The organism is Microbispora sp. NBRC 16548 (assembly GCF_030268985.1).
In the GTDB taxonomy this organism is placed as follows: domain Bacteria; phylum Actinomycetota; class Actinomycetes; order Streptosporangiales; family Streptosporangiaceae; genus Microbispora; species Microbispora catharanthi.
The window spans coordinates 1-113955 of record NZ_BSSF01000009.1 but is presented as its reverse complement, the minus strand read 5'-3'; the positions used below and the strand labels follow the sequence as shown (position 1 = coordinate 113955).

Annotated in this window: 100 protein-coding genes, 1 pseudogene and 1 riboswitch; of the genes and pseudogenes, 52 read left to right on the top strand and 49 right to left on the bottom strand. The window is 70.9% G+C overall.

The window, feature by feature from the left end:
• The first annotated feature begins 216 nt into the window (after positions 1–216).
• Complete coding sequence (locus tag QSK36_RS25080) at positions 217–2400, top strand: prolyl oligopeptidase family serine peptidase (protein WP_352240876.1); 2184 nt, start codon at positions 217–219, stop codon at positions 2398–2400.
• A 32-nt stretch (positions 2401–2432) separates the two neighbouring features.
• On the opposite strand, the gene QSK36_RS25075 is transcribed toward QSK36_RS25080, so the two are convergent.
• The 3 genes from QSK36_RS25075 to QSK36_RS25065 all read right to left on the bottom strand — a co-directional run bounded on the left by QSK36_RS25075 (position 2433) and on the right by QSK36_RS25065 (position 6425).
• Positions 2433–3470 (bottom strand): WxL protein peptidoglycan domain-containing protein, encoded by a 1038-nt coding sequence (locus QSK36_RS25075; RefSeq protein ID WP_285784077.1) that lies wholly within the window; start codon positions 3468–3470, stop codon positions 2433–2435.
• Between the two features lie 76 nt (positions 3471–3546).
• Positions 3547–5076 (bottom strand): purple acid phosphatase family protein, encoded by a 1530-nt coding sequence (locus tag QSK36_RS25070; protein WP_285784076.1) that lies wholly within the window; start codon positions 5074–5076, stop codon positions 3547–3549.
• 116 nt (positions 5077–5192) lie between these two features.
• Positions 5193–6425, bottom strand: coding sequence for a HupE/UreJ family protein (locus QSK36_RS25065; RefSeq protein ID WP_285784075.1), 1233 nt, complete (start codon positions 6423–6425; stop codon positions 5193–5195).
• 175 nt (positions 6426–6600) lie between these two features.
• Between QSK36_RS25065 and QSK36_RS25060 the strand changes: the two genes are divergently transcribed.
• Both QSK36_RS25060 and QSK36_RS25055 read left to right on the top strand, forming a co-directional pair.
• The gene (locus QSK36_RS25060) at positions 6601–7272 is read left to right on the top strand and encodes a type 1 periplasmic-binding domain-containing protein (protein ID WP_285784074.1); all 672 of its coding nucleotides are present in this window, start codon (positions 6601–6603) and stop codon (positions 7270–7272) included.
• A 153-nt stretch (positions 7273–7425) separates the two neighbouring features.
• Entirely contained in the window at positions 7426–8937 is a 1512-nt protein-coding gene (locus tag QSK36_RS25055) for an alpha/beta hydrolase family protein (protein WP_285784073.1), read from the top strand.
• On the opposite strand, the gene QSK36_RS25050 is transcribed toward QSK36_RS25055, so the two are convergent.
• From QSK36_RS25050 to QSK36_RS25040, 3 genes are all read right to left on the bottom strand, one after another.
• Positions 8906–9532 (bottom strand): class I SAM-dependent methyltransferase, encoded by a 627-nt coding sequence (locus tag QSK36_RS25050; protein WP_285784072.1) that lies wholly within the window; start codon positions 9530–9532, stop codon positions 8906–8908. The two genes, QSK36_RS25055 and QSK36_RS25050, sit on opposite strands and share 32 nt — an antisense overlap.
• Positions 9533–9598: 66 nt before the next feature.
• A complete protein-coding gene (locus QSK36_RS25045) occupies positions 9599–10474 on the bottom strand; it encodes a hypothetical protein (protein WP_285784071.1) in 876 nt (291 codons plus the stop codon).
• A 131-nt stretch (positions 10475–10605) separates the two neighbouring features.
• Entirely contained in the window at positions 10606–11238 is a 633-nt protein-coding gene (locus QSK36_RS25040; protein WP_285784070.1) for an NAD(P)-dependent oxidoreductase, read from the bottom strand.
• A gap of 51 nt (positions 11239–11289) precedes the next feature.
• On the opposite strand from QSK36_RS25040, the gene QSK36_RS25035 reads away from it, so the two are divergent.
• The gene (locus tag QSK36_RS25035; protein WP_142561050.1) at positions 11290–11769 is read left to right on the top strand and encodes a MarR family winged helix-turn-helix transcriptional regulator; all 480 of its coding nucleotides are present in this window, start codon (positions 11290–11292) and stop codon (positions 11767–11769) included.
• 6 nt (positions 11770–11775) lie between these two features.
• On the opposite strand, the gene QSK36_RS25030 is transcribed toward QSK36_RS25035, so the two are convergent.
• Complete coding sequence (locus QSK36_RS25030; protein WP_285784069.1) at positions 11776–12966, bottom strand: MFS transporter; 1191 nt, start codon at positions 12964–12966, stop codon at positions 11776–11778.
• Positions 12967–13683: 717 nt separating this feature from the next.
• Here QSK36_RS25030 and QSK36_RS25025 point away from each other — a divergent pair.
• The 6 genes and pseudogenes from QSK36_RS25025 (at position 13684) to QSK36_RS25005 (ending at position 22514) form a co-directional block, all read left to right on the top strand.
• Complete coding sequence (locus QSK36_RS25025) at positions 13684–14376, top strand: phosphoribosylanthranilate isomerase (protein ID WP_183543696.1); 693 nt, start codon at positions 13684–13686, stop codon at positions 14374–14376.
• Positions 14373–15056, top strand: coding sequence for a uracil phosphoribosyltransferase (gene upp, locus QSK36_RS25020; protein WP_183543698.1), 684 nt, complete (start codon positions 14373–14375; stop codon positions 15054–15056). The genes QSK36_RS25025 and upp overlap by 4 nt, the downstream gene beginning before the upstream one ends.
• A 261-nt stretch (positions 15057–15317) precedes the next feature.
• Positions 15318–16625: pseudogene (locus QSK36_RS43735) on the top strand (non-ribosomal peptide synthetase); the annotation flags it as partial.
• Between the two features lie 138 nt (positions 16626–16763).
• On the top strand, positions 16764–19427 hold the full coding sequence (locus tag QSK36_RS43730) for a thioesterase domain-containing protein (RefSeq protein ID WP_502883333.1): 2664 nt from the start codon (positions 16764–16766) through the stop codon (positions 19425–19427).
• Between the two features lie 9 nt (positions 19428–19436).
• A complete protein-coding gene (locus tag QSK36_RS25010) occupies positions 19437–20378 on the top strand; it encodes a pseudouridine-5'-phosphate glycosidase (protein ID WP_285784067.1) in 942 nt (313 codons plus the stop codon).
• 204 nt (positions 20379–20582) lie between these two features.
• On the top strand, positions 20583–22514 hold the full coding sequence (locus QSK36_RS25005; protein ID WP_285784066.1) for a pectate lyase-like domain-containing protein: 1932 nt from the start codon (positions 20583–20585) through the stop codon (positions 22512–22514).
• Between the two features lie 41 nt (positions 22515–22555).
• Here QSK36_RS25005 and QSK36_RS25000 read toward each other — a convergent pair whose 3' ends face one another.
• Positions 22556–22984 (bottom strand): SRPBCC family protein, encoded by a 429-nt coding sequence (locus QSK36_RS25000; protein WP_183543704.1) that lies wholly within the window; start codon positions 22982–22984, stop codon positions 22556–22558.
• Between the two features lie 70 nt (positions 22985–23054).
• On the bottom strand, positions 23055–23726 hold the full coding sequence (locus QSK36_RS24995) for a class F sortase (RefSeq protein WP_285784065.1): 672 nt from the start codon (positions 23724–23726) through the stop codon (positions 23055–23057).
• A 277-nt stretch (positions 23727–24003) separates the two neighbouring features.
• On the opposite strand from QSK36_RS24995, the gene QSK36_RS24990 reads away from it, so the two are divergent.
• Positions 24004–25098: a glycosyltransferase family 2 protein gene (locus QSK36_RS24990; protein WP_285784064.1), complete on the top strand. Its 1095-nt coding sequence runs from the start codon at positions 24004–24006 to the stop codon at positions 25096–25098.
• A gap of 2 nt (positions 25099–25100) precedes the next feature.
• A complete protein-coding gene (locus QSK36_RS24985) occupies positions 25101–25265 on the top strand; it encodes a hypothetical protein (RefSeq protein WP_183543708.1) in 165 nt (54 codons plus the stop codon).
• A 46-nt stretch (positions 25266–25311) separates the two neighbouring features.
• Here QSK36_RS24985 and QSK36_RS24980 read toward each other — a convergent pair whose 3' ends face one another.
• Both QSK36_RS24980 and QSK36_RS24975 read right to left on the bottom strand, forming a co-directional pair.
• Positions 25312–25971 (bottom strand): response regulator, encoded by a 660-nt coding sequence (locus QSK36_RS24980; RefSeq protein ID WP_285784063.1) that lies wholly within the window; start codon positions 25969–25971, stop codon positions 25312–25314.
• A 1-nt stretch (position 25972) separates the two neighbouring features.
• Positions 25973–27961: a sensor histidine kinase gene (locus QSK36_RS24975; RefSeq protein WP_285784062.1), complete on the bottom strand. Its 1989-nt coding sequence runs from the start codon at positions 27959–27961 to the stop codon at positions 25973–25975.
• A 152-nt stretch (positions 27962–28113) separates the two neighbouring features.
• Here QSK36_RS24975 and QSK36_RS24970 point away from each other — a divergent pair, with 152 nt between their 5' ends.
• Positions 28114–28779: a hypothetical protein gene (locus tag QSK36_RS24970; RefSeq protein WP_285784061.1), complete on the top strand. Its 666-nt coding sequence runs from the start codon at positions 28114–28116 to the stop codon at positions 28777–28779.
• Positions 28780–28842: 63 nt separating this feature from the next.
• Here QSK36_RS24970 and QSK36_RS24965 read toward each other — a convergent pair whose 3' ends face one another.
• Positions 28843–30231 (bottom strand): hypothetical protein, encoded by a 1389-nt coding sequence (locus QSK36_RS24965; RefSeq protein ID WP_285784060.1) that lies wholly within the window; start codon positions 30229–30231, stop codon positions 28843–28845.
• A 262-nt stretch (positions 30232–30493) separates the two neighbouring features.
• Positions 30494–31804 (bottom strand): MFS transporter, encoded by a 1311-nt coding sequence (locus tag QSK36_RS24960; protein ID WP_285784059.1) that lies wholly within the window; start codon positions 31802–31804, stop codon positions 30494–30496.
• A gap of 148 nt (positions 31805–31952) precedes the next feature.
• Between QSK36_RS24960 and QSK36_RS24955 the strand changes: the two genes are divergently transcribed.
• Positions 31953–35564 (top strand): hydantoinase B/oxoprolinase family protein, encoded by a 3612-nt coding sequence (locus QSK36_RS24955; protein ID WP_285784058.1) that lies wholly within the window; start codon positions 31953–31955, stop codon positions 35562–35564.
• 212 nt (positions 35565–35776) lie between these two features.
• On the opposite strand, the gene QSK36_RS24950 is transcribed toward QSK36_RS24955, so the two are convergent.
• Positions 35777–37870, bottom strand: coding sequence for a cellulose binding domain-containing protein (locus tag QSK36_RS24950; protein ID WP_285784057.1), 2094 nt, complete (start codon positions 37868–37870; stop codon positions 35777–35779).
• A 128-nt stretch (positions 37871–37998) separates the two neighbouring features.
• Positions 37999–38478 (bottom strand): hypothetical protein, encoded by a 480-nt coding sequence (locus tag QSK36_RS24945; protein ID WP_183543724.1) that lies wholly within the window; start codon positions 38476–38478, stop codon positions 37999–38001.
• Positions 38479–38548: 70 nt separating this feature from the next.
• On the opposite strand from QSK36_RS24945, the gene QSK36_RS24940 reads away from it, so the two are divergent.
• The gene (locus QSK36_RS24940) at positions 38549–39538 is read left to right on the top strand and encodes a helix-turn-helix transcriptional regulator (RefSeq protein ID WP_285784056.1); all 990 of its coding nucleotides are present in this window, start codon (positions 38549–38551) and stop codon (positions 39536–39538) included.
• Positions 39539–39725: 187 nt separating this feature from the next.
• Positions 39726–41183 carry a hypothetical protein gene (locus QSK36_RS24935; RefSeq protein ID WP_285784055.1) on the top strand — a complete coding sequence of 486 codons (1458 nt, stop codon included), beginning with the start codon at positions 39726–39728 and terminating at the stop codon, positions 41181–41183.
• An 857-nt stretch (positions 41184–42040) separates the two neighbouring features.
• Here QSK36_RS24935 and QSK36_RS24930 read toward each other — a convergent pair.
• The 3 genes from QSK36_RS24930 to lpdA form a co-directional block, all read right to left on the bottom strand.
• A complete protein-coding gene (locus QSK36_RS24930; protein ID WP_285784054.1) occupies positions 42041–42886 on the bottom strand; it encodes an HD domain-containing protein in 846 nt (281 codons plus the stop codon).
• 159 nt (positions 42887–43045) lie between these two features.
• The gene (locus QSK36_RS24925) at positions 43046–44227 is read right to left on the bottom strand and encodes an FAD-dependent monooxygenase (RefSeq protein ID WP_285784053.1); all 1182 of its coding nucleotides are present in this window, start codon (positions 44225–44227) and stop codon (positions 43046–43048) included.
• Between the two features lie 102 nt (positions 44228–44329).
• Complete coding sequence (gene lpdA, locus QSK36_RS24920) at positions 44330–45730, bottom strand: dihydrolipoyl dehydrogenase (RefSeq protein ID WP_139579719.1); 1401 nt, start codon at positions 45728–45730, stop codon at positions 44330–44332.
• A 173-nt stretch (positions 45731–45903) separates the two neighbouring features.
• Between lpdA and QSK36_RS24915 the strand changes: the two genes are divergently transcribed.
• Complete coding sequence (locus tag QSK36_RS24915) at positions 45904–46302, top strand: SRPBCC family protein (protein ID WP_030508779.1); 399 nt, start codon at positions 45904–45906, stop codon at positions 46300–46302.
• 14 nt (positions 46303–46316) lie between these two features.
• Here the strand turns inward: QSK36_RS24915 and QSK36_RS24910 are convergent, their stop codons facing one another.
• Together QSK36_RS24910 and QSK36_RS24905 are read right to left on the bottom strand one after the other, a co-directional pair.
• Positions 46317–46601, bottom strand: a complete 285-nt coding sequence (locus tag QSK36_RS24910; protein WP_285784052.1) for a hypothetical protein — start codon at positions 46599–46601, stop codon at positions 46317–46319.
• 4 nt (positions 46602–46605) lie between these two features.
• Positions 46606–47529 carry a TIGR03620 family F420-dependent LLM class oxidoreductase gene (locus tag QSK36_RS24905; protein WP_183543736.1) on the bottom strand — a complete coding sequence of 308 codons (924 nt, stop codon included), beginning with the start codon at positions 47527–47529 and terminating at the stop codon, positions 46606–46608.
• Between the two features lie 382 nt (positions 47530–47911).
• Here QSK36_RS24905 and QSK36_RS24900 point away from each other — a divergent pair, with 382 nt between their 5' ends.
• From QSK36_RS24900 to QSK36_RS24870, 7 genes are all read left to right on the top strand, one after another.
• A complete protein-coding gene (locus QSK36_RS24900; protein WP_139579722.1) occupies positions 47912–48484 on the top strand; it encodes a COG4315 family predicted lipoprotein in 573 nt (190 codons plus the stop codon).
• A 356-nt stretch (positions 48485–48840) separates the two neighbouring features.
• On the top strand, positions 48841–49314 hold the full coding sequence (locus QSK36_RS24895; protein WP_139579723.1) for a GAF domain-containing protein: 474 nt from the start codon (positions 48841–48843) through the stop codon (positions 49312–49314).
• Positions 49315–49380: 66 nt separating this feature from the next.
• Positions 49381–50109, top strand: a complete 729-nt coding sequence (locus QSK36_RS24890; protein ID WP_182900456.1) for a GAF and ANTAR domain-containing protein — start codon at positions 49381–49383, stop codon at positions 50107–50109.
• The gene (locus QSK36_RS24885; RefSeq protein ID WP_139579725.1) at positions 50081–50446 is read left to right on the top strand and encodes an STAS domain-containing protein; all 366 of its coding nucleotides are present in this window, start codon (positions 50081–50083) and stop codon (positions 50444–50446) included. Before QSK36_RS24890 ends, QSK36_RS24885 begins: the two co-directional genes overlap by 29 nt.
• A gap of 66 nt (positions 50447–50512) precedes the next feature.
• Positions 50513–51565, top strand: coding sequence for a quinone-dependent dihydroorotate dehydrogenase (locus QSK36_RS24880; RefSeq protein ID WP_285784051.1), 1053 nt, complete (start codon positions 50513–50515; stop codon positions 51563–51565).
• A 29-nt stretch (positions 51566–51594) separates the two neighbouring features.
• Entirely contained in the window at positions 51595–51792 is a 198-nt protein-coding gene (locus QSK36_RS24875) for a heavy-metal-associated domain-containing protein (RefSeq protein ID WP_285784050.1), read from the top strand.
• A gap of 296 nt (positions 51793–52088) precedes the next feature.
• Positions 52089–52262, top strand: a complete 174-nt coding sequence (locus QSK36_RS24870) for a hypothetical protein (RefSeq protein ID WP_285784049.1) — start codon at positions 52089–52091, stop codon at positions 52260–52262.
• Here the strand turns inward: QSK36_RS24870 and QSK36_RS24865 are convergent.
• Positions 52228–53091 (bottom strand): pentapeptide repeat-containing protein, encoded by an 864-nt coding sequence (locus QSK36_RS24865; protein WP_285784048.1) that lies wholly within the window; start codon positions 53089–53091, stop codon positions 52228–52230. The genes QSK36_RS24870 and QSK36_RS24865 overlap by 35 nt on opposite strands.
• A 126-nt stretch (positions 53092–53217) precedes the next feature.
• Between QSK36_RS24865 and QSK36_RS24860 the strand changes: the two genes are divergently transcribed.
• Both QSK36_RS24860 and QSK36_RS24855 read left to right on the top strand, forming a co-directional pair.
• A complete protein-coding gene (locus QSK36_RS24860; protein ID WP_139579730.1) occupies positions 53218–53688 on the top strand; it encodes a hypothetical protein in 471 nt (156 codons plus the stop codon).
• A gap of 146 nt (positions 53689–53834) precedes the next feature.
• A complete protein-coding gene (locus tag QSK36_RS24855; protein ID WP_285784047.1) occupies positions 53835–54923 on the top strand; it encodes a DUF4037 domain-containing protein in 1089 nt (362 codons plus the stop codon).
• Here the strand turns inward: QSK36_RS24855 and QSK36_RS24850 are convergent.
• The 4 genes from QSK36_RS24850 to QSK36_RS24835 form a co-directional block, all read right to left on the bottom strand.
• Positions 54920–56560 carry a beta-N-acetylhexosaminidase gene (locus tag QSK36_RS24850; protein WP_285784046.1) on the bottom strand — a complete coding sequence of 547 codons (1641 nt, stop codon included), beginning with the start codon at positions 56558–56560 and terminating at the stop codon, positions 54920–54922. The two genes, QSK36_RS24855 and QSK36_RS24850, sit on opposite strands and share 4 nt — an antisense overlap.
• Positions 56561–56643: 83 nt before the next feature.
• Positions 56644–57519 (bottom strand): N-acetylmuramoyl-L-alanine amidase, encoded by an 876-nt coding sequence (locus QSK36_RS24845; protein ID WP_285784045.1) that lies wholly within the window; start codon positions 57517–57519, stop codon positions 56644–56646.
• Between the two features lie 66 nt (positions 57520–57585).
• Positions 57586–57852, bottom strand: coding sequence for a hypothetical protein (locus QSK36_RS24840; RefSeq protein WP_079315186.1), 267 nt, complete (start codon positions 57850–57852; stop codon positions 57586–57588).
• A gap of 114 nt (positions 57853–57966) precedes the next feature.
• On the bottom strand, positions 57967–59070 hold the full coding sequence (locus QSK36_RS24835; RefSeq protein ID WP_183543746.1) for a LacI family DNA-binding transcriptional regulator: 1104 nt from the start codon (positions 59068–59070) through the stop codon (positions 57967–57969).
• A gap of 222 nt (positions 59071–59292) precedes the next feature.
• On the opposite strand from QSK36_RS24835, the gene QSK36_RS24830 reads away from it, so the two are divergent.
• Positions 59293–60030, top strand: a complete 738-nt coding sequence (locus QSK36_RS24830; RefSeq protein WP_285784044.1) for a TetR/AcrR family transcriptional regulator — start codon at positions 59293–59295, stop codon at positions 60028–60030.
• Between the two features lie 235 nt (positions 60031–60265).
• Here QSK36_RS24830 and bldC read toward each other — a convergent pair whose 3' ends face one another.
• Positions 60266–60469: a developmental transcriptional regulator BldC gene (gene bldC, locus QSK36_RS24825; protein ID WP_013133571.1), complete on the bottom strand. Its 204-nt coding sequence runs from the start codon at positions 60467–60469 to the stop codon at positions 60266–60268.
• 521 nt (positions 60470–60990) lie between these two features.
• Positions 60991–61857, bottom strand: a complete 867-nt coding sequence (locus tag QSK36_RS24820; RefSeq protein WP_183543748.1) for a DUF8083 family protein — start codon at positions 61855–61857, stop codon at positions 60991–60993.
• A 134-nt stretch (positions 61858–61991) separates the two neighbouring features.
• Here QSK36_RS24820 and QSK36_RS24815 point away from each other — a divergent pair, with 134 nt between their 5' ends.
• Together QSK36_RS24815 and QSK36_RS24810 are read left to right on the top strand one after the other, a co-directional pair.
• The gene (locus QSK36_RS24815; RefSeq protein ID WP_182900448.1) at positions 61992–63110 is read left to right on the top strand and encodes a Leu/Phe/Val dehydrogenase; all 1119 of its coding nucleotides are present in this window, start codon (positions 61992–61994) and stop codon (positions 63108–63110) included.
• Between the two features lie 151 nt (positions 63111–63261).
• Positions 63262–63492: a DUF3073 domain-containing protein gene (locus tag QSK36_RS24810; RefSeq protein WP_079315184.1), complete on the top strand. Its 231-nt coding sequence runs from the start codon at positions 63262–63264 to the stop codon at positions 63490–63492.
• Positions 63493–64003: 511 nt separating this feature from the next.
• Here QSK36_RS24810 and purM read toward each other — a convergent pair.
• Together purM and purF are read right to left on the bottom strand one after the other, a co-directional pair.
• Positions 64004–65032: a phosphoribosylformylglycinamidine cyclo-ligase gene (gene purM / locus QSK36_RS24805; protein ID WP_139579737.1), complete on the bottom strand. Its 1029-nt coding sequence runs from the start codon at positions 65030–65032 to the stop codon at positions 64004–64006.
• Positions 65029–66465: an amidophosphoribosyltransferase gene (gene purF, locus QSK36_RS24800; RefSeq protein WP_183543752.1), complete on the bottom strand. Its 1437-nt coding sequence runs from the start codon at positions 66463–66465 to the stop codon at positions 65029–65031. The genes purM and purF overlap by 4 nt, the downstream gene beginning before the upstream one ends.
• A gap of 450 nt (positions 66466–66915) precedes the next feature.
• Here purF and QSK36_RS24795 point away from each other — a divergent pair, with 450 nt between their 5' ends.
• The gene (locus QSK36_RS24795; protein ID WP_183543754.1) at positions 66916–67209 is read left to right on the top strand and encodes a DUF4190 domain-containing protein; all 294 of its coding nucleotides are present in this window, start codon (positions 66916–66918) and stop codon (positions 67207–67209) included.
• Between the two features lie 24 nt (positions 67210–67233).
• On the opposite strand, the gene QSK36_RS24790 is transcribed toward QSK36_RS24795, so the two are convergent.
• The 3 genes from QSK36_RS24790 to QSK36_RS24780 all read right to left on the bottom strand — a co-directional run bounded on the left by QSK36_RS24790 (position 67234) and on the right by QSK36_RS24780 (position 69668).
• Entirely contained in the window at positions 67234–67674 is a 441-nt protein-coding gene (locus QSK36_RS24790; protein WP_285784043.1) for a sterol carrier family protein, read from the bottom strand.
• 87 nt (positions 67675–67761) lie between these two features.
• Entirely contained in the window at positions 67762–68808 is a 1047-nt protein-coding gene (locus QSK36_RS24785; RefSeq protein WP_285784042.1) for an FAD-dependent oxidoreductase, read from the bottom strand.
• Positions 68805–69668 carry an SDR family oxidoreductase gene (locus tag QSK36_RS24780; protein WP_285784041.1) on the bottom strand — a complete coding sequence of 288 codons (864 nt, stop codon included), beginning with the start codon at positions 69666–69668 and terminating at the stop codon, positions 68805–68807. Before QSK36_RS24780 ends, QSK36_RS24785 begins: the two co-directional genes overlap by 4 nt.
• Before the next feature lie 81 nt (positions 69669–69749).
• Between QSK36_RS24780 and QSK36_RS24775 the strand changes: the two genes are divergently transcribed.
• Positions 69750–70700, top strand: coding sequence for an Lrp/AsnC family transcriptional regulator (locus QSK36_RS24775; protein ID WP_285784040.1), 951 nt, complete (start codon positions 69750–69752; stop codon positions 70698–70700).
• 14 nt (positions 70701–70714) lie between these two features.
• Here QSK36_RS24775 and QSK36_RS24770 read toward each other — a convergent pair whose 3' ends face one another.
• Positions 70715–72142, bottom strand: a complete 1428-nt coding sequence (locus tag QSK36_RS24770; RefSeq protein ID WP_285784039.1) for an MFS transporter — start codon at positions 72140–72142, stop codon at positions 70715–70717.
• Between the two features lie 109 nt (positions 72143–72251).
• On the opposite strand from QSK36_RS24770, the gene QSK36_RS24765 reads away from it, so the two are divergent.
• Positions 72252–72947: a TetR family transcriptional regulator gene (locus QSK36_RS24765; RefSeq protein ID WP_139579744.1), complete on the top strand. Its 696-nt coding sequence runs from the start codon at positions 72252–72254 to the stop codon at positions 72945–72947.
• Here QSK36_RS24765 and QSK36_RS24760 read toward each other — a convergent pair.
• Positions 72854–74305, bottom strand: coding sequence for an MFS transporter (locus QSK36_RS24760; RefSeq protein ID WP_285784038.1), 1452 nt, complete (start codon positions 74303–74305; stop codon positions 72854–72856). The genes QSK36_RS24765 and QSK36_RS24760 overlap by 94 nt on opposite strands.
• 270 nt (positions 74306–74575) lie before the next feature.
• Between QSK36_RS24760 and QSK36_RS24755 the strand changes: the two genes are divergently transcribed.
• The 4 genes from QSK36_RS24755 (at position 74576) to QSK36_RS24740 (ending at position 78268) form a co-directional block, all read left to right on the top strand.
• The gene (locus tag QSK36_RS24755) at positions 74576–75337 is read left to right on the top strand and encodes a hypothetical protein (RefSeq protein WP_285784037.1); all 762 of its coding nucleotides are present in this window, start codon (positions 74576–74578) and stop codon (positions 75335–75337) included.
• A gap of 233 nt (positions 75338–75570) precedes the next feature.
• Positions 75571–76482, top strand: a complete 912-nt coding sequence (locus QSK36_RS24750) for a collagen-like domain-containing protein (protein WP_285784036.1) — start codon at positions 75571–75573, stop codon at positions 76480–76482.
• A gap of 199 nt (positions 76483–76681) precedes the next feature.
• Positions 76682–77434, top strand: coding sequence for a hypothetical protein (locus QSK36_RS24745; RefSeq protein ID WP_285784035.1), 753 nt, complete (start codon positions 76682–76684; stop codon positions 77432–77434).
• Between the two features lie 171 nt (positions 77435–77605).
• Complete coding sequence (locus QSK36_RS24740; RefSeq protein ID WP_285784034.1) at positions 77606–78268, top strand: class I SAM-dependent methyltransferase; 663 nt, start codon at positions 77606–77608, stop codon at positions 78266–78268.
• 24 nt (positions 78269–78292) lie between these two features.
• Here the strand turns inward: QSK36_RS24740 and QSK36_RS24735 are convergent, their stop codons facing one another.
• Positions 78293–79459 carry a PucR family transcriptional regulator gene (locus tag QSK36_RS24735; protein WP_285784033.1) on the bottom strand — a complete coding sequence of 389 codons (1167 nt, stop codon included), beginning with the start codon at positions 79457–79459 and terminating at the stop codon, positions 78293–78295.
• A 108-nt stretch (positions 79460–79567) separates the two neighbouring features.
• Between QSK36_RS24735 and QSK36_RS24730 the strand changes: the two genes are divergently transcribed.
• Positions 79568–81676: a M6 family metalloprotease domain-containing protein gene (locus QSK36_RS24730; protein WP_285784032.1), complete on the top strand. Its 2109-nt coding sequence runs from the start codon at positions 79568–79570 to the stop codon at positions 81674–81676.
• Between the two features lie 135 nt (positions 81677–81811).
• Here the strand turns inward: QSK36_RS24730 and QSK36_RS24725 are convergent, their stop codons facing one another.
• Positions 81812–82831 (bottom strand): aminotransferase class V-fold PLP-dependent enzyme, encoded by a 1020-nt coding sequence (locus QSK36_RS24725; protein ID WP_285784031.1) that lies wholly within the window; start codon positions 82829–82831, stop codon positions 81812–81814.
• 135 nt (positions 82832–82966) lie between these two features.
• Here QSK36_RS24725 and QSK36_RS24720 point away from each other — a divergent pair, with 135 nt between their 5' ends.
• Both QSK36_RS24720 and QSK36_RS24715 read left to right on the top strand, forming a co-directional pair.
• A complete protein-coding gene (locus QSK36_RS24720; RefSeq protein ID WP_285784030.1) occupies positions 82967–83995 on the top strand; it encodes an alpha/beta hydrolase in 1029 nt (342 codons plus the stop codon).
• Between the two features lie 41 nt (positions 83996–84036).
• Positions 84037–84666, top strand: a complete 630-nt coding sequence (locus QSK36_RS24715; RefSeq protein ID WP_183543776.1) for an antibiotic biosynthesis monooxygenase family protein — start codon at positions 84037–84039, stop codon at positions 84664–84666.
• A 192-nt stretch (positions 84667–84858) separates the two neighbouring features.
• Here the strand turns inward: QSK36_RS24715 and purL are convergent, their stop codons facing one another.
• The 4 genes from purL to purS form a co-directional block, all read right to left on the bottom strand.
• A complete protein-coding gene (gene purL / locus QSK36_RS24710; protein ID WP_285784029.1) occupies positions 84859–87114 on the bottom strand; it encodes a phosphoribosylformylglycinamidine synthase subunit PurL in 2256 nt (751 codons plus the stop codon).
• Positions 87111–87794 (bottom strand): phosphoribosylformylglycinamidine synthase subunit PurQ, encoded by a 684-nt coding sequence (gene purQ, locus QSK36_RS24705; protein ID WP_183543780.1) that lies wholly within the window; start codon positions 87792–87794, stop codon positions 87111–87113. Before purQ ends, purL begins: the two co-directional genes overlap by 4 nt.
• A 183-nt stretch (positions 87795–87977) precedes the next feature.
• On the bottom strand, positions 87978–88427 hold the full coding sequence (locus QSK36_RS24700; RefSeq protein WP_079315171.1) for an ATP-binding protein: 450 nt from the start codon (positions 88425–88427) through the stop codon (positions 87978–87980).
• Between the two features lie 174 nt (positions 88428–88601).
• The gene (purS, locus tag QSK36_RS24695) at positions 88602–88847 is read right to left on the bottom strand and encodes a phosphoribosylformylglycinamidine synthase subunit PurS (protein WP_139579756.1); all 246 of its coding nucleotides are present in this window, start codon (positions 88845–88847) and stop codon (positions 88602–88604) included.
• A 594-nt stretch (positions 88848–89441) separates the two neighbouring features.
• On the opposite strand from purS, the gene pdhA reads away from it, so the two are divergent.
• The 5 genes from pdhA to QSK36_RS24670 all read left to right on the top strand — a co-directional run bounded on the left by pdhA (position 89442) and on the right by QSK36_RS24670 (position 94401).
• Positions 89442–90533: a pyruvate dehydrogenase (acetyl-transferring) E1 component subunit alpha gene (gene pdhA / locus QSK36_RS24690; protein ID WP_240809401.1), complete on the top strand. Its 1092-nt coding sequence runs from the start codon at positions 89442–89444 to the stop codon at positions 90531–90533.
• Entirely contained in the window at positions 90530–91504 is a 975-nt protein-coding gene (locus QSK36_RS24685) for an alpha-ketoacid dehydrogenase subunit beta (protein ID WP_139579758.1), read from the top strand. Before pdhA ends, QSK36_RS24685 begins: the two co-directional genes overlap by 4 nt.
• A 16-nt stretch (positions 91505–91520) precedes the next feature.
• Positions 91521–92924: a dihydrolipoamide acetyltransferase family protein gene (locus tag QSK36_RS24680; RefSeq protein ID WP_183543781.1), complete on the top strand. Its 1404-nt coding sequence runs from the start codon at positions 91521–91523 to the stop codon at positions 92922–92924.
• A 71-nt stretch (positions 92925–92995) separates the two neighbouring features.
• Entirely contained in the window at positions 92996–93370 is a 375-nt protein-coding gene (locus tag QSK36_RS24675) for an MvdC/MvdD family ATP grasp protein (RefSeq protein WP_183543783.1), read from the top strand.
• A complete protein-coding gene (locus QSK36_RS24670; protein ID WP_285784028.1) occupies positions 93367–94401 on the top strand; it encodes a TIGR04500 family putative peptide maturation system protein in 1035 nt (344 codons plus the stop codon). The genes QSK36_RS24675 and QSK36_RS24670 overlap by 4 nt, the downstream gene beginning before the upstream one ends.
• Before the next feature lie 95 nt (positions 94402–94496).
• Here the strand turns inward: QSK36_RS24670 and QSK36_RS24665 are convergent, their stop codons facing one another.
• Both QSK36_RS24665 and QSK36_RS24660 read right to left on the bottom strand, forming a co-directional pair.
• Positions 94497–94904 carry a hypothetical protein gene (locus tag QSK36_RS24665; RefSeq protein WP_183543787.1) on the bottom strand — a complete coding sequence of 136 codons (408 nt, stop codon included), beginning with the start codon at positions 94902–94904 and terminating at the stop codon, positions 94497–94499.
• 106 nt (positions 94905–95010) lie between these two features.
• Positions 95011–96240, bottom strand: a complete 1230-nt coding sequence (locus QSK36_RS24660; RefSeq protein WP_502883332.1) for a serine hydrolase domain-containing protein — start codon at positions 96238–96240, stop codon at positions 95011–95013.
• A gap of 312 nt (positions 96241–96552) precedes the next feature.
• On the opposite strand from QSK36_RS24660, the gene QSK36_RS24655 reads away from it, so the two are divergent.
• Positions 96553–97293 carry a GbsR/MarR family transcriptional regulator gene (locus QSK36_RS24655; RefSeq protein ID WP_183543789.1) on the top strand — a complete coding sequence of 247 codons (741 nt, stop codon included), beginning with the start codon at positions 96553–96555 and terminating at the stop codon, positions 97291–97293.
• Positions 97294–97449: 156 nt separating this feature from the next.
• Positions 97450–97743 (top strand): Dabb family protein, encoded by a 294-nt coding sequence (locus QSK36_RS24650; protein WP_183543791.1) that lies wholly within the window; start codon positions 97450–97452, stop codon positions 97741–97743.
• 5 nt (positions 97744–97748) lie between these two features.
• Here QSK36_RS24650 and QSK36_RS24645 read toward each other — a convergent pair whose 3' ends face one another.
• The gene (locus QSK36_RS24645; RefSeq protein WP_183543793.1) at positions 97749–98204 is read right to left on the bottom strand and encodes a MarR family winged helix-turn-helix transcriptional regulator; all 456 of its coding nucleotides are present in this window, start codon (positions 98202–98204) and stop codon (positions 97749–97751) included.
• Positions 98205–98338: 134 nt separating this feature from the next.
• On the opposite strand from QSK36_RS24645, the gene QSK36_RS24640 reads away from it, so the two are divergent.
• Positions 98339–99502, top strand: a complete 1164-nt coding sequence (locus QSK36_RS24640; protein ID WP_285784026.1) for an MFS transporter — start codon at positions 98339–98341, stop codon at positions 99500–99502.
• A gap of 404 nt (positions 99503–99906) precedes the next feature.
• The gene (locus QSK36_RS24635; protein WP_285784025.1) at positions 99907–101418 is read left to right on the top strand and encodes a sodium:solute symporter family protein; all 1512 of its coding nucleotides are present in this window, start codon (positions 99907–99909) and stop codon (positions 101416–101418) included.
• Between the two features lie 166 nt (positions 101419–101584).
• On the opposite strand, the gene QSK36_RS24630 is transcribed toward QSK36_RS24635, so the two are convergent.
• Positions 101585–103408 (bottom strand): acyl-CoA dehydrogenase, encoded by a 1824-nt coding sequence (locus QSK36_RS24630; RefSeq protein WP_285784024.1) that lies wholly within the window; start codon positions 103406–103408, stop codon positions 101585–101587.
• Between the two features lie 147 nt (positions 103409–103555).
• Positions 103556–103627: riboswitch (guanidine-III (ykkC-III) riboswitch) on the top strand.
• A 5-nt stretch (positions 103628–103632) separates the two neighbouring features.
• On the opposite strand from QSK36_RS24630, the gene QSK36_RS24625 reads away from it, so the two are divergent.
• Both QSK36_RS24625 and QSK36_RS24620 read left to right on the top strand, forming a co-directional pair.
• Positions 103633–103878 (top strand): CBU_0592 family membrane protein, encoded by a 246-nt coding sequence (locus tag QSK36_RS24625; RefSeq protein ID WP_182900427.1) that lies wholly within the window; start codon positions 103633–103635, stop codon positions 103876–103878.
• Between the two features lie 41 nt (positions 103879–103919).
• A complete protein-coding gene (locus QSK36_RS24620; RefSeq protein WP_139579770.1) occupies positions 103920–104303 on the top strand; it encodes a VOC family protein in 384 nt (127 codons plus the stop codon).
• A 3-nt stretch (positions 104304–104306) separates the two neighbouring features.
• Here the strand turns inward: QSK36_RS24620 and QSK36_RS24615 are convergent, their stop codons facing one another.
• Positions 104307–104756, bottom strand: a complete 450-nt coding sequence (locus QSK36_RS24615) for a hypothetical protein (RefSeq protein ID WP_182900426.1) — start codon at positions 104754–104756, stop codon at positions 104307–104309.
• Between the two features lie 86 nt (positions 104757–104842).
• Between QSK36_RS24615 and QSK36_RS24610 the strand changes: the two genes are divergently transcribed.
• Positions 104843–105289, top strand: coding sequence for a GNAT family N-acetyltransferase (locus QSK36_RS24610; protein ID WP_183543802.1), 447 nt, complete (start codon positions 104843–104845; stop codon positions 105287–105289).
• Here QSK36_RS24610 and QSK36_RS24605 read toward each other — a convergent pair.
• Positions 105260–107308: a molybdopterin-containing oxidoreductase family protein gene (locus QSK36_RS24605; RefSeq protein ID WP_183543804.1), complete on the bottom strand. Its 2049-nt coding sequence runs from the start codon at positions 107306–107308 to the stop codon at positions 105260–105262. The two genes, QSK36_RS24610 and QSK36_RS24605, sit on opposite strands and share 30 nt — an antisense overlap.
• A gap of 35 nt (positions 107309–107343) precedes the next feature.
• Positions 107344–107781: an RpiB/LacA/LacB family sugar-phosphate isomerase gene (locus QSK36_RS24600; RefSeq protein WP_182900423.1), complete on the bottom strand. Its 438-nt coding sequence runs from the start codon at positions 107779–107781 to the stop codon at positions 107344–107346.
• 49 nt (positions 107782–107830) lie between these two features.
• On the opposite strand from QSK36_RS24600, the gene QSK36_RS24595 reads away from it, so the two are divergent.
• Complete coding sequence (locus tag QSK36_RS24595; protein WP_285784023.1) at positions 107831–110236, top strand: lysylphosphatidylglycerol synthase transmembrane domain-containing protein; 2406 nt, start codon at positions 107831–107833, stop codon at positions 110234–110236.
• 227 nt (positions 110237–110463) lie between these two features.
• Here the strand turns inward: QSK36_RS24595 and mgrA are convergent, their stop codons facing one another.
• Positions 110464–111489, bottom strand: coding sequence for an L-glyceraldehyde 3-phosphate reductase (gene mgrA, locus QSK36_RS24590; RefSeq protein WP_183543808.1), 1026 nt, complete (start codon positions 111487–111489; stop codon positions 110464–110466).
• Positions 111486–113531 carry a S9 family peptidase gene (locus QSK36_RS24585; RefSeq protein ID WP_285784226.1) on the bottom strand — a complete coding sequence of 682 codons (2046 nt, stop codon included), beginning with the start codon at positions 113529–113531 and terminating at the stop codon, positions 111486–111488. The genes mgrA and QSK36_RS24585 overlap by 4 nt, the downstream gene beginning before the upstream one ends.
• Positions 113532–113955: the final 424 nt, after the last annotated feature.

The window sequence follows — 113955 nt, the reverse complement described above, 5'->3', positions numbered from 1 at the left end:
GAGGCGGCGCCTGTGTTTATCGATCCCGGGCGCGGGGACGGTTGCCGTCGTAATCGCCCAAACCGGGCGAGTCGAACGGATCCAGGAGGCTGACATGACTGGATACCTGCCGTATCGCGATTCCACTCCCGCTGCCCGCATCGGCGGCGTACGCGGCTGGCAGGCGGACATTCTCCGCGGCGAGTCGTAGCCGAGTGAATCGAGGTACTGCGGCGCATGCGGGCCGCAGTGCCTCGACCCATTATCGGACCTGATAGAGGCGGGGGGAATTCAATGGCGCGATTGTTCTACCCTGCCGCTTGGCGCAGCGATGTGGTGGAGGATCTGTTCGGATTCCGGGTTTCCGATCCTTATCGGTGGTTGGAAGACGGCGATGACGCGCGCGTGCGGGACTGGGCCGCGGCCCAGGATCGTCTCTTCCTGGCCCACCGCGAGCAATGGCGTGAGAAGGAACGCTGGGCGTCTTCGGTGGACCAGGTGTCCTCCTTCGGCGTGTCGGAGCCCCCGATGGTGCGGGGCTCGCTCATGTTCCTCGCCGAGCAACTCCGCGGGGACGAGCAGCGGCGCCTGCTCGTCGTCGACGCCGAGGGCGACAGGCGGGTGCTGGTCGATCCGGTGGACGTCGATCCGTCCGGCCACACCGGGATCTACGCCTGGTGGCCGTCCCGCGAGGGCGAACGCGTGGCCGTCCAGATGGAGGTCGCCGAGCAGCCCGGCAGCGACATCACGGTGCTCGACGTGCGCACCGGCGAGGTGGTGGACGGACCGTTGCCGCGCGCCCGCAACACCTCGCTCGCCTGGCTGCCGGGAGGAGACGCGTTCTACTACGTCAGCCGGGTCCCTGACGAGGAACTGGCCCCGGGCGACATGCGGCTGCACCGGCGGGTGCGGCTGCACCGGATCGGCGCGCCCTGGCAGGCCGACACGGTGGTGTTCGGCGGCGAGGACGCCCCGGACCACTATTACGGGCTCACGGCCGGTGCGGACGGTCGTCATCTCGCCGTCACCGCAATGGTCGGGCCCGCCGCGCGGAACGACGTGTACGTGGCCGAACTCGTCGATCCGGAAGCTCCGCGCTTCGTCAAGGTCGTGGACGGGGCGGCCGTCGGCGCCCGCGTCCTCCCCCGCTTCCTCGCGGACGGCACCCTGCTGCTCGTCACCGACCACCAGGCTCCGTGCGGCCGCGTCTGCGTGGCGGACCGGTACGACGCCGGCCCGGCCGCCTGGCGCACGCTGATAGCCGAAGATCCTGCGGCTCCCCTGGACGAGTGCCTGGTCCTGGACGGCCCGGCGCTTGTGCGGCCTCTCCTGCTGGTGGCACGCGCCCGTCATGGCACCTCCGCCCTGACACTGCACGACCTGGCCGACGGCCGGCCGCTCACCGTGCTGCCCCTTCCCGGCGCGGGCGTCGTGTCCTCCCTGCGCACGAGCGCCCCGCACGGGCACCAGGCGTGGTTCAGCTACTGCGACGCGACCACACCTCCCACCATCTACCGCTACGACGCAGCGCTCGGCACGACGGAGCAGGAAGCCGGCGCCGCGACGGCGGGCCACACTCCGGAGATCCGCAGCCGCGCCGTCCGCTATCGGGCCGGTGACGGCACGGAGATCACGCTGTTCCTGTTCACTCCGGACGAGGACCACCAGGGGCCGCGCCCCACCCTCCTGTACGGCTACGGCAGCTTCGGCATGCCGATGCGCCCCTGGTTCTTCCCCCTGGCGGCCGCATGGGTCGGCGCCGGCGGCACCTACGCGGTCGCCTGCGTACGCGGAGGCGGCGAAGAGGGCCAACGCTGGCACGACGCCGGCCGGGGACCACACAAACACCGCGCGATCAGCGACTTCAACGACGCCGCGGCGTGGCTCGTCGAGACCGGCGCGACCACCCGCGACCAACTGGCGATATACGGCCAATCAGCCGGCGGTCTGCTGGTCACGGCCGCCGCCGTGCGGCGACCGGACCTGTACGCCGCGGTCGTCGCCGAAGGCCCGCTGTGTGACATGGTGCGCTACGAACGATTCGGCCTGGGATGCACATGGACCGACGAGTTCGGCAGCGCCTCCCAGCCCGAACAACTCCAATGGCTCCTGACGTGCTCCCCCTACCACAACGTCACGCCCGGAACCCCCTATCCCGCCTTCCTCTTCACCGGTGCGGTGACCGATCTGCAGACCGGAGAGGCCCATGTCACCAAGATGTGCGCGGCCCTCCAGCACGCGACCGCCGGCGACCGGCCGATCCTCATGCGCCGGGAACCCGACACCGCCCACGCCGCCTCGCCCGCGAGCAAGGAACGTGCCCTGACCGCGGACATCCTGGCCTTCGCCGCCGAACACACCGGCCTGTCACCGAAGACGACGGCCATGCCCCTTCGCGAGACCGCGGCGGAACCGCTCTGAAAGCCGGCGTGCCACACTCGCACCTCGCCGGGTCACTCCTGCGTGAGCGGTGTGCCGGAGCGCGCCGGCCCTTCGCGGAGTGTGGTCTTGCGGCGGCGCCGCGCGGCGAGAGCCGCGACGAAGAGCCCGCAGAGGACGACGAGGACAAGCAGCGGCGCCCAGGGGAGGGTCCACGCGTGCGCGGTGCTCTCGACGACGGCGAGCGGGGCGACCGAGCCCGCCGCGTCGGTGAGCAGCGGGACGAGCGTGACCGTGCCCGTCAGTCTCAGCGCGGGGGTCACTCCGTGCACCGGTACGGAGACCTTCCAGATGTCGCCGGGGAGCAGCCGGGGCGAGTCGTCGATGTGTCCCGCGCGGGCGTCCCAGTGCCCGAAGGGTCCGGACAGGGACACCGCCTGACGAGCGGTGAGAACGCTGTTGCCGCCGTTGCGGATCGTGTAGGTGACGGTGGCGTCGCCCGTGCCGAGCGGATTGGGCGTGCCGGAATAGCGCACCCGCAGGTCCTCCACCGACAGGCTCGGCTTCAGTTCTCCGCCCACGCGCAGGCGGATCCGGATGCCGAGACGCCGCCCGTCCGCCGCGCCGGTCGGAGCCGGCGCGGTGACGATGCCGCCCATGTACTCGCCGGGCGCGGCGTCGTCCGGAAGGGCGACCGTGAACGGCACCTCGGCCGACTCTCCGGGCCGGACCGTCACGTCGGGCCGGTCCGGGTGGACCCACGCACCCACCCCGGTCGACGTCGCGTCCTGGCCGAGCAGGTCGAGCCGGCCCTGCCCGGTGGTGAACGCGTCCGCCGCGTACACGCTGAGGTGGAGCGGCGTCGTGCCGTGGTTGGCGACCACGAGACCGTCCTCGATCCGCCCGCCCGGGTCCAGTGTGTAGCTGTAGTTCCGCCGGTCGGACCCGAAGTCGCCTGAGGCCGTCGCGACCGTCCAGGAGACCTCGCCGTCCGCCGCCGCGGCGGGGCCCGTCCCCGCTCTGAACAGGCCGAACGCGGCGAGCAGCGCCACGACGACGGCCCGGGCGAGGGAGCCTGCTGCGGTTGTCGTACGCGGTCTCGGCGGGTGCATCTGCATGATCCTCGGGTGGTCTCGGGGAGTGGGGCCGGATCGGCTGATCGTGAGGGCCCCACTCGCCCTCGGTCGTCTACTGGAGCCAGTCGGACTCGGCCGCGGCCTGCTTGTCCTCGCCGGCCTTGCCTTCGTTCGTGTGGATCACGACCTTGTCGACGGTGGAGCCGACCGGCTGAGCGGCGCTCGCGCCGCTGTCCGGGCCGCACCAGGACTCCTGGCCCAGCTCCACGGCGGCGTTGGGGGCGGCGCAGGTGCCGCTGCGGATGTTCTCGACGACGAGCTTGTTCCCGCGCACCTGGACCCGCACGTACGTACGGACGTGCTCCTGGTTCTCGACCGAGTTGGCCCAGTGGCTCTTGGGGTTCAGCGGGTCGGGACCGTAGTTCGGGTCCTTGGTCGTGTCCGGAGCGGTGAGGTCGTAGTACTTCGAACCCGACGCCGAGTTCGCCGTCACGTAGATGACGCCGCCCGGGCCCTTGGACACCTCGGTGGCGCCGGGCTGCTCGTCCTTGTTCGCCTTCTGCCCGTTCTTGATCACGTAGCTGCGGGAGTAGCTGTGGTCGTGACCCTGCAGGACCAGGTCGACGCCGAGCTTCGAGAAGGCCGTCGGGAAGTCCTGGCGGCGCACCTTGTTGTCGGCGTCGTTCGCGTGGCTGGCCGGCGAGTAGATCGCGTGGTGGTAGATGAGCACCGTGTGCTTGGCGCCGGCGCCGTGCTTGTTGACGACATCGGTGATGTAGGCGATGTGCGCGGCGTCGGAGCCGCTGGCGTACGCGTTGCTGTTGATGTCGATGAACAGGATGTTCTTGTACGTGAACCAGTAGTCGCCGCCCGACCGGGTCGTCGCGCTGCCGTTGTAGTACGGCGCGGAGCGGTCGGTGTTCGGCGTCCAGAAGTGCTGCTCGTACGCCTTGCCGCCGACGTCGTGGTTGCCGATGGTGGCGGCCCAGGGGTACTGGCGCAGCTTGTCGGACGCGAGGAACGCGTTCCACTGCGTCTCGGTGTTGGCGGACTCGACCTGGTCGCCGCCGGAGACCAGCAGCTCGGCCTTCGGGTTGGCGGCGAGGGCGACGTTCAGGGTGTCCTCCCACCCGGCGCCGTCCTTCGCCACGTTGCCGGACGAGCCGATCTGCGGGTCGCCGAAGAACAGGAAGTCGAGGTTGTTGCCGTTGAAGTCCTGGGTCGTGAAGGAGTACGTCGAGGACCAGTTGCCCTCGGCGCCGACCCGGTAGGAGTAGGCGGTGTTCTGCTTCAGGCTGTCGATCGTGGCGTGCGCGTTGTAGCCGCCGTTGACGACGTTCGCGGTGACCGTGGCGGGGAAGGTGACGGCGTCCGCGGGGAACCGGCCGTCGACGACCTTGGACGCCGGCGCGACCTGGACCACCTGCGCGGTGCCGGCCGAGGAGTACCACGACAGGACGCGCTGCGTCTCGTCGGCGCCCACGCCGAGGACGACGCCGGTGAGCGTCGCGCTGTCGGCGTGGGCCGCGGTGGCCAGGCCGCCGCCGAACACGGCGCCGGCGCTGAGGGCCGCCGCGGTGGCGCTCATGGCCACCCGGCGCAGGACGAGCCCGGGGCCCTGAGTCCCCTTGTCGAGCTTCATTGCTTTCCATCCATTTGGGGGTATTGGAGCGGTTTGCACGATTTCGGGATTCGATGTCGCGGAGATGAACGTGGGGCAGGCGGGCCGTTGCGCTTGCCGGAAGTTGTGGCGTGATCTCAGCTTCCGAGAATTCTCTGCACGAACCACACCAGGCCCATCGCGGACACACCCGTCGCGATCGCCCCGGTCGTCCACAGCCCCGCGATCGGCCGCCGGTGACGCAGCAGGGCGAGCAGTGGGAAGACGGCGACGATGACCGTCAGCTGGACGACCTCGATGCCCACGTTGAAGACGAGCAGCGACCACAAGAGCGTCCACGACCAGGCCTGATCGATGCCCAGTGCCGCGGCGAAGCCGAGACCGTGCACGAGGCCGAAGCAGAAGACCACCGCGAGCCGCGTCCAGCCCGCGCGGTCCAGGCCGAGGCGGCCGTGACCGGCCGTCTCCAGATCTGTGGCGTGCGACCGGCGTCGCCAGATACGCCACAGATGCCAGCCCGCGACGACCGCGATCGAGAGGGCGATGACGGGCTCGACGAACGACGCGGGCGCCTCCACGAGGCCGAGGGCGGCGAGGACGAAGGTCACCGAGTGGGCCAGCGTGAAGGTCGTCGCCGCCAGCACGATCTCGCGCAGGCGGCGTGACCCCGCGATGAGCGCCAGCAGGAACAGGATGTGGTCGAGCCCGCCGAGCAGGTGCTCGGCTCCCAGCCGGAAGAACTCCCAGAACCGCTCGAACCAGGACTGGTGCGTGGAGAACGACCGATGCTGAGCGTCGAGGGCGGTGCTTCCGGACTTCAGGTCGAGGTCGTAGGTGACGATCGTCTTGCTGTCGCGCACGTACCCCTCGGAGCCGGCGAACAGCGCGCTGCGCACCTCGTGCGCTTCGGCGGACCTCGGGCACCGGTAGTCGAGGGTCAGCCGCGCGTACGGGACGCCCTCGCGTCGCCCGATTGTGAAGCCGCCGTCCCTGACCGGGGCGCACGCCTCGCCCCCGGCGGTGACACCGAAGCGTGCGCTGACGTACGCGACGACCGAGCCGGCGTGGGCGTCGAGTGCGGCGGCCTGCTGACCCGCGTCACCGGCCTCGAACGCCGCGGTGCCCGCTCTGAAGAGCGGGTCGTCCTTCTCGTAGTCGGCGGCGGAGACGACGAGCAGGTCGTACTCCAGCTGGAGCTCGGTGCGGACATGCCCGGCCTGGGGTGAGACGAGGTTGACGTAAACCGTCGAGGTGAACCCGTGAGCGAGGGCGGGCAGGGCACCGAGCAGAGCGGAGAGGGCACTGAACAGGACGGCCACGGCTGCGGCGGCGATGACAGCACAGACACGACGCCGAGCGGCGGGGGACATATGACTCCTTTTCGGCTTTGGCGTACGAAATCTGCTCGATTGAGATGAACGAGCGGTATCTCGTACGAGAACCGTCGAGGAACCACGCCCGGCGGAGACGGCCTCGGCGTCGAAGGCCGCAAATCATGCGGTAGGAAATAGGCGCACTTCCCACCGCCCCCGAAGGACGATCCCCATGCGCTCTCGGCTTCTGCCTGCCTGCACACTGGCCGCGGCAGTCGCGACCGCCCTGCTGGCCGGCGGATGCGGCTCCGGCGACGACTGGTCCCGGCCGCACGCGAAGCCCACCGCCGTCGGCACCCCCGGCCCGGGCTTCTTCCCGGCCGCGTCACCCGCCCCGGAGGCGACGATCACGCCCCGGGCCGGCTCATGGAACGGGGTCCGTCCGCCGGAGGGCTACCGCGTGGTGCTGCTCACCGCGGGGGAGGACCGCCAGACCACGACGCTGGTGAGCGCGGTGACGGCGTGGGCCGAGGAGGAGCGCGTCAGCCTCAGGACCCTCACGGCCACGCGGCCGGACCAGTTCGTGCCGACCATCAGCAGGGCGATCGGCATGAGGCCCGACCTCATCGTCAGCGCCGGCGACGCCCTCGTCGACCCCCTGGCCCTGGTCACCCCCAACCACCTCGACCAGCAGTTCCTCGTGGTCGGCGCGGAGCTGGCCGAGCCCACGGAGAACGTCACCGCCGCCGACTGGACCGGTGCGTCGTTCCGCGGCGAGGGGCTCGGCATGTCCTCGGCGTACGATCCCGCCAGCTTCACCCCCGAGCGCGCCGGGCGTGCGGTCCGGGCGGGTGCGGCGGCCGTGCTCAACGGCATGACCGGCATCGTGCTCTGGCTCGACTAGGTCGTGTCCGCTTGAATCGGTTACCGGCCATCCCCTGGATCGATGTGATCAGACTCCGGGATCACCGTCTCCATGATGATGCGACCGCGGTCGCACGAAAGCGGGGACTCCAGGTGGACGCGCGAGCGGCCTGCATGATCAACGATTGGTCGCGTGATCGAGACCATCGGGGGGATCGGCATGTCGCCCCTGGAGATCCTGCTCCTGCTGGGCGTCGTCGGCCTGCTGTCGTCGCGGTGGTGCCCGCCCCGAGCCCGGCGGCCGGTCGCGCTCGCCGCGGCGGCGGTCGTCGCCCTGTCCGGGATCGTGCTGACCGTGCGCGGGTTGCGCTGGCAGATGGCGCCCGCGCTCGCTGGCGTCCTGGTCGCGCTCGCGTTCGCCGTGCCAGTGCTCGCCGGACGCCCGGCGCGGCGGGTGAGACGGTGGCTCGCCCTGCCGGGAGTCGTGGTCTGCCTCGGCCTGGTTTGTGCGAGCGCGACCGCCGCCTGGGCGGTGCCCGTGCCTGCGTTCCCCGGGCCGTCCGGTCCGTACGCGGTGGGCACCGTCGTGATGCAGTGGACCGACGTCTCCCGCCCGGAGCCCGCCACCGATGAGCCCGGCGACCACCGCACGGTCGTGGTCCAGTTGTGGTATCCCGCACCCAAGGGCACGACCGGTCCCCGTGCCCGGTATCTCGGCCGCACCGAGCGGGAGGCGCGTACGGTCGCCGACGGCCTGACCGACTACATCGGCGTGCCCGCCTTCCTGCTCGACGACGCGGTCCGTGCCCGCACCGGCGCCGTGTACGACGCGCCCGCGGCGGCCGGGCGGTTTCCGATCGTGCTGTTCTCTCCCGGGCTGGGAGGCGTGCGCACCCAGAACACCGCGTGGGCGGAGGAACTGGCCGGCCGCGGCTACGTCGTCGCGGCCCTCGACCACCCGTACGACTCCGCCGCCGTCGTGCTCGACGATGGACGGACGATCCGCACGCGGGTCGTGGCCACCGGCGACGACGAGGAGGACAGACGGCTCGCGACCGGCTGGACGGCGGTCAGGGCCGCCGATCTCAGCTTCGTCCTCACCCAGCTCGGCCGCCTCGACAGGGGCGAGATCCGCGGCCCGCTGACCGGACGGCTCGACACCGCGCGGGCGGCGGCGACCGGGCACTCGATGGGCGGAGGCGCCGCCCTGCGGGCCGCCCACCAGGACTCCCGGTTCGCGGCGGTGATCAACCTGGACGGCTACCCGTACGACCCCGCGCCCCGGCCCTACCATCAGCCGGTGCTCGCGCTCACCCATCCCGTCGACCCGGCCGACAACCCGTCGTACATCCCTCGTCTCACCCGGATCCTCTCGCTGAGCACGTCGGAGAGCTACCGGATCACGGTCCCCGGCGCGGCGCACCTCACCTTCGCCGACGCGCCGCTCTACATGCCGCCGGTGCCGTCCGTCGTCGGCTCCCTGGGCCGCACCGGGGGCCTGTCCGTCACCACGGCGGCCACCGTGGCCTTCCTCGACGCCACCCTGCGTGACGAACCCGGCGACCTGGCCACGCTCCTGCGCCCGTACGGTGATCTCACCGTCCACCGGCCCGCGCGGAAGGACGACACGGAGGACCGTGACGCTGACGACGGCCGCGACGGTCTCGATCGGGTCAGGGCCGGACGGCCAGCACCCGGAAGCTGATCCCGCGGGCCGTCCGCGTCACCGACTCGATCGCGAAACCGGCCTGCTCCAGGTAGGGCCGGGGATCGCGGGTGAGGTAGTCGGCTTCGAACCGCACCGACAGCGGTTCCAGCAGCCGCATCCCGGCCCGGATGACCGGGTTGCTCGACGGTCCGTGCTCGGCGAGCACGAACCGCCCGCCCGGCCTGAGCATGCGATAGGCCTCGCGCGCCGCGGCCAGCGGATCCGGGATGGTGCACATCGTGAACGTGGACAGCACCGTGTCGGCGACGCCGTCGGGCAGGTCCAGGCGCTGCACGTCGCCCTGCCGCAGCTCGACCCGCTCGCCGAGGCCGGCCTCCGCCACCCGCCGCCGCGCCAGTTCCAGCATGCGCTCGGACAGCTCGATCCCGACGACCGTGGTGCCGGCGCCGTACAGCGGGAGGTTCAGCCCCGTGCCGACCGCCAACTCCACCACGTGACCGCGTGCCTGCCCGACGGCCCACTCCCGGCTGCCCGGAAACAGGCGGCGCTCCCAGGCCAGCATCTGGTCGTCGTACCGGTCCGCCAGCCGGTCGAACACCCGGCGTACGTCGGCATCCGTGGTAGCCCGCATCCCACGACCTTTCACGATGGGGGTCTCCGCGAATCGTTCCACGGCATGGGCCCCCTCCGGGAGGGCCTATTCGGCGGCGACCCTGTCATCCGGGTGAATCACCAGTGGGATTCCGAAGTTCGGCTGCCGGTTCGCCGGCAGGTCGTTGAAGTCCACGATGGCGGATGCCGGCGGCGCCGTGATCTTCACGTTCGCGTGCCATCGGTATCGGGTGTCCACCACGTTCCGGTGAATGTTCCGGACCCATTCGCCGTCGCGGGTGTAGTCATATTCCTTCGAGGAGTACCGCGTGATCAGGCGGACGGGCAACCCGGCCTTGTCGACGAATAACCTGAACGAGATCGTGTACCTGTCCGGGTTCATAGGACCCTGCTCGCTGTACAGGTTCTGCGTCTTCAGGGTGCCGCGATACTCACCGGAGCGGAGGGAAGAGGCCTTCGAGATCACGAATTTGAGCCTCGCCGGGCTGAGGACGTCGATGAGCTGGTCGCCGCGCTGGCCGTAGTCCTGCCAGGACGTGTTGCCCTTGCCGAACGTGACCCAGGTCTTGCCTTCCGGCATCGGACCCCAATGGAAACCCTGGACGTAGGTATAGCGGCCCACGTTGACCGCGCGAAAGGGAGTGCGCGTCGTTTCCAGCTCTTCAGGGGGCAGTGCGGCCCGGAGACCGGGGCTGATCACCCCCCGGGAGGTGAGGTCGTAGCCGACTACTCCGGACTTTCCGAACCCGATCCTGCCGGTGGTCCGGCGGATGTAGGTCTGCTTGTCTTCCAAAATGCTCGTCCGGGCGGTCTCGGAAACCAGAACCCCTCGTCCCGCCGCGAACTGCTGCCGGAGAGCGTGGACCGGGTCGGTGGAGGAAGCGGCATGAGCGGCGCCGGCGCCGGTGAACAGCGCGGCGAGCACACCGAACAGAACGGCAAGCACATTGAGGCGCTTCATATCGCTCCCTGATTCGCGGCACGTGACGGAAATCCTGCCGCCTTCGAATCACGAAGTGATCTCGAAGGCGGGCGGCTTTTCGCTCCTCATCGATTCCGTGTACGCCCGGCTGAGCCGTGGTCTGCCAGAAGTCAGTACGCGACGGTGAAACGGGTCCGGTGGTGGCGCGGCCGTTCGGCTTCGTCCAGCAACGCCACCGCGAGGTCCTCCATCGAGATCCGGGACTCGCCGTCGGCGTCGACCACCAGCTCGTCGCCGCCCACCCGGTACACGCCGGTCCGCTCGCCGGAGACGAGCAGGTCGGCCGGGCTCAGGTAGGCCCAGTCCACGATGGTGTTGGCCCGGCAGGCCGCCAGCTGCTCGACGCACGCCGCCGCGATCGGCAGCAGGAAGGACGGATAGCCCGCCCGGTCCATCAGGCGGCCGCCGCCCTCGACGGTCAGGCTGCCCGCGCCGCCGACGAGCAGCAGGCGTACGCCGGTCTTGGCACACGCCGCGAGCAGCGTGGTGGCGACCGTGACCAGTTGGCCCTCGTCGCCGGGCGCCGGGCAGGTCGCGGTGATCACCAGGTCCTGCCCGGCGGTCAGCGCGACGACGTCGTTCACGTCGGTCGCGTCGCCGACCCGGGTCCGTACCTCGCCGGGCAGTCCGGCGAGCCGTACCGGATTGCGGGCCACGCCGGTCACCTCGTGTCCGCGGGACACGGCCTCGGCGACGACGCGCCTGCCCACGTTCCCGGTCGCCCCGAACACTGTGATGCGCATGCCGCTACTTCCTCTCGATTTGGGGGGTGCCGCGGGCGGTACCCTTGCCGTGTGCCGGATCATGTGGACCGCGTCCTGCAGCAGTGGGCCGATGCCCGCCCTGACCTGGACGTGTCCCCGATGGCGGTCTTCGGCCGGCTGTCGAGGCTGACGCAGCTCGTCAACAACGAGCTGCGCCGCACCTTCGCCGAACACGACCTGGACCCCTCGTCGTTCGACGTCCTGGCCACCCTCCGCCGCGGCGGCCGGCAGGCCCCGGCCGAGCTGATGCGCTCCGCCATGATCACCTCAGGGGCGGTCACCCAGCGCCTCGACCGGCTGGAGGCGCGGGGCCTGGTGACGCGGACGCCCAGCGACGTCGACGGCCGTGGTGTCCACGTCGATCTGACCGACGCCGGTCGCGAGCTCATCGACCGGGCGCTGCCCGACCACGTGGACACCGAACGGCGCCTGCTCGCCGGGCTCACCCCCGCCCAGCGGGAGAACCTGGCCGAGACCCTCAGGCAACTGCTGATGTCGCTGGGCGACTAGACCCGCTCAGACCCGCTTGGCGGCGGACACCACCAGTGACGTCAGGACCACGAGCCCCGCCGCGACCCACAGCACACCGGTCACCGCGACCGCCCCGACGATGAGGCTGGCGAACAGCGCTCCCAGCGCGATCGCCAGGTTGAACATGCAGGTGTTCAGCCCGGTGGCGGCCTCGATGCCCTGCGGCGCCGCCTTGATGATCCAGGTCTGCACGCTCACCGGCAGGCCGCCGAACGCGAAACCCCACGCGATCAGCAGGATCGACCCGGTGACCGCGTTGCCGCCGAGGAACGGGAACGCCGCCAGGATGACCGCGAGCGCGACGCTGACCATGACGATCGTGCCGCGGACGTTGCGGCCCGCCCACGAGCCGGCGATGAGGTTGCCGATCATCCCCGCCACGCCGTACGCCAGCAGCAGCGGGCCGACGAACGCCGCGCCGACCCCGGAGATGTCCTGCAGGATCGGGCTGACGAACGTGAAGGCGCCGTAGTGCCCGGACACCAGCAGGAAGGTGGCGACGACACCGATCCGGACGGCCGGCGTGCGCAGCTGCTCGCCCAGCGTGCGCAGCCGGACGGGCTCGGTCGCCGGCATCTTCGGCAGCAGCACGGACAGCGCGATCACCAGCAGGAGCGCGACCGCGGCGACCGCGCCGAACGCGATGCGCCAGCCGGTGAGCTCGCCGACGAGCGTGCCGGCGGGGACACCGAGGACGTTGGCGGCCATGGCGCCGAAGAAGATCAACGAGGTGGCCTTGGCGACATGCGACTCGGGGACCAGCCGGACACCGAGGCCCGCGGCGAGCGACCAGAAGCCGCCGATGCTGACGCCCACGAACAGCCGGGCCACCATCAGCACGGCGTACGTGGGGGTCACCGCGGACACGACGTTGGCCACCAGCGCCAGCAGGATCAGGCCGAGCAGGACCACCCGCCGGTCCAGCCCGCGGATCGCCACGGGGAGCAGCGGCGCGGTGACGGCGGCGACCAGGCCGGACACGGTCACCATCAGGCCGACCTCGCCGTCGGAGACGTGCAGGCCGTCGCCGATGGCCGTGAGCAGGCCCATGGGCAGGTTCTCGACGGTCACCACCAGGAAGGTCCCCAGCGCGACGGCGATCACCGCGATCCAGTTCTTGAGGGGGACGCGATCTGGCCTGTCGGTCCCGGCGGAGACGGACTCGATGACTGTCATCTGGTTCCTCCTGTGCGCGTGGGCCCGGTCCGGGCAGGCGTGAACGAACGTCGTGCGTCGGTTGGGTCGAGCTGTCGTGCCGATCGGCCCCGGCGGCCGTGGATCAGTGGCAGGCAAGTTCGCTTAGCACTAAGAGACATTACCTTAGCGCTAAGCGATTGGCCAGACGGGAGGCCGTCCGGGTTCGCAGTGCGCGGGCCGGTGGCGGCACCCGGGCAGCGTGGACGGGCGCGAGATCCGTTGATCGCGGCGCCCGGTGCCCGGGAACCGCGCCGGCGAATGATCCGGGGAAAGCGCTTGCCTGTGGTGCATTCTCACCACCGTTTCTCGCGCGTGCTCGTCGGGGCACTCCGAAACGGAGGCTAGTTCCGCGTTTCCCGCCGGGTCAACGAGAGTCGCACGCGATTCGGGGCGGGCCGTTCAACGATAGGGGTTGTAAGGGGTTGCCGGCCGTCTCTTCCGCGTTCGGCCCCGGGGCACCCGAAAAGTCCAAAGGTGTCACGGATCGTCCTGACATGCTGTGGGGCTGCTAGGGGTTGTGGGAAAAGCCCGCCGCCGCGAATTCTGAATAGGCCTCGCAGGCCGGAGTATTCGCGCCGTTGCGAATTCCATCTCGAAAGGCCGAACTTTCGCGGGCTGCTCAATGCCATCGTTCGTGGCCGATTGCAATTCGTTTCCGACCGAGGCCGCTCAGGCCGGTTCGAAAGGCGGGTCAACATGCAGGGACTGATTCAGGTAGCCGGTGTCATCGACCAGGCCGAGGCGGACCTGATCCGCGAGGAAGGCGCGGACTGGCTCGGCTTCGCCTTGCGGCTGCCGGCGAAGAACGAGGACCTGTCCGAGGAGGACGCCGCGGCGATCGTCAAGGAGATCCAGCCGGAGCACAGGGGCGTCGTGATCACCTACCTGACCGACGCCGAGGAGATCAAGACCTTCTGCGAGGAGCTGGGCGTCACCGCGATCCAGCTGCACGGCGACGTGACGGGCGAGGAACTGCGGAAGCTGCGGCGCATCGCCCCCGACCTGTACGTGCTCAAGAGCCTCGTGGTCAAGCAGGACAACCTCGACGAGCTGGCCAAGATCGTGGACGAGGCGGCCGAGTGGGTCGACATGTTCATCACCGACACCTTCAACCCGGCCACCGGTGCCAAGGGCGCCACCGGACTGCTGCACGACTGGTCGATCAGCGCGGAACTGGTCCGGATCTCGCCCAAGCCGCTGATGCTCGCCGGCGGGCTGAACCCGGACAACGTCGCCGCCGCCATCGCCGAGGTTCGCCCGGCCGCGGTCGACGCGCACACCGGCCTGGAGGACCCGGTGACCCGCCGCAAGGACCGGATGAAGGTGCGCAAGTTCGTCCAGGAGGCCCGCAGGGCCTTCGCCCAGCTGGAGGCGGGTGAGAAGGCATGACCATCACGGCGACGCAGGCGGCCGGCACCACGAACGACACCGTGCATCTGCTGCCGCAGACCGGGCAGTTGCGGGCGCTGCACACGATCATCCGCGACCGGAACGCCGACCTGGAGCGCTTCGTCACCACGTCGGGCCGGATCATCCGCCAGCTCATCGAGACGGCCCTGGATCTCCTGCCGTTCGAGCCGTCCGACGTGCAGACCCCGGTGGGGCGCACCTACCACGGCCTGCGGCCGGCCAGGCCGATCTGCGGGGTGTCCGTCCTGCGCGCCGGGGAGAGCATGGAGCACGAGCTGCGTGCGATGTCGCCGGGAGTGCGGATCGGCAAGATCCTCATCCAGCGGGACAAGGTCACGAAGCTGCCGCGGCTGTACTACTCCGCGCTGCCCGCGGACATCGACCGGCACAGCGTGCTGCTGCTGGACCCGATGCTGGCCACCGGCGGGACCGCGCTGGCCGCCATCGAGGTGCTGCTCGCCCACGGGGTCGCGGAGGACGACATCGTCTTCGTCACCCTGCTGTCGGCGCCGGAGGGCATCGACGCGGTCCACGCGCGTCACCCGAACCTGCGGATCGTGACCTCGGCCATCGAGGAACGGCTGAACGAGAACGCCTACATGATCCCCGGCATCGGCGACTTCGGCGACCGCTACTTCGGTACGGACGTCCCACGTTGACGTCTCCCCTCCCTGAGGGGAGGGGATTCCAACCGTCGCCGGTCAGATTCTTCCTGCTCCACCGGCGACAGCCCCGGGACGAACCCACCCCAGGGTTTCACGTGGCCTCCACAGGCTTCACGTCCCGTCGGCCCGGCGGTAGGCCCGACCGGCCTGCGGCGCAGGCCGGTCACCCCCGCGGGTGAGCGCGGGAAACGGGTGACGGCGTCCGAGGGCCACGGCTTCCCAGTAACCCTTGTCCGTCCATCGCAGGGGGAGGAAATGATCACCACTCCAGTCGCTGAAGCGAGGCGGGAATCACCCGAGGACACCTGTCTTCCCGATCTGCTCGACGCTCAGGCCCGGTTGCGTCCCGACGCCACGGCGGTCGTCTGCGGAGAGCGGCGGCTGACCTTCCGCGAGCTCGCGGAGGGCGGCGCGGCCCTCGGCGGGCACCTGCGGGAGCTCGGCGTGGACCTCGACGAATGTGTGGGGCTCTTCGTAGAGCCGTCGATCGACCTGATGGTCGGCGTATGGGGGATCCTGCGGGCCGGCGGCGCCTACCTGCCGCTGTCCCCCGAATACCCGGAAGAGCGCCTCCGCTACATGATCGAGGACGCCGGCGTGCGGGTCGTCGTCACCCAGGACGAGCTCGTGGACAGGCTGACCGAGCTGGCGCCCGCCGGGACACGGATCGTCACCCTGAAGGACGCGGAAGGCTTCGCGGGTTCGCCCGGAGGCGACCGGCACTCCGACCGGCACTCCGACCGCCACCCGGGCCTGCGTCCCGGCAACCTCGCGTACGTCATCTACACCTCCGGCAGCACCGGCAAGCCGAAGGGCGTGATGATCGAGCACCGCAGCATCGTCAGCCAGATGCGGTGGCTGCACGCCGGCTACGGGATCGACCAGGACAAGGTCATCGTGCAGAAGACGCCGATGAGCTTCGACGCGGCGCAGTGGGAGATCCTCGCGCCGGTCTGCGGCTCCGTGGTCGTCGTGGGCCCGCCCGGGGTCTACCGGGACGCCGAGCGGCTGATCGACGTCATCAGGACGCACGACGTCACCACGCTGCAGTGCGTTCCGACGCTGCTGACGGCGCTGCTGGACACCGAGGAACTGCAGAGCTGCACCTCGCTCACGCAGGTCTTCACCGGCGGCGAGGTCCTGTCCAAGGTGCTGGCGACGAGCTTCTTCGACACCATGCCCGGGTGCGCGCTGGTCAACCTGTACGGCCCCACCGAGTGCACGATCAACTCGTCGGCGTACACCGTGGACCCGGCGGCCGTCGACGAGGGCCCGAACGCGATCTCGATCGGGGCGCCGGTCGACCACACCGACTACCACATCCTCGACCTGGCCGGGGCGCCTGTGGCCGTCGGCGAGATCGGCGAGCTGTTCATCGGAGGCGTCCAGGTCGCCCGCGGCTACCTGCACAAGCCCGAGCTGACCGCCGAGCGGTTCGTGGACAACCCGGTCGGCGAGGGCAGGCTGTTCAAGACCGGCGACCTCGCGTACTGGAACGCCGACGGAACCGTCCAGTTCGTCGGCCGCGCGGACAACCAGGTCAAGCTGCGGGGGTTCCGGGTCGAGCTCGACGAGATCAAGCTGGCCATCGAGACCCACGAGTGGGTCAAGCACGCCGCGGTCATCGTCAAGGACGACCCGCGCACCGGGTTCCAGAACCTGATCGCCTGCGTGGAGCTGAATCCCAAGGAAGCGGCGCTGATGGACCAGGGCAACCACGGCGCCCACCACCAGTCCAAGGCGAGCCGGCTCCAGGTCAAGGCGCAGCTGTCCAACGCCGGGGTCCGGGACGCCGCGGAGCTCGACGGCAGGCCGGTGATCGACCTGCCCGGCAAGCAGGCGACCGCGCGGCAACGCGGGCTGGCGTTCGCCCGTAAGACCTACCGGTTCTACGAGGGCGGGGAGGTCGGCCGGGGCGACATCCTGAAGCTGCTGGCCAGGAAGGCCGACGGCGCGCGCTCCCGCGGCCTCGACACCGTCGGCCTGGAGGATCTCGGCGAGATCCTGCGCTACCTCGGCCAGCACCTCAGCGAGGAACGCCTGCTGCCGAAGTACGCGTACGCCTCGCCAGGGGCGTTGTACGCGACGCAGCTCTACCTGGAGATCAACGGGATCGGCGACCTCCGGCCGGGCTTCTACTACCACCACCCGGTGGAGCACCGGCTCGTGCTGATCGGGCCGGCCGCCGGGGGAGCTGAGCCTCGGGTGAGGCTGCACTTCGTCGGCAAGAAGCGGGCGATAGAGCCCGTCTACAAGAACAACATCCGCGAGGTCCTGGAGATCGAGACCGGCCACATGGTCGGCCTGTTCGAGGAGGTGCTGCCCGACTACGGCCTGGACATCAGGCCCCTGGAGTACGCGCCGGCCACGAAGGACCACCTGGACTGCGCCGCCGAGGACTACTACCTCGGCACGTTCGAGCTGGTCCCCTACGCGGGGCCGCGCCAGGACGAGGTCGACCTCTACGTCCAGGCGCATCCCGGGAAGATCGCCGACCTGCGGGCGGGTCAGTACGCCTACGAGAACGGGCGGCTGCGGCTGATCTCCGACGAGCTCATCCTCAAGAAGCACGTCATCGCGATCAACCAGCAGGTCTACGACCGGTCGAGCCTCGGGATCTCGGTGATCAGCAGGAACGCCGAGGACTGGCTGCACTACATCGACCTGGGACGCACGCTGCAGCACCTGTCGATGAACGACGTCAACATCGGGTTCATGTCGTCCGGATACAGCTCCAAGTCCGGCGACGACCTGCCCTCCGCGCGCCGGATCGACGGCATCCTCCGCTCCAACGGCCGGCCCACCGGCCCGTCCTACTTCTTCATCGGCGGCCGCGTGAGCGACGAGCAGCGGCTGAGCGAGGGGATGAAGGAGGACTCGGTCCACATGAAGGGACCGGCGGAGATGATCAGGGACGACCTGATCAACTTCCTACCGGACTACATGATCCCGAACAAGGTCGTCGTGCTGGACCGGCTCCCGTTCACGGCGAACGGGAAGATCGACGTCAGAGGGCTGGCCGAGTCCGACGCGACGAACGTGGACAACGCCGACCGGCCGTACGTCGCGCCGCGGACGATGACCGAGCGCAGGATCGCCGAGCTGTGGAAGAAGGCGATGAAGCGGGAGACCGTCTCGGTGGAGGACGACTTCTTCGCCTCCGGTGGCAACTCGCTCATCGCCGTCGGGCTGATCAACAAGATCAACCGGGAGTTCTGCGGCTCGCTGCCCCTCCAGGTGCTGTTCGAGTGCCCCACCATCGAGAAGCTCGCCCGGCGGCTCGACGGAACCGAGTCCGAGGCGTGCTCCCGGCTCGTGCCGCTGCAGCGGGAGGGCTCCGACCAGCCCATCTACTGCTGGCCCGGCCTTGGCGGCTACACGATGAACCTGCGCGCGCTGGCCGCCAGGATGGGCGCCACCCAGCCCTTCTTCGGAATCCAGGCGTACGGGATCAACCCCGAGGAGGTGCCGTACGCGACCATCGGCGAGATGGCGGCCGAGGACGTCAAGGCGATCCGGCGGCTGCAGCCGTCCGGTCCCTACACGCTGTGGGGATACTCGTTCGGCGCGCGCGTCGCGTTCGAGGCCGCCTACCAGCTGGAGCAGGCCGGTGAGCGGGTGGAGCACCTCTTCCTGATCGCACCGGGCTCGCCGAAGGTCCATCTGGCGGGCACGTCCGAGCACGAGCGCGAGGCGGGTTTCGGCAACAAGGCGTACGTGACGATCCTCTTCTCGGTCTTCGCCGGCACGATCACCGGGCCGCTGCTGGAACGGTGCCTGGCCGAGGCCGTGGACGAGGAGAGCTTCGCGGCCTTCATCCACCGCCACTTCCCCGACCTGGACATCGACCTCGTAGGCCGGATCATGCGGGTGGTGGGCGAGACCTTCGAGTTCAGCTACACCTTCCGCGAGCTGGCCCAGCGAAGGATCGACGCACCGATCACCATCTTCAAGGCCAGGGGCGACGACTACTCGTTCCTGGAGAACAGCAGCGGCTATTCGGCGACGGCCCCGGTCGTCGTCGACCTGGAAGCCGATCACTACGGCCTGCTCAAGGAACCGGAGATCGACGAGCTGGTCGCAGCCATCAGGGATCGTCTCGGGACGCACCGTAAGGAGATCATCATGCCGCACGTCAGCATCAAGCACTTCCCGGTCCCCCTCACCGAGCAGCAGCACTCCGACCTGGTCGCCGCGGTGACCAAGGCGATGACGAGCGCCTTCGGCTGCGAGGAGGGCTCGGTGTCGATCATCCTGGAGCCGGTCGCGAAGGAACAGTGGGACGAGAAGGTCTACATCCCGGAGATCCTCAACCAGAAGCACAAGCTGAACAAGCTGCCGAACTACGGCCCGGCCGCGAACTGAGAGGCGACGATGACCCGGGAGCATGGGCGCGTCCCGCTGGTTTACAGCGAGGAGGTCGCGGACGCACTCGCCGAGAGGCGGCCGGTGGTGGCGCTGGAGTCGAACGTCATCACCCACGGCCTGCCCTATCCGGACAACGCCGCGACCGCGCGGAAGGTCGAGGACGCGGTCCGGGCGGGCGGCGCGATCCCGGCCACGATCTGCGTCGAGGGCGGCCAGATCAAGGTCGGGATGACGGACGAGGACGTCGAGCGGTTCGCCTCGACGCCCGGCATCCCCAAGGTCAGCAGCCGGGACCTGCCGGTGATCCTGGCCCAGGGCGGGCTCGGCGCGCTGACGGTGGCCAGCTCGGTGGTGGCGGCCGAGCTGGCCGGCATCCCGTTCTTCTCGTCGGCCGGCATCGGCGGCGTGCACCGGGGCGCGGAGAAGACCATGGACGTCTCCTCCGACCTGATCCAGTTCACCCGGTCGAAGGTGGCCGTCGTCTGCGCCGGGGCGAAGAGCATCCTCGACCTGAACCTGACGATGGAGTACCTGGAGACCCACTGCGTGCCGGTGGTGTCGTACCGGTCGGACGACTTCCCCGCGTTCTACTGCATCTCCAGCGGCATCCGCAGCCCGCAGCGGCTGGACGACGAGCGGGTGATCGCGCGGGCGGTGGAGAACCACTGGGCGCTCGGCAACAACAGTTCGTTCCTGATCACCACGCCGGTGCGGGAGGAGGACGCGATCGACGCGTCCGAGGTGGACGCGGCCATCTCCGGCGCGATGGCCGCCGCCGAGCGGGACGGCGTGCGCGGCAACGCGATCACCAAGTATCTGATGCGCGCCGTGGACGCGGCCACCGAAGGCCGGTCGTCCAAGGCGAACATGTCCGTGCTCGTCAGCACGGCGGAGGTCGGCGGCCGCCTGGCCGCCGCCCACGCGCGGTATCTCGAAGAGACCGCCTGATCCGAGCCCTGGACCGCCCCGGAGCCTGCCCGCTCCGGGGCGGTTCGGCGTCCATGGGGGAGCCGTATCCGGAAAATCAAGGGATAGCGCCGGGGCCGGTTCGCGCGGTACAAACATCCCACACATTTTTTCAGGGCTTGATACAAGGCGGGCCCGCGAGAGAGCGCTCTCTCGGCTGCGTGCGCAGCGGAAAGGACGAACCGTATGACGACCCAGACTCCTGGCATTGGGAGTCCCAGGAGGCGGCGCTCCGGCCGCCGGTTGATCGGCCGGGCGTTCACGTTCGGTCTCGTGCTGACGACCGCCGTCGTGACGGCGGGGACGACGGCCGCCACCGCCGCACCGGCCAACGGGAACCACGGCGACCACGGTGGAGCCCTCGACCTCGGGCCCAACGTCACCGTCTTCGACCCCGGCATGCCGGTCGACCAGATCCAGGCGACCCTGGACGCGGCCCACACGGCGCAGGTCGACAACGAGATGGGCGCCGAGCGCCACGCCTACCTCTTCAAGCCCGGCACGTACGGCACCGCCGAGCACCCGCTCCAGATCAAGGTCGGCTACTACACCGAGATCGCCGGTCTCGGCGCCTCGCCCACCGACGTCGTCATCAACGGCAAGGTCGAGGTCTACAACCGCTGCCTGGAGAACAACGGCACCGGCAACTGCCTCGCGCTCGTCAACTTCTGGCGCACGCTGTCGAACCTGTCGGTCAACATCAACGCGGCGGGCCAGGACGGCTGCCGTCAGACGGCGAACTTCTGGGCCGTCTCCCAGGCGGTCTCCATGCGCCGCCTCAACGTCAGCGGCGGCACCCTGTCGCTGATGGACTACTGCACCGCCGGCCCGCAGTACGCCAGCGGGGGCTTCATCGCCGACTCCCGGCTGCCGTCCGTCACCAACGGTTCCCAGCAGCAGTGGCTGACCCGCAACACCGAGCTCGCCGGGTGGTCCAACGGCGTGTGGAACCAGGTCTTCTCGGGCGTCGTCGGCGCGCCGGACGAGTCCGGGTTCCCGAACCCGCCCTACACCACGGTGGAGAACACCCCCGTCAGCCGGGAGAAGCCCTACCTGTACGCCGACGCGCAGGGCAGGCTCAACGTCCGCGTGCCCGCCGCGAGGAAGAACACGCGCGGCGTCTCGTGGGCGAACGGCATGACGCCGGGCCGCACGGTGCCGCTGTCGGACTTCTACGTCGCCAAGCCGTCCGACTCGGTGCAGGTCATCAACAGCCAGCTCGCGCGCGGCAGGAACCTGCTGCTCACGCCCGGCGTGTACGACATCGCGCGGAGCATCGAGGTCAAGCGCCCCGACACGGTGGTCCTCGGTCTCGGGCACGCCACCCTCACCGCCGTACGCGGCGCGATCCCGATCGACGTCGCCGACGTCCCCGGCGTGGTCGTCGCCGGCGTCACCGTCGACGCGGGTCTCCAGAAGTCCCCCGTCCTGCTGCGGGTGGGCAGTGAGCACGGCGTGCGGGTGGGCGGCGAACACGGCGGCCACCGGACCTCGGCGGACAACCCGACGACCCTGTCCGACGTGTACTTCCGGGTCGGCGGGCCGCACGTCGGCAAGACCGAGACCGCTCTCGAGATCGACAGCGACAACGTGCTCATCGACCACACCTGGGTGTGGCGGGCCGACCACGGTGTCGAGGGCTTCACCGACACGCAGCGCTGGAACACCAACATCGGCCGCTACGGCGTCGTCGTCAACGGCGACCACGTGACGGCGACCGGCCTGTTCGTCGAGCACTTCCAGCGCTACAACACGGTCTGGAACGGCGAGGACGGCACGACGATCCTCTACCAGAACGAGCTGCCGTACGACCCGCCGACGCAGGCCGACTGGATGAACGGATCCGTGGAGGGCTACGCCGGCTACAAGGTCGGCGACCGCGTGAAGAGGCACACCCTCTACGGCGCGGGCGTTTACGTCTTCAACCAGAACAACCCGCAGATCCACACCGAGAACGGCTTCGAGGTGCCGCAGACCCCGGGCGTGCGGCTGCACCACATCATGACGGTCAACCTCAGCGCCGGGACGATCGACCACGTCGTCAACGGCGTCGGCGACGCGGCCGACACGACCAAGGTCGGCGCGCCGCAGTACGTCGCGGACTACCCGGGCCAGTAGTCACCCGCGTGGGCCGGGGTCCCCGGACTCCGGCCCACCCCTCACTCACCCTCGCCGGACTCGCAGCGCCGTTTGAGGCTTGCCGCCTCCGTGCGTACGTACCTGCGGGTGCGGCCGCCGACCAGCAGGCCCATCAGCGGCGCCAGCGGTCCGGACTGGTCGATCCCGAGCAGGACCGACACCCCGCTCTCCCGGGGCGTGAGCACGTGCGTCCCGACCGTGGTGACGCCGCCGCCGGTCGCCTGCCAGGCGAAGGAAACGCCGTCGGTGAACTCGGTCACCTGCCAGACCATCGGGGGAAGCCCCGGCTGCTTGATCCGGACCCGGCCGCCGAGGCTCAGCGGGCCGTCGCCGAGGGGCTCGACCGTGGTCATGGTGGGGGTGAACTCGGGCCAGCCGGCGACGTCCGTCATGACCCGCCAGACCCGCTCCGCGGCGGCGTCGATGTCGACGCTGGTCTCGAACCGCATGCCCGCCGTCACTCCCTCTTCGTCTCCGACCCGATCGGCCCGGCGGCTCGTGCGAGAGCCGCGGACACCCTCACGATGATGCAGTCGTCCCCCGCGATCGATCAACGGGGCGAGGGCCGGCGACGAGGTGGGCGTAGACGATGACATTGTCACGGTAGTGGCCACCGGCGGTGTCGAAGGCTCCGCCACAGGTGATGAGGCGCAGGCCGGGGAACCTCACCATTCCGTAGACCTTGCGGGTGGGGAAGCGGTCCTTCGGCACGCTCTCCAGGGAATCCACCTCGAAGATCGCCTGGGTGCGGTCCTTCCTGGAGATCCTCACCGTGTCGCCCGGCCGCAGGTCCCCGAGCCGGAAGAAGACACCGGGCCCCTTCTTCGAGTCGACGTGACCGGCGATGACCGCGGGGCCCGGCGACCCGGGTGACGGGCCGAGGCGATACCACCCGGCTTCGTCGACCCTGTCGAGAGGCGGGACCTCCAGCGTCCCGTCCGGATTCTTGCCCAGCGTCATCAGCGTGGTCCGCACCCCGATCTTCGGAATCTCCAGCATGACCGGTGGTGACGACGACAGGGCGCGCGCGGTGGCCTTCGGATGCGCCCGGGGGGCGGAGGCGCTGACGGGAGGTGCGGGCGGCGCCGCCTGACGGTCGCCGGAGCGTCCGGCGGCGACAGTGAAGGCGACCGTGACGGCGACGGCGGCTGCGGACAGGCCCAGAAGGGCGGCGACAGCGGCCCTGCCCATTTCATCACCGTTCCCGCGCTGAAATCTCCAGGCACATCTTATGTCGCTTTGATGTCAACCAGTCACCCCCGTCACGCGTGTAACCTTCAGGAAGTAGTCACCACAATGCGGCGGTTTGCTGGGAGCTGGACGGTTTTAAGTGGTTCAGTCGGAAATTCTGACCAGGCCGCCGGAGACCGGGCGCGGTCACGGGCCCGATGCCGGACACCGCGGACATGCCGCCAGGCCGGTCCTCCCGGGAAACCTCGCGGAGGTCCGCACGGGCCGGCACCGGGCCGTGAAGGGCGCCGACGGCAAGCGTGACCTCCCGGAGGTCGACCCCTCGCGCATGCACGTCACCGTGCTGGTCCCGGCACACGACGAAGAGGACCAGATCGCCGAGACGATCACGTCGCTGCACGGCCAGCGGCGCAGGCCCAACCGCGTCATCGTGATCGCGGACAACTGCACCGACAGGACCGCGGACATCGCACGCGCGCACGGCGCCGAGGTGATCAGGACGGTCGGCAACCGCCACAAGAAGGCGGGCGCGCTCAACCAGGTGCTCGAAGTTCTGCTGCCCCAGCTGGGGTCCCGGCATGCCGTACTGGTCATGGACGCGGACTCCGCGCTGGATCCCGGTTTCATCCACCACGCCGTCCTCCGGCTGGCCACCGGCGAACTGGCCGCGGTGGGAGGCACCTTCACCGGCAAGCCGGGCGGCGGCCTGGTGGGCATGTTCCAGCGCAACGAGTACGCGCGCTACGCCCGGGACGTGCGGCGACTGCACGGAAAGGCGCTGGTGCTCACCGGGACGGCGACGCTGTTTCGCGCGCTCGCGCTCAAGGAGGTCGTCAGGGCCCGCCGCACTGGTCGTCTCCCCGGCCGCGACCAGGTGTACGACGTGCGCGTCCTGACCGAGGACAACGAGCTCACCCTGGCGCTGCTGCATCTGAGGTTCCGCATCCTGTGTCCTGCGGAGTGCACGCTCACCACCGAGGTCATGGAGACCTGGAAGGACCTGTTCAAGCAGCGGCTGCGGTGGAAGCGGGGGGCGCTGGAGAACCTCACCGACTACGGCTGGACGCGGGTCACGTTCCCCTACTGGGGCCGCCAGCTCCTGTCGCTGGTCGGGATCATTGTGATCTTCGCGTACCTGGGCGCCACGGCCTGGTCGATCGCGGTCACGGGCACGCTCGACTTCCATCCGCTCTGGGTGGCGGTCACGGGCGTCTTCATGGTCGAGCGGATCGTGACCGTACGGAGCAGGGGCGGCGTGCAGATGGCCGTCGCCGCCCTGCTGATCGTCGAAATGATCTTCGATGTCTTCCTGCAGATCACGCAGGCGAAAGCATTCTGGGACGCCGCATGGCGTCGGGAAAGGAAATGGTGAACATGTACAACAACCCACCCATCGGGGGCGTCGCGGCGGGCTTCGGCGGTGCGGCGCTGACCGCCCCGTTCATGGGCTGGAACGCGCTCTGGATCGCCCTGGGCCTGTTCACGCTGGTCTCGGCGGCGGTGGCGGTCAAGCGGATCATCCCGAAGCGGGAGTCCTGACCCACCCCGCTCCCTCCATAGAGCGCTGGGCCGGCCGAACGCCGGCTCAGCGCCCGCCGGGCAGGCCGGCGCCGAGCCCGGCGTCCCTGGCCCGGGCCACCGCGGCGGCCCGGTCGCCGACGCCGAGCTTGCCGTACACCGAGCTGACGTAGTTGCGGACCGTCTTGTCCGAGACGTAGAGCCGGGCGGCGATCGCGGCGTTCGACAGCCCGCGCGCCACCAGGTCGAGGATCTCGACCTCGCGCTCGGTGAGCTCGGGCAGGACGGGGTTGGCGACGGGCCGCCGGGACTCGGCGCCGACGAGCCCGGCGAGCGCCCGGGCGGCGTTCCGGCCGAAGTAGGCGCCGCCGTCCCGGCACGCCTCGAGCGCCCGCAGGATCTCGGCCCGGCCCGCCCCCTTGAGCAGGTAACCGCGCGCGCCCGCGCGTACGGCCGCCGCCAGCGACTCGTCGGACTCCAGCATCGTCAGCACCACGACGGCCACGTCCGGAAGCTCTGCGCGCAACCGCCCCGTGGCCTCCACGCCGTTCATGACCGGCATGTGAAGGTCCATCAGGACGACGTCGGGCGCGAGCCGGACCGCCAGTTCGACGGCGGCCGCGCCGTCTCCCGCCTCGCCCACGACCGTCACGTCGGGACGGCCGGACAGCGCCGCGATCAGCCCCTCGCGGTACATGGGGTGGTCGTCCACGATCAGCACGCGCATCTCACACCTCGACTCTCGGCAGCCGCACGCGGATCTCGGTGCCGCCGCCCGCCAGGGCCAGGATCTCGCATTTCCCGTCAAGCTGGGCGGCGGCCTCGGCCATCGACTCCAGGCCGACCCCTGCGCGCCGGCCCGGGGCGGAGCCGGTCATGCCGACGCCGTCGTCTCGTACGGTGAAGTGCAGCGCGCCGGGAGACAGCGCCACGTCGATGTCGCAGCGGCCGGCACGCGAGTGCCGGGCGGTGTTGGCCAGCGCCTCGCCCACGATGCGCAGAGCCGCCGCCTCGGTGGCGGCAGGAAGCGGGGGCAGGCCATGCGCGGGCAGGTTCAGCCGGACCTCGAGTCCGGGGCGGTCGAAGGCCCCCGCCTGTGCGCGGAGCGCCTCGGCCAGGCCGAGGTCGTCGAGGGCGGACGGGCCGAGGCCGTCCACGATCCTGCGGACGTCGCTCACGGCGCCGGCCAGCCACACGGCGCAGCGGTCGGCCAGCTCACCCGCACCGTCCGGGTCGTCGGCCACCAGGTCGCGGATGGTCTCCAGCTGCAGCTGCACGGCCGACAGGCTCGGCCCGAGATGGTCGTGGAGGTCGCGGCGCAGCCGGCGGCGTTCCTCGGCACGCGCGGTGACCAACGCCCGCCGTGACCGGTCCAGATCCGCGGCGAGCCGGGCGGCGTGCGCCGCCGCGCCCGCCTGCCGGGCCAGCACGTTCAGCAGCCGGGCCTCGGCGGGGCGGAACTCACCGGCGCGCGGCCGGGTCAGCACGAGCTCTCCCACGGCCTCCCCGGCGTGCACCAGCGGCACCCGCACCGGGTCGGCGCCGACGTCGTCCCCGTGGCGGGACTCCGGCCCGTCGAGCACCAGCACCCACACGGCCGGCACCCGCAGGATCCTGGCGACGTCCCCGGCCAGCCGTTTCAGTGCCTCGGCGGGGGCCGCCGCCGTCTCCAGCGTCGCCCCCAGCCGCCCCAGCGCGTCGTACGGGTCGGCCGCGTCGCCGTAGAGCAGCCGCCGGACGCCCCGCTGCAGCAAGCGGTGGACGGGAGCCACGCTGATGGCCACCACGGCCGCGGCGACGAGGGGAGCGCCGAGGCTACGGCCCAGCAGGTCCCCGAGCAACGCGACGACCACCGTGTAGCAGAGGGCGATCTCGGCCGACATGAGCGCCCAGACCAGGCCGCGGCGCAGCACGGTCTCCATGTCCCACAGCCGGTAGCGCTGGATCGCCGCCACCACGGAGACCGGCAACGGCACGGCGGACGCCGCCAGCAGCACCCCCGAGCCGCGCGCCGGCACCGCCTGGGCGGCGGCCAGCAGGAGCAGCGTGCCGGCCATTCCCGCGAGGACCCAGGCCAGCCGGCCGCGCTCGTCGCCCTCGGCCCGGCGCAGGCGTACGCCCAGGGAGGCGAGCCCACCGAGGGACGCCACGGCGATCAGTGCCAGGCTGACCGGCAGCAGCGCCTCGGCACCCGCGACTCCCAGAGGGTTGGCCAGGCCGCTTTCGGCCAGCGCCGGGTCGTCGCCGTGCTCCCAGGGCAGCAGCGCCCAGGCGGCCGACCCCGTCGCCACGGCCGCGCAACCGGCGTACATCAGGGGGCGGAACACCCGCGACGGCCGTTCCCCGGACGGCAGCCAGTAGGGGACGACGGCCGCCACGATCACATAGGCGGGCAGCCAGCTCCAGGCCGACAGCCACAGCACGGCCAGGTGGCCGGGCCAGTGCAGCACGGCCGCGGTGGCGGCGTACTCCGCGGTGAGAGCGCCGGTCGCGGCGCTCACGCTCACCGCGAGGAAGAGCCGGCCCAGGACGGCCCGGCCGCGCCGGATGAGGAACGCGCCGGGCGGGCCGTACACGAGAGCCGTCACCGAGATCCACAGCCAGTAGTCGTCGGCGAACCCCGCCGGCGACCGCAGCCGCAGTCCGAACGCGGCCAGGGTCGCCGCCGCGGCGGCTCCCGCGACCGACTCCCCGATCAGCACCGTACGCGCATGCACGAGGTGAATTGTCCGTTATTTGATGTCCCGTCCGCATGGGACAAATCGTCCTTATCCCAGAAGGGGGCGGCGGGCTCAGGCGGCCCGGGACAGGGCCGCGTCAGTGTTTCGGCATGCGGCGGACGGGCCGCCACGCACGAAGGAAACACGTCATGAGAACCAACAAGCCCTACCTGCTCGCCGCGGCGGTCCTCGCCGGCCCGATCGCCGGAGTGGTCTGGCATCTGGTCGACACAGTCGGTCTGCCCCGCACCGAGGCGGCGGACTACCTCGCCCAGGTCGCCGCCGACCGGGACGGCTACGCCCTCGGCACCCTGCTTTACATGATCTTCGTCGGGTGTTCCATCCCCGGCGGTCTGGCGGTCGCGCGGGTGCTGCGCGACCGGGCGCCACTGGCCGGGACGATCTCCGGGCTGCTGCTCGCCCTGGCCGGGGTGCTCGGACTGATCGTTTCCGGCATGCGGCCGGTGGTGCTGGGCCTGGCGCCCGAGGGCGGCGTGGCCGCCGAGGCTGTCGCGGCGTACGGGAAATACCAGGGCTCGGCGTGGTTCGGCGGGATCATGCTGCCCATGCTGGCCTCGGCCGTGGTCGGGCTGGTCACGCAGGTCGCCGCGATCCTGCGCACCGGCGCGCTGCCGCGCTGGACGGCTCCGCTCCTGGTGGCGGGTTTCGTCCTGTCCAGCGGAGAGTTCTCCCTCGCCGTCACGGTGGTGGGTGCGCTGGTCCAGCTCACGGGCACCGTGCCGCTGGCCGCCAGGCTCCTCGCGGGCCCCGAGGCCGCGAGCGAGGCCGAGCCGGCGCCGGCGGTCCTCGCCTGAGGCCGAGACGGCGGAAGGCCCCTCCCGTCGCCGCGTGACGAGAGGGGCCTTCCCGCTTGGAGATCAGGGATGGACGCCGTACAGAAGACGCCTGCCCACTCCCGGGAACTCGGTGACGGACCAGAGCATCGGCGTGCTCGTGGCACGGTTCCAGTAGAGGTCCTGGACGCCCGTACCGGCGGGATAACGGGTCACCGCCGTCGAGCCCGGCCGGGTCCTGAAGCGCCCGGCGGCTTTTCCGTGGCTCGTGGTGAACTGGTACGTCCCCTTCCAGGACACGCCGCCCTGCGTGTAGCGGACCGGCTGGCTGAACACCTCGGTCGGCCTCGCCGTGCCGCCGGAGGTCCGCATGCAGCCCCTGGTGCAGGGGGTGTTGTCCGGCATCAGCGGGAAGCGCGCCACGCGCCCCTTGCCGCAGGCGGCGCTCGTGCACCACTCGCCGGTGAGGAAGCTCGGCGGCGAGGTGCTCCTGTCGAGACCCGCGTACGTGTAGCACGGCGGGTAGTGGAGGTCGCCCGCCCGGCACTTCTCCGGGGTGGTCAGGGGGCCGACCGACGGCCGCCATATGCCGCGCAGCGGCAGGAGGAACTTATAGCCCTTCGAATAGAACCAGCCGTTGTGAAGACCGAGAGGGCGCTTCCTGTATTGGGGCACCGACACGTCCGCGACGCGCGGACTGGCCCGCAGGTCGAGCAGATCGTGCATGTCGAAGACGAGTATTCCGTGGAAGTCGGGCCTTCCTGCGTCGTCCGCGACCAGGAGGTACTGGTGGTACCAGACGAGACCTCCCGCGTGGGTCGGCACCGACTCGAACGTGACCCGGCCGTTCCTGAAGCGCGGCAGCCCCAGCAGCACGTTCTGGTACCGGTACGTGGACGCTGCCACCGGCGCCTCGTCCACGAACGAGACCCTGGAGGCGTCGGGCGTCTTGTCGCTCGCGCTCCTGCGGTGATACCAGGCGACCGCGAACGCCCGCACCCCGTCGACGGAGCCGCTCGCGGTCGAGTCCCAGGTGCCGCTTACCCCCTGTGGAGACCAGGACGAGTTGGTGGAATCCGGCCGGTTGAAGCAGAGCCAGCGGTCGCTGTCCACGCCGACCAGCGCGCCGGTGCCCTTCTTCGCCGGGCAGTTGACCGGGTCGTTGTGGGCGAGGTGGTTGGGCGTCTCCAGCACCCGGGAGAGGGGCACGCGGGGCCGGCCGGCCAGGGCGAGGTCCTTGCGCAACTGCGCGGTGAGCGACGGGTACGACCGCTTGTCGGGGCCGATCTCGTCCCAGCGCAGCGAGTAGAGGGTGTTGGTGTTCGCGCTGAGCTTCGCCATCGGGGTCGGTGTGTTCGACGGGTCGTTGGCCTGTGGCACGCCGGCCGCCGCGCCCTGGCTCGCCGCCAACGCCGCCGTGAGCACGGCGGCGGCCGACGCCGCCATCAGCGCGCGAAAGGGACGGGATCTCACATGTTCTCCTGACTGGCCCGGGCGATTTCGGGCGCGTTGATGCGCACAAGGTGCTGATGCGTCGTGAAATGCGCGTAACGAGAAACGCTGTCCCGCACGCGCCCGGCCGCGCCGATTTCCAGGCGACCATGGACCCGAAACATAGCAATGGCAGGTCAGAGCGCCCGCGCCACGTGAAGGGCGGTTGGCGTAAGGGAAATGCAAAAACAAGACGAGCGGGTTTGGCGCCGCTCTTTCGAGGTGATCTGCGCAGACTTGTCGTTCAGCCGGAACCGGTGTCCGCGGGATGGGTGCCGCGCTCGGCGGTTCGCTCGTGCGGTCCCCCGGCCACGTCCGCGGTCGCCCCGGCCCGGCGGAGGGCGGCGGTCGCCGTCGCGACGGCGGGCACCAGGATGACCGCGGCCGCGATGTTGACCGCCCGGAAGCCGCCGGCGGCGAGGATCGGCCCGGCCAGCGCGGCCGCAGCGGCGCCCGCGTAGTTCATGCCGGCGTCGGTGGCGCCCTGCAGCGGCACCCGGACGTGGTCGGCGGCGGTGCCGGCGAGCAGCGCGGACGCGGAGATCACCGACGCCGACCAGCCCACGCCGAGGACGGTCAGCGCGAGCGCGGTGAGGGCGCTGCCCTCCGCGGCGGAGGCGGCCACGAAACCGAGCACGACGGCCGTCGCGAGCATCAGCATCCCGGCGCACGCCATGCGGACCGCGCCGAGCCGGTCGGCCAGCCAGCCGAAGACCGGGCTGAGGGCGTACATGCCGAGCACATGCAGGCTGATCACCACGCCCACCAGCTGCAGTGACATGCCGTGGTGCTGCATGTGCAGCGGCGTCATCACCATGACCATGACCATCATCGCGTGCGCCACCGCGATGAGCACGACCGCGAAGCGCGCCGCCGGGTCGGCCGCCGCCCAGCGCAGCGCCGCCACCGCTCCCACTGCCCTGGTGCTCTTGTCCGCCTCGCCGGCGGCCGGCGCGGACGACCGTGCGGCGGGCCGGAGGAACACCGCCACCACCGCGCCCGCCAGCGCGAAGGACACGACCGAGAACACGTAGGGGCCGGTGAGGCCGGGCAGCCCGAGCCACCGGCCGAACCGGTCGGCCACCTCGCTGAGGTTGGGGCCGGCCACGGACCCGATCGTGGTCGCCCAGATGACGATCGACATCGCCCTGGCCCGGGCGCCGGGAGCCGCGCCGTCCGCGGCGGCGTACCGGGACTGCAGGTTCACCGCCTGCCCGACGCCGAACAAGGCCAGCCCGGCCAGCAGCACGACGAGCTGTGCGACGACGGCGGCCGTGACGATCAACGCGCCGCCGAGCACGGCGATCGCGTACCCGAGGGCGAGCGAACGGCGCCGGCCGTGCCGGGCCGCGATGCCGGCCAGCGGCACCGCGGCGACCGCCGCGCCGAGCACGCTCGCGGCCTGTCCGAGCCCCGCGAGGGACGTGCCGCCGAGCCGCTCCAGGAGCAGCCCGCCGACCGCGATGCCGGAGGCGACCGCGACGCCGCCGAGCAGGTTGCTGGTGACGAGGGCACCGATGACCCCGCTGCGCTTCACGCTCCGCTCGGACAGCACTGCCGGAACCACCTTTCCGTCACGCCCGGTCCGGTGTGATCCGGAAAACGACACCTGATGATATGTCCGGCGTGAGTCGATGACTCTCCCTCGAGAGCCGAAGCGCGACCCTGATACAAGGGATGTACGGGCGTGCGGAGGGGGTCCGATGCCTGGAGACCGGTGGCAGTTCTGGGTGGACCGCGGCGGGACGTTCACCGACGTCGTCGCCCGGCGCCCGGATGGGCGGCTGGTGACGCGCAAGCTCCTGTCGGAGAACCCCGCCCGCTATCCCGACGCGGCGGTGGCGGGCATCCGCGCCCTGCTGGACGTCCCCGCGGGCGAACCGATCCCGGTCGAGCGGATCGAGTCGGTGCGGATGGGCACCACGGTCGCCACCAACGCTTTGCTGGAACGCCGGGGCGAGCGCACGGCGCTGGTGATCACCAAGGGGTTCGGCGACGCGCTGCGCATCGGCTACCAGAACCGCCCGCGCATCTTCGACCGGCGGATCGTGCTGCCGGAGATGCTGTACGAGCGCGTGGCCGAGGTGGACGAGCGGATCACCGCCGACGGCACGGTGCTCCGGCCGCCCGACCTCGAAGGGCTCGCGCCGCGGTTGCGGCGGCTGCGCGAGGAGGGCGTCCGGGCGGTCGCGGTGGTCTGCCTGCACAGCCACCTGCACCCGGCGCACGAACGGGCGATCGGGAGCCTGGCCAGGCGCTCGGGCTTCGCGCAGGTGTCCTGCTCCAGCGAGGTCAGCCCGCTGATGAAGCTGGTGCCGCGCGGGGACACCACCGTGGTCGACGCCTACCTTTCTCCCGTCCTGCGGCGGTACGTCGAGGCGGTGGCCCGGCAACTGCCCGGCGTACGGCTGATGTTCATGCAGTCGAACGGCGGGCTGGCGGAGGCCGGGCACTTCCGCGGCAAGGACGCGATCCTGTCCGGCCCGGCCGGCGGCATCGTCGGCATGGCGCGCATGTCCCGGCTGGCCGGTCTCGACAAGGTGATCGGCTTCGACATGGGCGGCACCTCGACCGACGTGTCCCACTACGCGGGCGCGTACGAGCGGGTGGTCCAGACCCAGGTGGCCGGTGTACGGCTGTCGGCGCCGATGATCGCCATCCACACGGTGGCGGCGGGCGGCGGGTCCGTCCTGCGTTTCGACGGCGGGCGATACCGGGTCGGCCCGGACTCCGCGGGGGCCGACCCCGGCCCGGCCTGCTACCGCAACGGCGGCCCGCTGTGCCTCACCGACGCCAACGTGATGCTCGGCCGCATCCAGCCCGGCCACTTCCCCGAGGTCTTCGGCCCGGACGGCGACCTGCCGCTGGACGCGGACGAGGTGCGGCGGCGGTTCGCCGAGACGGCCGCGGACATCCGCGGGCGCACCGGCGACGAACGCGACCCCGAGCAGGTCGCCGAGGGCTACGTGCGGGTCGCGGTCGAGAACATCGCCAACGCGATCAAGCAGATCTCCGTGCGGAAGGGCCGTGACGTCACCGAGTACGCCCTCACCACGTTCGGCGGGGCCGGAGGGCAGCACGCCTGCGCGGTGGCCGACGCGCTCGGCATCCGCACCGTGCTGGTGCCGCCGATGGCGGGTGTGCTGTCCGCCCTGGGCATCGGGCTGGCCGACACGACCGTGATGCGGGAGCAGTCGGTCGAGGCCCCGCTGGAGCCCGCCACGATTCGGCGCCTGGCCGGCCTCGCCGACACCCTTGAGGCGGCGGCCCGCCGCGAACTGTCCGACGAGGGGGTGCCGGACGGGCGGATCCGGGTGACCCGGCGGGTGCGGCTGCGCTACGACGGCACCGACACGTCGCTGCAGGTGGACCTGACCGGGACGGACGCGATGGTGACCGCGTTCGAGGCCGCCCACCTGCGGACGTACTCCTTCCTCATGGACCGGCCGCTGGTCGCGGAGGCGGTCTCCGTGGAGGCGGTGGGCCTGACCGACCAGCCCGACCTCTCGGACCTCGCCTCCGCAGCCGCCGCCGGGGCGCGGACGGCGATCATCGTGCGGATGTACACCGGCGGCGTGTGGCGCGAGGTGCCGCTCTACCGGCGGGAACGGCTGCGCCCCGGCGACGCGCTCGACGGCCCGGCGATCGTGGCCGAGGCCGACGCGACCACCGTCGTCGACGACGGCTGGCGGGCCGGGGTGACGCCGTACGGGCACCTCCTCCTGCAGCGGGAGCGGGCGCGTCCCCGGGCCGCCGGCGTGGGCACCGAAGCCGACCCCGTGATGCTGGAGGTCTTCAACAACCTTTTCATGTCCGTCGCCGAGCAGATGGGCGCCCGGCTGGGGGCCACCGCGCAGTCGGTGAACATCAGGGAGCGGCTCGACTTCTCCTGCGCGTTGTTCGACTCCGGCGGCGACCTCATCGCCAACGCGCCGCACATCCCGGTGCACCTCGGGTCGATGGGCGCGAGCGTCAAGGAGGTGGTGCGCCGCCGGGGCGGCGGGATGCGGCCCGGAGACGTGTACGCGATCAACGACCCCTACCACGGCGGCACCCACCTGCCGGACATCACGGTCGTCACCCCCGTCTTCGACGACGCGGGCCGGGAGATCCTGTTCTTCGTGGCCTCCCGCGGACACCACGCGGAGATCGGCGGGCTGACGCCCGGCTCCATGCCCGCGAGCAGCAGGAGCGTGCGGGAGGAGGGCGTGCTGTTCGACTGCCGGCTGCTGGCGGACCGTGACGGCCTGCGCGAGAAGGAGACGTGGCGGCTGCTCACCGAGGGGCCGTACCCGTCCAGGGACCCCGCGACCAACCTGGCCGACCTGCGCGCGCAGATCGCCGCGAACGCCAAGGGCGTCGAGGAGGTCGGCGCGATGATCGGCCACTTCGGCCTCGACGTCGTGCGGGCCTACATGCGGCACGTGCAGGACAACGCCGAGAGCGCGGTCCGCGCGGTGATCGACGCCCTCAGTGAGGGCCGCTACTGCTACGAGATGGACTCCGGCGCCGTGATCTCGGTGGGCGTCTCGGTGGACCGCGCCCGCCGCACCGCGACGATCGACTTCACCGGCACCTCGCCCCAGCTCGGCACCAACCTCAACGCGCCGTCGGCCGTGGTCGCCGCCGCCGTGCTGTACGTCTTCCGCACCCTGGTGGCCGACGAGATCCCGCTCAACGACGGCTGCCTGCGGCCCCTGCGGATCGTCGTGCCCGAGGGGTCGATGCTGGCCCCGGCGTACCCCGCGGCCGTGGTCGCCGGCAACGTCGAGACCTCGCAGGCGATCACCGGCGCGATCTACGCCGCGCTCGGCGTCCAGGCCGAGGGGTCGGGGACGATGAACAACGTCAGCTTCGGCGACGAAAGGCGCCAGTACTACGAGACCGTCGCCTCGGGGTCCGGGGCGGGAGACGGATTCGACGGGGCGGCGGCGGTGCAGACCCACATGACGAACTCCCGGCTGACCGACCCCGAGGTGCTCGAATGGCGGTTCCCCGTGCTGCTGGAGGAGTTCGCCGTCCGGCGCGGCAGCGGAGGCGCCGGACGGTGGCGCGGCGGGGACGGGGCCGTGCGCCGCATCCGGTTCCGTGCGCCGATGACGGTCAGCGTGCTGTCCGGCCACCGCCGGGTGCCGCCGTACGGCATGGCCGGCGGAGCCCCGGGCGCGCTGGGCGTCAACCGGGTGCGGCGCGCGGACGGGAGCGTCGTCCACCTGGCGGGCTGCGACTCGGCCGGGGTGGAGCCGGGCGACGTGCTGGAGATCGAGACACCCGGCGGCGGGGGATACGGGCCCCCGGACGGCGGCCCCTCCTGACGCGCTCCCCGAATAGGCTCCGCCCTCCTCGGCCTTCGCGGCGAGGAGGGCGGGCTTCCAGCGGTTTCGCCGTTACCACACCGGGCGGCTTTTTTTTGGCGATGGGCCGCGGGGTTCGCACCTGACACGGCAGGCGCTTGCTCAGGAGTCTCTCATCCAGCCCTCACGGCCGGGTGCAAGACGGCTCCATGATCACTCCAAGAAATCGCCGGTCACAGCGTCGAGCAGACCGTGCCGTTCAGGCGGAACACGGTGGGAGAGGGGTAGGCCCCCTCGTTGGCGCCGACGAACCCGACGGTGACGGAACCGCCCGCCGGGATCGTCCTGGTCCCTTCTCCTGCTTGCTCACTGGGGACGACCCGCACGTCCTGTCCTTCGGACGTCCACGTGCCGCCCGATCCGCTGGAGACCCGCTCCCCGGCGACCGGGAACCGGAACGTCAGCGCCCAGTCCGTGAGGTCGGCCGCGCCGCGGTTGGCGACCGTCACCTCGGCGACGAAGCCCCGCCCCCAGCCCTGCGTCACCCGGTAGCGGACCGCGCAGGTGCTGTCCGGCGGCGTGGGGGCGGTGAAGGTCACCGGCGCGGACGGCCGCGACAGCCGCCCGGCCCGGTCCCTGGCCAGCACGTTGACCGTGTAGGAGGCGCCGGGCTCCAGGTCGCGCAGCGTCAGCGAGGTGCCCCGGGTCGTGCCCAGCAGGACGGTGTCCGCGCCCGTCTGCCGGTAGACCTCGTACCTGTCCACGTACCTGTCTGCGGTGCGACCGGCCGGCGGCCAGCTCACGGTGACACCGCCGGGGACACTGTCCGCCGTGCCGCGCGCCGTCGGCGTGCCCGGGGCCGGTGCGGGCTTCGGGCCCCTCGCCGCCCGCACGGTCATGGTCGTGATCGAGTACGGCGGGAGCGTCCGGGTGTACGCGTCGCCCTGCTCGGCCCGGACGAGCGCGGCTGCCCCCCTCGTGAAGGTGTACGTCACCGGCGCCCGGCCGGAGGGGGCGAACCCGGCGTAGCGGAGCCGCACGGGGTAGGCGGTGGCCGGATCCTTGTTGATCAACACGACGGCCAGGTCGCCGCCGGCCTGCCTTACGGCGTGCACGGCCACCTTCGGCTGGTCGGAGGCCGCCCTGACCAGGCCGTCACCGGGCCGGGCCGCCGTGCCGAGGATCTCGATGCCGTGGTAGGAGGGGAACGGCGTGTTGAGCGGGGGCTCGCAGACGCCGTCGGCGCACTGGCCGAGCGACAGGAAGCCGATGTCCTGGTAGTCGGTCTCGCCGTCCAGCGTGCCGACCTTCTCCAGGGCGTTGTGCGTGTCGAACCAGTCCACCGTGAAGACGCCGTTCTCCAGGGCGGTCAGGTAGGTGTCGGCGGCGAACAGCGCGGCCGCGTGCACGTTGCGCCCGATGTTGGAAGCGACCTCGGTCAGCGCGAGCGGCACGTCGCGCCCGCCCAGGGCGGTGACGTCGGCCCGCACCTGGGCCAGCATCTCGGCGAGCCCCGGCGGAGAGGCCAGCATCCCGGGGACGTCGCCACTCGTGTCCGGGATGCTCGTGCCCGGATACCAGTGCACGGTGAAGAAGTCGATCTCGGGCGCCACGGCCGGGATGACCGTGTGGTTCCAGCCGGCCGAGTCGCCGGCGGCGACCACGCTGTCCGGCCAGCTCCCGGGGATGGTGAGCACCGCCCCGACCTTGATCGTGGGATCGACGGCCTTCATCGCCCGGACGAACTCGAGCGTGGTGCGGGCGTACGCCGCGGGGCTCTTGTCCGGGTGGTCGTCGGTCTCCCAGGTGGCGCCGTAGTGGCCGTTGCCGTAGAGCTCGTTGCCGACCTCCCAGTACTTCACGCCGTACTTCTTGGTCTTGTTGGCGTAGCGGACCCACCCGGCGGCCTCCTCCGGGGTGCCGGTGCCGTAGTTCGCGATCACCACGGCCTGCGCGCCTGCCGCCCTTACCGTGCCCATGAACTGGTCGAACCCCGTGCCCGGGGCCACGGTCCCGCCCGGCGCCGTGTGGGTCTCCCAGTGGTAGAGGTCGCCGTACGACCCGCCGGGATATCGCACCGCGGCGATGTGCGCCCGCTTGTACAGCCGCGCCACCTCCGGGTCGTTCATGTGCGGGTCCCAGACGGCGGCGTTGGCGCCGTACGCCGCCTCGTGGAGGGTGCCGAGCCCGGCGTTGGCGTTCACCGTGATCTCGACGGCTCCGGCCTGTCCCGGTGGGGCGGGCGGCGGACTCTGGGCGGGGTCCGCCGCCGCGAGCAGGGAGGCGGCAAGGAACGCGGCGAGCGGAACGGCCAGGGCTCTGCGCATCAATCACTCCGGTGTCGAAGGGGGACCGGTTCGTGGAGCCAGGCCCAGACGATCATCCGCGGTGATCTCCTGGTCAAGTGCCCGGGGCGTCACCCCTGATCAACGCGCTCGTCGCACTCGTGGTTCTTTCATCGGCGGCCTCCCGTCGTGCCCTCGGGCAGCGTGTCGGAGAGGTAGGCGCCGAGGTCGGGGTGGCCGGGAGCGAGCATGTGCCGCACCCACGCGTCGCGTTCGTGCAGGATCGGCGGCAGCTCCCAGACGCAGCCGATGAGCGGGCGTTCCAGCCGGATGAAATGGGTGGGATCCCGGTCGGGGCAGCCCAGCACGGGCTGACCGGCCACCGCGTTGCCGTAGTGCAGGGCGTTGTCCCACGCCCAGGTGTAGGCGTTGATGTAGGCCCCGTCGTCCCCGCCCCGGTGGAGGACGACGAAGGCGGCCGGGGGCGTGCCGTCCGGTTCCGGCAGCAGTTCGGGCAGGACGGCGTACGCCGCCTTCTCGACCTCGGGGTCGATGCCGGCCGGGTCGGCGGTGACGTGGTAGCGCTTGACGTGGTAGCCGCTCACCTCGATCGGGGGCGGCACGAAAAGCAGTTTCTCCGCGAAAGCCATGACGGGCACGGTAGGACCGGTTCGCTGACACCTTCTGGCAGTGGAGTCGTGACAGTGGAATCCTGACACCGTGCGCGCGTCCCGGCTGCTGTCGATCCTCCTGTTGCTGCAGTCGCGCGGCCGGGTGACGGCCCGGCAGCTCGCCGAAGAGCTGGAGGTGAGTGTCCGCACGATCTACCGGGACGTCGAGTCGCTGCACGCCGCCGGCATCCCGTTGTACGGCGAGGCCGGGCACGAGGGCGGCTACCGGCTGATGGACGGCTTCCGCACCCGGCTCACCGGCCTGACCGAGCGGGAGGCCGGGGCGCTGTTCCTGGCCGGGCTGCCGGGACCGGCCGCCGACCTCGGCCTCGGCGCCCTGCTGGCCGCGGCGGAGCTGAAGGTCGAGGCCGCGCTCCCCGCCGGTCTGCGGGAGGAGGCCCGGCGGGTGCGGGAGCACTTCCATCTCGACGCGCCCGGCTGGTACTACGACGGCGACCGTTCGCCCTACCTGCCGGAGGTCGCCGAGGCCGTCTGGAACGCCCGGGTCGTCCACGTCCGCTACCGCCGCTGGGCGGAGCCCTGCGAGGTCGAGCGGAGGCTGGAGCCGTACGGGCTGGTCCTGAAGGGAGGGAAGTGGTATCTCGTGGCGCGGTGCGACGGCGCGTTGCGCACCTACCGGGTCGGCCAGATCCTCGCGCTCACGGTGACCGGTGAGACGTTCGCGCGCCCGGAAGGCTTCGACCTGGCGGGACACTGGCGCGAGCATCTGGCCGGCTTCCGCTCACGGCTGCTGCGGGGGCACGCGGTGATCCGGCTGTCGCCGCGGGGCCGGGAGCGGCTCGCGGAGGTCATGAGCTCGGCCGTCGCCGGGGCCGTGGACGAGACGGCGGGCCCGCCGGACGAGCGGGGCTGGGTCACCGCCACGGTGCCCGTCGAGTCGGTGACGCACGCGCGGACGGAGTTCCTCAAGCTCGGGGCCGAGGTGGAGGTCCTGGAGCCGGCCGAGTTGCGGCGCGAGATGGCGGCGGCCGCGCACGCTCTCGCGGCCCTCTATCCGCCGCCGTCGAGGCTCGAATGAAAATGCGTTCGCAATTGCGGCGGGTCGGATAAAAGCTGATACCAACTCGGCGAGCGCCCTGACAGAGTGCGGTCCGAGTTCTATCCTTGACGGCGTCACTGACAAGATTCTCGCGATTGCGGGAGAAGAAGTGCCCAAGACCACGCGTACGCCGCGAAGGGAGAAAGCGCGAAGCGAGGGCGCGCGAGTGGACGGGCTTCGTGATCCGGATGTCGAGACCTTCGTCGGCGCGATGGGGACGCGCATGCGCGTGGACGCCGAGACGGTCGGAGTCGACCTCCGGACCCTGGAGATCCAGGTAAGACTGCACCTGCCCCGGTTGAGCAGGCCGGCCATCGCCGGCTGGTCTCCGGACAAGGTGTACGAGGAGATACGGTTGCAGGCCGTCATCCGGGCGGCTCAGGTGCGCCAGTCCGCGGAGGACGCCGCGTACCAGGCCCACGCCTCCGTCCTCCTCAACGTGAACAAGGCGCACCGGGACCTGAGTCTGTCGTTCGGCGACGGCTACCGCACCCGCCTGCGCTTCGCCGAGGTCAGGCCGGGCATCGGCCATCTGGTCCAGTCGAGACTGCACTACCTGCACAGTGAGAGGGCCGACACCGTCCTCCAGTTCGGGTTCTTCCTGCCGGGCGCGACGATGCCGATCACGTACGTCGCCTTCTCGCGATGCGACCGCCAGTACGTCCTGGACGCGCTCACCGGGCACGGGCTGGACGTGAATCCCGACCGGATAATGGTCCTGACAAGAATGCACGGGCTGGCGGGAATTCCGGCGAACCTCATGAGCCTGACCATCGCCCGCGCGGTCCGGGAGATCAGGGCGGAAAACGCCGGGGATTATGTCATCACGGCATACAATCCCATGCTCGGTTTCGGCGGCACCTCGTTCCTCGCGTCGGGATTCAGGCCGATCGCCCTGTCACCCGTGGCGTATCGCTACGACGACAAAGGCCTTTTCCAGACACGCCGGATATCCGGGGTGTCGGTGCCGCAACTCCTTGACACCCCGGACAACGTGCTCATGGTCCTCGGCGCCACCTCGGCCGCGAAGCGGAGCGTCGGCGGGATCGAGGGCCTGATCAGGGTGTCGCGCCGGACCCACTCGGGCGGCGACCACGTGAGGCCCGTCAAGGCGGACTTCACCTCGCCGCAGTGGACGGACCGCCTGCTCGGCTACCGCCGGATGCTGGAGTCCTGCTGGTCGGACCGCACGGTCCATCCGCGCTATCAGGAGTCGCCGGTCCCCGAGGGCGACCCCCGGGGCCAGTGCGGGGTCACGTCCGTCTGGCTCGCCCGCAGGCTCCGCGCCGACCTGCTGCTCGAACCCGTCTACTGCTACGGAAGGCTGCGGGTCGGCCGCGACGACGCCGAGGACGTGAGCCACCACTGCTGGGTCGAGATCGGCCCGGCCCACGACCCGCGGCGGTTCGTCATCGACCTGACCGGCGACCAGTCGGACGGCGTACGCGAGCCGATCATCCTGGGCGAGCACCGGGCGCTGGCGGACCGGGGGCTGCGGTACGAGACCGCGGCGAGCCTGCGCCTCGACGAACTGCCGAAGGACCGGGTGTGGCCGCGCTTCCTCGCGCTCGAGGACCGCCTGCGCGACCTGGAGCAGCTCTGGGGGAGGGGGCCGTGGACATGACCGGGGTCCGTCCCACGGTGCTGTTGCTGTCGTCCGACAGTAGGCGGCGGTACGCGGAGGACGTCCTGAGGGCGCTGGCCCTGCCCAGAGGGGCGATCATCCAGTTCCGGTACGAGACCGACTACGTGGCGGGGGCCCTGCAACAGGCGATCGCGAACGGCTCGGCCGTCGGCCGGCGGTGCCTCGTGGCCTTCCTCGCGGATCGGGAGTCGCCCGAGACGGAGCCCTTCGTCGTGCCCGTGCGCTTCGCGACGGTGGTGGCGACCGCCTGTGTGGCCGACATGGCCGTGTTCCGGCTCAGGGTGGACGACTACGCGAACCTGGAGGAGTTCCCGCTGGCCGAGGCGGACATCAGGGCCAAGGGCGGCTGGTTCGTGGACAGGCTCGCGGAGGCCAACGGCGGGCGGTGGTATCCGGCCACCACCCGCTTCCCCGACCTCCACCTGCACGAGCGGCCGGGCGACGACCCCGTCGCGTGGCTCGGGGTGGCCCGGCGGCTCGCCCGGCATCCCACCTACAGGTCCTCTTACTTCGTCCGCACCGAGGAACCGCTGCTGGGCAGGGACAGGACGGGCACGCTCGACGCCGAGGGCCGGCTGCACCTGAGCGACGGCGACTCGGTGAAGATGCGGGTCAGCTTCTACTCCGACGGCTACACGCCGACCGAGAAGCGGCTCGTCTGCACGACCGACGGCACCTTCCTCAAGATCGCGTCCGACGACTCCTACGACGTGGCGTCGCGATACGACACCGTGGAGTTCTGGCTGCGGCCCGAGATGCTGGGCTTCGACGCGCTCGCGCGGGTCGGGATCACGCTGGCGGTCGACACCCGGGCGGGCCCGATGCCGGGAGGCGACTCACTGACGACGAGCGCCGGGTTTCCTGTGGTCGTGCGCCGCTCGCGGTCGCGCCTCCTCACGCGGGTGTCGGCCAGCGCGGCCGGGGCCGTCCTCGTCGCCCTGCCCGCCGTGCTCGGGCCGGGCGTCGGCCTGCCCGTGAGGGTGCTGTGCGCCGTCTGCGGAGCGGCCCTGCTCGCCGTCGCGAACATCGTCATCTCCCACGCCAGGTGACGCCCCACCGGAGAACAGGTGCGGGCGCCGCGCGAACTCCCGGCACAGCTCGTCGAACAACGGCAGCAGTGCCGGGCAGCTCATGCGTATCTTCCGCCTGGCCGTGATCTCGGTGTGCTTGTACGCCGCCCAGGTCGGCCGCAGCGGGTGGTGGTCGGCCAGCAGCACGTTGACGTGGGGGAGCAGCTTGTCCAGCGCGTAGACGAACCTGCTCTCCGGGTCGCGCTGCGCCTTGTAGCCGTACAGGTCCTCGACGAGCCAGGGGAACGTCCCGCCGAAGTCGCGGGTGATGATCTCCCGTGCCTCCTCCTCGCGTACGGCCTTCTTCTCCCGTTCCGCCGGGTCGGCGTAGACCGAGACGTCCCCCGCGTGGACCTCCGGCAGGTCGTGGACCAGCGCATACCTGGCGATCCTGCCCGGGTCCAGGGCCGGGTCGATCAGCGGGGCGAGGCAGACCGCGACCAGGCCCAGGGCGAAGGAGTGCTCCGCGTCGTTCTCGCGCCGGGTGACGTCCTGCGGCACCACCGAGGACCGTTCGATCACGCACGGCGGGAAGACCAGTTCGCGCATGAGGGCCATCAGAGTGTTCGCGCCGACCGGGGAGCCGGTGTTTTTCGCGTCGTCACTCGCCATCGGGCCGCCCTCGCATTGTTCGCCCGTACGCGGCCACGGCGTTTCGCGCACGGCCTGATTCCCAGCGTAGCCGACCATTCATCGACGCCGTGGGAAGTGTTTCCTGTGTGAATGGCCGCGGAAGCCGAATGCCTGTTCGGTAATCGGCATTTCCGCATTTCAGGCCGCATAGTCCCGGAGCGTTATCGAGGTGGCCGCCTTGGTGCTCATCTTGTCGAGCACGCGCATCAGGGGCCCGGTCGTGAGCACCCGGTAGGCCAGATCGCGCCGCCGGATCGCGCCCCGCGTCGCCGGGGCGAGGAAGGAGCCCGCGTTGCCCGCGACCCGCTGGCACGCCTTGGCGAACCCCCTGATCAGTCGCTCGTACTCCGGGAACGCGGCACGGTGGTCGCCGCGGGCGGCGGCCAGCTCGCCCGCCAGCACGTACGCGGCCACGACGGCCATGCCGGCCCCCATGCCGCCGCAGGTGGCGCCGTAGCCGGCGTCGCCGAGCAGCGCGATCCGCCCGCTCGTGTAGTGGTCCATGTGGACGAGGCTGATCGAGTCGAAGTAGAAGTCCGACGCGTCCGGGACGGCCTCGATCAGCCTGGGGACCTCCCAGCCCGCTCCCGCGTACTCGGCCATGACGATCTTCTTCTGCTGCGCCACGTCGCGGTGGTCGAACTCCAGCCCCGGGGCACGGAAGACGCACATCACCCCGGCGGTCGCCCCGTCCCTGGCGCCCGCGGCCGCCACTCCGCGGCCGGGCTCGTTGTAGAGCAGCGTGTCGCGGCCGAGCCCCAGGTGGTCGGGCGCGCTGAAGATCGCGACGTGGTGGCCGGACGGCCGCACGAACCGCGATTCGGGGCCGAAGGCCAGCCGCCGGACGTTCGAGTGCAGGCCGTCCGCGCCGATCACGAGGTCGAACGTCCGGGGAGCTCCACGCTCGAAGGTCACCTCCACCCCGTCCGGGGTCTCGGTCATGGACGCGATGGAGTCGCCGAAGACGTACTCCACGTCGTCCCTGGTGAGGTCGTACAGCACGCGGGCGAGGTCGCCGCGCAGGATCTCCACCTCGCCGCCGGCGAACTCGACGGGCAGCGCGACGACCTGCTCGCCGCGCCAGTCGACCACCCGCCACGGGCCGGGATCGGTGCGCAGGCGGCGGATCTCGTCCAGGACGCCCATCCGCCGCAGCACGTTCATGTGGACCGCCCCCCGGAAGTCGACCGCCTGGCCGCCCTCGCGCAGGGCCGGAGCCCGCTCGACGACCGTGGGGGCGAAGCCGTGCCGGCGCAGCCAGTAGGCGACGGCGGGCCCGGCGATGCTCGCGCCGGAGATCAGAACCGATGGGGTCGTCATGCGCGCTCCTCTGATCCGAGGCCGCGCGGTGTCGCGGCCACGGGAAGAGCGTCGGTCCCGGCGCTGACGGCCCGCCCACCGGGCGCTGACCGCCCGCCACCGTCACATGTTGATCATGTGGCCGGCCAGGCCGTGGATCGCCTCCTTCACCGCCTCGCCCAGGGTCGGGTGGGCGTGGACGTTGCGCGCCACCTCGTGCACGGTGAGGTCCCACTGCTGGGCCAGGGTCAGCTCGGGCAGCAGCTCGGTCACTTCGGGCCCGATGAGGTGGGCGCCGAGGATCTCGCCGTACTTCGCGTCGCTGAGCACCTTGACGAACCCGTTGGGGTCGCCCAGGCCGTGGGCCTTGCCGTTGGCGGTGAACGGGAACTTGACCACCTTCACGTCGAAGCCCTGCTCGCGCGCCTGGGCCTCGGTGTAGCCGAAGCTCGCGATCTGCGGCTGGCAGTAGGTCGCCCGGGGGATCATCACGTAGTCGAGCTCCATCGTCTCCGCGCCCGCGATGGTCTCGGCGGCGATGACGCCCATCGACTCGGCGGCGTGCGCCAGCATGAGCTTCGCGGTGACGTCCCCGATGGCGAAGATGTGCGGCACGTTCGTGCGGCAGCGGCCGTCGACGGCGATCGCGCCCCGCTCGGTCAGCCGTACGCCGGTGTGCTCCAGGCCGTATCCCTCGACGCGCGGCTGGAAGCCGATGGCCTGCAGCACCTTGTCGGCCTCCAGCACGGAGGTCTCGCCGTTCCTGGAGACCGTGACCCGCACCTTGTCGCCGCTGTCGTCGATCGACTCGACCCGGGTGGAGGTCAGCACCTCGATGCCGAGCCGGCGGTAGCGCCGCGCCAGCTCCGCCGAGACCTCCTGGTCCTCCAGCGGGACCATCCGGTCGAGGAACTCGACGATCGTGACCTTCACGCCGTAGTTGTGCAGGACGTACGCGAACTCGACGCCGATCGCCCCGGCACCCGCGATGATCACGCTCTCCGGCAGCGCCTCGCTGAGGATCTGCTCCTCGTACGTCACCACGCGCTCGGACAGGGACGTCCCCGGCAGCAGGCGGGTCGTCGCCCCGGCCGCGATGATGCAGTGGTCGAACGTCACCGTGCGCACCGAGCCGTCCGCGCCGCGCACCTCCATGGAGTCCGGGCCGGTGAAGGTGCCGCGGCCGTCATACTCGGTGATGCCGTTCTTCTTCATCAGGTAGTGGACACCCTTGACGCGCCCGTCCGCCACCTGGCGGCTGCGGCGGAAGGCCGCACCGTAGTCGAGCGTGATCGGGCCGTCCGCCTGGATGCCGAACGTCTTGGTCTCGTTCGTCAGGATGTGGGCGAGTTCGGCGTTGCGCAGCAGCGCCTTGGAGGGGATGCAGCCGACGTTGAGGCACACACCGCCCCAGTAGCGCTCCTCGACGACCGCGGTGCTGAGCCCGAGCTGGGCCGAACGGACCGCGGCGGTGTAGCCGCCGGGCCCGGCGCCGAGGACCACGACATCGTAATGATCGGTCATGGACCGGACCCTACGCCGCCGCGCGCATCCGTCCGGGGAGGGGGTGCCCACCAGGCGTCGATGTCGTGGGAGCGGCTCGGGGCGCCGCGCGGCCTCGCGTGGCGAGACGGAGGATGGACCGGACGGCGGCGGGTAGGGGCTCCCTACGTCGTCAGAGGGAGGAGTGACGGACCATGACCGAGTTCGAGCGGTCCCGCAGGATGCCCGCGCCGGCCGACCAGGTGTTCCGCCAGGCGTGCGACGTCGGCAAACTCGATCTCTGGATGCCCCGTGAGCTGCACGTACACGCGGAGGAGCCGCCCGCGGTCACCGTCCACGAGGACGAGACGGGACAGGACGAACGCGCGCTGCTGCGGGCCGAGCAGGACCAACTGCGGATGGAGTGGGGCACACGCGATGTGGACCGGTACGCCGGATGGCTGCAGGTCGCCGGCATCGACGACGACAGCAGCGACGTGACGGTCCACCTGTCCTTCTTCGACGAGCGGCACGCGCCCCCGGCCGAGGCGGTGGAGCAGGCGCTGGACGACAGCCTCGAACGGCTGGCCGAGCAGGTGCGTCAGGCGGCCTGACCCGTCTGCCCGGCCTACTCGGCCTGCCCGTCGGGGTCCGGACGGTCCGCGTCCCCCGGGTGGCTCGGGTGGCCCGGGTGGTCCCGGTTGGCGGACGGGGTGAGCGGCAGGGGCGGGGCGAACGGCAGGGGCGGGGCGAACGCGGAGGCCCGGGCGCCGGCCAGACCGAGAACCTGGCGTATCCACGCCTCCAGGCCCGTCGGGTCCGGCGGGGTCAGAGGGTCCTGCCCGCCGTGCGTGCTCTGCCCGCTCTGCCCGCCATGTTCTCCGCGCCCCCGCCCGGGAGTCGCCGCGGTCACGCCGTCACCCGAGGAGGGCGGGGGCCAGCAGCCGCAGGTGCTCGATCTGCGTGCCGACCGAGTCGGCCAGTGGTTGAACGCACACGTGGTCGGCCCCCGCGTCGTGGTGGGCGCGTACCCGCTCGGCGATCGTCTCCGGCTCGCCCCAGACCACGATCGCGTCGATGAGCCGGTCGCTGCCCCCGCCCGCGAGGTCGTCGTCGGAGAAGCCCAGTTCGCGCAGGTTGTTGGTGTAGTTGGGCAGGGAGAGGTACATGGCGGCGTACTCGCGGGCGATCTCCCGTGCGCGGTCCGCGTCCGCCTCGACCACCACGGCCTGCTCCGGGGCGAGGACCGGGTCCGGTCCGAGGATCTCGCGGGCCTTGGCGGTGTGCTCGGGTGGCACGAAGTAGGTGTGGGCGCCCTGGGTGCGCCGCGCCGCGAGTTCGAGCATCCGGCGCCGGAGCGCCGCGAGCATCCGCGGCGGCGTCTCCGCCTGCGGCAGCTCGATCGACGCCCGGTCCATCCCGTCGAGATAGTCCCGCATGTACTCGAGCGGCGCGGAGTAGTCGTGGCCGCGAGGGGCGACCAGCGGCTTGTGGCTGACGCCGAGGCCGAGCACGAACCGCCGGTCCCACGCCTCCGCGAGGGTCGCGGCGCCGTTGGCGGCGGCGACGGGGTCGCGGCCGTAGACGTTGGCGATGCCCGTGGCCACGTGCAGCCGCCCGGTGGCCGACAGCAACAGCGCGGCGTGCGTGAACGCCTCTCGTCCGGCCGGGGTCTCACCGATCCACAGCGCCGGGTATCCGAGCTCCTCGATCTCCGCCGCGGCCTTCCTCGCCCCTGCCGCCGGGGTCGCCGCCAGAGAGGACAGCCACACTCCCGTACGGCCGAGGCGGCGCCTCAGCTCGGACGGTTCCACGGTGGGCGGTTGCGTGCGCTCGGCCATCCGGACGCTCCTTGTCTGTCACACGAGATCGGGCGAAGGGGGCGGTTCGCCAGGGACGTCGCCCCCGCGGGGCCGGACGGCCGCGCCGGCGGGCGTCGCAGCCTCAGCATCGCATCGCACGCGCCGGTGACCTCGGCACCTCCCCGCGATCGGTTCACGTGTCGGGGCGCACCGCCGCGCCCGTACGGTTTACTCCGATTTCCCCGAATCCGGCGGTTCATCCGCATTGGTCGCTGATTCGCCCCGAGGGCGGCGAGAGGTCCGTGAGGCGGAACCCACGAAACGGCAAAGGCCTGTCCCGGATCTTCGCGTCCGGGCGGCGGGGCCGCCGTCGCCGCGTGTCTCCTGGGAGCCGACTCGCTCACTTCCCAGGAGGCCGAACATGAGGAAACTGCTGTATGCCGGCGCGGTCGCGATCAGCCTGCTGGCCGCCGGATGCGGCGGTGCCGGCGACGAGGGCGCCAGCCGCGTCGCCAACGACCAGCTCAACGAGTCGCAGACGCCCGAGCCCTCCGAGTACCCCTCGGGGACGACGCCGTCCGCCACCGGATACTCGGCGTCGCCGACATCTCCCGTCCAGGCGTCCCCCACGGGGCCCGCGCGCATCGACGCGGCGCCCACCTCGCTCGGCAGCGTGCTGGTCGGCGTGGACGGCCGCACGGTGTACCTGTTCACCAAGGACAAGGGCGGCGCGTCCGCCTGCACCCAGGCGTGCGCCGCCGCGTGGCCGCCCGTGCTCACCGCCGGTGCGCCCCAGGCCGGTACGGGCGTGCACGCGAACCTGCTCGGGACGCTCCACCGGGAGGACGGCACCACGCAGGTGACCTACAACAAGCACCCGCTCTACTACTACGCGAAGGACCAGAAGGCCGGCGACGTGCTCGGCCAGGGCCTGAAGGACTTCGGCGGCGAGTGGTACGCCGTCACCCCGGAGGGCAAGAAGGCCAAGCGTTAGTCCCGGAGCGCGGGGCCATGCTGTGCGGCAGCCGGGCGAGCAGGGCCGACAACTGCTCGCGCTCGTCCGGCGACGGCAGCACCAGGAGCGACTCCAGCCCCCGCACGTGGTCCCCGACGCTGCGCTCGAGCGGAGTCGGCGGTCGCGGCGGGGGAGAGCAGGCCCCGCTTCCCCGTCCGTTCCCGATCCGCCTTCCCCCCGCAGGAGGGCGGATTTCTCGTGTCCTCTCCAGTTCTGCCGGCCAACCCTTTCGGCAACCCTGGGGATCACCTGGCTACCACTGCTCGGAGCCCACTAGGCTTAGGGCACTCCGCCCTGTGTCCGCGGCCGCTTGATCATCTGAAAGTGGGCTCGCGATGGCCTCGGACGCGTCGTCTCTTCTCGAGAACATCCTCACCGGCATGGCCGACCTCTTCGGGGTCGACGGCGCCGCGTTGATGCTGCTCGACGGCCAGGACCGCCTCCGCGCGATCGGGGCGACCGACGACGACGGCGTACTGCTGGAGTCCGCCCAGGAGTCCGTGGGCGACGGTCCCGCCATAGAGAGCGCCGCCAGTGGCGGCCTCGTCGCGATCCCCGATCTGCACGCCGCGAGGCCCATGGGGTTCCCGCACGTGGCCGTCCACGCCCCGCCGGTCCGGGCCGTCCTCTCCGTACCGCTCATCGAGGATCGCGAACTCATCGGCGTCCTGGACTTCTACGCCCGCGACGGGCGCGCCTGGGACCGCACGGAGGCGGAGGCCGGATCACGTCTCGGCGAGCTGATGGTCATCGTTCTTCAGGTCCTGGCAGAGATCAGGACTGATCGAGCCCCCTCCGGGCAGTTGTGATGGCCGAATCGGCGCCTCTCCCCCAGGCCACGGCGGTGCGAGGTGAGGTTCACGAGAGGATACGGAATGACCCATATCGATCCTGAGGCTCTTGTCGCCAGCCTGCGACGTCTGCAGAAGGACAGGGCGGCGACCGGGATCGTGCACCACCTTGAGCGCATCGTCCAAGTGGTCGACCGGCTTTTCGGATACTCCGGCGCCGGCCTGATGTTCGCCGAGGAGGACCGCACACTTCGCTACCTCTTCGCCACCGACGAGCGTGGCCGCAGCCTCGAGCGCGCTCAGGCGGTGACGGGCCAGGGCCCGTGTGTGGCGGCGTACGTGGGCGACACCGCGGTGACGACGGTCGACGTGCGGGCCGACCGGCGGTGGCCGGCCCTGCGTGAACTGCTGCACCCCGAGGTGCGCGGGGTGGCGGGAGTGCCGATCCGGCTCGGCGGCGTGCCCGTGGGCACCCTCAACGTCTACCAGGACGCGCCGCACGAGTGGCAGGAGAGCGACACCCAGGCCCTCCACGCGTACGCCCACGTGATCGAGCAGGTCCTCGTGGCGTCGATGGAGGCGGACGAGAAGGCGGAGCTCGCCGACCAGCTCCAGTACGCCCTGGACTACCGGGTCGTGATCGAGCGGGCCATCGGCTATCTCATGGGCAAGCACGATCTGACGGCCTCGCAGGCGTTCACCGGGCTGCGCAAGCAGGCCAGGGACAGTAGACGGAAGGTATCCGAGCTCGCGGCGGAGCTGCTGGGCGAGCAGGGCCAGAGGAATGTTGCGAATCCAGACCACGTCGTCTGAGGCCGGCATCCGGATGGCCGTGAACGGCGACCTCGACGTGTCGGGGGTGCCGGAGTTCCACGCCTGCCTGCGGCAGGTGCTGGGGACCTACCGGCCCGGGCACGTCGAGGTCGACCTGGCCGGGGTCGGCTTCCTCGACTGCGCGGGCGCGCGGAGCCTCCTGTGGGCCGACGCGCGCGTGCGGGAGTGGGGCGGCGGTGTGACCTTCGTCCGCCCCGCCCCGCCGGTGCTGCGGCTGCTTCGGCTGCTGGGCTTCGACTCCGCGCTGTCCATCCGTACGGCGTCGCACGTGCCGCTGCCTCAGCCCACGGCCGAGGCCCGTCCCCGGCCCAACTGACCGGACGTACGGCCGGTGGGGCCGGCGGACGGAGGTGGGCCGTGACCGGGCGATAGTCTTGCCGTGATGTATCGACTCGTGTTCACGCAGGTCCTGAGCCGCCTCGACGCGGAGGCCGTCCACCACCTCACGATCAGGCTGCTCCGCCTGCTCGGGATGTGTCCGCCCCTCGTGCGGCTGTTGTATCGGCTGCTCGCGCCGAGGGCGGAGTCGCTGCGCGTCCAGGCGTTCGGCGTCCACTTCGCCTCGCCGTTCGGGCTCGCCGCCGGGTTCGACAAGGACGCCGGATGCGCCGAGCCGCTGTCGGCGCTCGGATTCGGGTACGTCGAGGTCGGCACGATCACCGCGCACGCCCAGCCCGGCAACCCCCGGCCGCGGCTTTTCCGCCTGCTCGAGAGCCGGGCGATCATCAACCGGATGGGCTTCAACAACGCCGGGGCGGCGGCCGCCGCCAAGCGGCTGCGCAGGGCGCGCCACATTCCGGCCGTGGTCGGCGTCAACATCGGCAAGACCAAGGCCGTGCCGGAGTCCGGTGCCGTGCGCGACTACGTGGACAGCGCCCGCAGGCTCGCGCCGCTCGCCGACTACCTCGTGGTCAACGTGAGCTCGCCCAACACCCCGGGCCTGCGCGACCTGCAGGCCGTGGACCGCCTGCGGCCGCTGCTGTCGGCGGTGAAGGAGGCGGCGGGGCGCACCCCGCTGCTCGTGAAGATCGCGCCGGACCTGGCGGACGAGGACGTGGACGCCGTGGCCGAGCTCGCCGCCGAGCTCGGGCTGGCGGGCGTCATCGCGACCAACACCACGATCAGCCGCGAGGGCGTCGCGAGCACCGAGGCGGGAGGCCTGTCGGGACAGCCGCTCAAGGCCCGCTCGCTGGAGGTGCTGCGCCGCCTGCGCCAGAAGGCCGGCGACCGGCTCACGCTCGTCTCCGTCGGCGGCGTGGAGGACGTCGACGACGTCTGGGAGCGGCTGCTGGCCGGTGCCACCCTGGTGCAGGGATACACCGGCCTGATCTACGAGGGCCCCCTGTGGCCGTCGCGCATCAACCGGCAGCTCGCCCGCCGGCTGCGGCGGCACGGCTACGGCTCCGTCCGCGAGATCGTCGGCCGCACCGCATGAATCCCCTTCTCCCGAGAATGGAGAGCCCCATGAGCGTCAAGACCTACACCGTGCAGGGCATGACCTGCGGTCACTGCGTGAGCTCGGTCAAGGAGGAGGTCGGCGAGGTCCCCGGCGTCACCGGCGTCGAGGTGGATCTCGACAGCGGCCGCCTCGACGTCTCCGGCGACGTCGCCGACGACGCCGTGCGCAAGGCCGTCGAGGAGGCCGGCTACACGCTCGTGTGAGCTTCGGCCGCGCCCATCGGTCACGTCGACGCCCATCCGCTCCCGCCCGCCTGCTCCGCGGGTAGGGTGATCCGCCATGGGCGTCCTGGTCGACTACTTCACCGCCGATTCCGACGGGTCCGCCCGGCGTGCCCTGTCCACCGGGCCGGGGGCGGTCGACCTGCCGTACGTCGACTGCAAGGGGTGGCTCGACGAGCTCGACACGCTGGTCGCCGAGCTCAGCGGACGCGACCTCAGCGAGTTCGGCGACACCGAGACGGTCGTGGGGGGACGACGAGGGGCCGGCCCTGGAGCGCATGGCGTCCGAGACCGTCGAGGCGCTCGCCGCCGCGGACGACGCGCGGCTGCGCGAGTACGCCGAGGAGGAACTCCTCGACGAGTTCGAGGTCGAGCGGGTCACGGCCCTGCGCGACCTGGCCCGCGCGGCCGTACGGCTCAACCAGGGGATGTACTGCTGGATGTGCCCCTGAACGCCTCGAACAGCTCCTCGCGGAGGGCGGGCGGCAGCCTGCGGCCCATGTCCCGCGGGCTCACCACCGCGTGGTCGTCGTTGTGCTCCACGGCGTTTCCGGCGAGGAACTCCAGGCTGAAGCGGGCCTCCTTCCGGTGCTTCTCGTCCGGCCAGGACTCCACAAGCGGCAGCACCGCCCGCACCCGCGCGGTCACGCGGTCGAGGAGCGCACAGCCGGGCGGGCCGGGCCAGCGCTGCGCGTGCAGGTCGATGTGCTTGAAGGCGACGTAGTCCAGCTCGGCGGCGGTGAAGTCGTTGCCGGTGAACGCGTTGCGCTCCCTGCCCAGCGCGGCCTGCTCGTCCATGGGACGACCCCAGAAGTTGATCTCGCGGAGCCGCCCGGAGAAGACGCAGTCGAGGAACTCGGCCTGCATCGTGAACGTCTGCTGCCTCAGCCGGGCTCGGTCGAACACGCACCTCTCGAACCGCACGTTGCCGAACGAGGTGAGCGGCGCGAAGCGCGTACGCCGGAACACGCAGTCGCGGAAGACCGACTGCGGCCAGCCGACGCGGTCCCAGGTCCCTCCGGCGGCGGTGGCGCCCATCGACAGATGCTCGAAGGCCGCGCCGGTGAAGTCGCATCCCTCGAACTCGCTGGAATGTGAGTTGAAGTCGGTGAACCGCGTTCCGGAGAAGTCGACGTTCACCAGCCGGGCCCTGTCGAAGGTCACACTCGACACTCCGGGCGGCAGCTCGAACCGCTGGTCGCGCAGCTCGCCGCGGGCGATCCAGTCTCGCCGCCACTCTTCCGGGCTCGGCCGCAGGCTGAACCGCTCGGACGCGCTCACGCGGCCCGCCCGCCGCGGCCGTCACCGGCGGAAAGGCGAATCACGATCATGCGCTCCGAAAGTACGAGATCATGCATGGGCGGAGTCTCGCAGCCCGCCCCGACAAAGCTAAGCGAGCGACCCCCCATGAGCGCCATCTACGACCAGGCCGACGGCGAGCGGATCGCCGTGGCCGACAGCGGTGATTCCGTGAGCATCATCAACCGCTCCGGGAGGATCGTCGTCGCCAAGAAGGACGTACGCAGGCTCGCCGAGCGGGTCCTCGCCGCGGCGGGCCGGATGGCCGTCGTCCTGTTCCCGCCGGCCCTGCGGAAGGACACGCTGTCGGTCTCCGGCCCGTCCGGACGGTGGAAGGTCCGCGTCTCGCCGAAGAACGGCGCGCGCGTCCTCGTCGAGGTCGATCCGCAGGGTCTCGGGCCGGCCGAGGCCTACGAACTCGCCGCCGCCGTCGCGGTGGCCGGGCGCCACATCGGCGACGCCGCACAGGCCGACCTGCGCCTGACCGCGAGGATCCGCGAGGTGATCGACACCTACCAGGGCCTCGACGCGGAGAAGATCGCGGCCGCCATCGTCGCCGAGGTCCTCGACGGAGCGTGACACCCCGCCCGCCGCGTCCCCGGCACGCCTGATCGTGACGGCGCCCGCCGCATCTCCACCGGCACCTGCGGGCCCGCACAGACGCGCGGTGACGCCGGGGAAAAGCCGGTTGCCCCGCGCGACGGAGCCTGCGGAGGATGTCGGCCATGGGAGACGGGCACGTGCGCGGACTGGAGCTGTCGCGGCGGTTCTACCTGGAGGCGGTGGCACCGCTGCTGGCGCGGCGCTTCGGCGGCCTCACACACACGGCGGCCCTCCTCGGGCCGGGTTCGGAGGTGCTCGGGTACGACACCGAGCGGTCCACCGACCACGACTGGGGTCCACGGCTGCAGCTGTTCCTGAGCCCCGAGGACGCCGCCGCCCACGGCGAGGCCGTGGACGCCGCGCTCGCCGGCAGCCTGCCGCCGGACTTCCTCGGCTATCCCACGAACTTCGGCCCGCCGGGGGCTGACGGCACCCGGCACATGGAGGCGGCGGACGGGCCGCTCCGGCACGGAGTCGTGGTGGCCGATCTGACCGCATGGCTCACCGGGCACCTCGGGTTCGACCCGATCGCGGGCGTCGGCCTGTCCGACTGGCTGGCGACGCCCACCCAGACGCTCGCGGAGATCACGGCGGGAGAGGTCTTCCACGACGGCCTGGGCCTGCTCCTGCCGGTGCGCCGGCGCCTCGCCTGGTATCCCGGCGACGTCTGGCGCTACATCCTGGCCTGCCAATGGCGGCGGATATGCCAGGAGGAGGCGTTCGTGGGCCGCGCCGCCGAGGCCGGTGACGAACTGGGCTCGGCCGTCACCTGCGCTCGCCTGGTGCGCGACCTCATCCGGCTCGCCCTGCTCATGCACCGCCGCTACCCGCCGTACGGCAAGTGGCTGGGCAGCGCCTTCGCCGCCCTGCCGTGCGCCCCGGCTCTGGCGCCCGTGCTCAGGGCGGCCGTGTCCGCCACCGAACGGCGGGACCGCGAGCGCCACCTCGCCGGCGCCTACGAGGCCCTCGCGGCCCTGCACAACGCCCTCGGCCTCACCGCGCCCGTCGATCCGCGCACCCGGCCCTACCACAACCGGCCCTACCGGGTGCTGCGCGCCGAGCGCTTCACCGAGGCGCTGCTGGAGACCATCGCCGATCCGGAGGTGCGGCGGTTGCCTCTGACCGGCGCGGTGGACCAGTACGTCGACAGCACCGACGTGCTGGGCGACCGCCCCCGCGTGCGGCGCGTCGCCGACGCGGCGCGGCGTTAGAGGCTGGGCCGGGTGGAGTCGGCCGACAGGCTGAGCTCGTGCAGGTGGCGCATCACGTCGTGCACGGCGACGGCGCCCGGGCGGTGGCGACGCCATCCGCTGCCGCCCCGCTGCCAGGGCCGGGGGCCGGACAGCGGGCGATACTCCACGCCGAACGCGTCCAGCCGTGCCAGGTGGTCCTCGACGCGGCGGAAGAAGTCCTCGGGCCCGGCCGGGCCGCCGGTCCACGCGACCTCGGCCGCCGCGCAGCCCCGGGGCCAGGCGCGGTAGTCGAGCGTCCGGCCGTCCGGGATGCGCTCGCTCCACAGCTGGAACTGGACGCCGATCACCCGGGCACGCTCCTCCTCCGGCCACTCGGACGGCGCGGGCGCGAAGGCCGCCACATCGGCCACGGTGATCGCGTCTCCGAGGCCGGCCGGCTCCTCGGGCGAGGCCGCCTCGGCGTAGTCGAAGTACATCGGGAAGACCGGCGTCGCCACCACGTCGTGTCCCGCCGCCGCGGCCCGGCGGGCGACGTGCTCGCCGCGCCAGGGCATCACGATCGTGTCCGGCCGCAGCCTGCCGCTGACGAACGCCTCGTCCCACACCACCGTGCGGCTGCCGCGTTCTGCCAGCGCGTCGGCGAGCCGCCGCAGGAACCAGGCGTGCAGGTCACCCGTGCTCTCCAGGCCCAGCGAGGCCTGGTGGGCCGAGATCTCGGCCGATGCCGCCCAGTCGTCGAGGACGCACTCGTCGCCGCCGATGTGGAAATAGGGCACCTCGCCCAGGGCGTCGGCGATCTCGGCGAACACGGTGGTCAGGAAGTCGACGGTCGCCGGGAGCGGGGACAGGATCGCCGGCGAGATGCCCCACCGGTCCAGCACCTCGTAGCGCTCCTCCGGCCGGGACGCCAGCGCGGGATAGGCGGCCAGCACGGCGGAGGCGTGCCCCGGAACGTCGATCTCCGGCACGACGGTCACCGCGCGCGCCCGGGCGTACGCCGCGATCTCCGCCAGGTCGGCGAGCGTGTAGTGGCCGCCGTGGGGGACGCCGTCGAAGGCGAGTTCCTCCCCCTTGTGGCTGGTGATCGTCCGCGGGCGGTGCGAGCCCACCTCGTGCAGCAGCGGGAACGCCCTGCTCTCCACCCGCCAGCCCTGGTCGTCGGCCAGATGGAGATGCAGCCGGTTCAGCTTGTGCAGCGCCATCAGGTCGATCATCCGCAGCACCTCCCGCTTCGGCAGGAAGCTGCGGGCCACGTCGACGTGCGCGCCCCGCCAGGAGAACCCGGGCGCGTCCTCCACCCGCCCGCAGGGGACCGTCCAGGGCGACCCGGGCACGAGGGCCGACCGGAACGCCTCGGCCGGCAGGAGCTGCCGCAGCGTCTGCCCGGCGTAGAAGGCGCCCGCCCGGTCTCCGGCCGCGATGCGGACGCCGTCGCCCGCGATCGTCATCGCGTAGGCCTCCGGCCCGAGCCGGGGGTCCTCCTCCACCCGCACGGCCGCCGCGGCGGCGTCGCCGGGCCTGAGGTCGAGCACAGGGAGCGCGAGCCGTACGGCGTCGGTGAGCGGGGCCGGGCCCGACACGGCGGAGCCGGGCGCGATCTCGGCCGACCCCGAGCCCGTCTCGACGAGCCTCGGCAGGGGAAGGAGATGCTTCATGCCGCCGATGATGCCAAACCCCACCGACGGTCCCGCCACTCCGTCCCAGCCCCCTGAGAGCCACTGAGAGCCCTGAGGCGCGGTCAGCGGGCGGAGGTGAGGTAGTCCTCCAGGCCCTTCGCCAGCGACCGCGCCATCCTCGCGCGGAACGCGGGGTCCTTGAACCTGGCGGCGTCCTTGGCGTTGCGCATGTTGCCGCACTCGATGAAGATCTTCGGCACCGTCGACAGGTTGAGCCCGCCGAGGTCGCTGCGGTAGTTCAGCGCCTGCTTGCCGATGTAGGTCGAGTAGGGCAGGCCGGTGCCGCTGTGGAAGGCGTCCCGCACGTTCTCACCGAGCCGCGCCGAGTCCTTCACGACCGGATCGACCGGCCCGCCGATCTTCTTCGGCATGATGATGTGGAACCCGCGGAGGTTCGCCGCCGCGCCGTCGCCGTGGATGGAGATCGCCGCGTCCGCGTGGGCCTTGTTCCCGATGGCGGCCCGCTGGTTGATGCAGGGACCCCACTCGGTGCTGCTCGTCCGGGTGAGCTTGACCGTGGCCCCTTCGGCTTTGAGGAGCTTCGCGAGCCTGCTGGACACGTCCCAGGTGAAGGCCGCCTCGGTGTAGCCGTCGTTCGTCGACGTGCCGGTCGTGTCGCAGGCCTTCTTCTGGTTGGAGATGTCGACCAGCTGGTTGATCTCCTTGGTGTGGCGGTAGTTGCCGCCGTTGTGGCCCGGGTCGATCACCACGACCTTCCCCGTCAGCGGCAGGGCCTCCGTCTCGGAGGAGGCAGTACGCGTGGTCGGGACGGCCGTCCCGGCGGCGTCCGACTGGTCCTGGGTCGCGGCCGGCCGTCCGAGCTGGGACGAGGTGGCGGGGGCGGCGGCCCCCGTGTCGGAGACCTCAGCGCCGCCGCAGGCGACGGCTCCGACCCCGCACAGGGCCAGGGCTGCGGCGGCGAGTGGTCGTCTGATCACGGTCGAAATCCCTTCCCGGAGGTGTGGTCTCCCCAACCTAACCGGAACGGAGTCGTGATCAGACCGTTACGCCGGAAACCTGCCCACCCACGCCGGCTCGGGGACCTCCTGCCGATGCAGGAGAGCGGCCAGCTCACGGGCGTCCTCGGCGTCGAGGCCCAGCACCACGCGGGGCCTTCCCCAGGGGTGGTCGATCGAGTGGGCGACGTAGCTCGCCACCGACTCGGCGACGTCCTCGCTGCCCAGCCCCCGGCTCTCCCTCCAGTGCGCCCAGGCCCGCTCCAGTTCGCCGGCGGCCCGCTGAGCGCAGGAGACCAACTCAGGATCACGCATGAATCCCCCCGATTCCCGGTCGCCGGTCCGCGGGCAGCCCTTCCGCGACCCGCCGGGGGCCGGCGCCACGGCTGAAGTCAACACCGGCCGCGAGGGGACACGTCGGTGATTGACCTAGCTTTGGCCACCACTTGGAGCGGGCCCGGTGCTGCGCCGTACGACGAGCTGCGGGCTCACCTGCCGCAGCCGGGCGGTCTTGCCCGGCTCGGTGATGCGGTCGCTCAGCAGTGCCGCCGCCGAGCGGCCCATGGCCCGCCGGGGCTGGTCCACGCTGGTCAGCGAGATGTGGGTGACGGCCGCGAGATGGGTGTTGTCATATCCGACGACCGACAGGTCCTCGGGCACCCTCAGCCCCAGCTCGCTCGCCGCGGTCAGCACGCCCATGGCCACGATGTCGTTCGCCGCGAAGATCGCCGTCGGCCGGGGGTCGCGCTTCAGCAGCGCCAGCGCCGCGCGCCGGCCGCCCTCCTCGCTGAAGTCGCCGTGCTCGACCATGATGTACGGCGCCAGCGCGTGGCGGCGCATGGCCACCAGGTAGCCCTCGCACCGGCAGCGGGCGGCCGACGACGGAGCGCCCTCGATGTGGGCGATGCGCCGGTGGCCCAGCTCCACCAGGTGGTCCACGGCGTAGCGGGCGCCGAGCTGGTCGTCGTCGACGACGATGTCCACGCCCTCGAGTTCGACGTCGCGCTCGCCGACCACCACGGTGGGCGTGTAGGCCGAGGCCTCGGCCAGCGTGTCGCTGGACGGCGCGACCCCGAGCAGGACCAGGCCGTCCACCCGCAGCTCGAGGAACGCCTCGACGGCCTCGTCCTCGAACGCCGGGTCCCAGCGGCCGCTGCCGATCAGCAGCCGCAGCCCGTCGCCGTGCAGGCTCTCCTGCAGGCCGTCGAGGAACTCCGCGTAGAAGGGGTTGTGCAGGTCGGCCACGAGCGCGCCCACCAGATGGGTGCGCCCCTCGACCAGGCTGCGGGCGACCGCGTTCGGGCGGTAGCCGAGCTCCCGCGCGGCCTGGAGGACCGCCTCCCTGCGGTGCTCGCTCACGTGCGGGGAGCCCCGCAGCACAAGAGACACCAGCGACTTGGAGACTCCTGCCCGCTCCGCCACGTTGCGGATGGTCGGGCGTGGCCGCGGGCTGAACCCATCGGACAGTCCGCCGGCGGGGATCGCGACCCCGACGTCTTTCCGGGCAGTGGTCTGCATGGACGGTCCTGACATGGTTCTCCCCACGATGCGTGGACGTGCACCTGACACACCAAACGATCGAGTTGCCCCGAGGGTACGGGTTGATCGCGGTAAGACAGGATCCTTCCTCTAATCGGGCGTTGGGAAGGTTAGCCGCACCATGGGTAGGACGGCGGAGCCGGGAGGGGGTTCGAAGGGGAAGCCTTGATCTGGCCGGTCCCCCTCTCTGGGGGCCGATTCGCTAGGGTGCGGGGTGTGAGTGCCACAGGCCAAGCGGAAGACGGGGCACGGCCGGCGCGCCGCAGGCTCAGCGTGGACCGGCGGCGTGAAGAGCTCATCGCCGCCGCGCTCGAGCTGTTCAGCAGGCACGACGCCGAGGACGTCTCGATCGACGATGTGGCGGCTTCCGCGGGCGCGTCGAGGGCGCTCGTCTACCACTACTTCGGTGGCAAGCAGGAGCTCTATGTGGCGGCCCTGCGCAGCGCGGCCGCCGAACTGCGGGCGCGGTTACAGCCGCAGGGCGAGGGCGGGCCGCTGGAGCAGCTCAGTTCGGGCCTGACGCGTTATTTCGACTTCGTCGAGGAGCACGCGGCCGGCTTCGCCGCGTTGCTCAGGGGAGGCCCGGCCAATCGCGCCGGGGAGATCGGCGAGATCGTCGACGGGGTGCGGCAGCGCATGCTGCGCATGATCGTGCATCAGATGGGGGTCGACGCGCCCGGTCCGGCGTTGCGCGTCACGCTGAGGTCGTGGGTCGCCTCGGTGGAGACGGCCGGCCTCGACTGGCTGGAGCACCGCGACATGGAGCGTGCCGAGCTGGAGCGTCTCCTGGTGGACCAGATGGTCGCGCTCCTGCGGGCGGCGAGCGGGCACGATCCCGGGGTGCGGGTGCTGCTGGGGACTCTGCTGCCCGTGCACCCTGCATCCAAAAACCAGGCATCCGAGAACCGGGCATCTGAGAACCGGGCATCTGAGAACAGTGAGGCCGTTCCCTGAACCTCTCACGGCGTTCGTGAGACGTCCCGAGGCGCGAAGGCCAGGGTCGTACGCATGGGGAGACGGGGGGAACCACCGGGGGCGAACGGACCGTGTACGCGGGGAGGCGCCGGGCGGGCGGCGCCGACCCCAGATCCCCTCCCATGACCCGTAGCGGTCACGGGAGCGTGGTGGACGCGCTCACATCCCCGACGCGAGCGCGCCGTCGTTCCCCCCGTGGCGTGACGGCCACGTCCTACTCGGACCGCTGCTGCGGAATCCCCGCGAGCAGTGCCCGGACCTCGGTCTCCCGGTACCGCCGGTGACCGCCGAGGGTGCGGATGGACGTCAACTTGCCCGCCTTCGCCCACCGGGTGACGGTCTTGGGGTCGACACGGAACATCGTGGCGACCTCCGCCGGGGTGAGCAGTGGCTCGGCCTCGGGTGTACGAGCTGACATTTGTGCGGCCTCTCCTCCGTGTGGACCGCCGGCAGCGATCCTGCGACTTGTCTGGCGCAAGTGCCCCTTCCGCCAATCCCTGCCCCGTCGCGTCGGCCGGAGCGGCGTTGTCCGCCTCGCCCGCGAGAACTCCTCGCAGGCTCGGACCTTCCGCGGGCCCGGAGTCGTCGCCGACAGCGCTGTGTCGGCTCCTCCTCCGCCTTGCGATGCACCACTCTGGACACCGCTGCGTTCGGGCAAATCTTGTCGGTCGCGGCACTGTCACGGATGTCCTTCAATGATCCAAAAACGTGCGGTTTCTAGGATCATTTACGGCATCACCCGATGTGACCATACAGCCACGTAGTGCGATTGGCGAGCCCTCTGGGCACAACGTCTCGACCACGGGTTGATGTCACGCTCGGTGATTCTAGCGACACGTTTCGTGGTATCGCAGTGAAAACGGCAAACTACTCAGTTCGTAGATGTGAGATCGACTATGTCATGACCAGAATCGGCAGGTCAGGGAATGTTCCTGACCATCAGTTTGCCGACTCGAGGGCGCGGATCGACCTCCAGCGGAGAATCACCCGCTGATACATCGCGAAGGCAAGTTCTTCCTGACCGTTGTCCAAACCCGCGAGGGCGGTCGCCACCTCGGCGACGGACTGGTCGCCCTGGAGGGTCCGGTCGTCCATCAAGTGGACGAGGCCGCCGTAGTCGAGCTCCACCAGCGAGTGGGGGTGGAACTCCTCCAGCCAGCGGCCCACCTCCTCGACCTCGGTGAGGGCCGCCACCTGCCCGACGTGCCTGCGGATCACCACCAGCGCCCGGGCCACCCGGCGCCGGGCCTGCGCCATCGAGGTGACGTACAGCATGTTCCTGGGCGGCGCGGCGGTGGTCTGCGCGCCCGCCTCGGCCGGCTGCTCCGAGCCCAGCACGAGCCAGCGCTCCGCCGAGTCGAACGGCGCGAACCACGCGATCGGCACATGCCACGTGCTCGTGCGGATGTGGGTGCGCAGGGACTGCTCTCCCCGCTTGAACCGGTCGAAGTCGTCGGCGGTCTGCTCCGCGATGGCCTGGGGCACGAACCGGGAGGCGAGCTTGACGGGGACGCTCCCGCGGAACGACGCGAACGCCAGCCACGACCGCAGCCTGCTCTGCCAGGGGCAGACGTACAGCGTCTCCTCCACCCGGCGCAGGTACGCGTTGGGGCTCTCCCGCTCGGGCGCCGGCAGCGGCGGGACCGGCAGCAGGCGGCGGACCGCCTCGCCGTGTTCGACCTCGAGCGCGCCCGCCCGGCGCGGCCGGTCGCGCGACTCGGCGTACCGGACCCAGCGAGCCTGATCCTGCGGGGCGAAAGCGGTCAGCGGCTCGTACACACGGAGATAGGCGGCGTAGGGGAGCACACCAGAATCGTGCCACGTCGCGGGACGCATGTGCAGCACCGTCCCGGCTTTTCATGATCGTTTTTCCGGTGCATCGGATAAGCTGAAGGCCGATCGCCGCAACGAGGCGGCGTACACGATCAGGAGTCACCACCGTGACCGACGTTTTCGGGCTGTCCCACAAGGATTCCAGCTCCGGCGGCGACACGAACCCCGCCCAGCCGGTGCGACACGAACAGGTCGTCTTCTGCTCCGACGAGCGCAGCGGCCTGTACGCCATCATCGCCATCTACAGCACCGCCCTCGGACCGGGGCTCGGCGGCACCCGGTTCTACCCCTACCAGAGCGAGCAGGCCGCACTCGCCGACGTGCTCAACCTCTCCCGGGCCATGGCGTACAAGAACGCGCTGGCCGGCCTCGACCACGGCGGCGCCAAGGCCGTCATCATCGGCGACCCCGCGACCGACAAGAGCGAGGCTCTCCTGCGGGCCTACGGCAGGTTCGTCCAGTCGCTCGGCGGGCGCTACTACACGGCCTGCGACGTGGGCACCTACAGCGAGGACATGGACGTCGTGGCGCGCGAGTGCTCCTACGTCACCGGCCGCACCCAGGCGCACGGCGGCGCGGGGGACTCCTCCATCCTCACCGCCTTCGGCGTGTTCCAGGGCATGCGGGCCGCCGCCGACCACGTGTACGGCGCCTCCTCCCTGAGCGGCAGGCGGGTCGGGGTCGAGGGGGTCGGCAAGGTCGGCCACCGCCTGGTCGAGCACCTGATCGAGGACGGCGCCGAGGTCGTGGTCTGCGACGTCGACGAGCAGGCCGTCGAACGGGTGCGGCAGCGCCACCCCGCCGTCGAGGTCGTGCCCGACGCCGCCACGCTCGCGGCCTCCGACATCGACGTGTACGCGCCCTGCGCCCTCGGCGGCGCGCTGGACGACGAGACCGTCCCCCGGCTCAAGGCGAAGATCGTCTGTGGTGGGGCCAACAACCAGCTCGCGCATCCCGGCGTCGAGAAGCAGCTCGCCGAGCGGGGCATCCTGTACGCCCCGGACTACGTCGTGAACTCCGGCGGGGTCATCCAGGTGGCCGACGAGATCGAGGGCTTCGACATGGGCCGGGCGCGCGCCCGGGCGGCGAAGATCTTCGACACGACCTTGAGAATCTTCCGCTCGGCCGAGGAGGAAGGCGTCCCTCCCGCCGTCGCAGCGGATAGGCTGGCAGAGCGGAGAATGTCAGAAATCGGTCGGCTAAGGGGTATTTGGCTCCGGCGCTGACCGCCGCCGCTCGTACGACGTACCGAGCGGCGCACAAACCAGGTACGGTAATAGGCGAACGAGAGACTGACGCCTGAAGTCAGGTGGCGTCGGTGCGCGGTGCGTTAGTGACGAGGGGTCGGGCACGGCCCCGCATGAGGGGGTCGAGCCAATGGGGCGCGGCCGAGCCAAGGCCAAGCAGGTCAAGGTCGCCCGTCAGCTGAAGTACAACAGCGGCGGTACGGATCTTGAGCGCCTGCGCGCGGAGCTCGGAGTCGTGGACGCCGACGATTCCGGCCACAGTGACGAGCATGACCCTTACGACGAGTTGGCTGATCGCTACGCCGATTACGCGGCCGTCGACGACGACGACGGCGACGATGACCGCCGTGGGCGGCGTTGACCCGGTTCTGATCGCCAGGTGAGTGACCCGGCGGGGACGTTCCCGCCGGGTTCTCTCAATGTCCGCGAGTCGCTCTCCCGCGAGCCCCTCGCCTCCGGCACGGAGACGGGTGCGGGGTGAGAGTCGGCCGGCCGCGGTGTTGCGGTCGGCCACATTTGTGGCCAGACACGGTCACGGCCGGTCGGCGTAATCGGCATGTCTCCTCATTGTCGAGTCGCCGTCGAGTCGCCCAGGCCGGAGCCGTCGTGGCCGCCGTCACGGTGCGATGCCGGGTGCTCGCGTTGCTTGCAGCGGCGAACCCGGGAGAGTCCACCGCGGCCGCACCTCCCGAGTGTGACGGATCTCACGAGGGCGGGACATCCGCCGGCCGTCAGCGCCCGGACGGGCGGGTCGCCACGACGTGACCGCCCGTGACCTTTAGTGCCGGTGTTCCGGACGACCGGCCGCCGATCGATCAGCCGCGGCCGTCCCGCCACGACCTCCACCCGGCGACCGTTCATCGGCCCGGACCTCACTGACGGAAACGGGCCCGTCCCTCGCCCGCGACGACCTCACCCAGCACCCAGGCGGGCAGGCCGCGACCGGTCAGCAGAGCGAGTGCCTTGTCGGCCTCCGCCGCCGGGACGATCGCGCACATGCCCACGCCGAGGTTGAACGTCTTGTCCATCTCCTCCTGGGGCACGCCGCCGCGCCCGGCCAGCACCTCGAAGATCGCGGGCGGGGTCCAGGAGTTCCGGTCGAGAAGGGCGTCCACCGTGCCGGGCAGTGACCTGGCCAGGTTGGCCGCCAGCCCGCCGCCGGTGATGTGAGCCAGGGCGTGCACCTCGGTCTCCCGGATGAGCGCCAGGCAGTCGAGCGAATAGATGCGGGTGGGCTCCAGCAGTTCCTCGCCGAGCGTGCGGCCCAGCTCGGGCAGCTCCTGCTCCAGGCCCAGCCCGGCGGTCTTGATCACGTGCCTGACCAGCGAGTAGCCGTTCGAGTGGACACCGCTGGAGGCCAGCCCGAGCACCACGTCTCCCGGCACGACCCGGTCGGGGCCGAGCATCTCGTCCGCCTCGACGACGCCGGTGCCCGCGCCCGCGAGGTCGTACTCGTCGGGGCCCATCGCGCCGGGGTGCTCGGCGGTCTCCCCGCCGACCAGCGCGCAGCCCGCGAGCCGGCATCCCTCGGCCACACCGCCCACGATGTCGGCGATCCGCTCGGGCACGACCTTGCCGCACGCGATGTAGTCGGTCATGAACAGCGGCTCGGCCCCGCAGACCACGAGGTCGTCCACGACCATGCCGACGAGGTCGATGCCGATCGTGTCGTGCTTGCCGAGCTGCTGGGCCAGCATGACCTTGGTGCCGACGCCGTCGGTGGACGTGGCCAGCAGCGGCCTGCGGTAGCGCAGGAACGCCGAGGCGTCGAAGAGCCCGGCGAAGCCGCTGGCGTCGTCCACGACCTCCGGCCGCCGGGAGCGCGCCACCCGCGACTTCATCAGCTCGACCGCGCGGTCGCCGGCCTCGATGTCGACGCCGGCGTCGGCGTAGCTGGTCATCGCTGAGCCTCCAGCACGAACTTGCCCACCCTGTCGTCCTCGATCGGAATGGGGTACTCACCGGTGAAGCACGCGCGGCAGAGCCGGTCGGCCGGCAGCGTCGTCGCCCGGGTGAGCCCCTCCAGGGAGATGTACCCGAGAGAGTCGGCGCCGAGCGAGGAGCGGATCTCCTCGACCGACAGCGACCCGGCGATCAGCTCCGCGCGGGTGGCGAAGTCGATCCCGTAGAAGCACGGCCAGGCGACCGGGGGCGAGGAGATCCGCACGTGGACCTCGCTGGCCCCCGCCTCGCGCAGCATCTTCACGATGGCCCGCTGGGTGTTGCCGCGGACGATCGAGTCGTCCACGACCACCAGGCGCTTGCCCTCGATGACCTCGCGCAGCGGGTTGAGCTTGAGGCGGATGCCGAGCTGGCGGATGGTCTGCGACGGCTGGATGAACGTCCGGCCGACGTAGGAGTTCTTCACCAGGCCCTGGCCGTACGGGATGCCGCTCTGCTCGGCGTAGCCGATGGCGGCGGGGGTGCCGGACTCGGGCGTGGGGATCACGAGGTCGGCGTCCACCGGGTGTTCGCGGGCCAGCACGCGGCCGACCTCGACCCGGGTGGACTGCACGCCGCGCCCGGCGATCGTGGTGTCGGGGCGGGCGAGGTAGACGTACTCGAACAGGCAGCCCTTGGGCTCGGCCGACGCGAAGCGCTGCGAGCGGACCCCGCGCTCGTCGATGGTCAGCAGTTCGCCGGGCTCGATCTCGCGGATGAACGACGCGCCGACGATGTCGAGGGCGGCGGTCTCGGACGCCACCACCCAGCCGCGCTCCAACCGGCCCAGCACGAGTGGGCGGATGCCCTGCGGGTCGCGGGCGGCGAACAGCGTCGTCTCGTTCATCCAGACGAGCGAATAGGCGCCCTTGACCTCCGGGAGCAGCTCGGCCGCCACGTCCTCGACCGGGCGCGAGGAGTCCTGCGCCAGGAGAGCGGTGAGCACCTCGGTGTCGGTCGTCGCCCGGGTGGAGCCCGGCGCGAGCCGTTCTGCTAGGTGGGCGGTGTTGATCAGATTGCCGTTGTGGGCGAGCGCCAGCCCCTTGCCGTCGCTGGAGTTCAGCGTGGGCTGCGCGTTCTCCCAGACGCTCGATCCGGTGGTGGAGTAACGGCAGTGTCCGATGGACAGGTGCCCCCGAAGGGTGCCGAGGATCGACTCGTCGAAGACCTGGGCCACCAGGCCCATGTCCTTGTAGACGAGGATGCGGTTGCCCTCGCTGACCGCGATGCCCGCGGACTCCTGCCCACGGTGCTGCAACGCGTAGAGGCCGTAGTAGGTGAGTTTGGAGACGTCCTCCCCGGGCGCCCATACGCCGAAGACGCCACAGGCGTCCTTCGGAGCGCGGTCCTGGGGGTCGAGGTCATGGCCCAGCCGGCCGTCGCCCTTCAACACGTACTTGAGTCTATTTGGGCGTTGGCGCTGCTCAAACCCGGGCATGCCCTTCAGGCGCCGGAAGCATCACCCGCCCTTTGCCGTGTCGCCCCTGCTCACACGCGGAATTCGGGGCAGCCTGGGCTTTCGGGCAGGCCCCAAGAATCGGATATGGCCCAGACCGGTACGGGAGGGATGATCGTGGCGACACCCGACGACCCCGGGCGCCCACAGGAGCCGTACGGCCCGGGAGTCCCGGAGGAGCGGGAGCCGTCGGCGGGAGGACCCGCAGGCCCGCCCTCTGGCCGGCCCCCCTCCGGAGGCTCGCCCTATGGCCGGCCTCCTTATGGACAGCCTCCCTACGGGCAGCCGCCGTACGGGGGGCCGCTGCCGCCGCCCCCGGGACCCGGCGGACCTCCCGGTGGCCCCTGGGGGCCTCAACCGGGCGGCGGGCTCGGGACGGCCGCGCTGGTGCTCGGGATCTGCTCGATCGTCCTGCTGCTGGTCTGCGGCGTCGGCACGCTCGTGGCGATCGTCGGGCTCGTCCTCGGCATCGTGGCGATCGCCAGGAACTCCAACCGGGGCAGGGCGGTCGGAGGGGTGGTGCTGAGCGCACTGACCCTGCTGCTGGCCCTGATCGTGAGCGTGGCGCTCTACAACTGGTTCACGACCAGGCACGTCGGCGAGTGCTTCGACCGCCGGCTCTACCCCACCCAGGAGGACGCGCAGCGCTGCGTGCAGGACAAGCTCTCCGGGTTCCGGTGACCCGGGCGGGGCGTCAGCGGGGGGTCACCAGAGAGGGAGCAGGGCGGACAGGTCGGCCCGGGAGCCGCTGGCCGCGATCTTTCCGGCGGCGGTGGCGTCGGCCCACGACAGCCGGCCGGTGGCCAGTTCGAGCCAGGTGCGAGGGTCGGTCTCGATGACGTTGGGCGGGGTGCCCCGCGTGTGCCGGGGCCCCTCCACGCACTGCACCGCGGCGTGCGGGGGGACCCGCACCTCCACCGACCGTCCCGGGGCCCGCGCGGCCAGGTCCTCCAGCAGATGCCGTACGGCGGCGCGGGCGGCGGCCCTCAGCGGCGTGAGCCCGGCCTTATAGGCGTCGAGCACGGCCAGCACGCACGCGTTGCCCGCCATGCTCTCGGGACCGTCGAACGGCGGCCGTCCGAGATCGGCGAGCTGGGCGTCGAGCGCCTCTCGGATCTTCCCTGGGTCGAGTCTGCGTGCCGGCACCGGCCCATTGTCCCGGATCCCGCCTCCGCTCGATCGCGGGGGAAATGATGGGCGGTCTCCGGCTCGGCGCGGAGCCGTACGGGGGACTCAGATCGGGAGCGGATCCTGACCGAGGATCCGAGCGCCGTTGGCGGCGGAGGCGCGGACCGCGGCGAAACCGGAATCGATCATCTCGCGCTCGTACGAACGCAGTTCCGCGATCAGGGGACGGCCACCGGCGAGAGCGGCGGCGAGGCCGGCGGCGTCCCGGAGGGCGTGGTTGGCCCCGGCTCCCCCCGCCGGGCTCATCGCGTGGGCCGCGTCGCCGAGCAGCGTGACGCGGGTGGTGTCCCAGGGAGCGATCGGAACGCTGGTGCGCAGTGCGAGCGGAAAGACGTCGTACCACTCGGTGAGCATCTGCCGTATGCGGGAATGCCAGCCGTACGTCATCTCCATCACGAGGGATCTGAGCAGGTGCGGCTCGGGTGGCAGGTCCTCGGCGCGGGCGCTGAAGGAGAAGGTGGCGTAGTCGCGGGTGAGGGCGATGCCCACCACACGGTGGCGGGGCCCGGTGACGGCGCTGAACACATGGTCCAGGTCCTCGGCCGACTCCCGTGGGATCTTGCCGTAGAGCTGGGTGAGGCCGGTGCCGACGACGCGGGCGTGCGGCAGGTGCTGCCGGCGGACGGCGGAGCCGACGCCGTCGGCGCCCACCAGCACATCGCCGGTGGCCGTGGTGCCGTCGTCGAAACACGCGGTCACCTGCCCGGCCTCCGCCTGGAAGGCGGTGAGGCGCTTGCCATAGGTGACCAGCCCCTCCACGTCGGCCAGCAGGGTGTCACGCAACTCCTGCCGGTCGACCGACAGGTGCCGGCCGCCGAAATCGTGTTCTTCCAGCACCCGTAGTGCCGGATCGAGACGGACGAACCGCGGCTTGGGCGTGTGGGCGGCGGCCAGGAACGCGGCCCAGCGCTCCGGCGCGAGCACGGATGCCAGCGCGTCGATGCCCAGGTCGCCGAGATGAAGACGGTATCCCTGCCCGCGGATCACGGGCGAGGCGTCGCGTTCGTAGACGGCCACGTCGACGCCGGTCCCGCGCAGTCCGTTGGCCAGGGCCAGGCCGCCGAGACCGGCTCCGATGACGATCACTTTCATCGCGGCTCACCGCCGAAGCCGGCCGCGTGCTCGGCGGCCCACGCCGACAGCTGCGTGGCCGGAGCACCCGTGATGTCGAGCACGGCAGTGCTGACGGCGGGCGGCGGGGCGGCGATCAGCGTGGCGTAGCCGTCGAGCAGTTCGTCCACGAAGCCGTCGGGGAAGCCGGGATCGGCCAGCAGCCTGGCGCGTTCTTCCTCCCGCGTCAGCTCGTGCCAACGCAGCGGCCGCCCGATCGCCTCGCCGATGATCCGCACCTGCTCTTCCTGGGTGAGGACTTCGGGCCCGGTGAGGGCGTACCGGCGCCCGGCGTGCCCATCCTCCGTCAGGGCGTGTACGGCCACCGCCGCGATGTCGTCCTCGTGGATCGGCACCGTCTTGAGTGTTCTGTAGGCGCCTCGCACGACATCGCCGGCCTTGATCTGTTCGCTCCACCACAGGGTGTTGGCCATGAAGGTGCTGGGGCTCACGATCGTCCACTCCATGCCGGCCTGCTCGATCAGGTGTTCCACGGTGGCGTGCCAGCGGGCGACCGGGGTGGGCTGCAGCTCGGGGGCCACCCCGGGGCGTACGTCGCCACCCGTCATGAAGACGACCCGGCGGGCCTGGCGCTTGAGCGCGTCGACGAGACGCCGGGCGGGTTCGGCCGAGTGGAACGGCCACATCAGGAACACCGCCTCGACACCGTCCAGAGCGCCGGATGCGTACAGGTCCGGTGTGACGACCTCGACGCCCGCAGGGAGGCCGGCGGTTCGCGGGCGCCGGCTGGTCGCCCGTACGGCGGCGCCCGCCCGGGCGAGCCGCTCCACGACTCGCCGGCCGACGTTTCCCGTGCCGCCGAAAACCAGGTAAGTGCTCATGTGCCCACGATCACCGGCGACCGGTAGCACGCGCAGGCCAGAGGCATCGTGGCGGCGGAAAATCGCATGAGACCATGAAATATGGCGGAAAGCGGCGTGCTGGATGACCTCGATCGTGCTCTCGTGCACGCGCTTCAGATCGACGGCCGGGCTTCCTTCCGGCAGATCGCCGAGGTCGTCGGCACCTCCGAGCACACCATCGCGCGCCGCTACCGCAGGCTGCGCCTTCAGGGGCTCCTGCGGGTGGTCGGCATGCTCGACGGCACCCGCTTCGGGCAGACCTCCTGGGCGGTTCGTCTGGTGTGCACGCCGGACGCCGCCGGGCCGGTGGCCGAGGCGCTGGCCCGGCGCGAGGACACCGTCTGGGTGCGCCTGCTGTCCGGCGGCACCGAGATCGCCTGCGGGGTCCAGTCCGGCGGGGAAGGGGACGACCTGTTGCTGAAGAAGCTCCCCAGGACTCCGCGCGTCGTGTCGATGTCGGCACACGCCACGCTGCACATGTTCGCCGGATGGCGCAGCCGGGCAGCCGTGCTCTCGGACGAGCAGGCCGCGCGCCTGCGCCCGGATCGCGTGGACGAGCACGAGGTCACCCTCGGCGGCGAGGACCGTGCCCTGCTGCGGGTGCTGGCCCGGGACGGCCGGGCCGGCTTCGGCGAACTGGCGGCGGCGGCCGGGTGCTCGCAGACCACGGCCCGCCGCCGGCTGGAGCAGCTGCGCGCGGGCGGCGCGCTGCGCTTCGACGTCGAGATCCCCGCCCAGGCTCTCGGCTACCACGCGGAGGCATGGTTGTGGATGAAGGTCGAGCCTCGGGCGCTGACCGCGGTCGGCGCGGCCATGGCCCGGCACGCCGAGGCCGACGTGGTGGCCGCCACCACCGGCCCGACCAACCTCATGGCAGGGGTGACCTGCCGGGATGCCCAGGCCCTCTACCACTACCTGACCGAGCGGGTGGCGACGCTGGACGGAGTGCGCGAGGTGGAGACCGCCCCGGTGATCCGCACCGTCAAGCGGGTGGGCACCTTGCTGCCCTGAACGAACCCCGGGAGTCAGGCGACCGGCTCGGCCACGGCGGGTTCGGCGGAAGCGGAGGCGGAGGCGGCGGCGGCCCGGGTGCGGCGCAGGGAGTAGACGCTGACCGGCACGCCGACCAGCACGATCGCGGCCGCGATCAGCAGCGTGAACCGGTAAGCCTCCAGGAAGGCGTGCAGCGGAGCGCCGCCGACCGCGCTCTGCCTGGCGCTGAGGATCGCGCCCAGGATCGTGATGCCGAGCAGGCCGAAGACCTCGCGGGAGACGTTGAGCACGCCCGAGGCCACGCCCGCCCTCGCGGGGGGCATCGCGTTCAGCACGACGTTGGTCAGCGGGACGAGCAGGCCGGCGCCCGCGCCGTACAGCAGGAACCAGGGGAGCAGGTCGCCGTAGTGGGAGCCCTCACCCGCGCTCGACAGCCCGCCGATGGCCACCGCCATCAGGCCGAGGCCGACGGCGACGGTGCCCGCGCTGCCGAAGCGCTCGGCGATCCGCGGTGAGACGCTCGCGATCACCGCCATGAGCAGCGCCATGGGCACGAAGCCCGCGCCCGCCGCCGTCGGGGAGAACCCGAGCGCGCTCTGGAGGTAGAGCGCGGTGAAGAAGTAGATGCCGAAGACTCCGAACGACCACAGGCCCATCGACAGCAGGCCGCCGCTGAAGACCCGCTCACGGAACAGTGTGAGGTCGATCATCGGCTGCGCCGTACGGGACTCGACGACCAGGAACGCGACGGCGGCCACCGCGAAGACCGCGAACGCCCCGAGGATCGGCGCCGAGGTCCACCCACGCGACTCGCCCTCGATGAGCGCGTAGGTGAGGGCGAACAGCGCCACGGCGGAGGTGGCCAGGCCCGGCAGGTCGAGGGACGCCCGCCCGGACGAGGCCCGCTCGACCCTGATCGAACGCAGGCCGATCACGGCCGCGACCACGCCGATAGGCAGGTTGATCAGGAAGATCCAGCCCCAGTCGGCGTTCTCGCTGAGGAACCCGCCGGTGAGCGGACCGATCGCGAGGGCCAGGGCGCCGACCGCGCTCCAGATGCCGACGGCCGTCGCCCGCTCGCGCGGATCGGGGAAGATCCGCGGCAGCAGGGCCAGCGTCGACGGTGTCACCAGCGCCGCGCCGAGCCCCTGCACCGCGCGCGCCGCGATCAGCGTCTCCTGGCTCCCGGCGAGGCCCGCCGCCACCGACGCGAGCGTGAAGACCGCCAGGCCGCCGAAGAACGCCGTCCGGGGGCCGAAGACGTCCGCCAGGCGTCCGCCGGCGAGCAGCAGGCCCGCGAACACCAGGATGTACGCGCTCACGATCCACTCGAGGCCGGAGATCGTCAGCGCCAGGTCCCGCTGGATCGTCGGCAGTGCCACGTTGACCACGTTGTTGTCCAAATAGGTCATGAACGTCGCGAGCGCCACCGCGACGAGCGCCCACCACCGTCCGGACATGTGTCCTCCTCTTGTACGAGGTACATGTACGGCGTACATGTACGGTGCATAGGAGACCTTGTACGGCGTATAGTTGTCAAGTGCCGAGGAGGTAGGGAGGCTGCGGGCCATGGCGAACGCGGAGCGGCTGAGCCGTCTGAGTCTGATCGAGAAGGCCCTTGAGCTGGCCGACGCCGAGAGCCTGGAGTCGGTCACGGTGCGGCGGCTCGCCCATGAGCTCGGGGTGACGCCGATGGCTCTCTACTGGCACGTCAAGAACAAGGACCAGTTGTTCGTCTGCCTCGCCGACCATCTGCTCGCCACGGTCACTCCCGAGTTCGACCCGGCCGCGCCGTGGAACGCGCGGCTGCGGGTGATGGTCGAGGCGCTGATCGGGGTGATGCGGCGGCACCGGTACATGCCGGGGCTGTTCGCGATGGTCGAGAAGCAGGAGCTCCCGAGCTTCAGCCGGGCGACCGACACCGCGCTCGATCTGCTCGGCCAGGCGGGTTTCACGCTGAGCGAGGGCTACGCCGTCTCCACATACCTGCTGCACGGCGCCATGGCCCTGGTCGACAACGAGCCCGGCTGCCCCGGCGCGTTCACCGCGGCGGAGGCGGCCGAGTTGCGCCGGCAGAAGCGGCTGGCCCTGGAACGGCTCCCCGCCGACGAGTTCCCCCGCATCGTCGAGTACGCCAAGACGATGGAGGAGGAGCCCGACCTCGACGCCTACTACGCGTTCGGCCTGGATCTCCTGATGTCCGGGGTCGAGGCCATGGCCGCGAAGAGGACGCCGGACAGCGCGACGCAGAACAGCACGAGATAGGTGGTGCGGAACCCCGTCATGAGCTGCCGCAGCGCGGTCGGGGACACCTGTGACAGCGTCCCCGCGTAGATCTCGTCGCGCAGCGCCGGCGCCACCGAGGCGGTCAGCACACTCAGCGTCGTCGCCACGCTGAGCACGACGCCGACGTTCATGACCATCAGGCGGAAGCCGTTCACCACCCCGCGGCTCTCCTCCGGCAGCGCGCCCATGACCTGCGTCGTATTGCCGGTCAGGAAGGCGCCGCTGCCGCACCCGCACACGAAGAGCCCGATCCCGATCACCCAGTACGGCGTGGCCGGGCCGGCCGAGACCGTGAGGACGAGCAGCCCCGACGCCGTGAGCACGCACCCGCCCACCGACAGCGCGTACGGGCTCACTCTGCGGCCCAGCGCGCCCGACAGGGGAGAGGCGATGGTCATGCCCACGGGGACCGGCAGCACGCCCACACCGGCGGCCAGCGCGTCGGCCCCGCGCGCGGCCTGGAAGTAGAGCCCGGCGAGCAGGATCAGCGACGAGCGCGCGAGCGCGTTGGCGAACGACGCCAGATTTGCGCACAGCAGCATGCGCCCGCCGAACAACGTGAGGTTCAGCACCGGGTTGCGCGCCCTGCGCTCCACCGCGAACAGCGCGGGGACGAGCGCGGCGGCGGCCACGCCGGGCAACGGCTCGCCCTGGCTGATGGCGATCAGCACGGCCGACAGCGCGGCGAAGACGATCAGGTTGCCCAGCGCGTCCACGGACTGCCGGGGGCCCGCCGGGACCTTCCGCAGCACGGCCGCGCCCCAGGCGAGCGCGACCACCCCGGCCGGGACGTTGATCCAGAAGATCCACCGCCAGCCGAGCGTGTCCGCGATCAGGCCGCCGAGGGTCGGCCCGGCGAGCTGGGCCACCGAGAGCGTGGCCATGTAGACGCCCATCCCCTGGCTGAGCCGGTCGGGCGGGAAGGCGGCGGTGACGATCACCGTGCCGTTGGCCAGGATCATGGCCGCGCCGAGCCCCTGGAGCGCCCGCAGGGCGATGAGCACGCCGACGTCCGGCGCGATCCCGGCGAGCAGTGACGCGCCCGTGAACAGGGCGAACCCGACGAGGTAGACCTCCCGCCTGCCGAGCAGGTCCGCGACACGGCCGAAGAACACCAGCGTCGCGGTGCTGATCAGCAGGTGCGCGAGCAGGATCCAGCTCGACGCCAGCGGTCCGGCGTCGAAGTGCCGTACGACCGCGGGAAGGGCGACGTTGAGCGTGCTGGAGCTGAGCCCGATGAGGACGAGACCGAGCCCGGTGACGGAGCAGACCCTCCAGGCGTACCGGAGGGCCTTCGCATGGTCGGCTGAGCCTGGCTCTCGGGGGGTGTCGGCCATGTCGTCGATTCTGATGTACGCCGTACGTCTGGATTGTCCTGGGACCCGCTCTATGGGCGTGGTGCCGAATCGGCCGACACGATTGGAACGTTCTTGACCGCCGGGGCTTACGGATAGCGGAGATACGCATACGTGATGTTTGGCATGACAACCCACATATCCCTCGACGCGTGAATCACGTGCGTAACTTCTGTATTCCGCGCACTTCGTGCGCCTTAGAAAGGGAAGTCCGTGGCTATCAGATTGCCGGGTGGACGCACGATCGGCCTGATGACGGCTGGTGCTCTGGCTGGATCGGTGCTGGTTCTGGGTGGCGCGGCCACCGCTTCGTCGGCGAGTGACGCCGCCTTCTACGCGTGTGTGAACAAGAGCACGCGGTATATGCGCCTGGTGAACGCCACGACGACGTGCAAGCCGGCCGAGACCAAGGTGTCGTGGAACAGGACCGGTCCGCAGGGTCCGGTGGGCATCGGCGGCGCCGGCCCGCAGGGTCCTGCCGGTCCGCAGGGGCTGCGCGGCCCCCAGGGCATGCGCGGCCCGCAGGGCCCGAAGGGCGACACCGGTCCGCAGGGCCCCAAGGGCGACACCGGTGCCAAGGGTGAGCCCGGCAAGGACGGCACCCCGGGCAAGGACGGCAAGGACGGTGCCCCGGGCAAGGACGGCGCTCCTGGCCGCGACGGCGTCGCGAGCATCTCCGCCAAGCAGAAGGAGTTCAACTTCGGCATCGGTGGTGGTTCTGTGCAGCTGACCTGCGACGGCGGTTACGCCACGGGTGGCGGGTTCACCGGCACGAAGGTCATCGGCGAGATCACCACCAACGGCCCGATCCTCACCGGCGGCAAGCCCACCGGCTGGCTGGTCGGCGGCACCTCGACCAAGGGCACCGCGTACGTGATCTGCGCCGGCGTCGGCGGCGGTGGCAACAGCGCTCGCAGCAACGAGAACGAGACCACCGAGGAGGACGGCGGGAACAAGAAGCCCGGTGCGGAGAGGACCCAGCAGTCCGGCTCCGGCGGTGCTTCCGAGAGCTGATCCGGCGAAGGCGCTCGTCTGAGGCGGCCCAGCAGAGGTGAGGTGGTGGAGGCCGTGGGGGGCTCCACCACGCCCTCGTCCCGGACCGGTTGTCGTGACCGCTCGAACTCACCGGTAGCGGAGATGCGCATACGTGATGTCCGGCGTGGCGACCGGCATATCTCCTGACGTGTGAATCACGTGCATAGCTCCTGTGTTCCCCACACTTCGTGTGCTCAAGAAAAGGAAGTTCCGTGGCTATCAAGTTGCCGGGTGGACGCACGATCGGCCTGATGACGGCTGGTGCTCTGGCTGGATCGGTGCTGGTTCTGGGTGGCGCGGCCACCGCTTCGTCGGCGAGTGACGCCGCCTTCTACGCGTGTGTGAACAAGAGCACGCGGTATATGCGCCTGGTGAACGCGACGACGACGTGCAAGCCGGCCGAGACCAAGGTGTCGTGGAACAGGACCGGTCCGCAGGGTCCGGTGGGCATCGGCGGCGCCGGCCCGCAGGGTCCTGCCGGTCCGCAGGGGCTGCGCGGCCCCCAGGGCATGCGCGGCCCGCAGGGCCCCAAGGGCACCGACGGCAAGGACGGCGAGCGCGGCCCCGCCGGTCCGCAGGGTCCCAAGGGCATCGACGGCAAGGACGGCAAGGACGGCGACAAGGGTGACACCGGTCCTCGCGGCCTTCCGGGCGAGGACGGCAAGCCGGGCAAGGACGGCAAGGACGGCGAGCGCGGCCCCGCCGGTCCGCAGGGCACCAAGGGTGCCGACGGCAGGGACGGCAAGGACGGCGAGGACGGAAAGAGCGCCTACGAGATCTGGAAGGCGCAGCCGGGCAACAGCGGCAAGACGGTCGCGCAGTTCCTCGCGTCGCTCAAGGGTGAGAAGGGCGACAAGGGCGACCCGGGTGACTCGGGCGGCTCTGGCTCTGGCTCCGGCGGCGCGGGCAGCGCCACCTACAAGTCCGACAGCTTCAACTTCGGCGGCAGCGGCGGCACCAAGATCGTCATGTGTGAGAAGGGGATCGCCACGGGCGGCGGCTACAACGGCAGCAACAACGGGCAGTTCTGGGTGAGCGGCCCGTACTTCCTGGGCAACAAGCCGCTCGGCTGGCAGGTCTCGGGCAAGAACTCCAACGGCACGGTCTACGTGCTCTGTATGTGACGTGGCCGGCGAGGTGGTGGGGTCCGTGGGGGCTCCGCCATGCTCGCGTCCGGCCCATTTCTTGACCACTCGGACTCACTGGTAGCGGAGATGCGCATACGTGACGCTAGGTGTGACAACCGGCATATCTCGTAATGCGTGTCTTATACGTACAACCTCTGTGCCCACGCAGTTCGTGTGCCTCAGAAAGGGAAGTTCCGTGGCTATCAAGTTGCCGGGTGGACGCACGATCGGCCTGATGACGGCTGGTGCTCTGGCTGGATCGGTCCTTGTCCTGGGTGGCGCGGCCACCGCTTCGTCGGCGAGTGGCGTCGTGCTCTATGCCTGTGCGCATAAGACCACGGGTGACATGCGTCTGGTCGACGACACCGAGACGTGCAGGACGCCCGAGACCAAGGTGTCGTGGAACCAGGCCGGTCCGCAGGGTCCTGCCGGTCCGCAGGGTCCTGCCGGTCCGCAGGGTCCTGCCGGTCCGCAGGGTCCTGCCGGTCCGGAAGGTCCCGCCGGCCCGCAAGGTCCCGCCGGTCCGCGGGGCCTCCAGGGCGAAAAGGGCGAACCCGGCCAGGACGGTAAGGACGGCGCTCCGGGTCGGGACGGTAAGGACGGTAAGGACGGCGCCCCAGGTCAGGACGGCAAGAGCGCCTGCGAGATCTGGAACAAGGGCGCCTGCAGCGCCGGCGACGAGGCCGACTTCCTGAAGTGGCTCAAGGGCCAGGGCGACTCCGGCGGCGCCCCGACGCTGACCTCGCGGATGGCGAGCCAGTTCATCTCGGGGAACAGCGCATCCGTCTCCTGCGCCGCGGGAGAGACGGTCACCGGCGGCGGCTACAAGATCAACTCGAGTAGGACCGTCACGGGCAGCTACATGAGCGGCAACGGCTGGAGGGTGGAGCTGGCGAGCGACGGCGAGGGCAACGGCCTCGTCTACGCCATCTGTACCAAGATCTCGTAAGAGCGGCCCGGTGGAGTCCGTGGGGGCTCCACCAGACGCGCCACCCATACTTGCCGTACGCGATGAGGCGTTGGCGTACGGCACTGCGAAGGCCCTTCCGGAGGGGTTACCGGAAGGGCCTTCGTCGGTTTCGTGGGCCGTTGCCGATTCCGGAGCCTAAGGTGTCCGATCATGACCGAGCCCTCCTACCTGCAGGTCGCCCGGGCGGCCTACGACGCCGTCGCCGGGGACTACGCCGATCGCCTCAGGCACCAGTTGAACGAGAAGCCGTTCGAGCGCGCGATGCTCGCCGCGTACGCCGAGATCGTGCGGGCGTCGGGCGTTCCCGGGCCGGTGGCCGACGTCGGCTGCGGGCCCGGCCGGATCACGGCGCACCTGCACGCGCTCGGCCTGGACGTCTTCGGCGTCGATCTGTCGCCGGGCATGATCGCGGTGGCCCGGCGCGAGCATCCGGACCTGCGGTTCGAGGAGGGGGCGATGGCGGCCCTGGACATCGCCGACGAGACCCTCGGCGGCGTCGTCGCGTGGTACTCGATCATTCACACCCCGCCGGAGCGGCAGCCGGCGGTGCTGGCCGAGTTCCGCCGGGTGCTGGTCCCGGGCGGGCATCTGTTGCTCGCCTTCCAGGTCGGTGACGAGCCCTTCCACGCGGCGGAGGTGTTCGGCCGGCAGGTCGCGCTCGACTTCCACCGCCTGTCGCCGGACCGGGCGGCGACGATGCTGGCCGAGGCGGGACTGCCGGTGGTGGCACAGCTGAAGACCGAACGCCGCGAGTTCGAGCGAACCCCTCAGGCGTACCTCGTCGCCCGCAAACCAGCGCCTTCCCGGCCATGAGCCGGAGACCCTCCTCGGGTCGGCTCAGACGGCCGGGAACGAGGTGTCGCCCGAGGGGGATGGGCGGTAGCGGCCGGAGAGGCGGGCGAGTTTGAGGCTGAGATGCAGGCTCAGCCGCTCTTCGCCGTCCCTGAGGTCGGTCTCCGCCAGCTCCTCGACCCGGCGAAGGCGATAGTAGAGCGACGTACGGTGCAGGCGGAGCCGGCGGGAGACGGCTTGGGCGTTGCCGGCGAGGTCAAGGTAGATCTCCAGGGTCTCCAGCAGCGGCCGGTGCTGGGCCTCGTTCAGCAGCCGTGCCAGCCCCGGATGGAGGTTGCCGTGCGGCACTCCGGACAGCATGCGATAGACGCCGAGGCGGTCCCACTCCGCCGAGCGCCCGAACTCCGGCACCTTCGCGACGACCTCGGCGGCGTGCAACGCCTCCTCGTACGACTCGGCCGCGAGGGAGAGCGAGGAGCGTGGCGAGCCGATCCCGACCAGGACCGGCGTCCCGAGGGCCGCGTGCATCTCCTCAGAAAAGGCGCGGGTGCCCGCGGTGAGCAGTACGGCGTGGTCGTAGCGCACCAGGTGCAGGGGATGGTGCCTGGCCAGGCGCCGCCGCAGGGCCAGCAGCCCGCGTTCCAGCGTCAGCCGCAGGGTCTCGTCGGCCTCGCCGCGGACGGGCCTTGCGACAGCCACGGTCACGGGCGCGCCTTGAGGGAACGCACCCGCCTCGATCAGGGTTCTGCCGGCGTCGGGCTCGCGGAGCAGCAGCCCGGTGACGGCCTCCAGCTCGCGGCGCGAGGCGAGCTCGGAGGCCAGGCTCTCGTGGAACAGGGTCAGGGCAAGGGTGTGCGTGGCCTCCGCCGCGGCCGCGATCTCCGGCTCGGTCATGGCCGGAGCCGCGTCGATGAACCAGAGGAAGCCGAGCGGCAGCCCGTCGTGCCGTACGGGGACGCAGACCCGCGGCAGCAGCCCCAGCTCCGGGGCGCCGGGCGTGCGCAGCGGCTTGGTCGCCTCGTGGATGCCCGCGGCGCGCAGGAAATCGCGCACGTCGGGGGTGGTGTGCCGGCGCAGGATCGAGTGGCGGCGGACGTCGTCCATCAGCCCGTCCTGCTCGCTGTAGGCGACGACGCGCTGGCGGCCGTCCTCAAGTAGCAGGGGTCTTTCGAGGCGAAGGGCGAGGTCGTCCACGATTCGCTGCAGATCCACCACTCGGCCTCCACCTGGACGCTTCGACATTTGTAGGAGAAGGGCCCGTTCGTCTTCCCTACAAGTGACCGATGATCTGCGTCAATAGTCTCTATAGCGTCATAATTCGTGAAACTCTCAAAAACGCTGTTCCCGGGCATAGCGGCGGTCATTGCGCTCGCCCCGCTCGCGCTGACGGCGGTTCCCGCCTCCGCGGCCCCCGGCGGAGACCCGGATCTCCCCTGGCGTCGTGACAACTGGCCCCAGACCCAGCCCTGGCAGCGCGACCAGCCGGACGAGGCGCAGGCCCTGCGTGGCCGCCCGTCGCGGGTCGTCGCGCCGATCGACCCGCAGAACTGGAAGAACCCCGACCACATGACGTGGGCGGATTACAAGAAGATCCCGGGCACCGACTGGGCGAACCCCGCGGTGAAGGGCTCCGCGCGCACCTTCAAGGGCGCGCTCGTGCTGGTGGACTACCCCAACCAGCCGTTCGTGGTCACCCGGCCGCAGAACTCGACCGTCTTCGGCAACCCCAGCGCCGAGGCCCACGACATCCCCCGTGACCAGGTCGCCAAGTTCTACCAGGACTTCCTCAACACCCCCAACCAGCTCAACAAGGGCCACACCCTGCACGAGTACTGGATGGAGGACTCCGGCGGCCGGTACGGCGTCGACCTCACCGCCTTCGGCCCCTACACCATGCCGGGCAAGTCGTACGAGTACGGCATGGAGTATCAGCGGGACGCCTGCCCGGCGGGGGACAACTGCAACAGGAACCTGCGTACGGACGGCAACACCGCCTGGCTGAACGACGTCGGCCAGGAGGTGGCGAGCCAGTTCGACTTCGTCTTCTACCTGAGCGCCGGCCAGGACGAGTCGTCGACCTGGCAGGAGTTCGGCATGATGAAGTTCCCCACCAAGGAGGACGTCACCGACGACTTCGGCCCGCCGGACCCGAACCTGCCCAACTGGTCGAAGACGCGCTACGTGGACTGGACCTCGTGGGCCGCGGGCTCGGCGTTCTGGCCGAACGCGCGCTTCGGCATCGACTCGGTCCAGACCGAGAGCTCCGGCATGGGGACGTTCGCCCACGAGTTCAGCCACATCATGGGCATCGCCGACAACTACAACAACCCCTACGGTGTCCCGGCCCGCCGGGCGTACACCGGCATCTGGGAGATGCTCAGCCGGGGCAGCTTCAACGGGCCGGGCGGCCCGCACAGCCGCTGGCTGATCCCGCCGACGGGCGGCGCGTCCATGGGCGCCCAGCACATGCTGCGCAACAAGATCAAGCTGAACATGGTGGACGAGCAGAACGTCCTGCGCCTGTCGCGTGACGCGCTCGCCCAGTCGGGCCTCGTCGTCGCCGACGTCACGGCCCGCGCCGTACAGCCGGGCGAGAACGGCCTGACGGGCGTGAACATCGCCTTCGGCACCGGCGACAAGTCCACGGGCTCGTGCAACACCGCGACCGATCCCCTGTGCGACGGCGGCGGCTACGACAACTACACGGTCGAGGTCGTCGACCGCGTGGGGACCGACTCGTTCACCCCCGACTCCGGTGTGCTGCTGGCCAAGACCAAGGACCAGGACAGGGCGCCGTTCGAGTGGGTGATCGACGCCAACCCGCAGGACATCGGCATGACCGACTACGTGCTGCCCGACGGCACCAAGGTCCCGATCACGATCGGCGACTACCGGCAGCTCGCCGACGCCCTCTTCCACGCCGGCACCGACTCCGGCAGCCGATACGAGTACGTGGACCAGGTCAACCGCCTGCAGTTCTACGTCATCGACCCGCACCGCGACCGCGACGGAACGCTGTCGTACACGGTCGCCGTCCGCTCGCTCGACGGGTCGGGCCCGCAGAAGCGGGGCGTGAAGCTGCTCCCGGGCGCCGGAGTCCCCACGGCCCAGAAGGGCGTGTCGACCTGCCGGTTCCCGCTGTTCAACACCGGCAAGGCGGCGCCCGCGCAGGGACAGCACACCGAGGACGTCGGCAGGTACCTCAACAGCGACGTCTACCGCCTGCAGGCCAAGGTCGAAGGGAAGGGCTGGTCGGTGATCACGCCGAACGCCCTCACCGCGGTCGGCTTCGGCACGCACGACGATGTCACCGTCCACGCCCAGCGTGCCGACGGCGGCAGCCGCCTGGCCACCGTCACGCTCACGGCCACCTCGGAGAGCGACCCCGCCAAGACCGCGACGGCCGAGTGCCACGTCATCGGTCTCTAGGGTGACCGCGCCCGCCCTCCCGGCCACCCCTCCCGCCGTGTCGGCGGCGCCCAGTGGTGGCGCCGTGACCACCGGTCTGGGGTGCGCCGGAGGGTTCGGCGCCGCCGCCGGCCAGGGTGCACTGGACTGTCGGGCTCAGATCAGCGCCGCGACGGCGGTGTCCACGTCGGCTTCCGTCGTGTAGAGGTGGAAGGCGAGGCGTGCCGCGCCGTTGCGGACGGATGCACGGATGCCGGCCGCCGCGAGCCGCTGGGCCGCCCCCGGGCGGGTGACGCTGACGATCGCGCTGTCGCCGGGCGGCATGCCGAGGCCGGTCCTGAACCGGTTGGCCAGCCGTACGTCGTGGTCGTTGATCGGACCGACGCCGATCTCCAGGAGCAGCTCCAGCGTGGGGGCGGCCGCGACGTAGGAGAACCAGGGGGTGGCGATGTCGAATCGCCGGGCGTCCTTCGCCAGCCGCAGGGGCGGGCCGTACGACGCGTCGCCGTCACCGGCGTACCAGTTGGCGGCGATCGGCCGGATGCGGTCGCGCACGGCCGGGCTCACGTAGCAGAAGGCGGTGCCGCGCGGGCACATCAGCCACTTGTACGCCGAGACGGCGAGGACGTCGAAGGGCGTCGCGTCGACCGGCATCCAGCCGACCGCCTGGGTGGCGTCGGCGACGACGAGTGCGCCGTGCGTCCGCGCCGCCGCGACGACCTCGTCTGCGGCCGCGACCTCACCCGTCGCGGACTGGACCAGGCTGAAGGCGACCGCGTCCGTGCGCTCGTCGATCGCTCCGGGCAGGTCCGCGGGCGGCACCGTGCGTACGTCGAGATCGTGCGCGAGCCAGGGGAACAGGTTCGACGTCTGCTCGATGTCGGGGACGACGACGCGCGAACCGGGCGGCAGCGAGGCCGCGACCGGGGCCAGCACCTGCGAGGCGGAGGCGCCCACGGCCACGTCGTCAGACGCGACGCCGACCAGCCGCGCGAACGCGGTGCGTGCGCGATTGGTGGACCGGTCCCACTTGTCCCAGCCGTTGGCCCCGCGACGCCACTCGGCCAGCGCGTTCTGCAGCGCCTCGAACGCCGGCTCGGGCGGTATGCCGTAGCTCGCGGTGTTCAGCCATCCCGGCTCCGGATCCCACAGACGTACCGCCTCGTCAAGATTCATCCTGGTAAGCCTAGTGTTCCAGCCATCGATCTGATCCGCCGGTGATGGCTGACGGCGAACTGGAGATCCTGCCGTACTCCCGCCCGCCCGCACCGCTCGGCACGCGTCGGCGGCTCGGCGCGATCCCGCCGGCTCGTGAGGGCACGACACCACGATTCGGCGTCGACCGAAGTGTTTCCGCGAAAGCGTTGCCTCATGGCCGAGATGACCTCTGCGCACTATTGTGCTCGTGACGTCGAAAGCTCGATGCTCTTGACCCCTGGCGAGCCGGACCTGTTCGTCAGCCGGCAGCGCCCGCACCGTGGCCGCGAGCCGCTGTCCTTGCCGGCCGTGATCTACGTTCACGGTGCCACGTTCCCGTCCGCGTTGTCGGTGAGCTATCCGTTGGACGGCCGGTCCTGGGGGGCGGATCTCGCCGAAGCGGGCCTGGACGTCTGGGCGTTCGACTTCGCCGGTTTCGGCCGCTCGGAACGGTACCCGGGCCAGGATGGAGACCCGGCCAGTGTCCCGCCGCTGGGCAGGGCACACGAGTCGGCCCGCCAGCTCGAACGCGTGTTGAAGCACGTCGTCGCCGTCCGCGGCGGTGGGCGGGTGTCGTTGCTGGCGCACTCATGGGGAACCATGGTCGCCGGCCTTGTAGCCGGGCGCTTTCCGGAATCGGTCGACCGGCTGGTCCTGTTCGCGCCGTTCGCGCGCCGTGATTCGACCGGTCTGCCGGATGCGGCCGCTCTGGGCGGCTGGTATCCCCTGGCTGTCGCCGAGCAGCACTCCCGCTTCGTCAGCGACGTCCCGGACGGGCACCCGCCCGTGCTGACCCCGCAGTTCGACCAGTGGGCGTCGGAATGGCTGGCGACCGACCCGGTCTCCGGCGGGGGCAGCACGCCGAGTGTACGTACCCCCAGTGGGCCACGGGCCGACATGCTCGCCGCGTGGTCGGGCGACCTGCCCTACGAGCCAGGTCTGATCGAGGCGCCGACCTGCATCGTCCGGGGTGAGTGGGACTCGATGTGCACGGACGAGGACGCCGGTGGCCTGTTCGCCGCGATCACGTCATCGCCGCTGCGGCAGGACGTCAAGATCAGTGAGGGAGGTCATCTCATGCATCTCGAGTCCGGCCGTCGCGCACTCTACCGCGCAGCCTCGGGATTCCTGCTCGGCGCGTGATCGTCCGTGCCTGCTGTCGCCACACCTATGGAGCTGTCTGAATGTTCGTCGTGTTGTTCGAGGTGCAACCCCACGCTGAGCTGTGGGATGGGTACCTCGGCGTCGCCACCCTACTGCGGCCGGAACTCGAAACGGTCGATGGTTTCGTCGACAACACCCGCTTCGCCAGTGCCCGCACGCCCGGCCGGTTGCTGTCGCTGTCGACCTGGCGGGACGAGAAGGCGCTCATCCGATGGCGCACCCACGCCGTCCACCATGAGCACGGGCAGCGACGGGGCCGGTCCGAGATATTCATCGACTACCGGATTCGGGTCGCCGAGGTGACCCACGACACCCATGCCCCCGACGGCATCCCGGTCGTCCGGAGCAGGAGCGACGTGACGGAGACCGGGTCCGCCACCGCCGTCACGATTCTCGAACCACTCGACGCAGCGCGACCTGACGCGCTGCTCGATCCTCGCGCAGCCGTTGGGCTCGTCGACGTCGAGCGCTACGACGGCGTCCTCGACCCCCACGCCCCACTGCTCTTGGCTTCTTGGACCGGCCCTGACGCCGCAGAAGCCGGCACCCCGCCGCTCCCGGACGTCCGGATCCGCCATGCCACAGTGATCCGCGAATATGGGATGCGCGATCGCCGGGAGGCTCCCCAGTACTTCCCGGACGTCCGGTGACCGCGGCCGGCAAGGAGCAAAGCCGGCACCCATCCCCGATCACCCGCCGAACCCGAAAGCCGGGCCGGTCAGGCCGAGCGACGGACGCTGCGGAAGTAGGCGCGGCGCGACGTGCTCTACGGCGACCGTGACAGGCGAAGGCCCTTCCGGACGACGGACGATCCGTTCGGAAGGGCCTTCACTCGATCAGAATCAGCCGAAGACGCGCGGGAGCGCGGACGTGTGCACCTCGCGAAGCTCCTCGACCGGGACGTCGAGGACGCCCTCGACCGTGAGCGCGGAACCGCCGGTGAGGCCGAGCCCGGAGCAGGGGACCTCGTGGCGGGCGCACAGGTCGGCGAAGGCGTCGAACGCCTCGGGCCGTACGCACACCAGCGCCCGCGCGGCCGACTCGCCGAACAACTCGACGAAGGCGTCCTCGCCCGGCAGGGTGACCGTGCAGCCGACGCCCTGGGCGAGGCACGACTCCGCCAGGGCGACGGCGAGACCGCCGTCGGACAGGTCGTGGGAGCCCTCCAGCAGCCCGCGGGCCGCCGCCTCGGTCAGCACCGCCGCCAGCCCGCGCTCGGCCTCCAGGTCCGCCTGCGGCGGCAGGCCGCCCAGGTGGCCGTGGACGACGTGCGCCCACTCCGAGCCGCCGAACTCCTCGCGGGTCTCGCCCAGCAGGAGGACCCGCAGGCCCGGAGCCGTGAAGCCGGACCTGATCCGCTGCGCCACGTCGTCGATCACGCCGAGCACGCCGACCACCGGCGTCGGGTTGATCGCGGTCGAGCCCGTCTGGTTGTAGAACGACACGTTGCCACCGGTCACCGGCACACCCAGGGTCCGGCAGGCGTCGGCCAGCCCGCGTACGGCCTCGGAGAACTGCCACATGACCTCGGGGTCCTCCGGCGAGCCGAAGTTGAGGCAGTTGGTGACGGCGAGCGGCTTCGCGCCGGTCACCGCCACGTTGCGGTACGCCTCCGCCAGCGCGAGCTGCGCCCCCGTGTACGGATCGAGCTTCGCGTAGCGGCCGTTGCCGTCGGTGGCGAGCGCGATGCCCCGGGTGGTCTCCTGCGCGCCCGGCATGACCTCGGAGATGCGCAGCATGCCGGCGTCGGCGGGCTGAGCCAGGACCGTGTTGCCCCGGACATACCGGTCGTACTGGGAGGTCACCCACTCCTTGGACCCGACGTTGGGCGAGCCGAGCAGGGTGAGCAGGGTCTCCCGCAGGTCCTCTGGCCTCGGCAGGCGCTCGGGACCGTCGGCGTTGAGCGCCGCCTGCCCGGCGGGCTCGTGGAAGGGGCGCTCGTAGACCGGGCCCTCGTCGGCGGCCGTGCCCGGCGGGATGTCGACGATGACCTCGCCGTCCCACGTCATGACGAGCCTGCCGGTGTCGGTGACCTCGCCGATCACGGTCGCCGGAACGTCCCACTTGTCGCAGATCGCCATGAAGGCCGGGATGTCGTCGGGCGTGACGACCGCCATCATGCGCTCCTGCGACTCGCTCATGAGGATCTCCTCGGGCCGCAGCGTGGGATCGCGCAGCGGGACGAGGTTGAGGTCGACCTCCATGCCGCCGGTGCCCTTGGCGGCCAGCTCGGTCGTGGCGCAGGACACCCCGGCCGCGCCGAGGTCCTGGATGCCGACGACCACGTCCGCCTGGTAGAGCTCCAGGCAGCACTCGATCAGCAGCTTCTCCATGAACGGGTCGCCGACCTGTACGGCGGGCCGCTTGGCCTGCGACTCGTCCTCGAAGGTGGCCGACGCCAGGACCGACGCGCCGCCGATGCCGTCCGCGCCGGTCCTGGCGCCGAACAGCACGACCTTGTTGCCGGGGCCGGGCGCGGTGGCCAGCTTGATCTGGTCCTTGCGCAGCAGGCCGACGCACAGGGCGTTGACCAGGGGGTTGCCGATGTAGCAGGGGTCGAACACGACCTCGCCGCCGATGTTGGGCAGGCCGAGGCAGTTGCCGTAGTGGCTGATGCCCTCGACGACCCCGGGCAGCACACGGCGCGTGTCGGGCTGGTCGGCCCCGCCGAAGCGCAGCGCGTCCATGACCGCGACCGGCCGCGCGCCCATCGACATGATGTCGCGCACGATGCCGCCGACGCCGGTCGCGGCGCCCTGGTGCGGCTCGACGTACGACGGGTGGTTGTGCGACTCGATCTTGAAGGTGGCGGCCCAGCCGTCGCCGATGTCGACCACGCCGGCGTTCTCGCCCATGCCGACGAGCAGGGCCTCCGACTCGGGTGCCTTGGTCCCGAACTGCCGCAGGTGCACCTTCGACGACTTGTAGGAGCAGTGCTCGCTCCACATGACCGAGTAGATCGCCAGCTCGGAGCTGGTCGGGCGGCGGCCGAGGATGTCGCGTACGCGCTGGTACTCGTCGTCCTTCATGCCCAGCTCGACGTACGGCTGGCGCTCGTCCGGCGTCTCCTGCGCCCGCGTGACGGAGTCCAGGGTCATGCGTTCACCAGTCTCTTCAGGATGGAGGTGAAGAAGTGGCGGCCGTCCACGCTCGGCGCGCCGGTCAGGTCCTCGACCGCGTGCTCCGGGTGGGGCATGAGGCCGACGATGTTCCCGGCCTCGTTGGTGATCCCGGCGATGTCGTTCAGGGAGCCGTTCGGGTTGCCGCCCGCGTAGCGGAAGACCACCCGGCCCTCGCCCTCCAGCGCCGCCAGCGTGGCCGTGTCGGCCACGTAACGGCCCTCGCCGTGCTTGATCGGCAGCACGATCTCCTGGCCGTCCGCGAAGTCCGCCGTCCACGCCGTACGCGTGCTCTCCACGCGGATGCGCTGGTCGCGGCAGATGTAGTGGAGTCCCTCGTTGCGGGTCAGCGCGCCCGGCAGCAGGTGCGCCTCGCAGAGGATCTGGAAGCCGTTGCAGGTGCCGAGCACGGGCAGCCCGGCCTGGGCGGCCGGGATCAGCTCGGTCATGAGAGGGGAGAACCGGGAGATCGCCCCGCAGCGAAGATAGTCGCCGTAGGAGAACCCGCCGGGCAGGAAGACGGCGTCGACTCCCTTGAGGTCGTGATCGGCGTGCCACAGGGGCACCGCCTCCGCTCCGGCCAGCCGTACGGCTCGCGCGGCGTCCTGGTCGTCGAGTGTTCCGGGGAAGGTGACGACGCCCACCCGGGCAGCGCTCATGACAGTTTTCCCTCCAAGGGTCCCCGCCAAGGCGGACGCCACCGTCATCTGGCCGGACGGCGGTCTGTGGCGGTACACCTCAGGGTATCGGAGCCGCCAAATCGGCTCCCCCCGCGGAGGCCTACTTCCGATCACTCGTCACGCCGGGCTCCCCGAGCCCGGCGCGGTGCGGAGCCGGGGTCCTCAGACCCCGGCGAGATGACGGTCGAGAGTGAGGTGATGGGCGATGGCGTCCTCGTCCCAGTCGAGTTCCTTGCTCAGGCGCACGGTCGTGCCGCGCCCGGGCGTGATGTCGAACGAGAGATCGTCGACGACGGCGCGCATGATCAGGATGCCCCGGCCGTTCTCGGTCTCCGCCGGCGGATACTGGCGGGGAATCATGTGCAGCCCTTCGCCTTCGTCGGCGACGCGCAACTCACAGCGGCCGTTGCCTATGGTGGCCATGACCTCGTAACGGTTGGCCGGACCACCGTGCCGCACCGCGTTGGCGCACGCCTCGGACGTGGCCAGGAGTATGTCGGACACGCACTCCTCGGTCACCCCGAGAGACCGCAGCGCGTCTCCCACCACTCGGCGGACCATCGGGATGCCGATCGCGTCCCGTGGCATCGCCAGTGAGAACTCAATATCCACCGGACCCCTCCCCGGTGTCGAAGGTCACCAAGGAAGGCTTCCCCGATGAATCAGGGCTAACCGCAAAATCACGTCCCCGTTATTCAGGACGCACTGGATAGGTGGGTTCGAGACGGACCGATGCCCGATTAGGGGTGGACAAGCCGCGGGGATAGTGGTGTGAAATGCGTCACTTCACCCCTCGACGTGGATCGTGAAGTCCTCGATGACCGTGTTCGCGAGCAGGGTTTCGGCCATCTTTCGGACATCCGAAAGCGCGGCCTCGTCGGCCGGGCCGTCCAGCTCCAACTCGAACCGCTTGCCCTGCCGCACCCCGGAGACCCCGGAGAAGCCGAGTCGCGGCAGCGCCCGGGCGATCGCCTGGCCCTGCGGGTCGAGGATCTCCGGCTTGAGCATGACGTCGACGATGACGCGCGCCACGATGTTCCTCCAATTCGAATGAGGGCCCGCCGATTCGGGGAGGTCCGCCCGTTCGGAGGTCCGTTTGGGTCAAGCCTAGTGCCGCCTCGTCGGCTCGTCCCCGACGGGCCGCGATGCCGCGCCGGGCGGCGCCCACGGCGGGCGCCCGGCTCAGTTCCTGCGCCCCGGCGGGACGAACTCGTCCAGGGACAGGGCGAGCTCCGGGGCCGGTGAGCTGGCCGACCGCCTCCGCCGCCTCCGCGTGCCACGGCCGGGCTCCCTCGGGATGGGACACGCGGGGCCGTCCCCGTGGATCGAGCAGGAGGGTCTCGCTGAGCACAACCGAACTGGCGGGGGTGGACGCGTGGGTGACGATGCTGGGCGGGCGGGTGGTCCACCGCTCCTGAGACGTGGCGCCGGGGTGTGGCGTCCCACAGTCCGGGAATCGGAGAAGTGTGGACGGGCGGGCGGGGCCTTGCGCTAAGGGGTGTGAGTTCTGCCACGATGTCCACATATGCGCCCGGTCGCCCACCCCAGCGGCCGTACGCCCGACGACCCGGCCGTCCTGCGGGGGTGACCCCACCCGCGGGGGCCCGAGACGCACAGGAGTGGCACGTGACAGCCGACGCCCCTCGTGGTGTACACGCACCCCCGGAGCTCGTCCAACTGCTCACCCCGGAAGGGGAGCGGGTCGAGCATCCCGACTACGACATCGAGCTGACCGCGGAGGAGGTCCGCTCCCTCTACCGTGACCTGGTCCTCGTCCGCCGCGTCGACCTGGAGGCCGTCGCGCTCCAGCGGCAGGGCGAGCTCGGCATCTGGGCGTCCCTGCTCGGCCAGGAGGCGGCCCAGATCGGCTCCGGCCGGGCGCTCACGGACGCCGACATGGCCTTCCCGACCTATCGGGAGCACGGCGTGGCCTGGTGCCGCGACGTCGACCCGGTCAAGCTGCTCGGCCTCTTCCGCGGCGTCAGCAACGGCGGGTGGGACCCGGCCGAGCACAACTTCCACCTCTACACGATCGTCATCGGCTCCCAGGCCCTGCACGCGGTCGGCTACGCAATGGGCATCCAGCGCGACGGCGCCGAGGCGGCCACGATCGTCTACTTCGGCGACGGCGCGACCTCCCAGGGCGACGTGAATGAGTCCTTCATCTGGGCCTCGGTGTTCAACGCCCCCATCGTGTTCTTCTGCCAGAACAATCAGTGGGCCATCTCCGAGCCGCTGGAGAAGCAGTCGAAGATCCCGCTCTACAAGAGGGCCTCCGGCTTCGGCTTCCCCGGGATCCGCGTGGACGGCAACGACGTGTTCGCCTGCCTCGCCGTGACCCGCCGCGCGCTGCAGAACGCCCGCGACGGGCAGGGGCCGACGCTGATCGAGGCGTTCACCTACCGCATGGGCGCGCACACCACCTCCGACGACCCCACCCGCTACCGCCTCGCCGACGAGCTGGAGGCGTGGAAGCTGAAGGACCCCATCGAGCGGGTCAAGGCGTACCTGTTCAAGAACCAGCTCGCCGACCAGGAGTTCTTCGAGAAGATCGACGCCGAGGCCGACGCGCTCGGCAAGGACGTGCGTAGCCGGTGCCTGGCGCTGCCCGACCCGCCACCCCGGGCTATCTTTGATCACGTGTACGCCGGCGCCCACGCACTCCTCGACGAGGAACGCGAGCAGTACCTGACCTACCTGGCGGGGTTCGAACGATGACCACACTCACTCTCGCCAAGGCGTTGAACGAGGGCCTCCGCCGCTCGATGGAGGACGACCCCAAGGTGCTCGTGATGGGAGAGGACGTCGGCAAGCTCGGCGGCGTCTTCCGCGTCACCGACGGCCTGCAGAAGGATTTCGGCGAGGACCGCGTGATCGACACGCCGCTCGCCGAGTCGGGCATCATCGGGACGGCGATCGGCCTGGCCCTGCGCGGCTACCGGCCGGTCTGCGAGATCCAGTTCGACGGGTTCGTGTTCCCGGCCGCCGACCAGATCATCACCCAGCTGGCAAAGATGCCGCTGCGGTCGCTCGGCACGCTCAAGCTGCCGGTCGTCGTACGCATTCCCTGCGGCGGCGGCATCGGGGCGGTCGAGCACCACTCGGAGTCGCCCGAGGCGTACTTCACCCACACGGCGGGCCTGCGGGTGGTGGCGTGCTCCAACCCGGCGGACGCGTACACGATGATCCAGGACGCCGTCCGCTGCGACGACCCGATCATCTTCTTCGAGCCGAAGCGCCGTTACTGGGACAAGGCCGACGTCGACCTCGCCGCCCCCGGCCTGCCGCTCGACCGCGCCCGCACCGTACGGCAGGGCCGCGACATCACGCTGATCGCGTACGGGCCGATGGTGAAGACCTGCCTGGAGGCCGCCGCGGCGGCGGAGGAGGACGGGCGGGACATCGAGGTCATCGACCTGCGCTCGCTCAACCCCCTCGACGTGGATGTCCTGACCGAGTCCGTGACGCGGACCGGACGGTGCGTCGTCGCCCACGAGGCCCCCGTCTTCACCGGCTTCGGGGCCGAGCTGGCGGCGCGCATCACCGAGCGCTGCTTCTACAGCCTGGAGGCGCCCGTGCTGCGGGTCGGCGGGTTCTCCACGCCCTACCCGCCGTCGCGGCTGGAGGACCACTACCTGCCCGACCTGGACCGCGTGCTCGACGCCGTGGACCGCTCGTTCGCGTACTGAGGGGGAGGGACTTCTCATGCTCCGTGAGTTCAGACTCCCCGACGTGGGCGAGGGGCTGACCGAGGCCGAGATCGTCAAGTGGCACGTCGCCCCGGGCGACTCGGTGAAGATCAACCAGACGATCGTGGAGATCGAGACGGCCAAGGCCGTCGTCGAACTGCCGTGCCCCTACGAGGGCACCGTCTCCGCCCTGATGGTCGGCGAGGGCCAGACCGTCGACGTCGGCGCCCCGATCATCTCGGTCGAGGACGGCGAGGGCGGTGGCGGCGCCGCCGCGGGCCGGGAGGCGCTGGCGGACGACATGGTGCCTGACGCGCGGAACGGCGCTCCGGCGAAGGAGGAGCGCCAGCCGGTGCTGGTCGGGTACGGCGTCAAGACGAGCGCCACCCGCCGCCGCCCCCGCAAGCCGGCCGCGTCCGCTCCGCCGGTCGCGCCGGTTCCGCCCGCCCGGACCGCCGCGCCCCCGCCGGCCACTCCTGCCCCGGTCGTCGCGGCCCCGGCCGGTGCGGCAGGGGGTGTCGATGTAGCGCAGGGCGACGGCTCCGCGTCCGCACGGGCGCGCGTCCTGGCCAAGCCGCCGGTCCGCAAGCTCGCCAAGGACCTCGGCGTCGACCTGACGACCCTCATGGGAACCGGCCCCCAGGGATCGATCACCCGGGCGGACGTGGAGGCCGCGGTGGCGGCGCCCGCCCCCGTTCCGGCCGCCGCGCGGCGGGAGGCCGGGGCGCGGGAGGAGTACATCCCGGTCAGGGGGGTCAGGAAGGCGACCGCGCAGGCGATGGTGGCCAGCGCGTTCTCGGCCCCGCACGTGACCGAGTGGCTGCAGGTCGACGTGACCGAGACCATGGAGGCGGTCCGGCGGCTGCGTACGCTGCCCGAGTTCGCCGAGGTCAAGGTCTCCCCGTTGCTCCTCGTGGCGAAGGCCCTGATCACCGCGGTGAGACGGCACCCGATGGTCAACGCCACGTGGACCGGCGAGGAGATCGTGGTCAAGCACTACGTGAACCTCGGCATCGCCGCCGCCACCGATCGCGGGCTGATCGTGCCGAACGTCAAGGACGCCGACGCGATGGCGCTGCCCGAGCTCGCCCGGGCGCTGGGCGAGCTCACCGAGCGGGCGCGGGCCGGCAAGTGCCAGCCCGCCGAGCTGAGCGGCGGCACGATCACGATCACCAACGTGGGCGTCTTCGGCGTCGACGCCGGCACGCCGATCCTCAATCCCGGAGAGGTGGCGATCCTCGCCGTGGGCCAGATCAGGGACATGCCCTGGGTGGTCGACGGGCAACTGGCGGTCCGCAAGGTCACCACGCTGGCGCTGTCGTTCGACCACCGCGTGGTCGACGGCGAGCTCGGCTCGTACGTCCTGCGCGACGTCGGCGCCATGCTGGAGGACCCCCTCCGAATGCTCGCCTGGAGCTGAGCGGGGCCCACTCAAGTCGGATGCAAGATCTGAACCAGTGAGGCTCAAGCTCGGATTCCTACCGTTCGCTTGTGATCCTCATACTGAGCGACCGGCGGGACACGACCGTGCGCCGTGTCCTCCCGAAGATCGAGCGCCTGGGCGTCCCCGTGACCTCGTGGGACAGCGGTGAGTTTCCCGCCAGGTCACGGGTGACCGCGGCCTTCGCCGACGGTTCGCGCCGGCTGACGCCGGACACCGGCGCGCAAGTGGTCGATCTCACCACGGTCACCGCAGTGTGGAACCTGCGCCCCAACCGATCGGTGGCCGCGGCGAACGTGTCGGACCCGACCCATCGGGCGCACGTCGAGTGGCAGTCCCGTTTCCACCTGGACGGTGTGTGGGAACTCGTGCGGGCCCGCGGGCTGCCGGTCAGCGACGCCATCGCCGCCTGGCCGGCGGCATGACCGCCGTGTCGGTGACGACGTTCGCCGCGGTCCTCGCCGAAGCCGTCGAACTGCTGCGCGGCCTGCGCCGCCGTCGTACGGCCGTTCCCGAGGCCAGAAGCCTGGCCGCGGCGTGGGCGGCCACCCATCCGGAGGCGCGGGCCCAGCTTGTCGTCGGCACGCGTCCGGACAGCCCGCTGGTCGACTACGACCTGCTCGTCGAACATCCGGAGGGTGGCACCGTGGCCCTTTCGGCCTCGCCGGACGACGGCGTGCCCTGGCCGGCCGAGAACTCGGCCCACTGCGCCGCCGGAAATTGGGCCGCCGGAAATTGGGCCGCCGGAAATTGGGCCGCCGGACATCTGGTCACGGTCGACCGCGTGCGCCTGCGCGTCGCCGAGGCGCTCATGCTGCTGCCCAGGCGCCCGTACGGCGATCGCGACGTCCACGACGAGATCGTCGAGCAGTGCCTGCTGATGAACGAGACGCTGGAGGACGGCGAGCCCCTCGACGACGCCGACATCCGGGCCGCCGCCGAGGAGTTCCGCACCGGCCACGGTCTGCGTGACCGCGCCTCCACGCTGGCCTGGCTGGCGGAGATGTCGCTGTCCGGCGAACAGTTCGAGGCGTTCATCGCCGGGATCGCGCGGCGGCGGCGCTTCCGGCGGCGCAAGGAGGCCGAGCTCGCACCGGGCCACTTCGCGGCCCACCGCTGCGACTTCGACCGCGTACGCGCGCTGTGGGTGACCGGCTCACAGCCGGTGAACGGCGAGTTGCTGCGTGGCGTGGGCGGCCTGGTGGGCTGCGGGGAGGCCGTGGTGACCGTCGGCGCGCGGTGGGCCAGAGACCTGCCCGCGCCCCTGCGCCACGCCGCGCACGACACGCTGGTCGGTCCCGTGGCGTACGGCGACGGCTATCTGACCGGGATCGTGCTGGAGCGCCGAGTGGGGCGGGACGACCCGGAGACACTGGCCGCGGCGGGCGAGACCGCCTTCGACGAGTGGCTCGCCGGCCGGCGCAGGCGGGCCTCCATCGAGTGGCACTGGCTGTGAGGACCTGGCTGAACGTGATCGGAGGCCGGGTGACGGGCATCGCCGGGCCGATGTCGCCGCGTCCCGGGGTCCGGAGAGGACCCCGGGACATCCCGTCAGGCGGCGTCGAGAGCTGCGGTGATCTTGCGGGCCATGTCGGCCATGGTGGGGCTGGGCTCGCCCTTCTGGGCCCGGGTGGCTGCTTCGACGGCGACGACGACGGTGCCGCGGAAGTTGTCGGCCTCTGCCGGAGCCTGCTTCTTGAGCAGGCTCATGGCGGTCGTCAGGGCCGGCAGCACGTGGTCGGCGAGCTCGGCCACGGACTTGCCGTCCAGGTTCATGCCCGTCGACTTCTCGGCGAGCACGTGCCCGACCAGGCCGGTCGCGGAGGTCAGGGCGATGGAGCCCGCGGTGGCGACCTTGTGGGGCGAGCCGGCGGCACCGGCGGCGGCCAGCAGCGAGACGGCGCCGTAGGCGGCGGTCCGCAGGGTGATCTTGTCCTGGTCGGTGAGGGTGACGGACATGGTCGTGTGGTCCTTTACATCTGTTACGCGAATGGCGGAAAGGGTCCTGCCGGTGCCCGGGGCGTCAGGGGCCTGAGGGCGGGTCTGTCGGGACGTGGGCTCGGTGTCAGTCGTCGATCGCCTGGTAGAGCGTGGTCCAGAAGTCGTGGATGAGCTGCATCGAATCCGGGGTGGACGCCCCAACTTGGGTGAGCAGGAGCCCGGTGAGTTGCTTGACCGGGTCGGCGTAGGCCGCGGTGCCGCTTCCGCCGTCCCAGCCGAACTGGCCGACGGAGGCGTAGTCGCCGCGGTAGGTGCGCACCGCCATCCCGAAGCCCCAGCCGCCGTGCTGCCCTTGGCCGTGCGAGATATGGACGTTGTCGACGGCCATGGCGTTGCGGGCGGCGTTCTGCTCGGGCGTGAGGCGGTTGGTGGTCATCAGCTCGACGGCGGGCCGGGACAGGATCCGCTTCCCCTTGTGCACTCCGCCGTTGAGCAGCATGCGGAAGTAGGCGTGGTAGTCGTCGACGGTGGAGGTCAGCCCGCCGCCGCCGCCCTGGAACGCCGGAGGCTCGCTCCACCGTCCTCCCTCTGCCTCGTCCCACACGAGGAACTCGCCGGTCTGCGGGTCGGGGGCGTAGAGGGCCGGCAGCCGGTCGATCTTGTCGGAGGGCACGTGGAAACCGGTGTCGGTCATCCCCAGCGGATCGAAGATGCGCTCGCGCAGGAACTCCTCGAACGACTGGCCCGTGACCCTGGCCACCAGCACGCCGAGCAGGTCGCTGCTGATGTGGTACTGCCAGCGCTCTCCGGGCTGGTACATCAGCGGAAGCGTGCCGAGGCGGCGCATCCACTCATCCGGCTCGGGCATCGGCACCGGCAGATTGGGCGTGAGCCCCTGCTCGAAGACCGCGTTCATGATCGGAGTGCCCAGCGACGTCATATCCATGCCGATCCCGAACGTGGAGGTCAGCACGTCCCGCACGGTGATCGGCCGCCGCGCCGGCACGGTGTCGTCCAGCGGTCCGTCGATCCGCTTCAGCACCCGGCGGTCGGCCAGTTCCGGCAGCCACGGCTCCACCAGGTCATCCAGCCGCAGCCTGCACTCATCAAGCAGGACCATCGCCGCCGCGACCGAGACCGGCTTGGACGTCGAGGCCATCCGGAAGATCGTGTCCCGGCGCATCGGCGCGCCACCGTCATGACGCATCGTCCCGATCGCTTCGACGTGCGTCCGGTCGCCCCGGCTGACCAGGGCGACGAGCCCGGGAATCCTCCCCGACTCGACATACCGCGCCAGCACCTCGCGCAACCTGCGCAGCCCGGTTGCGGAGAAGCCGCTGTCGCCGGTTTCCATCATGAATCTCCTCACGCACAGTGGTCGATCTGCCCTTATCGGGACTCCCTCTGCGGCGCCACCGGCACTCGCAAGTGTTCGGGAATCTCTGAACGTCTGCGACACTACATTGCATTCACTAATCGGTCAACACGCAAAGCGGGGCAGATAGTGCCTGTTGCATCGGTAAATCGGGGCGTTCGTTGCAATGACAATGAAGCTGAATGCAATGAGCGGTCAGGCGTGCATTGCAATGACCTCCGAGTGAATGCATACTGTGCAGCATGCGGGCGCCGAGCTCCGCACATGCCGGCAGACAGGAGACGAGCACCCATGCCCGGAGGCAGACTCACCGACGAGGACCGTCAGCACATCGCTGCGGGGCTGGCCGAGGGGCTCGGATACGCAGAGATCGGCCGGCGTCTGGGGCGGCCCGCCTCGACCGTCATGCGGGAGGTCACCCGCAACGGCGGGCCCGACGATTACGGGGCGGAGCGGGCACACGAGGCCACGCGGCACCGCGCGCGCCGGCACAAACGGGCTCAGCCTCCGGCGCCGCCGATCCCCGACAGCGGCCATGGGCGCGACCCCCAAGCGGTGCAGGACTTCACGGAGTCCTTCATCGCCCTCCTCGTCCAACAGGGGCTGCCCCGAATGGAGGCCAGGGTGCTGGCCTGCCTGTACGTCACCGACTCCGGCACTCTCACCGCCGCCGACCTGGTCCAGCGGCTTCACGTCAGCCCTGCCTCGATCTCGCACGCCGTCGCCTTCCTGGAACAGCAGGGGATGCTCAGGCGGGAACGGGTTCCCGGCGCGCGGCGCGAGCGCTATGTCATCGACGATGAGATCTGGCTCCGGTCGATCCTCGCGTCTCTGCAGATGAACGAGGTCCTGGCGGCCGCATCGCGGCGCGGAGCGGAGATCCTCGGGGCCGCGACCCCGGCGGGCGGGCGCTTCGAGTCCTCCGCCGAACTTCTGTCCCTCGTGAGCGAGGCCTTCCGGCAGGTCCTGGAGCAGTGGCAGAGCCCGGACGCCAGGAGCGCTCGCCGGCCGGTGCGAACGCCTGGCGACTGACACAGGCTTCGGCTGACGGGCCGACCCGGGCACCGGCGCCCGACCGGCCGGTCCGAACAGGCACCGCGCCTGCGCCTTCGCCATCGATGATGAGAGGATGAGCGCCGTGAAGAGCGCGGCCGGCCGGCCGCGTGCGTCTCATCCCAGGGGGAGTGCATGTTCCGCCACGTCGTGCTGCTGAAGTGGACCGAGGACGCCACCGAGGAGCAGCGGGCCGAGGTGGCCAGGCGGCTGGGCAAGCTGCCGGACGTCATCCCCGAGTTGCGCTCCTACCAGATCGGCGCGGACGCGGGCGTCAACCAGGGCAACTTCTCCTTCGGCGTGGTCGCCGACTTCGACTCCCCCGAGGACTACGTCGTCTACCGCGACCACCCGGCCCACCGGGCGGTGATCGACGAGTGCATCACGCCGATCCTCGCCGCCCGCGCGGCCGTGCAGTACGTCCTCTAGGTTCGCTACTGCGCATGCAGTGATTCGACCGCTTCGACCAGAGGGGCGAGCCGGGGGTTCCGGGCTGCCTGGTCGAGGGCTTCCCTCAGGGCGGCGTCGTTCGTGGGCCGGGCCTCGGCGAGCAGCGCCAGGCCCGCGGGGCTGACGTCGGTGTAGATCCCACGGCGGTCGGTGGGGCACAGGTAGCGGGTGAGCAGTCCCCGCTCTTCGAGCCGGGTCACCAGGCGCGTCGTCGCGCTCTGGCTGAGCACCACGGCGTCGGCGACCTGCTTCATCTGCAGATGGCCGCCCGGGCCGTCGTGCTGGCGGCTGAGCGTCTCCAGCAGGGAGTATTCCCGCACGCTCAGGCCGTGTTCGCTCTGCAGGGCGCGCTCGATGTGCGCCTCGATCCTCTCGTGCAGCAGGGAGAGCGCGCACCAGCCCTGCGCGAGTGCGGTGAGGGCGGGATCGGCGGCCGTCATCGACTCTCCCTCCGTTCGCGTGTGACTCAGACGAGGATACTCCACCTCTGCAATAGCCCGCGCTTGCAAGTATCAGGCGTCTGCAACTATTGTCTGCGCCTGTTACTGGCTCCTGCAATCGTTGGGGGACGTTCATGCCTCTCGCACTCGTAGCCCTCGCCATCGGGGCCTTCGGGATCGGGACCACCGAGTTCGTGATCACGGGGTTGCTTCCGCAGGTGGCGTCCGATCTCGGGGTCTCCATCCCGACCGTCGGCCTGCTCGTGACGGGCTACGCCCTGGGCGTGGTCGTCGGCGCCCCGCCGATGACCGTGCTGGGGACGACCATGTCCCGCAAGCGCGTGCTGATGCTGCTGATGGCGCTGTTCATCGCCGGCAACCTGCTCTCGGCCCTCGCGCCGGGCTTCGGAGTGATGCTGGCCGGCCGAGTGGTCGCCTCGCTGGCGCACGGCGCGTTCTTCGGCATCGGTTCCGTGGTCGCGGCCGAACTGGTCGCCCCGCACCGGAGGGCCGGGGCGATCGCCCTGATGTTCACCGGTCTGACCGTGGCCAACGTCGTCGGCGTACCCCTGGGCACCCTGGTCGGCCAGGTCGCCGGCTGGCGGACCACCTTCGCCGTCGTCGCCGGGCTCGGTGCCGTCGGCCTGATCGGCATCGCCGTGCTCGTGCCCGAGATGCCGCGCCCCGAGGGCGTACGCCTGCGTCACGAAGTGGCCGCACTCCGCGACGTCCAGGTGGTGCTGGCGATGGGCATGACCGTGCTCGGGTTCGGCGGCGTCTTCGCGGCCATCACGTACATCGCGCCCATGATGGTCCGGGTCGCGGGCTATCCCGAAGGGGCGGTCACCTGGCTCCTGGTCCTCTTCGGCCTCGGCATGGTCGCCGGCAACCTCGTCGGCGGAAGGTTCGCCGACCGCGCGCTGATGCCGATGCTGTACGTCTCGCTGGGCGCCCTCGCGGTCGTCCTCGCCGCCTTCACGCTGACCGCGCACAGCAAGATCCTGGCCGCGGTGACCGTCGCCCTGATCGGGGCGCTCGGCTTCGCCACCGTGCCGCCGCTGCAGAAGCGCGTGCTCGACCTGGCCCACGGCGCGCCGACGCTGGCCTCGGCCGTGAACATCGGCGCCTTCAACCTCGGCAACGCCCTGAGCTCCTGGCTCGGCGGCCTCGTCATCGCGGCTGGCCTGGGCTACACCGCGCCCAACTGGGTGGGCGCCCTCCTCACCGCCTCCGCGCTCGTGCTCGCCGTCCTCTCGGCCGCCCTCGAACGCCGCTCCGCCGTGGTCGCGGCCGTCTGACCTTCTCTCTCGTGCACTGGGCCTTTCACACTCCCGGGCATGCTCACGCGAAGGGCGGGGGCGGCGCCCCTCGTCCTCCCGCTCGCTACGTGCCCTGCCGGACGATCACCGGTGCCAGGCGGTGACGGGTCCGTTGTGTGCCGCTTGCTGGAATCTCATTTCGCCGCACACTTTCACCCCCCACCCCGTGCGAGATCAAGGCCGTTCCTGATAACGATTCAGATACGCGAAGCTGGTTCATGAGTATGAACACGCTGTGACCTGCATCACGGCCTCGATCCGCTCTCCCGTACGCCCGTGACCTGCGAACCCGCCATTGACGGCGGGAGGGGGGCGGGCGCATCGTAACGAGGCCAGGCGGTTGTCGGTCCGGGTGCCGCCGTTCACCCGGAGGTACGACGCGCGTGAACCCATTGGACTGGTTCGTTCTGGGCGCCTATTTCATCGTCATGGTGGCGATCGGCGTCTACTCGCACCGGCGCATCGGCAACATCAGTGACTTCTTCACCGCCGGCGGCAAGATGCCCTGGTGGCTGGCCGGCATCTCGCACCACATGTCCGGCTACAGCGCCGTCATGTTCACCGGGTACGCCGGCATCGCCTACCTCTATGGCGCCACCTCGTACGTCACCTGGGCCTTCCCGATCGCGATCGGCATCGCGATCGGCTCGGTGCTGTTCGCCCCGAGGCTGAATCGGATCCGGTCGAAGCTCAGGGTCAGCTCGCCGCTGGAGTTCCTCGCCAAGCGGTACAACGTGCCGACCCAGCAGGCGCTCGCCTGGTCCGGCGGCCTGCTGAAGATCGTGGACGTCGGCGCCAAGTGGGCCGCGATCGCCACGCTGCTGTCGACGTTCACCGGGCTGTCGCTCAACCAGGGCATCCTGATCACCGGCGTCGTCACCGCCGTCTACTGCACGGTCGGCGGCCTGTGGGCCGACGCGCTCACCGACTTCGGGCAGTTCGTCATCCAGCTCCTCGCCGGCGTCGTCATGCTGTTCGCCGTCCTCGCCAAGCTCGGCGGCATCAGCGCGGTGGGGGACATGTGGGACCGGCTGCCGCCCGAGCACGCGCAGCCATTGAACGGCCCGTTCACCGTGACGTTCCTGCTCGCGTTCCTGTTCATCAAGACGTTCGAGTACAACGGCGGCATGTGGAACCAGGCCCAGCGCTACATGGCCGCGCCGTCGGCGGCCCAGGCGGCCCGCGGCGCCCGGCTGTCGGCCGTGCTGTGGGCGATCTGGCCGCTGCTGCTGTTCTTCCCGATGTGGGCCGCGCCGCTGCTGGTCCACGCGACCAAGCCGGACGCGAGCGACTCCTACGCGCTGCTGACCACCCAGCTCATCCCGCACGGCCTGCTCGGCCTGGTGATCGCCGGCTTCTTCTCGCACACGATGGCGATGGCCTCCTCCGACGCCAACGCGATCGCCTCGGTCTTCACCCGCGACGTGATCCCGGTGCTGTCCCGCGCGGCGCGGGCCTGGGACACCAGGGCCGCCCTGGTCGCGGCCCGGGTCACCACGGTGGCGTTCATCGCGCTGTCGATGACCGTGGCCACCCAGGTCAACAGCCCGGTGCTGAAGGACATCATCACGGTCGTCATCAAATGGGTGGCCGGGCTCATGGGCCCGATCTCGATCCCGCTGCTGCTCGGCATGCTGCCGCTGTTCCGCAGGTCCGGCCCGACGGCCGCGCTGGTCTCGTGGGCGGCCGGCCTGTTCGTCTTCTGGCTCACCAACTACGGCATGAGCGACGTCTCGACCGCCGTGGCGACGGCCGCGCCGGTGGCCACCTCGCTGGTGCTTTTCACGATCATCGGCTTCATCCGCCCGGAGAACACCCCCGAGCGCGAGGAACTGCTCCAGACCGTCAACACCGACGAGGACGGCGCCGCCCGGCCGCTTCCGACGTCCGCCTGAGGGCGTGCGCCCGCCTGAGGATGTGCCTCCGCCTGGGGGTGTGCCTCCCCTGACCGCCGCACCGCTTCCCGCGTTCACCTGACCGGCCCGGGAGCGGTGCGGCACAGAAACGCGGTACGGCCGCCGCACCGTTACGTGGGCGGCGGCCGTACCGAACCAGAACAGATCAGAAGGACTCTTCCGGCAGTTCCATGAGGTCCTGGCCGGTGGCGGCGAGCACGCGGCGCTCGGCGGCCACGCGCGGCAGCACGGTCTGCGCGAAGAACGAGGCCGCCGCGATCTTGCCCGTGTAGAACGCCTTGTCCTCCTCCGAGGCGGACAGGGCGTTCAGCGCGATCTCGGCCTGGCGCAGCAGCAGCCAGCCCAGCACCAGGTCGCCCAGCGCCATGAGGAACCGGGTGGTGTTGAGGCCGACCTTGTAGACCTCCTGCGGCGTCTCCATGGAGGCGATCGCCCAGCCGGCCATCGTGTCGGCCATGGCCTTGACCTCGTCGGCCGCCTCGTCGAGCAGGCCGCGCTCGACCTTCAGTCGCCCGTTGCCCGCCTCAGAGGCGGCGAACGCCTTGATCTCGCCGAGCAGCCACCCCAGCGCCGCGCCCTGGTTCTTCAGGACCTTGCGGAAGAACAGGTCCTGGCCCTGGATCGCGGTCGTGCCCTCGTACAGCGAGTCGATCTTCGAGTCGCGGATGTACTGCTCGATCGGGTAGTCCTGGAGGAAGCCCGAGCCGCCGAGCGTCTGCAGCGAGCGGGCCAGCAGCTCGTACGACCGCTCGGAGCCGACGCCCTTGACGAGCGGGAGCAGCAGGTCGTTGAGCGCTTCGGCGGCCTCGTCGCGGCGGCCCTCGAACTCCGCGATCTGGATCTGGTCCTGGATCGTCGCCGTGTAGATGACCAGCGCCCGCATCGCCTCGGCGTACGACTTCTGCAGCATGAGCTCGCGGCGTACGTCGGGGTGGTGGGTGATCGTCACGCGCGGGGCGGTCTTGTCGCCCGAGCGGGTGAGGTCGGCGCCCTGGACGCGGTTCTTCGCGAAGTCCAGCGCGTTGAGATAGCCGGTGGACAGCGTGGCGATGGCCTTGGCGCCCACCATCATGCGGGCGTGCTCGATCACCATGAACATCTGCCGGATGCCGTCGTGCGCGTCGCCGACCAGGTAACCGATGGCGGGGTGCTTCTCGCCGAGCGTGAGCTCACAGGTCGTGGAGACCTTCAGGCCCATCTTCTTCTCGACGTTGGTGACGTACACGCCGTTGCGCTCGCCCAGCTCGCCGGTCTCCAGGTCCACCAGGTACTTCGGCACGAGGAACATCGACAGGCCCTTGGTGCCGGGCTTGGCGCCCTCGGGCCGGGCCAGCACGAGGTGGAAGATGTTCTCGGCCATGTCGTGCTCGGCGCTGGTGATGAAGCGCTTGACGCCCTCGATGTGCCAGGTGCCGTCGGCCTGCTGGACCGCCTTCGTACGGCCTGCGCCCACGTCGGAACCGGCGTCGGGCTCGGTCAGCACCATGGTCGCGCCCCAGCGCCGCTCGACGGCCATCTCGGCGAACCGCTTCTGCTCCGGGGTGCCGAGCTCGAACAGCAGGTGGGCGAAGGCCGGGCCGCAGGCGAACATCCACACGGCGGGGTTGGCGCCGAGCACCATCTCGGCCATGGCCCACACCAGGCTGCGCGGGGCGGGCGTGCCGCCGAGCTCCGGCTGCAACTCCAGGCGCCACCACTCGGCGTCCACCCATGCCTGGTAGGAGCGCTTGAAGCTCTCCGGCATCGTCACGCTGTGCGTCGCGGGGTCGAAGACGGGCGGGTGCCGGTCGGCGTCCTCGAACGAGTCGGCGATCGGACCCGTGGCGAGCCGGTTGACCTCGTCCAGCACGCTTCGCGCGGTGTCCTCGTCCACCTCGGCGAACGGGCCGGTGCCGAGGATCTCCCTGCGCCCGAACACCTCGAAGAGGTTGAACTCCAGGTCGCGGAGGTTGCTCTTGTAGTGACCCATCTGTGTGCGCTCCTAGAACCGAACCCGGGGGTAACGTACTGGTCGGTAACTCTAAACGAATGCTACCCGCGAGTAACCGGCGATATCCATGGTCTGTGCCACAGTTCGCACGGATTGGTTAGGTGCGACCGGTATGGTCACATGATGTGAGGGCCGTGATCCGCGGCCCTCCCGGACGAGGTGCCCTCCGTACCCGGACCAGCGAAGACGGTGGGCGGAAGGACATGGACCAAGTTCTGCAGATCGCCGGCGCCGTCCTCATCCTCGGCGCGTTCCTGCTCTCCCAGATGAACGTCCTGGACAACCGTTCGAAGATCTACCTCACGCTCAACCTCGTCGGCTCCGCGGTGCTCGCATGGCTCGCGTACGCGGACGACGACTGGGGATTCCTGCTGCTGGAGGGGGTCTGGGCCATCGTGTCCGCGGTGGGCCTCGTCCAGTCCCTGCGACCGCGACGGACGGCAACGTAACCTGCTTGACAGCTTTACCGGTGTCGCGGTTGGCTGGGCGCATGATGGAGATCCACACGATGACGATCGACTGCGCCCGGCCGTACGAGCTGGCCCAGTGGTGGAGCGAGGCCCTGGGCTGGCCGCTCGTCGACTCCGAGCCGGAGGACGACGAGGTCATGCTGGACCGTCCTGACGGCCCTCCGCATCTGCTTTTCATCCAGGTGCCCGAGGGCAAGACGGTCAAGAACCGCCTCCACCTCGACGTCGTCCCCTCCGGGGAGCGCACCCGCGACCAGGAGGTGGAGCGGCTGCTCGCGCTCGGGGCCAAGCCGTACGAGGACCACCGCACCCCGGAGGGCACCGGCTGGGTCACTCTCCTCGACCCCGAGGGCAACGAGTTCTGCGTCTGCCGGGGCGAGTACGAGCGTGCCGCCTCCGCGTGAGGCTTAGGAGCTCTTGGCCCGGCCGCGCATCGAGAACGTGAGAACGGTGGTGATCAGCAGCACGAGCGCGCCGCCCCACAGCGCGTCCCAGGCCGAGCCGAAGACGCCCTCGTGGTCGATCACGAGCTGCACCGGGTACATGAGGGCCGCCGCGCCGAGGCCCGGGTAGAGCGAGAAGCGCCAGGGGTGGCGCAGCGCCCACAGGCGGGCCTGCCGGGTCACCCGGTCGCCGACGTCCGGCTTGGAGATCGCGCCGATCGCCGCGACGAGGGCGAACACGGTGATCCCCGCGCACAGGGCCCAGGTCAGGTCGGCCGGGCCGGGCAGGATGACGCCCAGGAGGAAGCTCGTGGCCGCGACCGCCCCACCGGACGTCGCCGCGGCCCGCCAGGGCGCGCCGCGCAGGGCCGCGCCGGCCAAGGACATCTCGTCCATGCGGGTCAGTTCGTTCATGACTACAGCGTGCCTTTTCGGGCGTTTCTCCGGCATCGGGGAAGTCCCTGAGCCGCCCCTGACGCCACCCGGTTAGGCTCCCCGGCATGTCGCTGCACTTCCGTACGGCCCGGCGTGAGGACGTCCCCGTCATCGTGGCCATGATCAACGAGGACCCGATCACCGCCGCCCGCCCGTCTTCCGGGGAGCCGGACTACCACGCCGCCTTCGAGGCGGTGGACGCCGACCCGCGCAACGAGTTGATCGTCGTGGAGTCGGACGGCGAGGCGGTCGGGACCATGCAGATCACCTACATTCCCGGGCTGTCGCGGCGGGGTGGCGAGCGCGCGCTGATCGAGGCGGTCAGGGTCGCCGTGCCGCACCGCAACCGCGGAATCGGCCGGGAGATGATGCGGTGGGCGGTCGAGCGGGCCCGGGAGCGCGGCTGCGCGCTGGTTCAGCTCACCTCCGACAAGGCCCGCACCGAGGCCCACCGCTTCTACGGCTCGCTCGGCTTCACGGCCTCACACGAGGGGTTCAAGCTCCTCCTCTGACAGCGGGGCGACGTCGACGAAGTTGTCGTGGTAGACCGGGCCCCGGCCCATGTCGGCGTCCCGCTCGTCAACCAGCGCGTTGGGGTTGGCGCCCGCCGACAGCTTCGGCCAGTGGCCCTTCGGCGCCGCCACCACCCCCTGCGCCACCCGGTCGCTGACCTCCACGTACGCCCTGAACTCGCCGTTGCCGTTGAAGACCCGGGCGGCCTGCCCGTCCACGAGCCCCCGGGACGCGGCGTCGGCCGGGTTGACCAGCACCCGCGGGCCCTTCGACCGCTTGCGCAGCTCCGGGTTGTTGGCGAACTGCGTGTTGAGGAACGTGTGCGCGGCCGGGGTGATCATGACGAGTGGGTGCGGCCGGTCGGCGGGAGCCGTACGGGCGGTGAACGAGGGGACGTAGCCCGCCACGCGCGGCAGCCCGGCGGCCTCGGCCTTCGCGGAGGCGAACTCCAGCCGCCCGCTCGGCGTCGGGAAGCCCTCCGTGAACGGCACGAACGGGTCCGCCACCGGAAGCCGGGCCCACCCCTGCTTGCGGCACTCCTCCAGCGAGATCCCCGCCTGGGCGAGCGTCTGCCCGGCCAGTTCGAGGTCGCTGTCGTAGAGGGACGGCTCGGTCAGGCCCATCAGCCGGGCGAGCCGGCGGAAGGTCTCGGTCGTGGAGAGGCACTCGCCCGGCGGCTCGACGGCGGGCTCGTTCCACACCATGTACATGTGCCCGTAGCCGTGGTGCACGTCCAGGTGCTCGATCTGCATGGTCGCGGGCAGCACGTAGTCGGCGTAGTCGACGGTGTCGGTCGGGAACTGCTCCATCACCACCGTGAACAGATCCTCCCGTGCCAGTGCCGCCCTGATCCGGTTCTGGTCGGAGGTCGAGCCCAGCGGGTTGGCCGCATACACCCACAGGCACTTGACCGACTCGTCCAGCCCGTCGGCCAGCCGGGTCATCGTGAGCGTACGCACGGGGTGGGGGAGCAGGTCGTCACGCGGATCGGGGCCGGTGGGGGCGTATCCCGAGGTGGAGTAGGCCACGCCGCCACCCGGGTGGCGCCAGTCGCCGGTGACGCCCGGGATGCACGCGATCACCCGCATCGCGGCCCCGCCGCCCGCGTGCCGCTGGATGCCCATCGTGGCCCGGATGCCGGTCGGCCGGGTGTGCGCGAGCCGTACGCCGAGGGCGCGGATCCGCTCCTCGGGCAGGCCGGTGATCTCCGCGACCAACGCCGGCGGATGCCTGCGGATCTCGGCCTCGAACTCGTCCCAGCCGGTCGTGTGCTCCTCGATGTACGCGCGGTCCTCCGCGCCCTCCTCCAGCACGACGTGCAGCAGGCCGAGGGCGAGCGCGGCGTCGGTGCCGGGCCGGATCGGCAGGTGCTCGTCCGCCTGGTCGGCCGTACGCGTGCGGATGGGGTCGATCGCCACGACGTACGCCCCGGCGGCGCGAGCGTCCTGGACGAACTTCCACAGGTGGTGGCCGCTGGTCAGCGTGTTGGTGCCCCACAGCAGGATGAGCCGCGACAACGCGAACGTCTCCGGGTCCATGCCGCCGGGAGTCCCGTTGACGTACCGCAGCCCGTCGTTGCCGGCCCGCGCGCAGATGTTGAGGTCGTGCCGGGACGCACCGAGGGCGTTCCAGAACCGCCGCCCGGCCTGACCCGACTCGCCTTGGACGTAGCCGAGCGTCCCGGTGCCCTGATAGGGCCAGATCGCCTCGCCGCCGTGCTCCTCGACGATCGACGTCAGCTTGGCGGCGATCTCCGACAGCGCCTGGTCCAGGCCGATCCGCTCGAACCGGCCGGATCCCTTCGGCCCCACCCTCTTCAACGGGTGGAGAACGCGGTCGGCCGACCGCACCTGCTCCAGGTAGCGGTTGACCTTCACGCACAGGGCCCCGCGCGTGTAGGGGTGGTCGCGGTTGCCGCGCAATCCGACGGCCTCACCGTCGCGTACGGTGACGACCCAGGAGCAGGTGTCGGGGCAGTCGAGCGGGCAGGCGCCGAGGACGGGTAGCGACGTGCTCATGGCATCGACGTTAGCGCGCCGCCTGCGGGCGGTCTCTACCGGATTTCCCGCACGTACGCGATGTTGGCGGCGTCCTCGGGGTCGGTGCTGGGCGCCTCGGAGAACCAGGCGTCCAGAATCTCCGTCAGAACCTGCTGGGAGGTGAGGCGGAGACTGAGCGCGAGCACGTCGGCGTCGTTCCACTTGCGGGCGCCCGCGGCGGTGGCGGCGTCGGTGCACAGCGCCGCCCGCACGCCCGCTACCTTGTTTGCCGCTATGGACGCGCCGGTGCCGGTCCAGCAACAGACCACGGCCTGGTCCGCGCGGCCCTCCGCGACGTCCCTCGCCGCGGCGGAACAGCACCACGCCCAATCGGCCCGGTCGCCGGGGGCCAGTGCTCCATAGAGTGTGACTGAATGGCCGCGCCGTTCCACCTCGGCCACAAGCACCGACGCGATCCCGTCGAGGCTGTCCGAGGCCAGGGATATACGCATGCCGTCAATTGTGGACACCGAGTGCGAAGATCGCACAGAATCGCTGGTGGTGAGAGGCATCAAGGAGCAGGACATAACGCTGGACACTCCTGGCCGGGGAGCTGTCCTCGTCGTCGAGCCTCTGCTGCCGCAGCGGATCCGCCGTCCTTCCGACGCACTGCGGTTCCTGCTCACGCTGCTGTCCCTCGTCGCCGTCACACTGATGGCCCTGGCCCTGCAGCGCACGCTGAACGGCCTGGAGACCGACGTCCAGGCGGGCACCGGCCGCGCCCCTGATGTGCTGTCGGCCGCCGCCGGGCTGCTGGGCGGCGTCGCCGTGCTGGTCGTCCCGGTCGCGTTCGCCGTCGAGCGGGTCTTCCACCGCGATGGCATGCGGGTCACCCAGGGGCTGATCGCCGCGATCCTCGCTCTGCTGGTGTCGTACGCGCTGGACGAGTGGCTGGTTCAGGCGGGCCCGGCCGACCTGGTGCAGCTGCTCACCGGCGGCAGGGACGTGGAGCCGCTCAACACCGTGCTCACCCCCGCCATCGCGTACGCCACGGCCGTGCGGATGGCGCGGCGCCCGAACTGGCGGGCGCTGATGTGGGTCGCGCTCGCCCTCGACGTGTTCGCGCTCTTCACCGCCACCAAGGTCACCGCCCTCGGCGTGATCCTCACGTACGTCGTCGGCCTCGCCGTCGGGTTCGGCACGCTCTACGGCATCGGCAGCGCGAACACCAGGCCGCCCGGCAGCGCCGTGCTGGCGGCGCTGCGCAGGCTCGGTTTCACGCCGGTCAGCGCCAGGCGGGTGGAGGACGACAGCTCGGGCAGCCGCCGCTACCTGGTCGGCCTCGCCGACGACCGGCGGATCGACGTGACCGTGCTCGACCGGGACCGGCAGGTGGCGGGCGTCCTCTACCGGCTCTGGCGGCGTTTCCTGCTCAACAGCGAGACCCGGCGCAGAGCCATCCGCTCGTTGCGCGCCGAGCTGGAGCGCGAGGCGCTGATGGCGTACGCCGCGCAGGCCGCCGGGGTGCGGCTGCCGCGCCTGCTCGGCACGAGCGAGGTCGGCACCGAGGCCGCGCTGCTCGCCTACGAGCACGTGGACACCCGGCCGGTGAGCGATCTACAGGACGAGGACTTCGACGACGAGCTGCTGGAGCGGATGTGGGATCAGGTCCGGCTGCTGCACGCGCAGCGCCTGGCCCACCGCCACCTCACCGGCGAGAGCATCCACGTCGACGCCCATCGGAACGTCTACCTCGTGGACGCCCGGAGCGGCGAGATCGCGGCAGGCGACCTGCTGCTGCGGCTCGACATCGCCCAGCTCCTCGCCTACCTCGGCACTCGGGTGGGAGCCGAGCGCTCTGTCGGATCGGCGGCGAAGGCGCTGGGGGAGAACACGCTGGCCGGGGCGATGCCGCTGCTCCAGCGGATCGCGCTGAGCCGGGACACCCGGACGGCCGCCCGCCGGGACAGGAAGCTCCTGCCCGCCATCCGCGAGCAGATCACCGCGCTGAAGCCGCAGGTCGAGGTCGAGGAGGTGCGGCTCGAACGGTTCCGCCCCCGGACGCTGTTGACGATCATCGTCAGCACGCTCGGCGCCTACTTCCTGCTCTCCCAGCTCAGCCAGGTCAACCTGATCAGCGTGATCACCACGGCGAACTGGGCGTGGAGCGGCGTCGCGCTGGTCGCCGGCGCCCTCAGCTACGTCGCGGCGGCGATCATGCTGCGCGGGTTCGTGCCCGAGCCGCTGCCGCTCGGCCGCACGGTCCTGGCCCAGCTCGCCGCGTCGTTCGTGAAGCTGGTCGCGCCCGCCGCGGTCGGCGGCGTCGCGCTCAACACCCGTTATCTGCAGAAACGAGGCGTTCCGCCGGGGGCGGCGGTGACCAGCGTGGGAGCTTCGCAGCTCATCGGCCTGGCCATGCACATCATGCTGCTGCTGCTGTTCGGCTACCTCACCGGAACGCAGGCCGCGCCGTCCCTCACCCCGTCGCGGGGCCTGCTCGTCGTGTTGCTCGGCGTCGCGGTGCTCTTCCTGATCGTGCTCGCCGTACGGCCGCTTCGCCGCGTGCTGACCACCCGCCTGCGGGCGATGTTCTCGGGGGTGATCCCCCGGCTGCTCGACGTGGTGCAGTCGCCCAAGAAGATCGTCGAGGCGGTGGGCGGGACCCTGCTGCTCACCCTCAGCTTCGTGATCTGCCTTGAGGCGTGCGTCCAGGCGTTCGGCGGCAAGGCCAGCTTCACGGCGGTCGCCGTGGTGTTCCTGGCCGGCAACGCCATCGGATCGGCCGCTCCGACGCCCGGCGGGCTGGGCGCGGTGGAGTACGCCCTGTCGCTCGGCCTGCAGGTCGCCGGCGTGCCGGGCCCCATCGCCACCTCGGCCGTGCTGCTGTTCCGGCTGATGACGTTCTGGCTTCCCGTCCTGCCCGGCTGGGCCTCCTTCGCCTACCTCCAGCGTCAGAACGCCCTCTGAACCGTCGACGGCCGGCTTCGGCGAGGCCCCGGCCGGGCAGCGCTGTCCGCCGGGACAGGCGTGCGGTGGGGCTGAGGCCTCAGGCGCCCGGTGTCTGTGCGCCAGAGCACAGACACCGGCCATGAGCCCGGGGGCCACCAGCCTGGAGTCACGAGCATGGGGTCACGAGCATGGGTCACACGCCGCGGTGCAGGCGCGCCGGCCGGTGCACCGCGGCTCGTGGACGCTCATTCCGCGCTGGAAGCGGCCCAGAGATTGATCCCGCACTCGACCGCGTCCTTGTCGATCGCGTCCAGCTCGTCCTGGGTGAAGTCGAGCCGGTTGATCGCGTCGAGGCTGTCGTCGAGTTGCTCGACGCTGCTCGCGCCGATCAGGACCGACGTCATCCGCGGATCGCGAAGCGCCCAGGCCAGGGCCATCTGCGCCAGCGACTGCCCGCGCTGCCCGGCGATCTCGTTGAGCCGCCGGACATGGCGCAGGCTCTCCTCCGTCAGCAGGGACGGATCGAGCGACTTGCCCTGGGCCGCCCGAGAGTCCTTCGGAACGCCGGCCAGGTAGCGGTCGGTCAGCATGCCCTGGGCCAACGGAGAGAACGCGATGCAGCCGGCGCCCTCCTCCTCCAGCACGTCGAGCAGCCCGTTCTCGATCCACCGGTTGAGCATCGAGTAGGAGGGCTGGTGGATGAGCAACGGCGTGCCCATGTCCCGCAGGATCGCCGCGGCCTGCCGGGTCCGCTCCGGCGAGTAGGACGAGATGCCCGCGTAGAGCGCCTTGCCCGAGCGGACCGCGTGGGCGAGCGCCCCCATGGTCTCCTCCAGGGGCGTCTCCGGATCGAAGCGGTGGCTGTAGAAGATGTCCACGTAGTCGAGGCCCATCCGCTTCAGCGACTGGTCGAGGCTCGCGAGCAGATACTTGCGCGACCCCCAGTTGCCGTACGGGCCGGGCCACATGTCGTACCCCGCCTTGGTGGAGATCACCAGCTCGTCGCGATACCTGGCGAAGTCCTGCTGGTAGAGGTGCCCGAAGTTGATCTCGGCGGAGCCGTACGGCGGACCGTAGTTGTTGGCGAGGTCGAAGTGGGTGACTCCGCGGTCGAAGGCCCGGCGGAGGATGGCCCGCTGGGTCTCGATCGGCTTGTCGTCGCCGAAGTTGTGCCACAACCCGAGCGACACCGCGGGCAACCTCAGCCCGCTCCGTCCGGTCCGGTTGTACGGCATGGGCCCATATCGGCCCTCGGCAGCCACATAGCTCACTCGGTCACTCCAACTCGGTCGAGGATCCAGGAGAGCGCGAACGCCTCCTCACGCCAGGCGTCGTAACGGCCGCTGCGGCCTCCGTGGCCGGCGCCCATCTCGGTCTTCAACAGGAACGGGCCGCCCTGCGCGGTGGCACGGAGCCGGGCCATCCACTTGGCCGGCTCGTGGTAGAGCACCCGCGTGTCGTTGAGGCTGGTGGTCGCCAGGATCGGCGGGTATGGCCGGCCGTCGACGTTTTCGTAGGGCGAGTAGGACTTCATGTACGCGTAGACCTCGGAATCGTGCAGCGGGTCACCCCACTCGTCCCACTCGGTCACCGTGAGCGGCAGCGACGGATCGAGGATCGTGTTCAGCGCGTCCACGAACGGGACCTCGGCGACGATCCCCGCGAACTCCTCCGGCGCCAGGTTGGCGACCGCGCCCACGAGCAGACCACCGGCCGAGCCGCCCCTGGCGATGATCCTGTCGGACCATCCCTCGGCCTTCAGATGCCGCGCGGACGCCACGAAGTCGGTGAAGCTGTTCTTCTTCCTGGTCAGCTTGCCGTCCTCGTACCACCGGCGGCCCATCTCGCCGCCCCCGCGCACGTGGGCGATCGCGAACGTGAACCCCCGGTCCAGCAGCGAGAGCCGGGCCACCGAGAAGTAGGGATCGATGGACGACTCGTAGCTGCCATAGCCGTAAAGCAGGGTGGGCGCGGGCCGGCTCGTGTCCTTCCGGACCACGATCGAGATCGGGATCCTGGTGCCGTCCGGGGCGGTGGCCCACTCGCGGAACTGCTCGTAGTCGGCCGGGTCGTAGCCGCCGAGCACCGTCCTCTGCTTGAGCAGGATCAGCTCGCGGGAGCGCAGGTCGTAGTCGTATACCGACGGCGGAGTGACCATGGACGTGTAGCTGAGACGCAGCCGGCTGGTCTCGAACTCCGCGTTGCCGGTCGGCGCGACGTCGTACAGCGGCTCAGGGAAGGAGATCTCGTAGGGCTCGCCGCCGTCGCCCGGCAGGATCCGGACACCCGTGAGACCGTCACGGCGGAAGTGGACGCTGACGTAGTCCTTGAACGCGTCCACGTCGAGCAGCCGCGTGTCGTCCCTGTGCTCGATCAGCGGAGTCCAGTTCCCGGGATCGTCGATGGGGGCGGTGGCGAGCTCGAAGTTCACGGCGCCGTCGTTGTGCAGGACGAGGAAGCGGTCGGCCGCGTGCTCCAGCCCGTACTCCACGCCGGTCTGCCGGGGCCGCACCACCGCGAACTCGCCTTCCGGGGCGTCCGCGTCGAGGACCCGGACCTCGCTGGTGATCTTGCTGCCCGAGGTCAGCACCAGGTAGCGCTGGCTGCGGGTCAGCCCGATGCCCACCCAGAAGCGCTCGTCGTCCTCCTGGTGAACGACGACGTCATCGGTCGAGCCAAGCGTGTGCCGGTGAATCCGGTACGGACGCCACGCCTCGTCCACCGTCGTGTAGAAGAACGTGGAGCCGTCGGCCGACCAGGCGCCGCCGTAGAAGACTCCCGGAATCTCGTCCGGGAGCAGTTCGCCCGTCTCCAGATCCTTGAACCGGAGAGTGAAGCGCTCGTCTCCAGAGAAGTCGGTCGAGTAGGCGAGCTTCGTGCCGTCGGGGCTGACCACGCTCGTGCCCATGGAGAAGAAGGGGCTGTCACCGGCGAGCTCGTTGCCGTCCAGGATCACCTGTTCGCCCGGGAGAGACGTGCCCGGCTCCAGGTGTGGCGGGCTGTCGCCGTCGGCGGCCACGCGGCACTGGATGCCGTACTGCTTGCCCTCTTCGGTGCGGGAGTAGTACCACCAGGCGCCCTTGCGGGTGGGCACCGACAGGTCCGTCTCCAGGGTCCTGCCCTTGATCTCCTTGAAGATGCTCTCCTGGAGGTCCTGCAGGTGGTCGGTCATCTCCTGGGTGTAGGCGTTCTCCGCCTCCAGGTACGCGATGGTGTCGGGGTCGTCCTTCTTGAGCAGCCACGCATACTCGTCGACCACGGTGTCACCGTGATGCGTGCGCTCCAGGGGAACCTTCTTCGCTACAGGCGGCATGTCGCTCACCCGCCAAAGTCTATGTTCGGCATGGTCCCGCCAAGCCTCCTCGCTGCGGCCTGTGGATAACCCGTGACGGGGAACAAGGGGGCCGCGGCCGGCGCGTCGCGGTCCCACCGGCCCCGGGCGTGAGGCGGGTGGAATACATCCGGGACTCCAGGCGTTCGTATCGAGTCGGGTCATGGCGGTGCCGGACCCTGGTAATCTTGTGGTGTCGGCGCGGTTCGGCGCACTCCTCTTCGATCACTTCGGTGGTTGTCTTGTGTGTGCGAGGGCTGGTTGCCGGCGACTCCTCGTGCTTTTCGATCTTCTTGGTTCGGTGGTTTTGCGTCGGGCTGGGGGTTCGGGTAAGTTAGAGGGGTTGCCCCGGAAACGGGGTGGTCGAATTCCTGTCGGTCGGCGGGTTTCGGGTCAAATTAAGTCC

Bases quoted from the DNA above. Each gene is read 5' to 3' on its own strand.
- QSK36_RS25080 (WP_352240876.1), top strand. From the start codon at position 217: ATGCGGGCCGCAGTGCCTCGACCCATTATCGGACCTGATAGAGGCGGG.
- QSK36_RS25075 (WP_285784077.1), bottom strand. From the start codon at position 3,470: ATGCACCCGCCGAGACCGCGTACGACAACCGCAGCAGGCTCCCTCGCC.
- QSK36_RS25070 (WP_285784076.1), bottom strand. From the start codon at position 5,076: ATGAAGCTCGACAAGGGGACTCAGGGCCCCGGGCTCGTCCTGCGCCGG.
- QSK36_RS25065 (WP_285784075.1), bottom strand. From the start codon at position 6,425: ATGTCCCCCGCCGCTCGGCGTCGTGTCTGTGCTGTCATCGCCGCCGCA.
- QSK36_RS25060 (WP_285784074.1), top strand. From the start codon at position 6,601: ATGCGCTCTCGGCTTCTGCCTGCCTGCACACTGGCCGCGGCAGTCGCG.
- QSK36_RS25050 (WP_285784072.1), bottom strand. From the start codon at position 9,532: ATGCGGGCTACCACGGATGCCGACGTACGCCGGGTGTTCGACCGGCTG.
- QSK36_RS25045 (WP_285784071.1), bottom strand. From the start codon at position 10,474: ATGAAGCGCCTCAATGTGCTTGCCGTTCTGTTCGGTGTGCTCGCCGCG.
- QSK36_RS25040 (WP_285784070.1), bottom strand. From the start codon at position 11,238: ATGCGCATCACAGTGTTCGGGGCGACCGGGAACGTGGGCAGGCGCGTC.
- QSK36_RS25030 (WP_285784069.1), bottom strand. From the start codon at position 12,966: ATGACAGTCATCGAGTCCGTCTCCGCCGGGACCGACAGGCCAGATCGC.
- QSK36_RS25025 (WP_183543696.1), top strand. From the start codon at position 13,684: ATGCAGGGACTGATTCAGGTAGCCGGTGTCATCGACCAGGCCGAGGCG.
- upp (WP_183543698.1), top strand. From the start codon at position 14,373: ATGACCATCACGGCGACGCAGGCGGCCGGCACCACGAACGACACCGTG.
- QSK36_RS43730 (WP_502883333.1), top strand. From the start codon at position 16,764: ATGGACCAGGGCAACCACGGCGCCCACCACCAGTCCAAGGCGAGCCGG.
- QSK36_RS25010 (WP_285784067.1), top strand. From the start codon at position 19,437: ATGACCCGGGAGCATGGGCGCGTCCCGCTGGTTTACAGCGAGGAGGTC.
- QSK36_RS25005 (WP_285784066.1), top strand. From the start codon at position 20,583: ATGACGACCCAGACTCCTGGCATTGGGAGTCCCAGGAGGCGGCGCTCC.
- QSK36_RS25000 (WP_183543704.1), bottom strand. From the start codon at position 22,984: ATGCGGTTCGAGACCAGCGTCGACATCGACGCCGCCGCGGAGCGGGTC.
- QSK36_RS24995 (WP_285784065.1), bottom strand. From the start codon at position 23,726: ATGGGCAGGGCCGCTGTCGCCGCCCTTCTGGGCCTGTCCGCAGCCGCC.
- QSK36_RS24985 (WP_183543708.1), top strand. From the start codon at position 25,101: ATGTACAACAACCCACCCATCGGGGGCGTCGCGGCGGGCTTCGGCGGT.
- QSK36_RS24980 (WP_285784063.1), bottom strand. From the start codon at position 25,971: ATGCGCGTGCTGATCGTGGACGACCACCCCATGTACCGCGAGGGGCTG.
- QSK36_RS24970 (WP_285784061.1), top strand. From the start codon at position 28,114: ATGAGAACCAACAAGCCCTACCTGCTCGCCGCGGCGGTCCTCGCCGGC.
- QSK36_RS24955 (WP_285784058.1), top strand. From the start codon at position 31,953: ATGCCTGGAGACCGGTGGCAGTTCTGGGTGGACCGCGGCGGGACGTTC.
- QSK36_RS24950 (WP_285784057.1), bottom strand. From the start codon at position 37,870: ATGCGCAGAGCCCTGGCCGTTCCGCTCGCCGCGTTCCTTGCCGCCTCC.
- QSK36_RS24945 (WP_183543724.1), bottom strand. From the start codon at position 38,478: ATGGCTTTCGCGGAGAAACTGCTTTTCGTGCCGCCCCCGATCGAGGTG.
- QSK36_RS24930 (WP_285784054.1), bottom strand. From the start codon at position 42,886: ATGGCGAGTGACGACGCGAAAAACACCGGCTCCCCGGTCGGCGCGAAC.
- QSK36_RS24925 (WP_285784053.1), bottom strand. From the start codon at position 44,227: ATGACGACCCCATCGGTTCTGATCTCCGGCGCGAGCATCGCCGGGCCC.
- lpdA (WP_139579719.1), bottom strand. From the start codon at position 45,730: ATGACCGATCATTACGATGTCGTGGTCCTCGGCGCCGGGCCCGGCGGC.
- QSK36_RS24915 (WP_030508779.1), top strand. From the start codon at position 45,904: ATGACCGAGTTCGAGCGGTCCCGCAGGATGCCCGCGCCGGCCGACCAG.
- QSK36_RS24905 (WP_183543736.1), bottom strand. From the start codon at position 47,529: ATGGCCGAGCGCACGCAACCGCCCACCGTGGAACCGTCCGAGCTGAGG.
- QSK36_RS24900 (WP_139579722.1), top strand. From the start codon at position 47,912: ATGAGGAAACTGCTGTATGCCGGCGCGGTCGCGATCAGCCTGCTGGCC.
- QSK36_RS24895 (WP_139579723.1), top strand. From the start codon at position 48,841: ATGGCCTCGGACGCGTCGTCTCTTCTCGAGAACATCCTCACCGGCATG.
- QSK36_RS24890 (WP_182900456.1), top strand. From the start codon at position 49,381: ATGACCCATATCGATCCTGAGGCTCTTGTCGCCAGCCTGCGACGTCTG.
- QSK36_RS24885 (WP_139579725.1), top strand. From the start codon at position 50,081: ATGTTGCGAATCCAGACCACGTCGTCTGAGGCCGGCATCCGGATGGCC.
- QSK36_RS24880 (WP_285784051.1), top strand. From the start codon at position 50,513: ATGTATCGACTCGTGTTCACGCAGGTCCTGAGCCGCCTCGACGCGGAG.
- QSK36_RS24875 (WP_285784050.1), top strand. From the start codon at position 51,595: ATGAGCGTCAAGACCTACACCGTGCAGGGCATGACCTGCGGTCACTGC.
- QSK36_RS24870 (WP_285784049.1), top strand. From the start codon at position 52,089: ATGGCGTCCGAGACCGTCGAGGCGCTCGCCGCCGCGGACGACGCGCGG.
- QSK36_RS24860 (WP_139579730.1), top strand. From the start codon at position 53,218: ATGAGCGCCATCTACGACCAGGCCGACGGCGAGCGGATCGCCGTGGCC.
- QSK36_RS24855 (WP_285784047.1), top strand. From the start codon at position 53,835: ATGGGAGACGGGCACGTGCGCGGACTGGAGCTGTCGCGGCGGTTCTAC.
- QSK36_RS24850 (WP_285784046.1), bottom strand. From the start codon at position 56,560: ATGAAGCATCTCCTTCCCCTGCCGAGGCTCGTCGAGACGGGCTCGGGG.
- QSK36_RS24840 (WP_079315186.1), bottom strand. From the start codon at position 57,852: ATGCGTGATCCTGAGTTGGTCTCCTGCGCTCAGCGGGCCGCCGGCGAA.
- QSK36_RS24835 (WP_183543746.1), bottom strand. From the start codon at position 59,070: ATGTCAGGACCGTCCATGCAGACCACTGCCCGGAAAGACGTCGGGGTC.
- bldC (WP_013133571.1), bottom strand. From the start codon at position 60,469: ATGTCAGCTCGTACACCCGAGGCCGAGCCACTGCTCACCCCGGCGGAG.
- QSK36_RS24810 (WP_079315184.1), top strand. From the start codon at position 63,262: ATGGGGCGCGGCCGAGCCAAGGCCAAGCAGGTCAAGGTCGCCCGTCAG.
- purM (WP_139579737.1), bottom strand. From the start codon at position 65,032: ATGACCAGCTACGCCGACGCCGGCGTCGACATCGAGGCCGGCGACCGC.
- QSK36_RS24785 (WP_285784042.1), bottom strand. From the start codon at position 68,808: ATGAAAGTGATCGTCATCGGAGCCGGTCTCGGCGGCCTGGCCCTGGCC.
- QSK36_RS24780 (WP_285784041.1), bottom strand. From the start codon at position 69,668: ATGAGCACTTACCTGGTTTTCGGCGGCACGGGAAACGTCGGCCGGCGA.
- QSK36_RS24775 (WP_285784040.1), top strand. From the start codon at position 69,750: ATGGCGGAAAGCGGCGTGCTGGATGACCTCGATCGTGCTCTCGTGCAC.
- QSK36_RS24770 (WP_285784039.1), bottom strand. From the start codon at position 72,142: ATGTCCGGACGGTGGTGGGCGCTCGTCGCGGTGGCGCTCGCGACGTTC.
- QSK36_RS24765 (WP_139579744.1), top strand. From the start codon at position 72,252: ATGGCGAACGCGGAGCGGCTGAGCCGTCTGAGTCTGATCGAGAAGGCC.
- QSK36_RS24760 (WP_285784038.1), bottom strand. From the start codon at position 74,305: ATGGCCGACACCCCCCGAGAGCCAGGCTCAGCCGACCATGCGAAGGCC.
- QSK36_RS24755 (WP_285784037.1), top strand. From the start codon at position 74,576: ATGACGGCTGGTGCTCTGGCTGGATCGGTGCTGGTTCTGGGTGGCGCG.
- QSK36_RS24740 (WP_285784034.1), top strand. From the start codon at position 77,606: ATGACCGAGCCCTCCTACCTGCAGGTCGCCCGGGCGGCCTACGACGCC.
- QSK36_RS24725 (WP_285784031.1), bottom strand. From the start codon at position 82,831: ATGAATCTTGACGAGGCGGTACGTCTGTGGGATCCGGAGCCGGGATGG.
- QSK36_RS24715 (WP_183543776.1), top strand. From the start codon at position 84,037: ATGTTCGTCGTGTTGTTCGAGGTGCAACCCCACGCTGAGCTGTGGGAT.
- purL (WP_285784029.1), bottom strand. From the start codon at position 87,114: ATGACCCTGGACTCCGTCACGCGGGCGCAGGAGACGCCGGACGAGCGC.
- purQ (WP_183543780.1), bottom strand. From the start codon at position 87,794: ATGAGCGCTGCCCGGGTGGGCGTCGTCACCTTCCCCGGAACACTCGAC.
- QSK36_RS24685 (WP_139579758.1), top strand. From the start codon at position 90,530: ATGACCACACTCACTCTCGCCAAGGCGTTGAACGAGGGCCTCCGCCGC.
- QSK36_RS24680 (WP_183543781.1), top strand. From the start codon at position 91,521: ATGCTCCGTGAGTTCAGACTCCCCGACGTGGGCGAGGGGCTGACCGAG.
- QSK36_RS24670 (WP_285784028.1), top strand. From the start codon at position 93,367: ATGACCGCCGTGTCGGTGACGACGTTCGCCGCGGTCCTCGCCGAAGCC.
- QSK36_RS24665 (WP_183543787.1), bottom strand. From the start codon at position 94,904: ATGTCCGTCACCCTCACCGACCAGGACAAGATCACCCTGCGGACCGCC.
- QSK36_RS24660 (WP_502883332.1), bottom strand. From the start codon at position 96,240: ATGGAAACCGGCGACAGCGGCTTCTCCGCAACCGGGCTGCGCAGGTTG.
- QSK36_RS24655 (WP_183543789.1), top strand. From the start codon at position 96,553: ATGCCCGGAGGCAGACTCACCGACGAGGACCGTCAGCACATCGCTGCG.
- QSK36_RS24650 (WP_183543791.1), top strand. From the start codon at position 97,450: ATGTTCCGCCACGTCGTGCTGCTGAAGTGGACCGAGGACGCCACCGAG.
- QSK36_RS24645 (WP_183543793.1), bottom strand. From the start codon at position 98,204: ATGACGGCCGCCGATCCCGCCCTCACCGCACTCGCGCAGGGCTGGTGC.
- QSK36_RS24640 (WP_285784026.1), top strand. From the start codon at position 98,339: ATGCCTCTCGCACTCGTAGCCCTCGCCATCGGGGCCTTCGGGATCGGG.
- QSK36_RS24630 (WP_285784024.1), bottom strand. From the start codon at position 103,408: ATGGGTCACTACAAGAGCAACCTCCGCGACCTGGAGTTCAACCTCTTC.
- QSK36_RS24625 (WP_182900427.1), top strand. From the start codon at position 103,633: ATGGACCAAGTTCTGCAGATCGCCGGCGCCGTCCTCATCCTCGGCGCG.
- QSK36_RS24620 (WP_139579770.1), top strand. From the start codon at position 103,920: ATGATGGAGATCCACACGATGACGATCGACTGCGCCCGGCCGTACGAG.
- QSK36_RS24615 (WP_182900426.1), bottom strand. From the start codon at position 104,756: ATGAACGAACTGACCCGCATGGACGAGATGTCCTTGGCCGGCGCGGCC.
- QSK36_RS24610 (WP_183543802.1), top strand. From the start codon at position 104,843: ATGTCGCTGCACTTCCGTACGGCCCGGCGTGAGGACGTCCCCGTCATC.
- QSK36_RS24605 (WP_183543804.1), bottom strand. From the start codon at position 107,308: ATGAGCACGTCGCTACCCGTCCTCGGCGCCTGCCCGCTCGACTGCCCC.
- QSK36_RS24600 (WP_182900423.1), bottom strand. From the start codon at position 107,781: ATGCGTATATCCCTGGCCTCGGACAGCCTCGACGGGATCGCGTCGGTG.
- QSK36_RS24585 (WP_285784226.1), bottom strand. From the start codon at position 113,531: ATGCCGCCTGTAGCGAAGAAGGTTCCCCTGGAGCGCACGCATCACGGT.